The sequence below is a fragment of the Magnetospirillum aberrantis SpK genome (assembly GCF_011022235.1).
GTDB classification, from domain to species: domain Bacteria; phylum Pseudomonadota; class Alphaproteobacteria; order Rhodospirillales; family Magnetospirillaceae; genus Magnetospirillum; species Magnetospirillum aberrantis.
Genome location: NZ_JAAIYP010000039.1, coordinates 57,131 through 172,473, shown reverse-complemented (window position 1 = coordinate 172,473; position 115,343 = coordinate 57,131). Strand labels below are relative to the sequence as shown.

Annotated in this window: 99 protein-coding genes, 1 tRNA gene and 1 other RNA gene (2 of these 101 running past the window's edge); 46 read left to right on the top strand and 55 right to left on the bottom strand. The window is 65.3% G+C overall.

The genetic code is table 11. The features are described 5' to 3' along the window. The 3 genes from pseC to G4223_RS13830 all read left to right on the top strand — a co-directional run. On the top strand, positions 1-829 hold the 3' portion of the coding sequence (pseC, locus tag G4223_RS13840; RefSeq protein ID WP_163680867.1) for a UDP-4-amino-4,6-dideoxy-N-acetyl-beta-L-altrosamine transaminase. It extends 422 nt beyond the left edge of the window; 829 of the gene's 1,251 nt are visible here — the last part of the coding sequence; its start codon lies beyond the left edge, outside the window; the stop codon is at positions 827-829. 2 nt (positions 830-831) lie between these two features. Further along, entirely contained in the window at positions 832-1,266 is a 435-nt protein-coding gene (flaF, locus tag G4223_RS13835) for a flagellar biosynthesis regulator FlaF (RefSeq protein ID WP_163680864.1), read from the top strand. An 82-nt stretch (positions 1,267-1,348) separates the two neighbouring features. Next, positions 1,349-2,185, top strand: coding sequence for a hypothetical protein (locus G4223_RS13830; protein ID WP_163680861.1), 837 nt, complete (start codon positions 1,349-1,351; stop codon positions 2,183-2,185). A gap of 57 nt (positions 2,186-2,242) precedes the next feature. Here G4223_RS13830 and G4223_RS13825 read toward each other — a convergent pair whose 3' ends face one another. Further along, a complete protein-coding gene (locus G4223_RS13825) occupies positions 2,243-4,108 on the bottom strand; it encodes a glycoside hydrolase family 57 (protein WP_163680858.1) in 1,866 nt (621 codons plus the stop codon). A 283-nt stretch (positions 4,109-4,391) separates the two neighbouring features. Between G4223_RS13825 and G4223_RS13820 the strand changes: the two genes are divergently transcribed. From G4223_RS13820 to G4223_RS13785, 8 genes are all read left to right on the top strand, one after another. Beyond that, a complete protein-coding gene (locus G4223_RS13820) occupies positions 4,392-6,335 on the top strand; it encodes an O-linked N-acetylglucosamine transferase family protein (protein WP_163680855.1) in 1,944 nt (647 codons plus the stop codon). Between the two features lie 13 nt (positions 6,336-6,348). Beyond that, complete coding sequence (locus G4223_RS13815) at positions 6,349-8,304, top strand: 6-hydroxymethylpterin diphosphokinase MptE-like protein (protein WP_163680851.1); 1,956 nt, start codon at positions 6,349-6,351, stop codon at positions 8,302-8,304. Next, positions 8,301-9,503 carry a class I SAM-dependent methyltransferase gene (locus G4223_RS13810; protein WP_163680848.1) on the top strand — a complete coding sequence of 401 codons (1,203 nt, stop codon included), beginning with the start codon at positions 8,301-8,303 and terminating at the stop codon, positions 9,501-9,503. Before G4223_RS13815 ends, G4223_RS13810 begins: the two co-directional genes overlap by 4 nt. Positions 9,504-9,722: 219 nt before the next feature. After that, positions 9,723-10,865 (top strand): hypothetical protein, encoded by a 1,143-nt coding sequence (locus G4223_RS13805; protein ID WP_163680845.1) that lies wholly within the window; start codon positions 9,723-9,725, stop codon positions 10,863-10,865. A gap of 19 nt (positions 10,866-10,884) precedes the next feature. Then, positions 10,885-11,880, top strand: coding sequence for a glycosyltransferase family 9 protein (locus G4223_RS13800; RefSeq protein WP_163680843.1), 996 nt, complete (start codon positions 10,885-10,887; stop codon positions 11,878-11,880). Next, entirely contained in the window at positions 11,877-12,935 is a 1,059-nt protein-coding gene (locus G4223_RS13795) for a radical SAM/SPASM domain-containing protein (RefSeq protein WP_163680839.1), read from the top strand. The genes G4223_RS13800 and G4223_RS13795 overlap by 4 nt, the downstream gene beginning before the upstream one ends. Before the next feature lie 11 nt (positions 12,936-12,946). Next, a complete protein-coding gene (locus G4223_RS13790) occupies positions 12,947-14,014 on the top strand; it encodes a radical SAM protein (RefSeq protein ID WP_163680836.1) in 1,068 nt (355 codons plus the stop codon). Next, positions 14,014-14,838 carry a class I SAM-dependent methyltransferase gene (locus G4223_RS13785; protein WP_163680833.1) on the top strand — a complete coding sequence of 275 codons (825 nt, stop codon included), beginning with the start codon at positions 14,014-14,016 and terminating at the stop codon, positions 14,836-14,838. Before G4223_RS13790 ends, G4223_RS13785 begins: the two co-directional genes overlap by 1 nt. 18 nt (positions 14,839-14,856) lie before the next feature. Here G4223_RS13785 and G4223_RS13780 read toward each other — a convergent pair whose 3' ends face one another. The 3 genes from G4223_RS13780 to G4223_RS13770 are packed head-to-tail and all read right to left on the bottom strand — an operon-like array spanning position 14,857 to position 19,243. After that, positions 14,857-16,521, bottom strand: a complete 1,665-nt coding sequence (locus G4223_RS13780) for a glycosyltransferase family 4 protein (protein WP_163680829.1) — start codon at positions 16,519-16,521, stop codon at positions 14,857-14,859. Positions 16,522-16,532: 11 nt separating this feature from the next. Continuing rightward, positions 16,533-17,513 (bottom strand): radical SAM/SPASM domain-containing protein, encoded by a 981-nt coding sequence (locus G4223_RS13775; RefSeq protein WP_163680826.1) that lies wholly within the window; start codon positions 17,511-17,513, stop codon positions 16,533-16,535. Continuing rightward, positions 17,510-19,243: a B12-binding domain-containing radical SAM protein gene (locus G4223_RS13770; RefSeq protein ID WP_163680823.1), complete on the bottom strand. Its 1,734-nt coding sequence runs from the start codon at positions 19,241-19,243 to the stop codon at positions 17,510-17,512. Before G4223_RS13770 ends, G4223_RS13775 begins: the two co-directional genes overlap by 4 nt. Positions 19,244-19,409: 166 nt before the next feature. Between G4223_RS13770 and G4223_RS13765 the strand changes: the two genes are divergently transcribed. The 4 genes from G4223_RS13765 to G4223_RS13750 are packed head-to-tail and all read left to right on the top strand — an operon-like array spanning position 19,410 to position 23,081. Next, positions 19,410-20,477, top strand: a complete 1,068-nt coding sequence (locus G4223_RS13765) for a radical SAM protein (RefSeq protein ID WP_163680820.1) — start codon at positions 19,410-19,412, stop codon at positions 20,475-20,477. 13 nt (positions 20,478-20,490) lie between these two features. Continuing rightward, on the top strand, positions 20,491-21,042 hold the full coding sequence (locus G4223_RS13760; protein ID WP_163680818.1) for a TIGR04076 family protein: 552 nt from the start codon (positions 20,491-20,493) through the stop codon (positions 21,040-21,042). A 2-nt stretch (positions 21,043-21,044) separates the two neighbouring features. Beyond that, positions 21,045-22,100, top strand: a complete 1,056-nt coding sequence (locus G4223_RS13755) for a radical SAM protein (protein ID WP_163680816.1) — start codon at positions 21,045-21,047, stop codon at positions 22,098-22,100. 18 nt (positions 22,101-22,118) lie between these two features. Next, on the top strand, positions 22,119-23,081 hold the full coding sequence (locus G4223_RS13750) for an aldo/keto reductase (RefSeq protein ID WP_163680813.1): 963 nt from the start codon (positions 22,119-22,121) through the stop codon (positions 23,079-23,081). Positions 23,082-23,085: 4 nt separating this feature from the next. Here G4223_RS13750 and G4223_RS13745 read toward each other — a convergent pair whose 3' ends face one another. Together G4223_RS13745 and G4223_RS13740 are read right to left on the bottom strand one after the other, a co-directional pair. After that, complete coding sequence (locus G4223_RS13745; protein WP_205762516.1) at positions 23,086-23,835, bottom strand: glucose 1-dehydrogenase; 750 nt, start codon at positions 23,833-23,835, stop codon at positions 23,086-23,088. Next, positions 23,832-25,598 (bottom strand): 1-deoxy-D-xylulose-5-phosphate synthase, encoded by a 1,767-nt coding sequence (locus tag G4223_RS13740; RefSeq protein WP_163680808.1) that lies wholly within the window; start codon positions 25,596-25,598, stop codon positions 23,832-23,834. The genes G4223_RS13745 and G4223_RS13740 overlap by 4 nt, the downstream gene beginning before the upstream one ends. Before the next feature lie 109 nt (positions 25,599-25,707). Between G4223_RS13740 and G4223_RS13735 the strand changes: the two genes are divergently transcribed. The 6 genes from G4223_RS13735 (at position 25,708) to G4223_RS13710 (ending at position 32,269) form a co-directional block, all read left to right on the top strand. After that, positions 25,708-26,571: an N-acetylneuraminate synthase family protein gene (locus G4223_RS13735; protein ID WP_163680803.1), complete on the top strand. Its 864-nt coding sequence runs from the start codon at positions 25,708-25,710 to the stop codon at positions 26,569-26,571. Next, positions 26,568-28,346 (top strand): cytidylyltransferase domain-containing protein, encoded by a 1,779-nt coding sequence (locus G4223_RS13730; RefSeq protein ID WP_163680800.1) that lies wholly within the window; start codon positions 26,568-26,570, stop codon positions 28,344-28,346. The genes G4223_RS13735 and G4223_RS13730 overlap by 4 nt, the downstream gene beginning before the upstream one ends. Next, positions 28,343-29,557 carry an ATP-grasp domain-containing protein gene (locus G4223_RS13725; RefSeq protein WP_163680797.1) on the top strand — a complete coding sequence of 405 codons (1,215 nt, stop codon included), beginning with the start codon at positions 28,343-28,345 and terminating at the stop codon, positions 29,555-29,557. The genes G4223_RS13730 and G4223_RS13725 overlap by 4 nt, the downstream gene beginning before the upstream one ends. Positions 29,558-29,562: 5 nt before the next feature. Next, positions 29,563-30,633 carry an ATP-grasp domain-containing protein gene (locus G4223_RS13720; protein ID WP_163680795.1) on the top strand — a complete coding sequence of 357 codons (1,071 nt, stop codon included), beginning with the start codon at positions 29,563-29,565 and terminating at the stop codon, positions 30,631-30,633. Continuing rightward, entirely contained in the window at positions 30,630-31,826 is a 1,197-nt protein-coding gene (locus tag G4223_RS13715; RefSeq protein WP_163680792.1) for an ATP-grasp domain-containing protein, read from the top strand. The genes G4223_RS13720 and G4223_RS13715 overlap by 4 nt, the downstream gene beginning before the upstream one ends. Before the next feature lie 74 nt (positions 31,827-31,900). Next, on the top strand, positions 31,901-32,269 hold the full coding sequence (locus tag G4223_RS13710) for a flagellar biosynthesis regulator FlaF (protein WP_277395045.1): 369 nt from the start codon (positions 31,901-31,903) through the stop codon (positions 32,267-32,269). Positions 32,270-32,457: 188 nt separating this feature from the next. On the opposite strand, the gene G4223_RS13705 is transcribed toward G4223_RS13710, so the two are convergent. Beyond that, positions 32,458-33,630 (bottom strand): flagellin, encoded by a 1,173-nt coding sequence (locus tag G4223_RS13705; protein ID WP_163680786.1) that lies wholly within the window; start codon positions 33,628-33,630, stop codon positions 32,458-32,460. A gap of 188 nt (positions 33,631-33,818) precedes the next feature. On the opposite strand from G4223_RS13705, the gene G4223_RS13700 reads away from it, so the two are divergent. Further along, positions 33,819-35,405 (top strand): tetratricopeptide repeat protein, encoded by a 1,587-nt coding sequence (locus G4223_RS13700; RefSeq protein WP_163680783.1) that lies wholly within the window; start codon positions 33,819-33,821, stop codon positions 35,403-35,405. 8 nt (positions 35,406-35,413) lie between these two features. Here the strand turns inward: G4223_RS13700 and G4223_RS13695 are convergent, their stop codons facing one another. The 4 genes from G4223_RS13695 to G4223_RS13680 are packed head-to-tail and all read right to left on the bottom strand — an operon-like array spanning position 35,414 to position 39,200. Next, entirely contained in the window at positions 35,414-36,211 is a 798-nt protein-coding gene (locus tag G4223_RS13695) for an AAC(3) family N-acetyltransferase (RefSeq protein ID WP_163680780.1), read from the bottom strand. Between the two features lie 3 nt (positions 36,212-36,214). Then, positions 36,215-36,451: an acyl carrier protein gene (locus G4223_RS13690; protein WP_163680778.1), complete on the bottom strand. Its 237-nt coding sequence runs from the start codon at positions 36,449-36,451 to the stop codon at positions 36,215-36,217. Next, positions 36,448-37,908: an AMP-binding protein gene (locus G4223_RS13685; RefSeq protein ID WP_163680773.1), complete on the bottom strand. Its 1,461-nt coding sequence runs from the start codon at positions 37,906-37,908 to the stop codon at positions 36,448-36,450. The genes G4223_RS13690 and G4223_RS13685 overlap by 4 nt, the downstream gene beginning before the upstream one ends. Then, complete coding sequence (locus G4223_RS13680; RefSeq protein WP_205762515.1) at positions 37,905-39,200, bottom strand: DUF4910 domain-containing protein; 1,296 nt, start codon at positions 39,198-39,200, stop codon at positions 37,905-37,907. Before G4223_RS13680 ends, G4223_RS13685 begins: the two co-directional genes overlap by 4 nt. 154 nt (positions 39,201-39,354) lie before the next feature. Between G4223_RS13680 and G4223_RS13675 the strand changes: the two genes are divergently transcribed. The 4 genes from G4223_RS13675 to cobD all read left to right on the top strand — a co-directional run bounded on the left by G4223_RS13675 (position 39,355) and on the right by cobD (position 42,670). Further along, positions 39,355-39,627, top strand: coding sequence for a hypothetical protein (locus G4223_RS13675; protein WP_163680770.1), 273 nt, complete (start codon positions 39,355-39,357; stop codon positions 39,625-39,627). Positions 39,628-39,693: 66 nt separating this feature from the next. Next, positions 39,694-40,476 (top strand): DUF2189 domain-containing protein, encoded by a 783-nt coding sequence (locus G4223_RS13670; RefSeq protein WP_163680768.1) that lies wholly within the window; start codon positions 39,694-39,696, stop codon positions 40,474-40,476. Between the two features lie 101 nt (positions 40,477-40,577). Next, positions 40,578-41,690, top strand: coding sequence for a CaiB/BaiF CoA transferase family protein (locus G4223_RS13665; RefSeq protein ID WP_163680765.1), 1,113 nt, complete (start codon positions 40,578-40,580; stop codon positions 41,688-41,690). After that, entirely contained in the window at positions 41,681-42,670 is a 990-nt protein-coding gene (gene cobD / locus G4223_RS13660; RefSeq protein WP_163680762.1) for a threonine-phosphate decarboxylase CobD, read from the top strand. Before G4223_RS13665 ends, cobD begins: the two co-directional genes overlap by 10 nt. A 67-nt stretch (positions 42,671-42,737) precedes the next feature. Here cobD and G4223_RS13655 read toward each other — a convergent pair. Both G4223_RS13655 and G4223_RS13650 read right to left on the bottom strand, forming a co-directional pair. Further along, positions 42,738-42,814: transfer RNA gene (locus G4223_RS13655), tRNA-His, on the bottom strand. A 64-nt stretch (positions 42,815-42,878) separates the two neighbouring features. Next, positions 42,879-44,036 carry an aminotransferase gene (locus tag G4223_RS13650; RefSeq protein ID WP_163680760.1) on the bottom strand — a complete coding sequence of 386 codons (1,158 nt, stop codon included), beginning with the start codon at positions 44,034-44,036 and terminating at the stop codon, positions 42,879-42,881. Between the two features lie 237 nt (positions 44,037-44,273). On the opposite strand from G4223_RS13650, the gene G4223_RS13645 reads away from it, so the two are divergent. Together G4223_RS13645 and glnA are read left to right on the top strand one after the other, a co-directional pair. Further along, positions 44,274-44,612 (top strand): P-II family nitrogen regulator, encoded by a 339-nt coding sequence (locus G4223_RS13645; RefSeq protein ID WP_163680757.1) that lies wholly within the window; start codon positions 44,274-44,276, stop codon positions 44,610-44,612. A 62-nt stretch (positions 44,613-44,674) separates the two neighbouring features. Continuing rightward, positions 44,675-46,087, top strand: a complete 1,413-nt coding sequence (glnA, locus tag G4223_RS13640; RefSeq protein ID WP_163680755.1) for a type I glutamate--ammonia ligase — start codon at positions 44,675-44,677, stop codon at positions 46,085-46,087. Between the two features lie 125 nt (positions 46,088-46,212). Here the strand turns inward: glnA and G4223_RS13635 are convergent, their stop codons facing one another. After that, positions 46,213-47,373 carry an SGNH/GDSL hydrolase family protein gene (locus G4223_RS13635; protein ID WP_163680752.1) on the bottom strand — a complete coding sequence of 387 codons (1,161 nt, stop codon included), beginning with the start codon at positions 47,371-47,373 and terminating at the stop codon, positions 46,213-46,215. A 242-nt stretch (positions 47,374-47,615) separates the two neighbouring features. Here G4223_RS13635 and G4223_RS13630 point away from each other — a divergent pair, with 242 nt between their 5' ends. Next, complete coding sequence (locus tag G4223_RS13630) at positions 47,616-48,344, top strand: GntR family transcriptional regulator (RefSeq protein ID WP_163680748.1); 729 nt, start codon at positions 47,616-47,618, stop codon at positions 48,342-48,344. Between the two features lie 110 nt (positions 48,345-48,454). Continuing rightward, the gene (locus G4223_RS13625; protein ID WP_163680745.1) at positions 48,455-49,027 is read left to right on the top strand and encodes a hypothetical protein; all 573 of its coding nucleotides are present in this window, start codon (positions 48,455-48,457) and stop codon (positions 49,025-49,027) included. A 4-nt stretch (positions 49,028-49,031) separates the two neighbouring features. On the opposite strand, the gene G4223_RS13620 is transcribed toward G4223_RS13625, so the two are convergent. The 4 genes from G4223_RS13620 to G4223_RS13605 form a co-directional block, all read right to left on the bottom strand. Beyond that, entirely contained in the window at positions 49,032-49,616 is a 585-nt protein-coding gene (locus tag G4223_RS13620; protein WP_163680742.1) for a hypothetical protein, read from the bottom strand. Positions 49,617-49,753: 137 nt separating this feature from the next. Then, positions 49,754-50,545 (bottom strand): universal stress protein, encoded by a 792-nt coding sequence (locus G4223_RS13615; RefSeq protein ID WP_163680739.1) that lies wholly within the window; start codon positions 50,543-50,545, stop codon positions 49,754-49,756. Then, entirely contained in the window at positions 50,542-52,980 is a 2,439-nt protein-coding gene (locus G4223_RS13610) for an AAA family ATPase (RefSeq protein WP_163680736.1), read from the bottom strand. The genes G4223_RS13615 and G4223_RS13610 overlap by 4 nt, the downstream gene beginning before the upstream one ends. A 31-nt stretch (positions 52,981-53,011) precedes the next feature. After that, the gene (locus tag G4223_RS13605; protein WP_163680733.1) at positions 53,012-53,425 is read right to left on the bottom strand and encodes a metallopeptidase family protein; all 414 of its coding nucleotides are present in this window, start codon (positions 53,423-53,425) and stop codon (positions 53,012-53,014) included. 78 nt (positions 53,426-53,503) lie between these two features. Between G4223_RS13605 and G4223_RS13600 the strand changes: the two genes are divergently transcribed. Continuing rightward, the gene (locus G4223_RS13600) at positions 53,504-53,815 is read left to right on the top strand and encodes a 4a-hydroxytetrahydrobiopterin dehydratase (RefSeq protein ID WP_163680730.1); all 312 of its coding nucleotides are present in this window, start codon (positions 53,504-53,506) and stop codon (positions 53,813-53,815) included. A gap of 131 nt (positions 53,816-53,946) precedes the next feature. Next, entirely contained in the window at positions 53,947-54,180 is a 234-nt protein-coding gene (locus G4223_RS13595) for a hypothetical protein (RefSeq protein WP_163680727.1), read from the top strand. A gap of 27 nt (positions 54,181-54,207) precedes the next feature. On the opposite strand, the gene rodA is transcribed toward G4223_RS13595, so the two are convergent. From rodA to miaA, 14 genes are all read right to left on the bottom strand, one after another. Then, positions 54,208-55,371 carry a rod shape-determining protein RodA gene (gene rodA, locus G4223_RS13590; protein ID WP_163680723.1) on the bottom strand — a complete coding sequence of 388 codons (1,164 nt, stop codon included), beginning with the start codon at positions 55,369-55,371 and terminating at the stop codon, positions 54,208-54,210. 1 nt (position 55,372) lies between these two features. Next, positions 55,373-57,232, bottom strand: coding sequence for a penicillin-binding protein 2 (gene mrdA, locus G4223_RS13585; protein ID WP_163680720.1), 1,860 nt, complete (start codon positions 57,230-57,232; stop codon positions 55,373-55,375). Between the two features lie 5 nt (positions 57,233-57,237). Then, complete coding sequence (mreD, locus tag G4223_RS13580) at positions 57,238-57,753, bottom strand: rod shape-determining protein MreD (RefSeq protein WP_163680718.1); 516 nt, start codon at positions 57,751-57,753, stop codon at positions 57,238-57,240. Positions 57,754-57,781: 28 nt separating this feature from the next. Beyond that, complete coding sequence (gene mreC, locus G4223_RS13575; RefSeq protein ID WP_163680715.1) at positions 57,782-58,672, bottom strand: rod shape-determining protein MreC; 891 nt, start codon at positions 58,670-58,672, stop codon at positions 57,782-57,784. A gap of 86 nt (positions 58,673-58,758) precedes the next feature. Beyond that, positions 58,759-59,799: a rod shape-determining protein gene (locus G4223_RS13570; protein WP_163680712.1), complete on the bottom strand. Its 1,041-nt coding sequence runs from the start codon at positions 59,797-59,799 to the stop codon at positions 58,759-58,761. Between the two features lie 91 nt (positions 59,800-59,890). Continuing rightward, positions 59,891-61,435, bottom strand: coding sequence for a 2-isopropylmalate synthase (locus G4223_RS13565; RefSeq protein WP_163680709.1), 1,545 nt, complete (start codon positions 61,433-61,435; stop codon positions 59,891-59,893). Between the two features lie 297 nt (positions 61,436-61,732). Beyond that, positions 61,733-63,082, bottom strand: coding sequence for a sensor histidine kinase (locus G4223_RS13560; RefSeq protein ID WP_163680706.1), 1,350 nt, complete (start codon positions 63,080-63,082; stop codon positions 61,733-61,735). A gap of 85 nt (positions 63,083-63,167) precedes the next feature. Further along, on the bottom strand, positions 63,168-64,187 hold the full coding sequence (gene ilvC / locus G4223_RS13555; protein ID WP_163680703.1) for a ketol-acid reductoisomerase: 1,020 nt from the start codon (positions 64,185-64,187) through the stop codon (positions 63,168-63,170). A gap of 114 nt (positions 64,188-64,301) precedes the next feature. Further along, entirely contained in the window at positions 64,302-65,024 is a 723-nt protein-coding gene (locus G4223_RS13550) for a class I SAM-dependent methyltransferase (RefSeq protein WP_163680700.1), read from the bottom strand. 16 nt (positions 65,025-65,040) lie between these two features. Continuing rightward, positions 65,041-65,298: a YjhX family toxin gene (locus tag G4223_RS13545; protein ID WP_163680698.1), complete on the bottom strand. Its 258-nt coding sequence runs from the start codon at positions 65,296-65,298 to the stop codon at positions 65,041-65,043. Between the two features lie 194 nt (positions 65,299-65,492). Continuing rightward, positions 65,493-66,269: a hypothetical protein gene (locus G4223_RS13540; protein WP_163680694.1), complete on the bottom strand. Its 777-nt coding sequence runs from the start codon at positions 66,267-66,269 to the stop codon at positions 65,493-65,495. 115 nt (positions 66,270-66,384) lie between these two features. Continuing rightward, positions 66,385-66,900: an acetolactate synthase small subunit gene (gene ilvN, locus G4223_RS13535; protein ID WP_163680691.1), complete on the bottom strand. Its 516-nt coding sequence runs from the start codon at positions 66,898-66,900 to the stop codon at positions 66,385-66,387. A gap of 17 nt (positions 66,901-66,917) precedes the next feature. Beyond that, on the bottom strand, positions 66,918-68,684 hold the full coding sequence (locus G4223_RS13530) for an acetolactate synthase 3 large subunit (protein WP_163680688.1): 1,767 nt from the start codon (positions 68,682-68,684) through the stop codon (positions 66,918-66,920). Positions 68,685-68,783: 99 nt separating this feature from the next. Next, a complete protein-coding gene (gene miaA, locus G4223_RS13525) occupies positions 68,784-69,749 on the bottom strand; it encodes a tRNA (adenosine(37)-N6)-dimethylallyltransferase MiaA (protein WP_163680685.1) in 966 nt (321 codons plus the stop codon). Between the two features lie 157 nt (positions 69,750-69,906). Here miaA and G4223_RS13520 point away from each other — a divergent pair, with 157 nt between their 5' ends. Beyond that, complete coding sequence (locus tag G4223_RS13520) at positions 69,907-71,973, top strand: methyl-accepting chemotaxis protein (protein ID WP_163680683.1); 2,067 nt, start codon at positions 69,907-69,909, stop codon at positions 71,971-71,973. An 81-nt stretch (positions 71,974-72,054) separates the two neighbouring features. Next, complete coding sequence (gene serB, locus G4223_RS13515; protein ID WP_163680681.1) at positions 72,055-72,945, top strand: phosphoserine phosphatase SerB; 891 nt, start codon at positions 72,055-72,057, stop codon at positions 72,943-72,945. Positions 72,946-72,952: 7 nt separating this feature from the next. Here the strand turns inward: serB and G4223_RS13510 are convergent, their stop codons facing one another. From G4223_RS13510 to hflK, 5 genes are all read right to left on the bottom strand, one after another. Next, positions 72,953-73,318, bottom strand: a complete 366-nt coding sequence (locus tag G4223_RS13510) for a hypothetical protein (RefSeq protein WP_163680678.1) — start codon at positions 73,316-73,318, stop codon at positions 72,953-72,955. 166 nt (positions 73,319-73,484) lie between these two features. Beyond that, complete coding sequence (locus tag G4223_RS13505) at positions 73,485-74,945, bottom strand: DegQ family serine endoprotease (RefSeq protein WP_163681410.1); 1,461 nt, start codon at positions 74,943-74,945, stop codon at positions 73,485-73,487. Between the two features lie 174 nt (positions 74,946-75,119). After that, the gene (locus tag G4223_RS13500) at positions 75,120-75,320 is read right to left on the bottom strand and encodes a DUF2065 domain-containing protein (protein WP_163680675.1); all 201 of its coding nucleotides are present in this window, start codon (positions 75,318-75,320) and stop codon (positions 75,120-75,122) included. After that, entirely contained in the window at positions 75,317-76,192 is an 876-nt protein-coding gene (gene hflC / locus G4223_RS13495) for a protease modulator HflC (RefSeq protein ID WP_163680672.1), read from the bottom strand. Before hflC ends, G4223_RS13500 begins: the two co-directional genes overlap by 4 nt. Next, the gene (gene hflK, locus G4223_RS13490; RefSeq protein WP_163680669.1) at positions 76,189-77,355 is read right to left on the bottom strand and encodes an FtsH protease activity modulator HflK; all 1,167 of its coding nucleotides are present in this window, start codon (positions 77,353-77,355) and stop codon (positions 76,189-76,191) included. The genes hflC and hflK overlap by 4 nt, the downstream gene beginning before the upstream one ends. Positions 77,356-77,605: 250 nt before the next feature. On the opposite strand from hflK, the gene apbC reads away from it, so the two are divergent. The 4 genes from apbC (at position 77,606) to G4223_RS13470 (ending at position 81,331) form a co-directional block, all read left to right on the top strand. Beyond that, entirely contained in the window at positions 77,606-78,697 is a 1,092-nt protein-coding gene (apbC, locus tag G4223_RS13485; RefSeq protein ID WP_163680666.1) for an iron-sulfur cluster carrier protein ApbC, read from the top strand. 16 nt (positions 78,698-78,713) lie between these two features. Continuing rightward, positions 78,714-79,028: a transfer-messenger RNA gene (gene ssrA, locus G4223_RS13480) on the top strand. Positions 79,029-79,094: 66 nt separating this feature from the next. Next, positions 79,095-79,583 (top strand): SspB family protein, encoded by a 489-nt coding sequence (locus G4223_RS13475; RefSeq protein WP_163680663.1) that lies wholly within the window; start codon positions 79,095-79,097, stop codon positions 79,581-79,583. A gap of 131 nt (positions 79,584-79,714) precedes the next feature. Beyond that, positions 79,715-81,331: a fumarate hydratase gene (locus G4223_RS13470; RefSeq protein WP_163680660.1), complete on the top strand. Its 1,617-nt coding sequence runs from the start codon at positions 79,715-79,717 to the stop codon at positions 81,329-81,331. Positions 81,332-81,394: 63 nt separating this feature from the next. Here the strand turns inward: G4223_RS13470 and G4223_RS13465 are convergent, their stop codons facing one another. From G4223_RS13465 to G4223_RS19760, 4 genes are all read right to left on the bottom strand, one after another. Continuing rightward, positions 81,395-81,679: a hypothetical protein gene (locus G4223_RS13465; RefSeq protein ID WP_163680657.1), complete on the bottom strand. Its 285-nt coding sequence runs from the start codon at positions 81,677-81,679 to the stop codon at positions 81,395-81,397. A 70-nt stretch (positions 81,680-81,749) separates the two neighbouring features. Next, positions 81,750-82,283, bottom strand: a complete 534-nt coding sequence (locus G4223_RS13460) for a hypothetical protein (protein WP_163680655.1) — start codon at positions 82,281-82,283, stop codon at positions 81,750-81,752. A gap of 81 nt (positions 82,284-82,364) precedes the next feature. After that, on the bottom strand, positions 82,365-82,823 hold the full coding sequence (locus tag G4223_RS13455; RefSeq protein ID WP_163680651.1) for a flagellar biosynthesis regulator FlaF: 459 nt from the start codon (positions 82,821-82,823) through the stop codon (positions 82,365-82,367). A gap of 164 nt (positions 82,824-82,987) precedes the next feature. Further along, on the bottom strand, positions 82,988-83,416 hold the full coding sequence (locus tag G4223_RS19760) for a DUF2934 domain-containing protein (protein ID WP_205762514.1): 429 nt from the start codon (positions 83,414-83,416) through the stop codon (positions 82,988-82,990). Between the two features lie 162 nt (positions 83,417-83,578). Here G4223_RS19760 and G4223_RS13445 point away from each other — a divergent pair, with 162 nt between their 5' ends. After that, the gene (locus G4223_RS13445) at positions 83,579-83,809 is read left to right on the top strand and encodes a ribbon-helix-helix domain-containing protein (protein ID WP_241004134.1); all 231 of its coding nucleotides are present in this window, start codon (positions 83,579-83,581) and stop codon (positions 83,807-83,809) included. Positions 83,810-84,104: 295 nt separating this feature from the next. On the opposite strand, the gene G4223_RS13440 is transcribed toward G4223_RS13445, so the two are convergent. After that, positions 84,105-85,640, bottom strand: coding sequence for a sensor domain-containing diguanylate cyclase (locus G4223_RS13440; RefSeq protein ID WP_163680648.1), 1,536 nt, complete (start codon positions 85,638-85,640; stop codon positions 84,105-84,107). Positions 85,641-85,772: 132 nt separating this feature from the next. On the opposite strand from G4223_RS13440, the gene G4223_RS13435 reads away from it, so the two are divergent. Continuing rightward, complete coding sequence (locus tag G4223_RS13435; protein WP_163680644.1) at positions 85,773-87,728, top strand: amylo-alpha-1,6-glucosidase; 1,956 nt, start codon at positions 85,773-85,775, stop codon at positions 87,726-87,728. Here the strand turns inward: G4223_RS13435 and G4223_RS13430 are convergent. From G4223_RS13430 to pepN, 4 genes are all read right to left on the bottom strand, one after another. Then, a complete protein-coding gene (locus G4223_RS13430; protein ID WP_163680642.1) occupies positions 87,725-88,231 on the bottom strand; it encodes a nucleoside 2-deoxyribosyltransferase in 507 nt (168 codons plus the stop codon). The genes G4223_RS13435 and G4223_RS13430 overlap by 4 nt on opposite strands. Next, the gene (locus tag G4223_RS13425; protein WP_163680640.1) at positions 88,228-89,436 is read right to left on the bottom strand and encodes a GGDEF domain-containing response regulator; all 1,209 of its coding nucleotides are present in this window, start codon (positions 89,434-89,436) and stop codon (positions 88,228-88,230) included. The genes G4223_RS13430 and G4223_RS13425 overlap by 4 nt, the downstream gene beginning before the upstream one ends. Further along, positions 89,433-92,405 (bottom strand): histidine kinase N-terminal 7TM domain-containing protein, encoded by a 2,973-nt coding sequence (locus tag G4223_RS13420; RefSeq protein ID WP_163680622.1) that lies wholly within the window; start codon positions 92,403-92,405, stop codon positions 89,433-89,435. Before G4223_RS13420 ends, G4223_RS13425 begins: the two co-directional genes overlap by 4 nt. Before the next feature lie 85 nt (positions 92,406-92,490). Further along, positions 92,491-95,142: an aminopeptidase N gene (gene pepN, locus G4223_RS13415; RefSeq protein WP_163680619.1), complete on the bottom strand. Its 2,652-nt coding sequence runs from the start codon at positions 95,140-95,142 to the stop codon at positions 92,491-92,493. Positions 95,143-95,382: 240 nt separating this feature from the next. Between pepN and G4223_RS13410 the strand changes: the two genes are divergently transcribed. Both G4223_RS13410 and G4223_RS13405 read left to right on the top strand, forming a co-directional pair. Next, a complete protein-coding gene (locus G4223_RS13410; protein ID WP_163680617.1) occupies positions 95,383-98,694 on the top strand; it encodes a response regulator in 3,312 nt (1,103 codons plus the stop codon). Between the two features lie 16 nt (positions 98,695-98,710). Next, complete coding sequence (locus tag G4223_RS13405) at positions 98,711-99,763, top strand: HD-GYP domain-containing protein (protein WP_163680614.1); 1,053 nt, start codon at positions 98,711-98,713, stop codon at positions 99,761-99,763. Positions 99,764-99,781: 18 nt separating this feature from the next. Here G4223_RS13405 and ppc read toward each other — a convergent pair whose 3' ends face one another. From ppc to G4223_RS13380, 5 genes are all read right to left on the bottom strand, one after another. Further along, positions 99,782-102,574, bottom strand: a complete 2,793-nt coding sequence (ppc, locus tag G4223_RS13400) for a phosphoenolpyruvate carboxylase (protein WP_163680611.1) — start codon at positions 102,572-102,574, stop codon at positions 99,782-99,784. Between the two features lie 70 nt (positions 102,575-102,644). Continuing rightward, positions 102,645-104,030: an efflux transporter outer membrane subunit gene (locus G4223_RS13395; RefSeq protein WP_163680608.1), complete on the bottom strand. Its 1,386-nt coding sequence runs from the start codon at positions 104,028-104,030 to the stop codon at positions 102,645-102,647. A gap of 2 nt (positions 104,031-104,032) precedes the next feature. Then, positions 104,033-105,988, bottom strand: a complete 1,956-nt coding sequence (locus tag G4223_RS13390; RefSeq protein WP_163680605.1) for a MacB family efflux pump subunit — start codon at positions 105,986-105,988, stop codon at positions 104,033-104,035. After that, the gene (locus G4223_RS13385) at positions 105,985-107,205 is read right to left on the bottom strand and encodes an efflux RND transporter periplasmic adaptor subunit (protein ID WP_205762513.1); all 1,221 of its coding nucleotides are present in this window, start codon (positions 107,203-107,205) and stop codon (positions 105,985-105,987) included. The genes G4223_RS13390 and G4223_RS13385 overlap by 4 nt, the downstream gene beginning before the upstream one ends. Before the next feature lie 130 nt (positions 107,206-107,335). Then, on the bottom strand, positions 107,336-107,824 hold the full coding sequence (locus G4223_RS13380) for a YajQ family cyclic di-GMP-binding protein (RefSeq protein ID WP_163680599.1): 489 nt from the start codon (positions 107,822-107,824) through the stop codon (positions 107,336-107,338). Positions 107,825-107,981: 157 nt separating this feature from the next. Here G4223_RS13380 and G4223_RS13375 point away from each other — a divergent pair, with 157 nt between their 5' ends. Genes G4223_RS13375 through G4223_RS13360 form a run of 4 tightly spaced genes read left to right on the top strand, consistent with a single transcriptional unit; the run spans position 107,982 to position 112,873 of the window. Then, complete coding sequence (locus tag G4223_RS13375) at positions 107,982-108,956, top strand: HlyD family secretion protein (RefSeq protein ID WP_163680595.1); 975 nt, start codon at positions 107,982-107,984, stop codon at positions 108,954-108,956. 11 nt (positions 108,957-108,967) lie between these two features. Continuing rightward, positions 108,968-110,647 carry an ATP-binding cassette domain-containing protein gene (locus tag G4223_RS13370; RefSeq protein WP_163680592.1) on the top strand — a complete coding sequence of 560 codons (1,680 nt, stop codon included), beginning with the start codon at positions 108,968-108,970 and terminating at the stop codon, positions 110,645-110,647. After that, positions 110,644-111,762: an ABC transporter permease gene (locus G4223_RS13365; RefSeq protein WP_205762511.1), complete on the top strand. Its 1,119-nt coding sequence runs from the start codon at positions 110,644-110,646 to the stop codon at positions 111,760-111,762. Before G4223_RS13370 ends, G4223_RS13365 begins: the two co-directional genes overlap by 4 nt. A gap of 4 nt (positions 111,763-111,766) precedes the next feature. Then, complete coding sequence (locus G4223_RS13360) at positions 111,767-112,873, top strand: ABC transporter permease (RefSeq protein ID WP_163680589.1); 1,107 nt, start codon at positions 111,767-111,769, stop codon at positions 112,871-112,873. A 42-nt stretch (positions 112,874-112,915) separates the two neighbouring features. Here G4223_RS13360 and G4223_RS13355 read toward each other — a convergent pair whose 3' ends face one another. The 4 genes from G4223_RS13355 to G4223_RS13340 form a co-directional block, all read right to left on the bottom strand. Beyond that, entirely contained in the window at positions 112,916-113,260 is a 345-nt protein-coding gene (locus G4223_RS13355; protein WP_163680586.1) for a DUF5368 domain-containing protein, read from the bottom strand. Positions 113,261-113,275: 15 nt separating this feature from the next. Next, a complete protein-coding gene (locus G4223_RS13350; RefSeq protein WP_163680583.1) occupies positions 113,276-114,607 on the bottom strand; it encodes an NAD(P)/FAD-dependent oxidoreductase in 1,332 nt (443 codons plus the stop codon). A 155-nt stretch (positions 114,608-114,762) separates the two neighbouring features. Beyond that, positions 114,763-115,038, bottom strand: a complete 276-nt coding sequence (locus G4223_RS13345; RefSeq protein ID WP_163680580.1) for an RnfH family protein — start codon at positions 115,036-115,038, stop codon at positions 114,763-114,765. A gap of 14 nt (positions 115,039-115,052) precedes the next feature. Then, on the bottom strand, positions 115,053-115,343 hold the 3' end of the coding sequence (locus G4223_RS13340) for an electron transport complex subunit E (RefSeq protein ID WP_163680578.1). The gene runs 387 nt beyond the window's last position; the window shows 291 of its 678 coding nt (coding positions 388-678); the start codon falls outside the window, past its right edge — the gene reads right to left on this strand; it ends in the stop codon at positions 115,053-115,055.

Genomic DNA, 115,343 nt, shown 5'->3' with positions numbered 1-115,343 from the left:
CATGGACGCCATTGGCAAATTGGCGCGCGCCCATGGCCTGGCGGTGGTCGAGGATGCCTGCCACGCCTTGGGCACCGTGGCCCCGGACGGGTCGCAGGCCGGCGATTGCCGTCATGCCGACATGACGGTGTTTTCCCTGCACCCGGTCAAGGCCGTTGCCATGGGCGAAGGCGGCGTGGTGACGTGCCGCATTCCCGACCTGGATCGCAAACTGCGTTTGCTGCGCGGGCACGGCATGGTGCGCGACGCCGATGGCTTCCTCGACCCGGACCAGGGGTTCGACGCCGACGGTTTGGCCAACCCCTGGTATTACGAGATGCAATGCCTGGGGTTCAACTATCGGGCCAGCGACATCCATTGCGCCCTGGGGTTCAGCCAGTTGGGCAAGTTGGACCATTTCCTGGACCGGCGCCGTGAATTGGTGGCGGTTTACGACCGCCTGTTGGCGGGGTTGCCCATGGTGCGGCCGGTGGTCAAGGTGGCCGGGGCACGGCCGGGATGGCACCTTTATGCGGTGCTGGTGGATTTCGAGGCGGCGGGTCGCACGCGGGCCCAGGTCATGCGGGCCTTGGCCGCGCGCGGCATCGGAACCCAGGTGCATTACCTGCCGGTGCATCGCCAGCCTTATTACGTGGCGCATCAGGGGCGATTGTCGTTACCCGGCGCCGATTGCTATTATCGGCGGGTGTTGACCCTGCCGTTGCATGTGGGGATGACCGTGTCAGACGTGGAACGCGTGGTTGACGCCTTGCGCACGGTGATGACCGACACCACGCTTGCGGCGGTGGCGGATACGCCTTCGCCCCCCGCCGTCAATGCCAGGAGATGAGCATGGCCTATCCCAATCCCTATGCCCGCGGCGCACAGCAGCCCTACAACAACCTTCCGCAGCCCGGCAACCCGCGCAACACCGAGGGATGGGCGCTGATCCAGGCCGCCCGCCGTCTGGCCGAGGCGTCGTCGGCGGAAAACCCCCGCACCGCCATGCGTGACGCCCTGCGGCTCAACTGGCGTCTGTGGACCATCTTCCAGGTGGAGATGAGCGCCGAGGATTGCCCGGCCCCGCCCGAGGTGCGCGAGAACATCCTGACGCTGTGCCAGTTCATCGACAAGCACACGGTGGAATTGCTGTCGGACCCGGTCGAGGAACGTCTGAAGGTGCTGATCGACATCAACCGCAACATCGCCGCCGGACTGATGACTCCGGTCGAGGCGCCGGCGGAAGAGGGCGAGGCGGCCGCGCAATTCGTCGGCGAGCAGGTCTAGCCGCAAAACCGTCCAGGCTTTGCATTTTGCCCGTCATTGGGTGTAAGATGAACTTGGACTTTTCTCGGAAGGGGTCGGCAGAATGCCCAGCTCCACGTTCAATTTCGGCCAGAGCATGTCGCAGCTGAATTCTGCGCTGTCTCGCCAAGCGTTCGAAATACAGTTCCAGCAACTGCAAAAAGCGAACATCCAAAAGATCAACGACAAAATCGCGTCGTTGAACGACAACCCCATCGCCGATCGCAAGATTAGCGAACTGGGCAAGCAGATCACCAAGCTGAACGACCAGCTTGAACCGCTGTCCAATTATGCGTTCCTCAACGACGCCAACGAAATCCGCTACGGCACCATCCAGGACGCCACCCAGCAAGTCCAGGACATGTTCGGCAATGTCGACGCCGATGGAAACCTGAGTCAGGAAACCGCCGACGCCATCAACGCCCAGATGCGGCAATTGTCGGAAGAACTGCGCCGGGTGCGCGAGGTCAGCCATCCCGACATGGTGGACCCCGGCATCAACAAGCGCGTGCGCGGCATGGCCGACACGCTTGACGGCATGACCGTGACCGCGGGCGCGGTGGACGGCGACAACAAGGCCGTGCTCAAGTATCTGGTCAAGGTCTACAACGATGCTCTGGTCGGCCAGACGGTGTCCGACGACCAAAGCACACGGGCCAACCGGTTGAGTACCCAGATCATGGGGAAGATATCGGAGGCTCAGGCCGAGGCCGAAACCGTCAAGTACGAAGCCTATACCAAGCCACAGGCGGAAATCGAGAAGATGAAGGAAGAGACGGCGCTCTTCCTGCAATCCATTTCCCTGGGCTACGAGTTGCAGCAGTCTTCGACCGAGCAGATGATCAATAGCATGAATGGCGTCAAATCGCCGACGGGGACGTTCCTTGACGTGATGACGTGACGTTTCCGGCTTTGATTGGCGAGACATGATCCCGGCGAGTTTCCTCGCCGGGATTTTTTATTGGATCTCGATGCGAAAGGCAAAACGGCGCGCGGTCCAGCGGGTGGTTCCCCGCTGGCTGGTGTCGTCGTGTTCGTGTCCGGTGAAGACGGCGCGACAGAAATAGCTGGGACGGACATCGACGCAGGTGACCAAGCCGGCGACGGCGGCGACGGCTCGTGGCGCGGTGACGACGATGCGGTGGTTCCGGTCTGCGATCTCCAGTGTGCCGCCGGTCAGCCCCAGGCATGTGGAGGCCGAGACGTTGAATGTGGGCGGCCGGCTCAGGTCGACCTGTCCGGCCAGGGAATGCCGTTCGGCCTTGCGACCGCCGTTGTGGGCCGCATAGGTCAGGGTCGTGCGGTCGAAAGCGTCGGGGTTCAGCGTCACGCTTGCCATGCGGACCTGTGATGGACTGGGGAGGTCGCAGGTGATCTCGATCTCCAGGTCCAGGCAGGCGCGGTCGCCGTGAACGGTCAGTGTCTTGGCGATGCTGTGGTCGTCGCTGTCGACCACACTGCGCACGATAACCGAACCGCCCCTGATCTCTATCTCGGGGGTGACGGGATCCAGGTCGGTCAGTTTGCGCCCGCCGGCACATTCCATCACGGTGTGGCCGGAATAGAAATCGGCGCCGAAGGCGATGTGCTCGTAAAATCCGTGGCTCAAGGTGCCGAACAGCCAGGCCTCTCCCGGTTTTCCGCAGCTCTCGATGGCAAGGCCACGCCGTGGGTTGAGACGCACCTTGAGGCTGGCGGTCTCGATGTCCAGGTGGCGTTTGTGCTGCTGGACGCTTGGGGTGGGGGCGTTCGGGACGGTGGACGGACAAAGCGGGGCTGGGGCGGCGGCCCCCAGCTTCAGGACGAACCGCTCCAATTGGTCGCGGAACGCCTGCCATCGCCGTTCGGTGATGTGGGTGCGAAAATCGCTGCTCCAGAGGAAGCACAATTCCCGCCACCATTCGTCGGGAGCGTCGGGGCGTCGTCGCAAGGCTTCGAACGCACGCCAGCACAAGGTGTTGACCTCAAGGTCGTCCCGGCCGGTGACCGCCCACCGCATCAGGTTGTATTTCGGTTGTTTCTTGACTGGAACCGGACCGTCGGCGGTTTCCAGTTGCAATGGGGTGGCGCCGCCGGACTGATCGCGCAGGGCCAGCACGTCGCGCGGCAGCGCCAGATGAAAACGGGGGTCGGCTGCCAGCGTTTGATAAAGCTGGGTGATCCGGTGCCATTCGCTGTCGTCCGGCGGTGGCTCGGTGGAAAAACGGCCGGGACGGAAATCGAAGATTTCGGCGTCGTTGGCGTAAAGCGGGAAACTATGGGCGCCGTGGCGGCGGTGGGTTTCCAGGAAGTGCAACAACTCGTCCATGTCCATCTGGTCATGGGCATAGCGTTGGAACTTCTGAAAGCCGACGGTGTCGGACCACAGGATGTCGATGGTCGCGCCATCCTCGCCCATCGCCTGTCGCGGAAGGTACAACAACGTGCCGGGCCAGTCGGGGTGGTGGCTGAACGGGTTGGCCCAGTCGACCACCAAGGCGCCATAGCCGGCCTGACGGTAAAGCGGCACCAGTCCGGGGGCATAGGCCTGTTCGTTGACCAAGGCCACATCCGGCTGTCGTCCAAGCAGGGTCCGGTAGACCTCGGCTCCGAAGGACAGGTTGGCAAGGGTCATCTCGGGAGGGACAAGGGGGCCGATCATCTGGACGTAGCCCGAACCCACGAATTCCACCCGACCATCGTCGATCAGCCGACGCAAGGCCCCGCACCAGGAAGGGTCGATGGCGGCAATGGTTTCAAGGGTGTATCCGCTGGCTTCGATGGCGATACGGACACCGGGCAATTCGGCGAGACGCAAAAGCGGCCAATAGCAACGGCGGACCACATCTTTCCTGCGGTCTTCTTCGATAGATGAAAACGACAAATTAAGATGGAATAACGAATATAGGAAAAGCTGGTTTCCTTGTTGTTGACCGGTCGTGGGAAGGGCTTGGTTCTCCATTGTTTTCCGTATTGCTTCTGCCGGTGGTGGCGCAAGGGTATATTGGCGGGAAAAGTTTTACTGTTTGTTAAACAGTGAGGTCTATCCACGATCAGGGGGCGTGTCCATCATGCCCGCCACGATGGCGGCGTCCTGGTGCCGCGGTCGCTCTCCAAGGAATCCGCGCATGACATCCTCTCCCGATTCGCTCAAGCAGACCATCGAACAAGCGCTCGCCTATCTGCGCACGGGTAATCCGCTGTTGGCGATCAACACGGTATCGGCACATGGTGACGTCGAGACATGCGCGCCGTCGTGCTGTGTCCTGGCCTTGGCGGCCTATGCCCTGTCCGACGTCGGCCGTTGCGCGGCCCTGTTGCGCAAGGCGCATGGGATCGAGCCGTTCTGCCGCGATTACATGGACCTGTTGGCCGGCATCCTGACACGGGCGGGGCGGTTGGAGGAGGGGTTGTTTTTCTCCAAGATGTCCGTTGCCGGGGAAGAGAATGCGCTAGGGGTGGATTTCGACGTCTTCGGGCTGTCCAACTATTTCGAGGCGCTGAAGAACGTTTCGCCCCCGACCTATTACCGGGATGCATTGGTGGCTTTCCTGGCGCGGGATTTTCCGGCGGTTCTGACCCATTGCGACCGTGAATTGTCGTTCAATCCCGACAACGCCCCGTGCCACACGGTTCTAGGTCTTTGCATGCTGGAGATGGGGGATTTCGGCGGGGCGCGTTCCGCTTTGCAACAGGCGGTCGCGCTGGTGCCCGGTGAACCGGCCACCTACCTGCATCTGGCCAAGGTGCACGAGAAGTGCGGGCAGTTCGAACAGGCCGCGGGCTGCCGTCGTCAGGCGGCGCGGCTCGCGCCGCACGCCAACGCCGTCCGTGTCGCCACCATGGCCGGTCTCAGCGTGCGTGACGACGCGGAATGGGCCGCCCATCGTCAGGCGTTGCAACAAGACATCAACGCGGCTTTGTTGGAACAACGGCAATCGGCCTTGCCGTCCACGCCGTTCAGCCCGGCCGGTGGCGACATCCTGACGGTGGGGGTGTTGTCCGACAGTTTTTACAACAATACCCTCATGCGTCTGGTCGAACCGGTGCTGGCGCGTCTGCCCAATGGCAACACCCGGTTGGCGGGCTACCAGCAGACGCCGGCGCATGACGTGGTGACCGTCCGTCTCAAGGGGATATCCGCTAACTGGACGGAAAGCTACGACATCGACGACGATACCCTGGCCGCCATCGTCGCCGGTGACGAAGTGGACGTTCTGTTGGACCTGTGCGGCTATTCCGAACATGGCCGCCTGTCCTTTCTGGCCCGTCGTCCGGCGGCGGCGCAACTGGCGTGGCTGGGCTGGCCCTGCGCGGCGGGAAGCGAGGGGGTGGACGGTGTCCTGAGCGATTCCGTCCTGGCCGAGGCCGACGAGGACGTGGCCGGCTGTCCGTCGCTGCTGTTGGAAAACGGTGTGATCGCCCTCGATCCCCTGACCGAGATGCCCGAGGTCGGCCCCAGTCCGTTCCTGGCCAACGGGGCGGTCACGTTCGGTACGGTACTGGATCTTTCGGTCATTCGGCCGGAGATCGCCGCCCTATGGGCGGATGTGTTGAATGCGGTTCCCGGCTCCCGTCTGATGTTGGGCAAGGTGGGACAGGCGTCCGAGGAATTGTTGATCCGCGCTTACGGTCTGTTCGCCGATTACGGCGTCAGCGAGCGTCTGCTGCTTCAGGTGGCCGACGAAGACGCGAACGTGGACGAGGATTTCTTCGCCAAGATCGACGTCTTTCTTGACCCCTATCCCTGTTCGCAGCCCTTCGCGGTCGCCCAGGCCCTGTGGATGGGGGTGCCGGCCCTGGCGGTGATGGCTGGCCGGCGGACGTCGCGGCTGGGGGCCAGCGTGCTCAATGCCGCCGGTTGCCGGAACTGGATATGCCCCGACCTCGACAGCCTGTCGGTCAAGGCGGCCATGCTGTGCGCCAATCCCTCGGGCCTTCCGGCCTTGCGCGCGGGCCTGCGTGACCAGGTCGCGCAATCGTCTTTGTTCAATCCCGACCGGGTTGCCGACGAATTGCGCGTCAAGTTGCGGTCATGGGTGTCCCGGCGTCGTGCCGGTGCGGTGGGTTGAGGAGAGGGTGATCATGGCGGACATGTCGTTGTTCGAGCGCAACCTCGCTCTCTTGCAGTCGACCCAGCCCAATGTGGGTCGCCTGTTGAGCGGGTACGTCCCGCAATCGCAGCTGGTCTATGACGAGGACGGCGAACCGGACGTGGAATTCCGGGGCATGCGGCTTTACGGCATGGGGGCGGAGAAATACGTCCGCCGCCCCAAGACCGAGCCCTGGCAGTACCCCCATCGCTTCACCCTGGGGCCGCCCCAGGTTGAAAGGCTTGATCCGCAGACCGGCGACTTCATGAAGCGCTACCTGCGTCGCGCGGTCGACGCCGGCATGACTTTCAAGACCTTGCAGACCACTCAGACCGCCTATCATCTGGTTGTTCTGGGCATCGGCCTGGGGGCGCACATCAACGGTCTGATCGACCTGCACCAGTCGCGTCACGTGGCTCTGGTGGAACCCAATGTGGAGTTTCTGTACCAGTCGCTGTTCGTTTTCGACTGGACGGCGCTGGCCGAACGCTGTGCCGCCGAGGGACGTGCGTTCAACATCGTGGTTTCCGATTCGCCCGACGAAATCTCGCTGATCGTGCGCACCATGATCAAGAACGCCAACGCGGCGTCGGTGGACGGGACGGTCGTGCAGGTGCACTACCCGTCCCCCACCTTGTTGGCGACGGGGCCGGAGCTCGACAAGCAGATCGGCCTGATGCTGTCGGGATTCGGCTTCATGGAAGACGAGTTCCACATGATCTCGAACACCTACGCCAACCTCGAGGACGGCACGGCGCGGGTGCTCAAGTGGCGTCGCGACGAGGCCTATCCGCTGCCGGTCCTGGTGGTCGGTTCGGGCGGGTCGTTCGACGAAAGCGTCGAGGACATTCGTCGGTTGTCCGACCGTGCCCTGGTGGTGTCGTGCGGAACCGCCCTGCGGCCGATGCTCATGGCCGGAATAAAGCCGGACGTTCACATCGAGCTGGAACGCGACGACGTCCGCTACGACATCCTGAGCGAATTGATCCAAGGCTTCGATGTCCGCGACATCTGGCTGGTGGGGTCATCGACCGTGTGGCCCGAGTTCCGGCGGATGTTCCCCAAACGCCTGTATTATTTCCGGCCGGCGCTGTCGGCTTTCCCGTTGTTCGGCCTTGGTCCCGACAGCGGGTTGCACCAAGCCTCGCCGACGGTCACCAACGCGGCCTTGTGCTTCGCCCAGGCCATCGGCGCCCGCCAGATCTATTTCTTCGGCGTGGACATGTCGACGCGCGATCCCAACCGCCACCATTCGCGGAATTCCTGGCAGTACACCCAAGCCCACGAATACGTCTATCGCGGGGGGTGGGACCTGGAACTGCCGGGGAATTTCGGTGGCACGGTGCTGACCAACGACGTGTTGCTGTGGGCGCACGACGAACTGGAAATGGCCATCCGGGCCGTGCCCGGCGGTCGCAAATACTTCAATTGCAGCGACGGCGCCCGCATCGCCGGGGCGCTTCCGAAACTGCCCAAGAGCGTCCAACTGCCGGAACCCGGCCGTCCGAAGAAGCAACTGGTCGAGCAGTTGATGACGTCGTTCCCGCTTTACGCCGCGGATGTGTTCCAGGAACGCTGGCGCGACGGCGCCTTGTATCGCGACCTGGAAGAGGCGGCGGTGGAACTGATCGATGTTATCGAACGCCATCGCGACCACCTTCTGGACCTGTCCTATCTGGTCGAGTTGATGGCCGATTACAGTGTGGTCACGCGCCAATTGCCGGTGGAGAAGCTGGTGCTGCGCGGCACGGTTCTGATGATCCTGATGTGCGGCGAATATTTCCTGTCCCGCCTGGAACAGATCGGGCGCCGCGAGGAACTGGCCCGCATTATGGGAGAAGAATTCATCCGCAGCTTCGAGGAAATGGGCGCCCAGGCCTGTGACGACCTTCGGGCGATGATCGAGGAACGGGTGACGCTGTCGCGCCGGGCGGCGGAGGACGCATGATTCCCGCCGCGGCACAGGCGGTTCCTTGCGCGGTGTGCGGCGGTACGCGCAACGAACCCTTGTATCGGACGCGGCGGCGGACCGGGACGGCGGTCGGCGATGTCGATGTGGTGGTGGTGCAATGCGCCGATTGCGGCTTCGCCTTCAACTCGCCGCGCCTGGGGATCGAGGAATACCGGCGCTATTACTCGGATACCAACCTGGCGTCGGGTCAGGTGTTCCGCGACAATCGGCCGGGATCGTATTACAGCCGCCTGTTCGCCGAGCGCGCGGCGTTCCTGGTTCCATTCCTGGCCCGTCGATCCTCTGGCCTGGTGCTGGACGTTGGATGTGGCGGCGGCGGTTTTCTTTCGGCGCTGGATCTGCCGTCCGGTTGGCGCAAGCGGGGCATCGAACCGTCGGCCAAGGCCTCCGCCTCGGCTCGGGAAAACGGCCTGGACGTGGTTCAGGGGTTTGCCGAGGATTTGTTGCCGGCCGAGGCCGGAAGCGTGGACGTCCTGTCGCTGATCAGCGTGGTCGAACATCTGTGGGCTCCGGCCGACGAACTGGCGGCCATGGTGTCCTTGTTGCGGCCCGATGGCTTGCTGTTCATCGAAGTACCCAACACCTTGTTCCCGGAGTTGTCGCTGACCGGTTTCTTCTCGTTCGAGCATGTGTCGCATTTCACGCCGCACAGCCTGTGGCGGTTCCTGACCCGACTGGGCTTCGCCCATGTGGTGTTCGACCCGGCGCCGACGCGGGGCATTTATCTGCGCTGCGTGGCGGGACGCGACCCTGCGTCCTTTGAGGGGGCCGAGATCATGCCGCCGGCCGACGACCGGGACGCCTTGCGGGGGGCCGTCGCGCGCTATGCCGAGGACGAGGCCCGGCTGCTGGAGGGGTTGGAGCGCCGGGTCGGCGCCGCTTTCGCGCGGTGGCGGGCCGAAGGTCGCAAGGTGGCGATCTATGGCGCGGGCCTGCATACGGTGCACCTTGACGCCTTGTACGATATTCGCGCCAACGCCACCCTGGTCCTTGACGGCGATCCGGCAAAACAAGGCACCACTTTCCTGGGCTTGCCGGTTCATGGTCCCCAGGACATCGACCGTCTTGGGATCGACGCGGTGTTGATTTCGTCGCAGCGTTTCACCGACGAGATCGCCGCCACTGTTCACAGGCATTCCAGCCGCCCCGTCGAGGTCGAACGCTGTTACGATTGAAGGGCCATGGGCATGGCGTGTCGAAAATGCTCGAAAACGCCAACCACCACGGTTTAAGAATGATTTTACGGGTTAAGGACGAAAGTTGGGGATATTGGCGAACGGAAGTTCGCGCCACAGTGTCTTCCCGTGCCGCCTTTGGGTAGCCGGGGGCCGTCTGAAGAAGGGACGGCCGACGCCGTGGCGACATAAGCCGCTTTGAGCAGAAAGGCGCAAGACATGGCTTTGCCGATGCTGGACATCCCCCAGCACCTTAATTACGTCGGGGCGTTCCTGACGCTCGAATGCAATCTGGACTGCTCCTATTGCATCAACGATCCCGACCAGGCGGGTAAGCGGCGCAGTTCCTTCGCCGGACAAGGGGCCACGCTGTCGCCCGAACAATGGGTCCTGGCGCTCGGCCGTATTCCCGCCCGCGACGACCTGCCGATCACCCTGCAAGGGGGAGAGCCGACTCTGTTCGGCAAGGGCAAAGGCCTGGGCATTCTGTTGGGCGGGGTGCCGAACCGTTTCGATCTGCTGACCAACATGGCGCTCAAGCCGGCGGCGTTCGCCGCCGCTGTGGCCGGTTGTCAGGACAAGTTGCGTCGTGACGCCCCCTATCCGTCCATCCGGGTCAGTTGGCACCCCGCCGAAATGCATCGCGTGTGGGGCACGCGGGCTTTCGCGGAATTGGTGGAGCGTTGTGTCGGCCTGGGGGAATACGGGTTCAGGGTCCATCCCGACAAGCGATTGAGCGATGTCGGAATCTACATGGTCGACGTGCCGGGAAACCACCTGCACGACGAGATGCTGGCCCTGGCCGCCGGCAAGGTTCCGGTCGAGACCAAGGAATTCCTGGGGATGCACGAGGGGCGCCTGTACGGGACCTACCTCTATCCCTTCTCCACCAACCTGTTGGCGGGGGGGTATCACGACCGCACGCTGGAATGCGAGTGCCGGACCAGCGAGCTTTTGATCGACCCCCAGGGATTCGTGTGGCAATGCCACGCCTTTTTGTATCAGAGCATGATCGACGGTGGCTTGCAGGACGCGCTCGCCCGTCTTGGCGAATGCGGGTTCGAACTGACGCGGCATGCCGACGAGGTGCTGGCCGGGGTTCCGTTCCGTCCGGTGGGACACATGCTGGATCCCGACTTCACCTTGGACGAGATCCGCAAGTTCCGCGCCTGCACGCATTATGGCCGTTGCATCGGCTGCGACACCAAGGTGAAGAACAACCGCTTCCAAAGCCTGGACGACGAACAGACGCCGCACACTTCGGTCGAGATCCGCAACCTGCGCATGCCCGGCGAAGTGCGGAACCTGTTGCCGGCCGCCGAGCGGAACCGGTGGTATTTCGACCAGCGACAGGCGTCGTGACGTGGTCGGGAGAAACGTTATGACCAGCCCATGGCCCCGCAAGCGCGTTCTGATCGTCAAGACCGGCCACGGCGAGACCTTGGACCCGGAAAACGGCGAGGTCATCAGCCTGGGGGACATCCTGCGCAGCACGGTGCTGCTCAACCTGTTTCCCGCCGCCGAATACGCCACCACCTGGGTGGTTTCCGGCGCGGGCGCGCCGTTGTTGGCCAACAATCCATTCATCAGCCATCTGGTGGTGGTGAATTCCCTGAACCTGACCGAGCTGCGGCTGCCCTATCGCGAGTACGAGGTCGTCGTCAACCTGGAGAAGGACCCGCGCATGTGCCGGGCACTCGACGCCGTGCCGGCGGAAATCCGTTATGGCTATGGCCTGTCCGGCGGCGGTTCGGTGGTCATGTCCAGCGACGCCCCCGAGGTCCAGGCCATGATCCACGACCCCAGCTTCAAAAGGCACCAGGGGCGGTCGTGGTCGGAATTGCTGTATCGCATCCTTGGGCGCGACTATGACGGCGCTCCTTATGTGGTCCAGGCGCCGCCGCGGACGCCGCGGTGGGATGTCGGGCTGAACCATCTGGTCGGCAGCAAGTTTCCGCTGAAAGCGTGGCCCAAGGGGCATTGGGAGCAATTGGCGGAAGGGCTGTCCGAACATGCCTCGGTCTGTTGGCAGCAATCGGCCAACGACCTGAACGGATACATCGACTGGATTTCGTCGTGCAGGGTTATCGTCACCAACGATTCCCTGGGTCTTCATTTGGCGATGGCGTTGGGACGTGGCGTGGTCGCCATGTTCGGTCCGACCGTCGCGACGGAAGTGGATCAGATGCCTCACATGGTGAAGTTGTTGCCCGAAGTAGACTGGGATTGCGTTCCCTGCCTGTCCGACACATGCACGCATGAACACACCTGCATGGCCTATGTTTCGCCTCGGCGGGTGCAACAGGCGGTGTTGGACGTGTTGGCGTCGTTGCCGGTCGCGGCGGGGCGTCCGCTTGAGGTGGGAGCCGTGCGATGACGACGCTGCAACTGGATGGAACCAAGCTGCATCACCACATGGAGGCGGTGGCCGCCTGGATGCGGGGCGAGACCGTCTATCCCATCTTGCTGGAGATCAATCCGACCAAGGCGTGCAACCACGCCTGCCTGTTTTGCGCCTACGACTACATCGAGCGTCAGGCGGTGTTCCTGGACGTGGCGCGGACCAAGGCGCTGTTGGAAGAGATGAAGGGGCTGGGGACCAAGGCGCTCTTTTATTCCGGCGAGGGCGAGCCGTTGCTGCACAAGGGGTTGCCCGACCTGATCGAGGCCGCCGCTGCCCTGGGCTACGACCAGGCGCTCAACACCAACGGTTCGCCGCTGACCGCCAAGGTGATCGAACGGGTGGTTCCCCACATGTCGTTCATCCGCTGTTCGGTGAACGGGACCGACGCCCAGGATTATGCGCGGGTCCACCGCGTTCCCCCGGAACATTACCGTTCGGTGCTGTCCAACCTGGAAGCGGTCGTCGCCTTCAAGCGTGCCAATCCGGGTCTGGAGACGACCTTGGGTGTCCAGTTCGTCTATCTTGGCCAGCCGGTGGAGGACGTGATCGCCATGGCCGCGCGCTTGCGCGACCTGGGGGTCGACTACCTGTCGGTGAAGCAATACAACGAGCATCCGTTCAACGATTACCGGGTCGGCAAGCCGTTGCCGCCGCCCGAGGCGTTCGAGCAGGTGCGGGCCCTGGCGACGGAACGCTTTCACGTGACGGTGCGTGTCGGCCTGCGTGAACAAGATTGGGTGCGGCCCTACAAAAGCTGTCTGGCGCTGCCGTTCTTCGCCGAGCTGATGCCGGATGGCGAGGTCTACGCCTGTGGGCCGCACCTGAACGAGAAGCCGTTCTGTTACGGCAACATCCATGACGGCGACTTCAAGACGATGTGGTCCAAGGAAGGGCGGGCCAAGGTCGAATGCCACGTTCAAGGCATCGAAAACCTTGACGACGTGTGCATGCCCCATTGCCGGCTGGATCAGGTCAACCGCTTCTTGTGGTCGCTGAAGAACCCGCCCGACCACGTGAACTTCATCTGAAGGTGCCAGCGATGAGCAATCTTTATCTCGACGGTACCAAGTTGCACCACCACCTGGAGAGCGTCCAGCGCTGGCTGAAAGGCGAATTGATCGCTCCGCTTCATGTGGAGGTGTCGCCGACCGGTGCCTGCAACCACCGCTGCACCTTCTGTTATGCCGACCACAACGACCACAAGCTGGGGACAATCAAACGCGATGTCCTGCTTCAGCTCATGCGCGACATGGGGCGCATGGGGGTCAAGAGCTGTCTGTTCGCCGGGGACGGCGAACCGCTGGTGCACAAGCATTGTACCGAGGCGATTCGTGTCGGCGCCGAATCGGGCGTGGACATGGCGCTGAATTCCAACGCCGTGTTGCTGACCGAGGAAAAAGCGCGTGAGGCGTTGCCCCACCTGACCTGGGCGCGGTTCTCGGTGATGGCGCACGAACCCGGCCTGTACGCGGACATTCACCGGACCAAGCCCGAGGACTTCCAGCGCGCCATCGACAACATCGCCACGGCGGCCCGCATCAAGCGGGAACAGGGGCTCAAGGTCACCATCGGCATCCAACAGGTGTTGCTGCCGGGAAACGGCCACGGTGTGCCGTCCCTGGCCCGTCTGGCCCGCGACATCGGCTGCGACTACTACGTCTTGAAGCAGTTCCATCACGACGAAAAGAATTCCGGTTACGCGGGTGACACCGCCGTCAATCTGATGAACCGCTATCGCGCCGAGATGGAGGAGGCGGCGACGCTGTCCACCGACACCTTCACCTCGATCATCCGCTGGCATACCTTCGCCGAAAATGGTGAACGCCATTACAAGCATTGCCTGGGGCTGCCGTTCATTTCCCAGATCGCCGGCAACGGCAAGGTCTACACCTGCTGTCCGTTCTTCGGGGACGACCGTTACGAGCTGGGTGACCTCAATCAGGACAGTTATGCCGACATCTGGTCTTCGGAAAAGGCAGCGCGGGTGCGCAAGTGGGTCGAGACCGAACAGGACGTGTCCACCTGCATGCCCTATTGCCGGCACCATCAGGTCAACCGCATGTGCTGGTCGTTGAAGAACCCCCCGGACCATGTGAATTTCATCTGATGGAACGGACCTGTCCAATCTGCGGCCCCCAGGCGCCGGCCCGATCCTATGGCCAGCGTTCGGGCTTTCCCCTGATGCGATGCGGTTCCTGTGGTCTGGTCTACCTGAAAGGATCGGCGGCCGAGGCCGAGGCATTCTATCAGGACGCCGCCGGAACCAAGGTCAACCGCGACGCCATCCAGTATTGGTCCTTTCCTGATCTTTACGCCAAGCACCAGTCGATCTTCGACGGCTTCTTCCTGGAACGCTGGCAACGTCTGTCGGCTTTCCGGCCCGACATGCGGCGGGTGCTGGATGTGGGCTGCGGCTATGGGTTCTTTCTGAAGTCCCTGCAAGGGTGGGTGGAAACCCGCCATGGGATCGAGATTTCCCCCGAACCGGCCCGCTATGCCCGCGAGGTGTTCGGTCTCGACGTGTCCGAGGCCCCCATCGAGGAATTCACGCCCGACGCGCCTTACGATTGTCTGGTGATGTGCGACGTGCTCGAACACCTGGAACAGCCGCTCGACGTGGTGCGCCGGTGTCGTGACATGCTGGCGGCGGACGGTTTGTTTTTTGTCCAGGTGCCCAATCTGGTGGGGTTCCGCCTGCCGCCCGGCCATGGTTGGGGATTGCCGCATCATATCTGGCAGTTTTCCCCGCCATGCCTTGCCCGCCTGCTGGAACAGGGCGGCTTTCGCGTGGAAGCCTGGTATACCGGGGTTCTGGGCGTCGTCGGGGTGCACGAACACGGTGGCCCGACGCTCGCACAGCGGGCCATGTGGTGGGCGGCCCGGCGTTTCCGCCAGGGCAACCGCCTGATGATGGTGGCCCGCCGGGTCTGATCCCTCGTTTGGCGACGGTCACGGCAAAGCCTTGGCCAAGTCCGCGAACAGATTCCGGTTCGCGGTGATCATGTGCTCGCGCAGGCGTTCCGCGCCGGCCACATGGCGGCGATAGTCGGCGGCGTTCAGGCGGGGGCCGATGCTCGCGATCTCGTCGCTGGTCACCACCAACCCCGCGTCGAAGTCGCGGACCAGTTCGGCGACATGGGTGAAGTAGTCGGTGACGATCACCGGCAGGCCGCCCAGAAGATAGCTGGTCAGCTTGTTGTGGGTGGTGATCTTGTCGATCAGCGGGATGGCGGTGGGGTCCGGGCGGTGGAACGCCACCCAGCCGTAATGGTGGGCCGACATGCGTCCCACCAATTCGGCCAGCGGGATCGCCCGATGATAGCGGATCGGCCCGTTTGCGAACTCCTCCAGATATTCGGCGTAGTCGGCGTCGCCGCCGGTGCCGCGATGCAGGCCGTTGAACATCTCCACCCGCGCGTGGTCCTCGGCCGCCAACCGGCGGAAGAACGGCACCACGTCGGCCCATTTGAAGGCGCTGTCGGCCGTGAACTTGCTGCGGGTGTGGATCGACCCGGCGTAAAGGATGCTGAACGGCTCGTTCCCTTCAGGCGCCGGCGCCGGGTTGCCGCTGCGGATGTCCTCTCGCAAGGGGTAATAAAGGCCGTTGGGGACCTCGATCAGCCGGCGGAACGGCTCCCACGGGCTACCGCCGCTCTTGTAGAGGACGTAGCTCGCCTCGCGGAAGGAACAGGCGGTACCCGCCCGTGCCAGCCGCTCGGTCAGGTCGGAATATCCCCAGCCTTCGGCCAGATAGGGGCCGGGAAAGGTCATGGCGACGTCGTAGATTTCGTGGATCAGCGCCGCGTTTGGCGCCGCCTCGCGGATGAGTACGGGATAACCGTCGCCGTTGAGCTGGCAGGTGGTGCGCAGGTAAACCGCCTTGGGCCGCAACGTACGCATCACTTCGGCCGCCAGACTGGCCGATTGCTTGAGGTCCAGCGTCGGATAGATTCCGTGGTCGGCGTAATGTTCCTGGCGTCCGAGGAACAGCTTGAGCGTGCGTTCGGGCGGCAACAGCCGCGCCAGATCGGCATCCGGGATCAATTGCCAGGACATGCCGGTGGTGTCGAGAATCAGGTAGTCGGGGGCCAGCGCCGCCGCCTGGGAACATGTTTCGGCGCTTCGGGTGGCCAGCGCGGCGGCGGCAAAATCGGGATTGCCGAACAGGCGGACGATCTTGGTCGCGGGGATGCCATTTTTCGTCAGCGCTTCGACCATGTCCGGTTCCCGGCTGACATGGGCGACCAGGACGTGGTCGAACTCGCGCGTGGCCAATTGCGTCGGGGCGATCACCGGCAGACCGCTGTCGGTCACCACCCACTGGCTGTTGCGGTCGACGATGCCTTCGAGCTGGATGTCCGTGCGGGCGCGCAAGTGCGGAAGGATGGCACGGGTGAAGCTGCCGCCGCCATAGATCCATACCCGGCCTTGCAACGGCAGTCGGGCAAGGTGGGCGAGCGCCAGATCCTGGTCGCGCGGCGCCGCCATCTCGGTGTGGAAGTATTCGAGCACGGGGGCGTGGGCGGCCGGCCGGTCGGCGGTTTCCGCCGCCATCTGCGCGGCCATGGCCTGATAAAGGGCCAGATCGTCGCCGGTCAGGCACGGGTCGGTCATGATGACGGTCCTCAGTCCAAGGTACGGTACAACTCGAACGCGCTGCCTTGCCACAGGCCGCCGAACTGGCGGGGATCGCGGGTGCAGCCCTTGCACGGGTTTTCCGGCGGCGCCTCGCGAAAGGCCCGGAGCCACTCCAGGTGCTCGGGCTTGTGCCAGGCTTCCTCCCAGGTCATGTCGACCATGGACAGGCGCTGGAACAGGTCGGCGTCGTTGGTCCAACAGCACGGGGTCAGGTAACCGTCGACCGTCACCCCCGGCCGCAGCCAGGGATCGACGCAACGGGCATCCTTGGCTTGCAGGCATTTGGGCGGGGCGATGCGCAGATTGGGCAGCGGCAGGCTTTCCATCAACAGACGGGCCAGACGGATTTCCCCGTCGGAGTCCAACAGGCGTTCGGGCTGGCCCATGTCGCCGATTTCGCGCACGCCCACGGTGAACTTGCCGATGTCGTTGATCTCGCGCAGCAGTGACGGCAACCCCTCCAGGTTCTCCTTGCTGACGGTGATGGACACGATGACCGGAATGCGGAACGTTGCCAGATCGTGCAGCAACCGCCGCAGCCGATTGACGTCGGTGCCGGTCCGCACCTGGTCGGCGATGTCCTGGTCCAGCGTGTCGACCGACACCATCAGATAGTTCAACCCGTGTTCGATCAGCATGCGGTAATAATCCGCGTCGCGGGCCAAGCCGTTGGTGTTGATCTGGATGATGCGGAACTTTCCGCAATCGCGGGCATAGGCCAGGATGTCCGGCAGGTCGGGATTGAACGCCACTTCGCCGAAGCCCGAGACGATCAGGTGGCTTATGGGCGGGAAGTTGTCGAGCACTTTCCGGGCGGTGGCGAGGTCCATGAAGCGGCTGCTCCATTCGCCGTCCTCGCGGCGGTTGGTGCGGCGGCAGCCCGGGCAGCGCAGGTTGCAGGCCGTGGTCACCTCCATCAGCATGAACTGAAGGCGTTGCGGCAAGGAATCGGAAAAATCCGTGCTCATGCGGCACCTTCGATGGCGTGATGGAATTCGGGGTGCGGTTCGCGGTTCTCGTTAATGAAGACGCGGCGCCCCGCGGTGCCGTTCAAGATGCGCTCGGCGATGCGATGCGGTTGTTCATAGCCGTGCTGGTAGGTGGCAAGGCATGGAATGACGACCGCATCGTAATCGATCGTCCGCAGGTGGGCGTACAGTTCCTCGGGAATGCGGTCGGCATTTAGGAATTGCTGATCGACTGGGTGGATCTCGCCATTGATGCGGTCGTGGTTCACCTCGTCGAGAACCCCGCGTTGGACGATGGCGTCGATCACCAATCCGTCGAAACATTGTGCCAGGTCGTCCAGCAATTCGTTGAACTGGTCCGAGCGCACCGAACGCATCACCAGTACCCGGCGGGGGCGCAACTCCATCTCTTCCTTGAGGCGGCGGCGCATTTCCTCGATGGACAGCTTTTCGCCGACCCGCAACGCCTCGCGGTAGGCGCGGCGCAACAGGGCGTAATCGACGCCCTTGATCTTCTCGCCGCTGGGCGAACGGCTGTAATTGTCGAAATCCGTGTCGTCACGCATCAGGCCGTTTCGCTCACAATAGGTGTAAAGGCCCGAGCCCGGTGTCGGCGCGAAGAACGAGATCAGATAGACATAAGGGCGGACCTTCTTGATCAGGTCCACCGTCTGCCAGACTTCCGCTTCGGTCTCGGTGGGGATGCCCATCATGAAGTTGCCGATCATGCGGATACCGTGGCGGTGACAGATTTCCGCCGCCCGCAGGTTCAGTTCCGCCGTGGTCTGTTTTCCTAGGAATTTGAGGATGCGGTCGGAACCGCTTTCGAAACCGATGGACAGGGCACGCAGACCGCATTGGTGCATGCGCGCGACCATGTCCTCGTTGGCGCAGATGATGTCTGCCCGCGCCTGACAGCACCATTCCAGGGAAATCCCCTCTGTTTCCAGCGCGTCGCAGAATTTCAGCACCCAGTCGCGGTCCTGGGTCAGGCAATCGTCTTGGAACATGGTGCTTTTCAGGCCGTGGCTGCGTTGCAACAGCTTGATTTCCGCGATCACGCTTTCGACCGAGCGGTTGCGCACGCCGCCGAACATCAGCCGTTCCGCCGGTTGGCAGAAGGTGCAGTGGTAAAGGCAGCCGCGGCCCGACACCAGGGTCAGGAACGGGCGTGGCAGAATGTTGAGGACGGGTTCCTCCACCACGTCGAACAGGTCGCGGTCGAAAAACGGCAGGTCGTCCAGGTTGGCGACCGGTTTGCCCTTGACGATTCCGGCCGGTGGGCACTCGCCACGCTCGATGGCGTCGGCGATTTCCAGCATCACCACCTCGCCCTCGGCCTGGACCAGGGTGTCGAACAGGCCGGTTTCCTGCATCTGCTGGGTCATCAGGGTGGGGTGGGGACCACCGGCCACCAGCCAGGCGTTGGGGACGACCTTTTTCAGGCGGCTGGCGCATTCCCGGGCGATGCCGAAATTGACGGTCAGCACGGTGATGCCGAACACCACCTTTTCACCGTCGCCATTGCGTTCGGCGCATTGGGCTTCGAACATTTCCCAACCCGACAGCTTGCGCAGGTCGATCAACTCGACCCGGTGTCCGTGCTGTTTCAGCAAGGCACTGATCAGTGCCAGTCCGGGGTGCGGCCAGGTTTGCGAACGTTCACCGGAATCGTTGTTGAAGCCGAGCCCGTTGCCGATGCCCGGATAGATCAGAACCACCTTGGCCATGTCGCTCTCCTTCTGAGATGCGGCGCTTGCATCCGGGTAGGATGCCTGTTCGTGTATTAAGAAAATTGAAAGAGGATTCTGGTAACAGATTCGGGTCTGGTAAAGTCCGACGCGTGCGGGAAATCCCCGTACGAACCGATGTGCAGAAGCACCCAAGGAGCCCGCCATGAGCGGATCGCCCAATCTGTTCCTGGATGGAACGAAGCTGTTGTTTCATCCTGATCGGGTGGCGGCTTGGCAGCGCGGCGAGCGCATCTTTCCGTTGCATCTCGATATCGCCCCCGCAGGGGCCTGCAACCACCGTTGCACGTTCTGTATCGTCGACTACAAGGATAATCGCAGCGGCGTTCTGCCGGGGCCGGTGCTCAACCAGCTTCTGGAAGAATCCGCGCGCCTGGGGGTGCGCAGCGTGCTGTTCGCCGGCGACGGCGAACCGCTGCTCAACCGTGATCTGCCTGCCGCCGTCGAGGTCGGCGCTCGCGCCGGCCTCAGCATGGCGCTCAACACCAACGCCGTGCTGTTGGACGAAAAGACCGCGCGACGCATCCTGCCCCATCTGGAATGGGTGAGGATCAGCGTCGCCGCTGGCATGGCCGACACCTATTCCCGAATCCATCGGACCAAGGCCGCCGATTTCGACCGCGTGTTCGCCAACATCGCCGCCGCCTCGGCGGTGAAGCGGGAATTGGGCTTGCCGGTGACCATCGGGGTGCAACAGATATTGTTGCCGGAAAACAGCCATGAAGTCGTCGAACTGGCCGAACGGGTCCGCGATGCTGGCGCCGATTATTTCGTGGTCAAGCGGTTCGCCGAACAGGGGCTCAACACGTTCTCGGCACCGTCCGACCTGCATCGGTGTTGCGAGGATGCGTTCCGCGCCGCCGAGGCGCTGGCCCGGCCGGGTTTCGCGGTCATCATCCGCCGCCAGAATTTCGAGGATGACGGTCACCGCGATTACCGCCGCTGCCTTGGGCTGCCGTTCCTGGCCTATGTGCTGGCCGATGGCGGGGTCTACACCTGTTGCGGTTTTTATGGCGAACCGGCGTTCTGTTACGGCAACCTGCATACCGACAGCTTCGAGACGATCTGGCGCAGCGCACGGCGCGCCGCCGTCACCGAACGGGTCGAGACGTCGTTGGACGTTGAGAAATGCATGAAGCATTGCCGCCATCACAACATCAACAAAGTGGCCTGGGAACTGCGTCATCCCCCCGCCCACGTCAATTTCATCTAAGGGAGGCTGTAGCGTGGAAAAAGACAGTGGAATCGTCGTCACCCACGTCTCGGGCGGCTGCAAGTATCACCGCAACCAGGGTGAACGCTACCGGCTCGAGGACATCACCCCCGCGGGTTTGTGCCCCCATGCCTATTTCACGGCCTATCCCTATATCCTGGGGATGCTGCACGAAGTCCGCTTCGACTGGATGAAGGACGATTCGGACCACGTTTTCGCCCAATGCCCGGCCCTCAAGTCCCCGCGTGTGCTTGAGGTCTTCCGCGAGCGGGATGCCGACGGCAAGGTGCGGGTGTTCGTGCGTGTCGGCGAAAAGAACGACGCGGTGGACCTTCCCGGCGCCACCGCCTGCGACTGTCCGCACACCGAAGGCGACACCGCCGAGGCCAATCAGGGCGACGGCCTGGGCTTTTGTCCGGCCGCGTTCAATCAAATCTATCCGTTCCTGCAAATGTATCTGAAGGTGGGCCAGACGCCGTTCCAGGGAAAACTGGACGCCTTCTACGGGGTGTGCCCCGACAACAACAATAACGTCACGTTCAAGATTTCCGCGGAAAAGGACTGACCATGGCGTTGCAACTGAACGGCCACAAGCTGTTGCACCATGTGGACGAATTGGTGAAGTGGAAGCGGGGCGAAGATTTCTTCCCGATTCACCTGGATATCAGTCCGATCGGCAAGTGCAACCATCGTTGCGCCCATTGCTATGTCGAATACCTGGGCCATCGCGGTCCCAAGCTGGAGCGCGAGGCGTTCCTGCGTCTGGCGGCGGACATCGGCAGATGCGGCGTCAAGAGCGCCTTCATCGCCGGTACCGGCGAACCGTTCCTGAACGAGGCGACGGTGGACGCCATCCGCATCGGCCGGGAAAACGGCACCGACATGGCGGTGTCCACCAATGGCGTGCTGCTGGACGAAGACAAGCTCAACGGCATCCTGCCCTATTTGACGTGGATGCGGTTCTCGATCCTGGGTGGTTCGGCACCGACCTACGCCAAGCTGCAATCGGGCCGGGAAGCGGATTGGGACAAGCTGGTCCAGGTGTTGTCCTGGGCCGGCGGCATCAAGGCCCGGCGCGGTCTGGACGTCACCTTGGGCGCGGTCTTTTGCGTCATGCCCGAGAACGGTCACGAGGTGGCGCTTCTGGCACGGCGGCTGAAGGATTCCGGCATCGACTACATGGTGGTCAAGCCGGCCAGCCAGAACGAACGCAACACCTTCCGCGTTCCGCTGGACATGCACGAGCGTTTCCGCGACCAGATCGCCGAGGCGGAAGCCCTGTCCGGCGACGGGTTCCATGTGGAAGTGCGCATGGACCAGTTCAACCAGATGCTGAAGCGCACCTACAAGAAGTGCCTGGGACTGCCGTTCATCACCATGATTGGCGAAGACGGCGGCATCTACACCTGTAACGGCCATTGGGGAAACCCCGATTTCTGTTACGGCAACATCCACGAGCAAAGCTTCGAGGAAATCTGGAACGGCCCGCGCCGCCGCGAGGTGCAGCGCCGGATCGAGGCACACCTGGATTTCGACACCTGCGAACCGATCTGCCGACAAAACAGCATCAACCAGTTCCTGTGGGGGCTGCGTTCGCCGCCGGACCACATCAACTTCATTTGATCAGGGGTGCAGGGCTTCATGGAAACCCGTCTGCTGGGACGCACCGGGCTCAGGGTGTCGGCGTTGGGCATGGGAACATGGCCGCTGGCCGGGGCGCTGACCCTGGCGGGGCGGCCGTTCGGCTATGGCGAAAGCGCTCCCGGCGTGGCCGAGGCCGCGCTTGAGACAGCCCTGGACAGCGGCGTGACCTTGTTCGACACCGCCGACTTCTACGGTCTGGGCCGGGCCGAACGGTTGCTGGCGCAGCGCGTGGCCAAGGACCCGCGGGCGCTGATCGTGACCAAGGCGGGGAACGTGCCCGACAACGCGGTCGGTGTCATGACCGACGTGTCGCGTCCGCATTTGCTGGCGTCGGTGCGGCGTTCGCTGAAGCGGCTGGGGCGCGAACGGGTGGAGGTCTTCCTGTTGCATGTCCTGCCCGAAGGCGATGTCGCCTGGGATGAGGCCCTGGACACCCTGACCGAGATGAAGGCGGCGGGGCTGATCGCCCATGGTGGCGTTTCGGTCGCCCATCGCTTCGACGACGTGTTGCCCCGGCTGTCCGATCCCCGGATCGAGGTGGTCGAGGTTTACTACAACCTGTTCTTCAACCGCTATCGCGGTGCCTTTTCCCAGGCTTGCGCCCATCACGGCGTCGGCGTCATCGGCGCCTCTCCGTTGGGGCGGGGGCTGCTGTCGTCCAGCGTCACCATGGATCGCCGTTTCGACGAAGGCGACGTGCGTTCCACATGGAACGCCGGTGGCGCCCAATTCCAGGACGATCTCGCGCGGCGCGACCGGGTCGCGGCGGCGGTGGCCGGGTTCGGGGTGTCGCTCAGCGCGGCCGCCTTGGCCTTCGTACTGGCCGAGCCGACCATCGCCACGGTCATTCCCGGCATGCGGACGTCGGCCCAGGTGGCGGACAACGTCGCCGACATCGCCGCCGCCTGCGGTCGGGACGGCCTGCTTGCCGCAATGTCGGCCGCCCTCGACGGCGGTTGAGGGTTTACACCATCAACACGCCGCCGTTGACGTTGATCACCTGTCCGGTGACATAGGACGCGGCGTCGGAAGCCAGGAATACCGCTGCCTCGGCCACGTCGGCCGGTTCGCCCACGCGGGCCAGCGGCACGCCGGCGACCACCGCGTCCTCGGTGGTGTGGCCCTGGGCCATGATGTGCTCGTACATCTCGGTGCGGATGAAGCCCGGTGCGATGGCGTTGACCCGCACGTTGGGCGCCAGCAATCGCGCCGTGGAGCGGGTGAACGAGATCACCGCCGCCTTGGCCGCCGCGTAATGCGGTGCCTTGGGGCCGCCCATCTGGCCGCCCATGGAACTCAGGTTGACGACGGCGCCGCCTTCGGGACCGAAGCGTCGGGCGGCGCCCTGGGTGCACAGGAACACGCCCTTGAGGTTGACCGCCAGCATGCTGTCCCACTCGGCCTCGTCGATTTCGAGGAACGGCGTCTGCTTCAGGATACCGGCGTTGTTGACCAGCACATCCAGCCGGCCGAAGCGGGCGACGACCGCGTCCAACGCCGTCTCGACCGAGGCGCGGTCGGCGACGTCCAGCGCCACGGCGAAGGCGTCGCCGCCGATCTCGGCCACCACCTGGGCGGCGGCCTGGGCGTTGCTGTGGTAGCCGACGGTGACACGCGCGCCTTGCGCGGCGAAGGCGCGGGCGATGGCGGCGCCGATGCCGCGCGAGGCGCCGGTGACCAGGGCGGCCTTACCGGCCAGGCGGTCCCCGTTCACTTTGCCCATTCCGGCCAACGGGCGGCGATCTTGGCGGCGATGCCCGGCGCGTCCAGACCGAACAGCTTGGTCAACTCGTCGTTCGATCCCGGTGGGGCGAAGGTACAGGGAATACCGATCCGCAGCACGTCCACGGCGATCCGGCGATCCATGGCCAGGGTCGCCAGGGCCGAGCCGACGCCGCCGTCCAGCACCGCCTCTTCGATGGTCACCGCACGCGGGGCGGCGACCAACAGGGCGGCCAGTTCGTCCTCGGGCAACGGCTTCAATCGACGCAGGTTGACCAGCCCGGCGTCGACGCCGCGTGCCCGCAAGTCCTCGACCGCCGCCGCCGCCGCCTTGTAGGTGTTGCCGACGGTGAACACCGTGACGTCCTTGCCGCCGCGCACCACCTGCGGCAACGAAAGCGCCGCCGGCGGTTCGTCGGCGACGGCCGGGTCGATTTCGTCCACCGGACCATAAGGCATCAGGATCAGGGTGGGACCGGCCGGGTTGCGCAATGTCTCGGCCACCATGGCGGCCAGTTCGAACCCGTCCTTGGGATAGAGCATGGTCAGGTTGGGCAACGGCCGCAGATAGGCCAGGTCGTAGATGCCGTGATGGGTGGGGTTGTCGTAGCCGGCGAAGCCGCTGCGCATGCCCAGCATCAGGATCGGCAGGTTCATGAAGCAGACGTCGTGGATGACTTGGTCGAAGGCGCGCTGCATGAAGGTGGATTGATAGGCGATGACCGGCCGCATGCCGTCCAGCGCCAGCCCCACCGTCAAGGTCATGGCGTGCTGTTCCTCCATGCCGGGGTCGAAACAGCGTTCCGGCCAGCGTTGGAAGATGGGGGCAAGGCCGGTGGCGTACAGGGTGGAGGGGGTGACGCAGCAGATGCGTTCGTCGGTCTCCATGGCCTTGGCGATCTCGGCCGCCGCCACGTCCTGACAGGGCTTGGGCGGTGCGCCGGACGACAGCGTGCCGCTGGCCACGTCGAACGGGAACGAGAAATGCTGGCGCACCGGATGGGTCTTGGCCGGTTCCCAGCCATGGCCCTTTTCCGTCTTGGCGTGCACCACCGCCAGCGGGCCGGGCTTGCGCGCTTCGGTGAACGCCTCGACCAGGGCGGCGACGTCGTGGCCGTCCACCGGGCCGATATAGCGGCACCCCAGAGCTTCGAACAATGCCCGCGCCCGGCCGTGCTGGAACGCCTCGTGCAGCGCGCCGAAGCCGGGGCTGATGGCGAAGCCGTTGTCGTTGAGCGCCAGCACCATGGGAGCGTTTTCCACCGCCGCGTGGTTCAGCGCTTCCAACGCCATGCCCTCGGCCAGGGCGCCGTCGCCGATGAACGCCACCACCGGCCGGTCCTCGCCCCGGATCTTGCGGGCCAGGGCCATGCCCAAGGCCACCGAAAGCGAGGTGCCGGCGTGTGACGCCTCGATCAGGTCATGCTCGCTTTCGGTGCGGGTGACGAAACGGTTCATGCCGCCGAAACTGTTCAGGCTGGGGAACAGCCCGGCGCGCCCGGTCAACAGCTTGTGGGTATAGCCCTGATGGCCGGTGTCCCAGATGATCGGCTCGGCCGGCGATTCGAACACCTTGTGCAAGGCGATGGATAATTCCACCGTGCCCAGGTTGGCCCCGATATGGCCGCCGGTGCGCGAGATGGTGTCCAACAAAAAGGCCCGGATTTCGTCGGCCAGCATACGCAAGGCGGCGACGTCCAGATCCTTGATGTCTTTGGGAGAACGGATGGTTTCCAGGATGTTCTTGCGGTCCAAGGGCGTAACCCGCTGTTAAGGAAGATGGGCCATGCTGCGCCAAAGGCTAGGGCAGGTTCTTTAAGATTTGGTTGTGCCCCCGGCCACGGTCCTGACCGGAGTTCCCGCCATGGTCGCCCAGCCCCAATTCATCGCCGAAGTTTCCAGCAACCACGCCCGCGACCTGGGGCGGTGCCGGGCCTTCGTCGATGCCGCGGCGGATAGCGGTTGCGACGCGGTGAAGTTCCAGCTTTTCCGGGTGCGCGACCTGTTCGCCCCGGAAATCGTCGCCGTGCGTCCCGACATCCAGGCTCGGGTGGAGTGGGAATTGCCCACCGAGTTCCTGGCCCCCATCGCCGAACACTGTCGGGCACGGGGGATCTTGTTCGCCTGTACGCCGTTTTCCCTCGACGCCGTGGCCGACCTTGCCCCGCATGTGGATCTGTTCAAGGTCGCTTCTTACGAAATGATCTGGCCCGATCTGGTGCGGGCATGCGCCGCCACCGGCAAGCCGCTGGTGGTGTCCACCGGCATGGCCGACATGGACGAGGTTCGGGCCATGGTCGGCTGGGCGCGCGACGCCGGCGGCCATGACCTGACCTTGCTGCATTGCGTTTCCAACTATCCCACCAAGCCCGAGGACGCCAATCTGGCGGCGCTTGACACCCTTCGCCGGGCCACCGGCTGTGCGGTGGGATGGTCCGACCATACCCGGCGGCCGTCGGTGATCCACCGCGCGGTGCATCGCTGGGGAGCCTCGGTGGTCGAGTTCCATTTCGACCTCGAAGGAGAAGGCGCTGAATTCGCCGCCGGCCATTGCTGGCTGCCCGGCGAAATCGCCCCGGTTATCCGCGACGTGCGCGAGGCGCTGGGCGCCGACGGCGACGGCAGCAAGGAACCGGGAGCGACCGAGTTGGTGGAACGCCAGTGGCGTGCCGACCCCGAGGACGGCTTGCGGCCGCTCAAGGCGACGCGGGTGGGGTATCGCCCATGAGCGTGGTCGCCGCCATCATCCAGGCGCGCATGGGATCGACCCGCTTTCCGGGCAAGAGTCTGTATCCGGTCGCCGGCAAACCCTTGATCTGGCATTTGATCCACCGCCTGAAACAGGCCCGTGCCGTCACCCATGTCTGTGTCGCCACCACCACCGATCCGTCCGACGATCCCTTGGCCGCCTATGCCGCCGAACAGGGCGCGGTGGTGGTGCGGGGCAGCGTCGACAACGTCCTTGAGCGTTATCTGACCGCCGCGCGCCGGCTTGACGCCGAGGTGGTGATCCGCGTCACCGGCGATTCGCCGCTGGTGGCTCCCGACATCATCGACGCCATGGTCGAACGCCTGTTGGAAGCCGATGCCGACAACATCTGCGGCGACGGTTCGCCGCAAGCGGTGATCGATGAAGGCTATACCGTGGTGTCGCGCCGCCTGTTGGAGCGTATCGGCGTCGAGGGGGCGGATGACCCGGCCGCACGCGAGCACGTCACCTATTACGCCTCGCTGCATCCCGAGCTGGGCCGCGCGGTGTCTTTTCGCTTTCCCGTCAGCCATGAGTTTTCCGGCGGTCGCATCTCGGTGGACACGCCCGCCGATGTGGCGTTGATCGAGGCGCTTTACGCCGAGACCGGCGTTCCAGCGGGGGAACTGGGCATTCCCCAGGTGGTGGAGCTTCTCAGGCGCCGCCCCGACCTCGTGGCGATCAACGCCCATGTCCGGCAAAAGGGTGGGGACGAGGTGACGCGCAAGGCCCTGTTCCGCTGTGACGGCGGGGCGCGGCTGGGCTTGGGGCACGTCATGCGTTGCCTGAACGTGGCGCGGGAACTGCGCGACCGTCATTCCTGGGGCGTGCGCTTCGCCATGGCCGGCGAAGAGGTGGCGCGGCGGCTGGTGGAACAGCAAGGCTTTGGCGTGGCCGAGGTGACCGAAGCGGGAGCCATGGACGCCTTGGTCGCGCGATGGGCGCCCGACGTGTTGATGGTCGATCTGCGTGACGACACCGGGCCGGAGGTGCTGCGCGGCTGGCGCCGTTCGGTCAAGGTGTTGGCGGTGCTGGATGATGGGTCCGATCGCCGTCTGGCCGCCGATCTGGCGTTTTATCCGCCGGTGCCGCAGGTGGCGGCCCTGACGTTCGCGCCGCAGACCCAGGTCTTGGCCGGCTGGGAATGGTTGCCGGTGGCGCGTCCGCACCTCCCCGTCACACGCACGCAAAGCGCCGTACCGCGGCTGCTGGTGTGCATGGGCGGCGCCGATCCCGCCGACCTGACCGGCCGGGCGGTGTCCATCCTGGCTGGGTTGGAGGCGGCGTTCGAGGCGACCGTGGTGGTCGGGGCGGCCTATGGCCGGCGCGAGGCGTTGGCGGCCCGTCTGGCGGAATTGGGGCCTCGGTTCCGGCTTGAGGTGGCGGTGCCCGATCTGGTGGCGCGGTTGCCGGCCTTCGATCTGGCCTTGGCGTCGTTCGGCACCATCGCCCACGAATTGGCGATGATGGCGGTGCCCATGGTTCTGCTGGGCCTGACCGACGACCACGTTCTTTCGGCCTCGGCCTTGGCGGCGGCCGGGGCGGCAATGGTGCTTGGCGTGCACGACCGGGTCGCCGATGTCGAGGTCGCGGATGCCGTTTCCGGTCTGTTGGCCGATCCGGCGCGAAGAGAGCGGATGGCGGCGGCCGGCGCCGCGTTGATCGATGGCGATGGCGCGTGCCGCGTCGCCCAACGGCTGGCCCAGGCGGTGGTGAATAATGTGTCTGTGCAGGAAAAGGCGGTGACTTCATGACCCGGACCTTGGTGGTATTGGGCGGCGGCGGCGACCAGTTGTTCATGGTGCGCACCGCGCGCCAGATGGGGTTGGCGACCTTGGTGTTCGACATGAACCCCAAGGCGGCGGCCTTTGCCGAGGCCGACCATCACGCGGTCATCAGCACGCGTGAGCCCGAGGCCATCTGCGCCTATCTCGACCGGCCGGAAATCCGCGCGCTCGATCTGGCCGGTGTCAGCACCATGGGCAGCGACATTCCCGACATCGTCGCCCGTGTCGCCCACCATCTGGGGACACCGGCCATTTCCATGGAATCGGCCCGGCTGGCCACCGACAAGTTCGCCATGAAACGGCGGTTCCGGGAGTGTGGGGTGCCCATTCCGTGGTTCGCCGAGGTCGAGACGGCAGCCGAGGTGCGCCGCGCCCTGGCCGAACGGGGACAGGTGGTGATCAAGCCGGTGGACCGGTCCGGGTCGCGCGGGGTGTTCCTGTTGGGGCCGGATTCCGACGCCGAAGCCTTGTTCCAGGCGGCCCGTGACTTTTCCTTTTCCGGTCGGGTCCAGGTCGAGGAATATCTGCCCGGTCTTCAGATCAGCACCGAGACCATCATGGTGAACGGGCGCGCGGTCACCCCAGGTTTCGCCGACCGTAATTACGAACTTCTGGAACGGTTCCTGCCGCAGATCATGGAAAACGGCGGTTGGGTGCCGTCCATCCTGGGCGCCGACGACCGCGCGGCGGTGGAGCGGGCGGTGGAACAGGCGTCGCTGGCGCTCGGCATCACCGATGGTGTCACCAAGGGCGACGTGGTCCTGACCCCCGAGGGGCCGAAGATCATCGAGATCGCCGCGCGGCTGTCGGGGGGCGATTTCTGTGAAAGCCTGGTGCCGTTGGGGACCGGGATCAATTATGTGCGCGCGGTCATCGCCATGGCGGTGGGTGACCAGCCCGATCTCGACGCCCTGGAGCCGCAATGGAACGTGGCGGTGGCCAACCGCTATTTCTTTCCGCCGCCGGGGCGGCTGGTGCGGGTCGAGGGGGCAGAGGAAGTGGCGGCCCAGGATTGGGTCAAGAAGCTGGAATTCTGGTATCAGCCCGGCGACGTGGTGCCCGAGATGCTGAGCCACGCCCATCGTTTCGGTGTGTTCGTGCTGGTGGCCCCCGACCGAGCCACGGCGCAACAGCGGGTCGATTGGGTCTATCGCACCATCAACATCGTCGTCGAATGACCTCCATGCGTCCGGCCATTCTTTCCATCGGGGCGGGGCGACAGCAAATGCCGCTGTTGCGCGCCGCCCGTGCGGAGGGGTTGGCGGTGGTGGCGGTGGATCGGGCTCCCGGTCCCGAGGCGTTGGCCGTTCTCGATCATGCCGTGGTGCTCAGCACCTATGAGGCCGAAGCGGTCGCGCAGGAAGTGGTCGCGTTGCGGGACCGTTTCGATTTCGCCGGGGTGGTGGCTCGGACTTCGGGGCCGCCGCTGATGACCGCGGCTCGCGCCGCCCAGGCCCTTGGCCTTGACGGCGTGCCGGTGGGCCTTGCCGAGGCTGCGGTGCGCAAGTCGGAAGCGCGGGTCCAAGCGGCGGCATTGGGGATAGCGGTGCCGGTTTCATGGCGCTGTACCGAACAACCGGTTCTGGATGCGGGACGGTCCTGGGTGCTGAAGCCCGACGTTCCGCTGTTCGGCAAGCGCAATGTCTGTCTGGTGTCCCCAGGTGGCGCGGTGGCGCCGGCATTCGCGGCGGCGGCGGGCGAATCCCCTGACGGCACGGTCGAGGTTCAGGAATATCTGTCCGGCCTGGACGTGGGGCTGGGCGTGTTGTTGGTCGATGGCCGCGAGGTCTGGAGTTTTTTGTACGACGAGTTGGTGGGAACGTGCGATGGCCGTTTCGTCGGACTGGCGGTGGCCGGGCCGTCGGTGGTGGAGGGCACGCCGACCGCCGCCGCCATTCGTGCCGATGCCCGTCGCCTGTTGGGCCATTGGGGGGTGCGGCGGGGATTCGTGTTCCTGTGTTTTCGTGTCACCGACGACGGCCGCGCCTATTTGTACGAGGTCAATCCGGGGCTTGGCGGTGACGCCTTGGCGGATGGCCTGATACCGGCGTTGTGGCCGGATTTCGATCCGTTCGCCGCGGATGTGCGTGCCCTTTCCGGCGGTCGGGTGACCCCGCCCCAAGACGCGGCCGGCTGGTGCGTCGCCTCGCGAGATGGTCAAACGGACGGAGCCGACGCGGCCGCCCAATTGGCGCAGGCGGCGGGAGAACACGAACTGGCGCGGCGGTTGCGGATGTGGAGGGCAAGATCATGACGGCCAAGGCGCTGATTCATATCGGCGGGTCGAAGTTGCAGTTGCCCGGCTTGGGCTGGGCGCGGGCGGCCGGCTTGCATGTGGTGCTGACCGACCGCAATCCCGAGGCGCCGGGGCGAGCTTTGGCCGACGAATACGTGCCCTTGGCCGGTGACGATGACGACGGACTGATGGCCCTGGCCGGGCGGCTGGCCGCCGAGCGGGGCTTGGCCGGACTTTATTGCGGCAGTGATTTCGGACTGCCGAGCGTGGCGCGTGTCTCGGCCGCCCATGGCGTTTCGTCCTGCACGCCCGAGGCATGTGTCCGCGCATTGGACAAGGCGGCGGCGGTGGCCAGATGGCGGGAGACGGGCATCGCCTGTCCGCGTGGCCGTGTGGTCGAAAGCGAAGGCGAGATGGCGGCGGCACTGGCAGAGGTCGGCCTGCCGGCCATCGTCAAGCCGGTAGGGTCGAGCGGCAGCCGGGGTGTGGTGAGCGTCGAGACCCCGGCGCAAGGCGTCGCCGCCTTTCGGGCCGCCCTGGATTATGCCGACAGCGTGCTGGTCGAGGAATTGCTGCGGGGTCGTCATTTCGACGTCAACGGCCTGTTCCTGGGTGGTGCTTTCCATCCCGCCGGCATGCTGGAACGCTTCTTCTCGCCGCCGCCCTATCATTATCCGGTGTGGGGTGTGCAGCCGCCGACTCTCGACGACGCGACGCGCGAGGGCGTCTATGGGCTTTTGGAAAACGCCGCGCGAAGCCTGGGGATCGATTGCGGCCCGGTCAAGGCCGACGTCATGGTGACCGAACGCGGCGCGGTGGTTCTTGAGGTGTCGCCGCGTTTCCATGGCGACGTCAGCACCTCTTTCGTCACTCCCCTGGCCGTGGGGGAAAGTCCGGTCGCCGCCTGGTTCCGCCATTTGGCGGGGGAAACGGTGACGGTGGAGTGTCGCGAACGCCGTACCGCCGGATGGATGGCGATCTTTCCCGGTCGTCCCGGAACTTTTCGCGGCGTCGAGGGACTGGATGCGGCGAGGTCGATGGCCGGTATCGAGCGGATAGAAATCCTGAAACCCCAGGGTTTTGGCGTCAGACAGGTGTGCGACAATACGACCGTTCTTGGTTTCATTTGGGCGGCCGTCAATAAAGGTGACGATGTCTTCCGCGTTTTGCATGCCGCACGCGAGGAAATTCATCCGATCATGGAAGAATGATCCGAAAGCATGACTTGCCGAACCGATGGTTTTGAGCGACCCTATCGTAGTTTTTTTGTGGAGGGAGGTCCAGGATGACTGGGAGTTCTGACGATCTCGCGGACCTTTGCGCCGCCGAGAAAGATGCCTTTAGTCTTTGTCAAGTGGCGCTGATGCTTGACGAAGCGCGGGCCAACAAGGACGAGGCGGCGATCAAGGCTGCCTTGGCGATCAACATGGAATTGTGGGTGGGCATCCGTGCCTTCGCCAAAAGCCCGACCAACGGCTTGGCCGACGTGGTGCGGGGGAACCTGATCACGCTGTCTCAGTATGTTGGCGGCAAGACGGTGAAGCAGATGCAGGGGCTGGACGACAGCGTCCTCGACACTCTGATCAACATCAACCTTCAGATTTCCGAAGGCTTGCTGGAAGGGGTGAACAAGGCTGCCAAGCTGGCGGGCTGATCCTTCGGCGCGCTGAATCCGCCTTGTTGGACGTGAGAACCGGTCAGCCTTGTCCGGCTGTAAAATAGCGAAGACCGCCCCCGTTTGTCGGGGGCGGTCTTTTTGTGTTTCGGGCCGACGGGGCAAAAGAAAACCGCGCCCCTTGCGGGGCGCGGTCAACTTTAGACCGAAGCGGTCCTGTTCCGGGGTTAACGGAACAGCGACAGCACCGACTGCTCCTGCTGGCCAGCCAGCGACAGAGAGTTGATGCCCAACTGCTGGCGGGTTTGCAGCGCCATCAGGTTCGCGCCTTCCTCGTTGACGTTGGCCAGCGTCAGCTTGCCAGCACCGCTTTCGAGGTTGTTCACGTACTGCTCGGTGAAGTCCAGGCGGGTCTTGAGCAGGGCCACGTTGGTACCCAGCGACGACGCGTTGGTACGAAGCGTGGTCTTGGCCGTATCCAGCTTGTTGATCAAGGCGTTGACCTGATCGGTGCCCGCAGCGGACACATAGGACTTACCGGAAGTGGCGCTGAGAACCACGCCGCCGGTGGCGGTGGTGCCAGCCAGCTTGGCGCTGAAAGTGGTACCCGACACCGCGGCAGTCGCGCCGGTCGACTTCAGGTTGATGGTGTAGGTCTGGCCGGTGCTCAGGGTCATCGAGCTGCCGGCGGTCAGGGTCACCGTGGCGGTGGCCGAACCATAGGTGAAGGTGAACGAGGCCGAAGCCGTGCCGGCGGTCAGGGTGCGGTTGCTCGCGCCACCATAGACCATGGAAATCGAGCTGCCCGAGGTCGCGGTGAACGAGGTCGCCGAGGCCGGGGTGTTGAAGGCCAGTTGCGACGAAGTCAGGCTGGCGGTGGTCGCCACTTCCGAAACGCCGAGGCCGGAGGCGCTGACGTCCACCGAGCTGACGGTCAGCTTGCTGGCCGACGCGTTCGAGAATTCGACGGTCATGGTCTGACCGGTGCCGTTGATCAGGTTGGTGCCCTGATAGGTGGCGTCGGCGGTCAGGTTGCCGATCTGGGTACGCAGGCTGTTGAACTGGGAGATCAGATCGGACATCTGGCTCGATTCAGCACTCTTCATGCTGTTGGCCAGACCCTTGAGCTGGTTGACGATGCTTTCAACGCTGTTGATGCCGTCAAGCGCGGTGCTCAGGGTGCTGATGCCCTGGTCGATCAAATCTTTCTTTTCGGTGAAGTCGGACGCGCGGTCGTTCAAGCCCTTCGCCTGGAAGTACGCAACCGGGTCATCGGTCGGACCGGAAACCTTCATGCCGGTGGCCAGACGGTTCTGGGTGCGTTCGATGAGCTTGGTGGTGTTTTGCAGCGAGAGCAGGGAGGTGCGGACCGCAGCGGTAATGGTGACGTCATTAGCCATGGTTAGTCTCCTTTCTAGGGGATATGGCTCCGGGCATTCTTCCGGAGAGGCCTCCTATTCGGCCTTTAGCTAACACCGATAGCATATGCTTGCCGAAAGGGGGTGGCAAGCGGATTCTCGGGCGGGACGTTAAGGATTTAGTCGTCAAAATCGGGGTATTCGCCAATGACGAGAACCCCGGAGCGCGCATGATGATCCCGCCGGTCGAGATGTCTCTTTCCCTTGACGAAGCCATCGCCCACCTTCGCGGGATGGTCGGGCGCAACGCCTTCGCCGAGGCCGAGCAGCATTGCCGCCAGTTGCTGGACCAAGCCCCTTCCTCGGCCGAACTGGCGACGTTGCTGACCTCCATTTACCGCCAGCAGGGACGTTTCCACAAGGCCCGTCTGGCGGCGAGCCGTGCCTTGGAACGGATGCCCGACAGCGCCGGGCTGCATCTGGAACTGGGCCGTGTCCTGCTGGCGCTTGATCAGGTCGTGGACGGCGAAGCCCGTTTGCGTCGGGCGGTCGAACTGGATCCCGGCTGCGGCGAGGCATTCTTCCATCTGGGGCGGTCACTGCGCGGACGCGGCGAGTTGGAGGCGGCGGTCGAGGCTTTCCGGGCCGCCCTTGCCGCGATGCCGAAATTGACCGAGGTCTACGGCCATCTTGGGGTGGCGCTGAACGAACTGAAACGGCTGGAGGAATCCCTGGGGGTGATGGAGGAAGGTTTGCGCCTGCGGCCTGACGACGCCGAATTGTGCCGCAACCTTGCCTTGCTGCTGGCCAAGCTCGGGCGCCGTGACGAAGGGCTGCGTCTGTGCGAGGACTTCCTGGCCGGTCATCCCGAGGCCGCCACGGAGGTCGGCAAGGCTCAGGGCACCATGTATTCCCACGCAGCCATGGACATGTTGCGCCAGGGCAACATGGAAGAAGGCTGGGACCTCTATCGCTGGCGCTTCAAGACCGAGGAATTGTGCACCGCCGCCGTCGAAGTCATTCCCGAATGGGAGGGCGAGGACCTGGATGGCAAGGTCTTGCTGGTTCGTCCCGAACAAGGACTGGGCGATTTCATCCAATGCTGCCGTTATGTGCCGTTGGTGGCCGCGCGCAAGGGAGGCAAGGTGCTGGTGATGCCGCCGCCGCTGTTGCGGCGCCTGTTGCAAACCCTGGACGGTACCCAGATCGTCGATGCCCATGGATTGCATGTTGACCGCCAGATTCCGGTGATGAACCTGCCTTATGCCTTTGGAACGCGGCTGGACAGCATTCCGGCCGATGTTCCCTATCTGCATGCCGAGCCCGAACTGGTGGCAGCGTGGCGGGAGCGTTTGGGAGGGGATGGCTACAAGGTCGGGTTGGTGTGGGCCGGCAATCCGGGTTTCGTGCGTGACGAGGTGCGTTCGTGCGACCTGTCCGTGCTGGCCGGGCCGTTACGGCAGCTTCCGGGCGTGCGCTACTACAGTCTTCAGGTCGGGCAGCGGCGGGAACAGCTTGAGGAGCCCGAGGGCGAGGGCATCGTCGATCTTTCCCCCTACCTGACCGACTTCGCCGAAACGGCGGCGGCGATCACCTGTCTGGATCTGGTGATCAGCGTCGACACCTCCGTCGCCCATCTGGCCGGCGCCTTGGCCCGGCCGGTCTGGATCATGCTGCCCGAGGTCGCCGACTGGCGCTGGCTGGAAAGACGCGAGGATTCGCCTTGGTATCCGACGGCGCGCCTGTTCCGGCAACAGGCCGGCGAGGACGGCTGGGACGGTGTGGCCCGACGGCTGGCCGAGGCGCTGGCGCGCTGACGTGTAAGTTATGCTTCCGTTTCGTCCGGCGGCAGCACCAGGGCATACGGATCCTGGGCCAGCAACGCCATGGTCTGGTCGTGCAGGTCGGCGATGGCGCAATAGGTGCTGTAGCCGGTCAGCGCACAGGGCACGCGGGTCAGGGCGCCATGCGTTTCCAAATGCGGTTCCACGGCGTCGAAGTTCTCTCGCCAGCGCCCCGGCCCCCCGCAAGAGGGCGACGCGGCACCATAATAGCGCATCTGGATCGGTTCGACGGCACCATCGGGCCGGCGGCGTTGGCGCGACAGAAGCAACGGCTGACGATAGGGGACGGCCGCGCAATCCTCGACATGATGCAGGTAGGTGGCGCCCGGTCCCAGTGACAGCCCCAGGGTCAGCAGGTGAAAGCCTTCGCGGTGGAACAGGGCGAAATCGGAATCGGGGCCGGTGGAATCGAGGCCGGAAACCGCCGCCAGGAGCGGCGCCTTGGCGCCGAAACCCAAATGGCTGTGGATAGGGCAGGGGCTGCGCGACCACCCCCCCATCTCCCAGGCGTGGGTGCTGAGCGTTCCGACTTTCTCCGGTGGCGTGGATCGCGGGTCGAAGACGAAATCGGGGGCGTGCTGCCAGCAATAGGCCGGCACGACGATGGTGCCTTCGGGGCCGACGGCGTCGCGCAAGGTGGCCATCACCGTCGCCGCTCCGCCGTCCACCATGCCCAGTGCCAACAGGCGGCTGTGCACGGTCACATGATGGCCGTGGCGCAGGCCAAGGGCATCAAGATGTTCGTCCAGGCCGGCACGGCTCAGCGCGGGGATGGGCACGGCTCAGCCTCCGTTGCCGGTCATGCCGGAATGGTGGGCGATGATTTCGGCCATGGCGCCGAAGCGGACGATGCTTTGATCGTTGATCTCGATGCCATACAGCCGCTCCAGCGCCAGCATGACGTTCAGGTGCCCCATGCTGTCCCAGTCGGGATGGCGGTTGAGGCCGCTGCCGGCGTTCAGGCTGGCGGGATCGCAATTCAAGGCTTCGGCGACCAGTTGGTATGGGGAAACAATCATGATTCGGCCTTTTGTCGGGCGATGTCCATGGCCTGCGCCTTAAGGGTCGCGGCGTCCACCTTACCATTGCTGTTGGTGGGAAGCGCGCCCACTGTCCGCAAGACCTTGGGCAGGGCATAGGGCGGCAGCACGCCGCCGATCCGCTCGCGTAACGTCGCCTCGTCCAGTCCTGCGGGGGTTTCCGCGAAGCTGACCAGGATGTCGTGGGCCAGGAAGGTGATGGCTTGGCGGGCGCCGGCGCGGCGCAACGCGCCGTCCACCTCGTCCAACTCCAGACGGTTGCCCAAAATCTTGACCTGACGGTCCAGGCGGTTGCGGAAATACAGGTTGTCGCCGTCGCGGGCAGCCCAGTCGCCGGTGTGATAGACGCGCCGGCCATCCGCTGCGGTGCGGAAGGCTTGGGCGGTCCGTTCCGGGTCGCTCCAATAGCCGTCGGCCAGTTGCGGGCCGGCCAGCACCACTTCCCCTTCGTCGGGATGGTCGCCACCGGCCAGTTCGACGGACATGCCGGCGATGGCGTCGCCCAACGCCACGCTGTTGGCACAATGGGCGCGCCATGTGTCGCGGGTCAGCACCAGTTCGGTACATGACACGGTCGCCTCGGTCGGGCCATAGGCGTTGATCACCACCGCGTCGGGCAAGATGGCGAAGATCGCCTCAAGATGGTGCGGCAACAGCGGCTCGCCGCAGAAATAAAGCCGGCGGACGCGGCCTAGGTTGGCGGCGGTCATCTGTCCGGCGCGCAGCATGAAGTCGATCAGGCTGGGAACCGACACCCAGACGGTGACGTCCAGGTCGCGCGCGGCCAGGGCCGGGAACATGCGGTCCTTGGCGCCGGCGATGGGGACCAAGGTGCCGCCGCCGCACAGGGTGGCGTAGATTTCGATGACCGACAGGTCGAAACCGATGTTGGGGTTTTGGGTGCACCGCACATCAGGCCCCATGGCCAGCGCCGGGATTGCCCAATCCAGGTAATGGGCCAGCGCCGCGCGGGGAATCATCACGCCTTTGGGGGTCCCGGTCGATCCCGAGGTGAAGATGACATAGGCCAGCCGGTGGGCGGGGCGGGGCGTCGCCAGTTCTTCCCGGCCCAGCGCGTCGAGTGCCAGGATCGTGGCACCATTGCCGTCGAAGGGGCGGTCGGTGACGATGACATCCGGGGAAAAGCTGTCGCGAATGTCCGTCCGGCGTGTTTCCGGGGCGGCGACGTTGACCGGGGCGTACACGCCGCCCGCCATCATGGCGCCGAACATGGCGGCATAGGCTTCGGCCCGCTGGTCCAGGTGAACCATCACCTTGGGGGTGTCGCCGTGGCGGGCGAAGGCGGCGGCGAACCGCCGCACCATCCTGGCGAAATCGCCATAACGGATGTCACCGGCGCGGCTGGCGACGGCGACGGCGTCGGGATGGGCCGCCGCGTGTTCCAGCAAGGCGGCAAGGGGGTCGCGGCCGCTCATGCGGGAACCTCGGCCAACAATCCCGCCTCGGCCAGACGTGGAACGAACTCGGCCAGGTCCAGGGCGAATTGCCCGGTGCGTTCGGCGATCTCCAGCAGGTCGTGGTTTCCGTCGGCGTAATGGATCAGGTGCATCATGTTCAGAGGACGGACTCCGCCCTTGGGGGCCACGTTGGGGTAAAGACCGCGCCGTCCCAATTGCGGTTCGCACAAGGTGGTCACCCGCCATGTACGGTTCGCCTCGATGACCTCGATGCACTTGCGGAGCGCGTCGAAACCGCCTTGCAGTCCGGCGGGCGAGATGACCGAAAGGTCGTCGGCCGATGTGTGGTATTCGGGATAGGTGGCGAATTTCGAACGCATGACCAAACAGACCGGCAGATTGATGCCGGGAAAGCAATACTGACGCTCGTCGCTGCCGCGTTGCAGGAAGGTGTAGCGGTCGAAGGAGCCGGCGTGGTGTGCCAGCACGTGTTGGGCCACGCGGTCGGCCAATGTGCCGCCCAGCCGCGACGGCAGGTAGGAATAGGTGCGGTCGTCGCCGACGCAGGTGACGACATAGCCGGCGATGGTGCGCTCTTTCATCCGCTCCAGGTTGCGGCTGAGATAGATGATGGAGCCGATGGTCTCGGGGGCGAAGACGATGCGGTAGGTGTAGCGGCGGTCGCGGCCGGCAAGCCACCGCGCCAGCGCGGTGGTCACCACCGGCCCGGACAATTCGTTGTTGGCCATGGAAGGGTGGCAGATATAGGTGCTGAGCAGGACCTCGCGGCTTTCGCGTCCCGGCAGGATCAACTCGCCGTAATTCAGTTCTCCGGGTTCAAGCCGGCTGCGGATGACCGCGTGATAGCGCCCCGGTTTCAGCGCCGCACGTTTGGCGTGGGGCAGACAGAAACCCCAGTTGTGGGCGTAATAAGAAGTGACGTAGGGGATGGCCTCGGGCAGCCGGTCGAAAGAATGCAAATGCGGTTGCAGTTCTTCGAGCGTCAGCCAGCGGTCCACCGGCACCGAATAGGACATCACATGCAGGTTGGAATCGGTGAATGAACAGATCCGTTCGCCGTCTTCATGTTCCAGCCAGGCGTCCTCGATGTTCCATTCGTCGGGCGTGCTCCAGTCGAAAGCCGGAGTGCCGCTGGGAACCGCGTGCACCGTCATCTCGGGCAACAGGTTCCGCAGGTAGTCCAGCGTGGTCCGCACTCCGGTGCCGGTGATGCTGCGACAGATCGGGAAAAGGTCGCTGGCCCAGCGGTACATTTCCGCACCCAGCCGGAGATCCGCGACGCCGTCCATGGGGCCTGGTTCCATTCTTTACCGCACCTTGTGGCCGTCCAGTCTCGGGCGGCAGGATTTAATAAACGCTTTACGGCGCGGCAGGTGACTTCGTCCCGTCTGTCGGCTATATGGACGAATCCCCTTCGCCAAATTTTTTTCCGAGAGTGCCGCCATGGAAAGCCGCGAGATGTATGACGAGATCAACGCCTTGGTCGGTACCGTCGCCAAGGCACTGGACACCAGCGAGATGGAGGTCGTCACGGCCATCGAGCAAGGCCGCCTGGGCATGGAGATGCAGACCGACGACGAAGGCCGCAATTTCCTCCAGGTGTCGTTCGACGACCGCAACGTCCGTATCTACCAAGGCGCCATCTTCCGCGAGGGCGACAAGCCCGACGCCGAGGACGAGGAGTGTGGCGGCGGCGGCTGTTCCTGCGGTCACTAAGCCCCCCTTCACAGACGGCGTGTCGCTGCCCACCTTCAAAAAAATGGAAGGCCAAGGAGGCGCGCCATGCACACCATCTCCGTTTCCGACCAATCGCGGCCGCTCAGGCTGCGCGAGGTGAGCCTGGACCACCCCTGGCGCTGGCTGGCCGCCGGCTGGCTGGATATGTGCAGCGAACCGGCGCTCAGCTATTTCTATGGCGCCGTGTTCGCCGCGCTCGGCACGCTCATGCTGGTGGGACTGGAGCAATGGGGCATGGCGTGGCTGATCCTGCCCTTGGCCTTTGGTTTCGCCCTGGTCGGGCCGATGGCGGCGGTGGGATTGTACGAGATCAGCCGCCGCCTGGATGCCGGCGAGGCGGTGGGACTGGGCGCCGCGCTGGGGGCGGTTCGCCGCAATCCCGGCCAGATCGCCCTGGTCGGGATGTTCCTGGTGGTCGCGCTGTTGGTCTGGGTGCGTCTGGCCATGCTGGAATTCATGCTGTTCTTCGGCAGCCAGCCGCCGACCCTGGACCACCTTTTGGGGGCTGTGCTGTCGCCCGAGGGCGTGCCGTTCCTGTTGGTGGGCATGGCAAGCGGCGCGGTGATGGCGGTGCTGACCTTCGCCATGACCGCCATCGCCGTGCCGTTGCTGGTCGATCGCCCCGATTGCGACGCGGTGACCGCCATGCTGACCAGCCTCGAGACGGTGCGGCGCAATTTCCGTCCGATGATGCTGTGGGCATTCCTGGCCGGTTCCGCCGCCTTGGTGGGGGTGGGGCTGTTCTTCGTGGGCTTGGTGGTGGTGTTGCCGCTTTTGGGGCATGCCACATGGCATGCCTATCGCGATCTGGTGGAAAGTCAGAAGTGAACGGCAATCCCACGCAGGCCCCCTGAGCGGCATTGCCATTGACCGGCGGCGGGGCGCCTGCTTCCCTTGGGCGTCCAAGAATTCGTGCCCCGGAGGAAGCCATGCTCGCCGAATGCCTTGCCGGCACCCGTATCCTCGACCTCAGCCAGTACATTCCCGGTCCCTACGCCACCCAATGGCTGTCCGACCTTGGCGCCGAGGTGGTCAAGGTCGAGCCGCCGGCCGGTGACCCCATGCGGACCATGGGACCGCTGGATGCCGATGGCACGACCGCCTGGTACAAGCTGGCCAACCGCAACAAGGTGGTGGTGACGCTGGACCTCAAGACCGAGGACGGGCGCCGCGGGTTGGCGCGTCTGTTGGGAAGGGCCGACGTGCTGGTGGACGCCTATCGCCCCGGCGTGTTGGACCGGCTGGGCTTCTCGCGCGCGGAACTGGAGCGGATCAATCCCCGGCTGATCCATTGTTCGTTGTCCGGCTATGGCCTGACCGGGCCGTGGCGGGCCACCGCCGGCCACGACCTGACCTATGTGGCGTTGACCGGGGGGCTGTCGGCCACCGGTATCGCCGAGCGGCCGGTCATGACCTATCCGCCGCTGGCCGACCATGCCGGTGCCTCGCTGGCGGTGACCGCCATCCTGGCGGCGCTGGTGCGGCGCGGCACCACCGGCAAGGGCTGCCATCTCGACGTCAGCCTGTCCGAGGCGGCGCTGGCCTGGATGCCGGGCATCCTGACCGCCGCCCATCGCTGGGGCGAGGATCGGCGCGAAGCGGGCTTGATCAACGGCGGTGCCGCCTGCTATCGCATCTACCGTTGCCGCGATGGCCGCTTCGTCGCCCTGGGCGCGTTGGAAGGCAAGTTCTGGGAGGCGTTCTGCCGGACCATCGGGCACGAGGAATGGATCCACCGCCAGTCCGAACCCATGCCGCAGAACGAGTTGATCGCCGAGCTGGACGCCTTGTTCCTGACGCGGGAACGCGACGAGTGGACGGCGCTGTTGCGCCCGGTGGATTGTTGTTTCGAACCGGTGCTGGAACCGCATGAGGTTCCAGCCCATCCGCAATGGAAGGACCGCGAGGTGGTGCGCGTCGACGAAGATGCCGACCGTTTGGTCGAGGTGCTGCTGCCGGTGTTCCTGGATGGGGCCCGACCGTTGCACCGCCGGCCGTTCAAGAGCGATTCCGCCGAAGGGGTGTTGGCGGCATGGCGCTAGGCCCCCTGCCGGTCCACGGCGGCGATCTGGTCGCGGCGGAACGCCGGTGGGGGCGCCCTCAAGCCGGCTGGCTGGATCTGTCCACCGGCATCAATCCCTGGCCCTATCCGGTGCCGCCACTGCCGCAAGAGGCGTGGACCCGCCTGCCGGGCCGTGCCGAGGAGGAGGGCTTGCGGGTTGCCGCCGCCCGCCGCTTCGGTGTCGCCGACCCGGCCCAGGTGTTGGCGGGGCCGGGCACCAGCGCCTTGATCCAGGCCTTGCCGCGCACCCGCGCCGCTGTCCGGGTCGATGTGGTGTCGCCCACCTATGGCGAACATGCCCGCGCCTGGGCGGCGGCGGGGCACGACGTGCGTGCCGTGTCCCGGCTCGAGGACGCTCAGTCTCCGGTCCAGGTGGTGGTCACCCCCAACAATCCCGATGGCCGCATGGTCGCCCCGGAATTCCTGCGGGTGCGCGCGGCGGCGCTGGCCGCGCGCGGCGGCTTGCTGGTGGTGGACGAGGCCTTCGCCGACATGGCCCCGGACATTTCGGTGGCGCCGTTCCTGGCGCCCGGTCTGGTGGTGCTGCGTTCGTTCGGCAAGTTCTATGGGCTGGCCGGGCTGCGGCTGGGGTTCGTCCTGGGCGAGGCGGCGGTACTGGCGGCGGTGGCGGCGCAATTGGGGCCGTGGCCGGTGCCGGGACCCGCCTTGGCGGTTGGGGCGGCGGCGCTGGCCGACGACGATTGGGAACGGGCGACGATTTCCCGACTGGCCGGGGCGGCGGCGGACCTGGATGGTGTGCTGGGCGGCGCGGGGTTGCGTCTGGTCGGCGGCACCAGCCTGTTCCGGCTGGCCGAACATGACGACGCGGCCGGACTCTACGACCGTCTGGGGCGTGCCGGCATCTTGGTCCGGGCGTTCGATTTCGATGCCCGGCGTCTGCGTTTCGGTCTGCCCCCCGACGATTCTGCTTTGGCGCGGCTGGCCCAGGCCCTGGCGTGAGCGCGGACAAAACAAAGGCCGCTGTGCCCTGGGGCATGCGGCCGTGTGTGCGACGAACAAGGGGGGGTGGGGCGAGTGATCGGATTCGAACCGACGACATCCAGGACCACAACCTGGCGCTCTAACCAACTGAGCTACACCCGCCACCGGGAGGCCGCATGTGTACCCAAAGCGCCCCCCCGCCGTCAAGCGGCTATTTTCGCGCTTTTCATCCTTTGAAGAATTTCTCCAGCCGCCCGGTCGCGCGGTCGATGGCGTCGTCGGTCTTGGCGAAGCAGAAGCGGGCGAAATGACTGGGGGCCGCGCCCTGGTAAAAGGCGCTGACCGGGATGGCGGCGACGCCCGCGGCCTGGGTGATGTGGCGGCAAAACGTCATGTCGTCGCCGTTGAACCCCAAGCCCCCGAAATCGGCGGTCAGGAAATAGCTGCCGCCCGTGGGCAGCACGTCGAAGCCGGCGCGAACCAGTCCTGCGGCCAGACGGTCGCGGCGCCGTTCCAGCACCCCGGCCAACCCCTCCACATAGTCGCGCAGATGCCCAAGCCCCCAGGCCACCGTCTCTTGCAATGCCGGGGCGGTGGTGAAGGTCAGGTATTGGTGGGCCTTGGCGATGGGGGCCAGCAACTCGGCCTCGGCCACCACCCATCCCACTTTCCAGCCGGTCAGCGAGAAAATCTTGCCGGCCGATCCCACCTTGACCGTGCGGCCGCGCATGCCGGGCAGCGTCGCCAACGACAGGTGGCGGCGCCCGTCGAAAGTCAGGTGCTCGTAAACCTCGTCGCAGATGGCGATGGCGTCGTGGCGTTCCAGAAGCTGGGCGACGAAGGCCATCTCGTCGGCGTCGAACACCTTGCCGCACGGATTGGTCGGGGTGTTGAGCAGCATCAGCCGGGTACGTGGCCCGAAGGCGGCGGCCAGCGCCTCGCGCGGTAATTCCCAATGGGGTGGTTCGATCCGCACCAGTTTGGGGACGCCGCCGGCCCGGCGCACGATGGGAAGATAGGAATCGTAAAGCGGTTCGATCAGCACCACCTCGTCGCCCGGTTCGATCAGTCCGAACAGACAGGCGGCCAGGGCTTCGGTGGCGCCCGAGGTCACCATGACCTCGTCGGGGCGGGCGTCCGTTCCCCAATAATGGGCTTCGTGCGCCGCCACGGCCTGACGCAGGGACGGGGTGCCCATCATGGACGGGTATTGATGCGGGCCGCTGCGGGCGCATTGCGCCAGATGGTCCACCAGCGCCGCCGGCTCCAGTCCTTCGGGGAACCCCTGGCCCAGGTTGACCGCGTCGTGGGTGTTGGCCAGCCGCGACATGGTCTCGAAAATGGTGGTGCCGCAGGTGGCGAACAGGGAATTGGCGTGGACCATGGCGGGCGCTTCTCAGGATTTGGATGCCGCCCGGTTCTAGCACGAAAGACATGGGGGTCGAAGGGGGGGGACGGCCATGCCCAAACAATAGGCTTAGATGCCTTTAAAATGGGCAAATTCAACGCATTCGCGGCTGTCGGACGTACTGTTTTTCCCCATGGCCGAACTGGCACGACCCGTGCTAAAGGTGAGCGGCGATTGACGCTGGTTCCACGCTTTTCCGAGAGACGCGGTTTCATGAAGAAGATCGAAGCGATCATCAAGCCCTTCAAGCTCGACGAGGTGAAGGAAGCTCTGCACGAGGTCGGTTTGCAGGGTCTGACCGTCACCGAGGCCAAGGGCTTCGGCCGCCAGAAGGGCCATACGGAACTCTATCGCGGTGCCGAATACGTGGTGGACTTCCTGCCTAAGGTGAAGATCGAGCTGGTCATCGAGGACAACCTCGTCGAACGCGCGGTGGAAGCCATTCAGCAGGCGGCCCACACCGGCCGTATCGGCGATGGCAAGATTTTCATCTCCTCTATCGAGGAAGCCATCCGCATCCGCACCGGCGAGCGCGGCGGCGACGCCATCTGAGTTGCCCGCCGAGCATAAGTACGACGTTTTTTCCCACATCCAACTGTTCAGGAATTGTGACCATGGCCGACGACGTCAAGAAAGTCCTCGATTTGATCAAGGAGCACGACGTTAAGTACGTCGATTTCCGCTTCACCGATCCCAAGGGCAAGTGGCAGCACACCGCTCAGCACGTCTCCACCGTTGACGAAGATCTGCTGACCGAAGGCCTGATGTTCGATGGTTCCTCGATCGCCGGCTGGAAGTCGATCGATCAGTCCGACATGATCCTGATGCCCGATTGCTCGACCGCGGTCATGGACCCCTTCGCCGCTCAGGCTCAGTTGATCATCACCTGCGACATCGTCGAGCCGGCCACCGGCCAGCTTTATGACCGCGATCCGCGTTCGGTCGCCAAGCGCGCCGAGAAGTACGTGATCGAGTCGGGCATCGGCGACACCGCCTTCTTCGGCCCCGAGGCCGAATTCTTCGTGTTCGACGACGTCAAGTTCGCCGTCGGCATGAACAAGGGCTATTACGAGCTGTCGTCGGAAGACGGCGCCGAAGCTTCGGCCCGCGACTTCTCGGAAGGCAACCTGGGCCACCGTCCGGGCGTCAAGGGCGGCTACTTCCCGGTTCCGCCGGTGGACGGCCACGTCGACATGCGCGCCGAGATGCTGACCGTGATGGGCGAGATGGGCTTGCCCATCGAAAAGCACCACCACGAAGTGGCCTCGTCGCAGCATGAACTGGGCTGCAAGTTCCAGACCATGGTCAAGGCCGCCGACAGTTTGCAGATTTACAAGTACGTCGTGCACAACGTGGCGGCCTCCTACGGCAAGACCGCGACCTTCATGCCGAAGCCGATCTGCGGCGACAACGGCTCGGGCATGCACGTGCACCAGTCCATCTGGAAGGACGGCAAGCCGCTGTTCGCCGGTTCGGGCTATGCCGACCTGTCGGATACCGCTCTGTACTACATCGGCGGCATCATCAAGCATGCCAAGGCGCTGAACGCCTTCACCAACCCGCTGACCAACTCGTACAAGCGTCTGATCCCGGGCTTCGAGGCTCCGGTGCTGCTGGCCTATTCGGCCCGCAACCGCTCGGCTTCCTGCCGTATCCCGTACGCGACCAGCCCGAAGGCCAAGCGCGTCGAGATCCGCTTCCCCGATCCGGGTGCCAACCCCTACCTGGCTTTCGCCGCCATGCTGATGGCCGGCCTGGATGGCATCACCAACAAGATCCATCCCGGCGACGCCATGGACAAGAACCTGTACGACCTTCCCCCGGAAGAGTTGAAGCAGGTTCCGACCGTGTGCGGCAGCCTGCGTGAAGCCCTGGAGGCCCTGAAGGCCGACCATGACTTCCTGCTCAAGGGCGACGTGTTCTCCAAGGACTTCATCGAAGCCTATGTCGAGCTGAAGTTCGAGGAAGTCTACAAGTTCGAGCACACCCCGCATCCGGTCGAATTCCAGATGTACTATTCGGTCTGATCCGAATCAGGGTGTCTGCGGCTTCCATCGCCCCCGACCAGGGGATGGTGGACCAGCCGGGTGGACCAGTCAAGGAAGCCCCCGTCAGGAAACTGGCGGGGGTTTTCCCATTCTGGAGCCGCGGATTATTGCACAGCCATTGCGTCCGCGATCGCCTGGGCAAGGCGGTGGTTGGCGGCGTCGCTGTAATGGGTGCCGTCGACGAACGGGCGTTCGATCCCCGTCAATGCGTCATGCAGGGAGTGAAAGCCGGTGATCCGGCCCGCCTGGGCCTCGGAGACCAGCGTTTCGATGGCCCGAACGGCCTGGACCTTGTCGCCAAACGGAAAGTCGGTGTTGGCGTGGCCGCTGGGCCATTCCCCGGCCCATGGCACGGGCTGGATGAAGAAGAAGCTTTTGATGCCCCGCGCTTTTGCCACGTCGGATGCCAGCGCGCGATTGGCGCGGTAGGTTTCGACGATGGCGCGGGTCTGGTCCGTGGGTGGGTTGCGATAGTGGTCCTGAGTCGGGACCGGGGGAAGCGCACCCCGATAGCGAAGCCAGTCCACGATTCGAAGGAAGGGGAAGCTGCTGTTCACCGTCAGCCAGGGAAGCTCTCTTTTCGCATTGGCTCGGGCCTGGTTCCACGCCTGTTCGGCCCGGCCGGCGAAAACCGGTACCTGGAAGCCGGAGGAGACCCACGAGGCGTCGTTCAGTCCATCCAGGAACACGACGGCGTCGGGCGTGGCGCGGTCCCGTAAGAGTGCCACGAACGCGGCCACTTCCGACGAGCTGTACCAATAGGGTTGGCCAAAGTTGACCACTTCCACCGTGCGATCGGGCATCCGGCTCTGGAGCGCGTCTTGCAAATTGGCGGGAAGGGTGTGGGCGTCGTCCACGCCCCAGCCGAACATGGTCGATCCGCCAAAAGCCCAAACCACGTAGCGTGGGCCGTTTCCCGCCGGGGTGGGCACCTTGCGGTGAGTCAGAACGGGGTCGTCCTGAACGGTGATGTACTTGCCGGCGAACGGAAGCTGTTGGAACGTGGTCCAGGGATTGAAGCCGAAGGGCTGGCTGCTGGCGTAAACGTCCAATTCGGCGGCGATGGCTTGTGCCGTGGTGGCGTCCACGTCGCGATAAGATGCCATGTCCAGGCTTACGGATGGCGTGACAGCGGTGCCGGAGCCGTGGCGAAGGTCCAAAACCCATTCCAATGCGAACGCACAGCCCAACAGCAACAGGGCGATGTTCATCACGATAACTGCCGTGGTGGCGTAGACCTTGCCTAAGTTACCCAATCGCTTCATCCGCAAGTCGCTCCTCGTCATCGTTCCGCCGCCAGCCTTTTCTTGAGGTTGTCCCTCGCGATGGCACGCGCGGGGATGGTGGGCCAGAACGTTGAGCCGGTCAAGGAACCCCCCGTTGCGGATCTGTTCGAGCGCAATCCGCATTGTTCTCGGCGCGGGTTGGCGTTGTGCGTCGAAATCTTGACAATCCTTGGCTGTGGGGGTTCCATTCACTCCTCTAGATGATTGATGGAGTCGGGGGGATGTCCATCGTCGACGACCGTTTGCCGCGCTATCAGCGGCTGCGTGACCTGATTGCCGCCGATATCGCCGCCCAGCGTTGGGCGCCGGGACAGACCATCCCGTCCGAGGCGGAACTGGCTTCGATCCATGGGGTGGCGGTGGGGACGGTGCGCCATGCCATCGACGTGCTGGTGGGCGAAGGTCTGGTGACGCGGGTTCATGGACGCGGAACCTTTGTCCGCCGTCCGGCCTTCGACCAGTCCTTGTTGCGTTGTCTGCGCATTCCCGAATTGGAGCCGGGGGCCAAGCCGGTGTTGATCAGCCGGATTCTCGAACGCGCATCCCTGAAGGCGTCGCCCGAGGTGGCCGAGCGTCTGGAATTGCCGGTCGGAACCGATTGCATCCGTCTTGTCCGACAAAAACTGGTGGAACGCCGGGTGTTGCGCGGCGAGGAAATCTGGCTGCCCAAGGCACGGTTCGCGCCGTTGCTGACGGTCGAACTGGCCTCGATCGGCCATGACCTTTACCCCGCCTTCGAGCGCTTGTGTGGTCAGTTGGTGGCCACCGCCGAGGAAAGCCTGACGGCCGAGGCCATCGGGGCCGAACATGCCACCCTGGCCGGTGTCGCCACCGGCCAGCCGGTGGTGGTGATCGACCGTCTGACCCGTGGTTACGACCGTCAGCCGCTGGAATGGCGGCGTGTCCGCGCTCCGGCCTCGGCCTTCCACTTTCGCCGCGAGATCCGTTAGGAACGTGACAGCGCCAGGAGCGGTTCAGTACGGACATGGACGAAATCCCAGCTTCCTCGGGGCACACCGAATGGGCAACCTTCTGAGACTTCACACCTAGCCAGCGAACGATGAACAGCTACACGGTTGAGCTTGCCTCCTGGATCATCCAGGACGGCAATTATGCGGATTTCCAGCATGGGGAGACCCGTGCCTTCGCCATCGGGTTTTCCGGCTTCGACCTTCTTGTCCCGTGTTCACCGCCTGCCGACCGGCGTCCCACGGCCCAACCCGCGGATGATGGTTTGTACGAGGTGACCGGGCGGATCGTGCATTGGGCCCCGCAATGGCAATGCCTGGACATCGGCGTCGTCGCCTATTGCGACGCTCCCCCCGCACAAGGGCTGCAACAGGGCCAGTGGGTCAACGGTTGGGTTGGACTGGGGGTGGACCCCTTCTTTTATGCCGAATCCTTCTCACGGGAAGTGGATGCCCCGCCACTGATTCACGATTGGGTGATCGAAGAGATCCACGTCCGCGTGGCGCCGTTCATCGAGGTCGCTCCCCGCACCATGGCGCCCGACCCCACCCGCACCCGATGGGAAGCGATCGAGCGCACGAATGCCTGGACCGACCAGGGGGGGCTGGCGCTCTATCGTTTGCGGTGTCGGTTGTTGGACCATCCACCCAGATGGTCGCCTTGACGGATCAGAACTTGTATCCAAGTCCGGCGCCGAAGCGCAGATCCTTTTCCGGCGCACTGTGTTCGCCATCCTGACGGCTGGCGGCGGCGAAGCCGCCCAGGCTGAGGGACGGGGTGACGTCGTGGGTGAAGGACAAGGTCAGGGACAGGTCGGCCATGGACCCGCTGGGGTCGTAATCGCCGCCGAAGACGTTCAGGCCGGCCTGGGCGGGGTTGATGCTGAACGCCTGGGTCCGGCCCATCTCGTAGCCAAGCCGGAATGCGGCGACGCTGTCGGGGCCGAAGCCGGCGTAAGCCGCGCTGAAATCGGCGACGGTGCGGTCCTGGTCGCCGCGCAGCGACGACGACAGGTGGACGTCGTCGAAGGCATAGGCGGCATAGCCGCCAAGTGCCATGCGCCCCGATTCGGCATTGACGTCGCCCGACACCGCGCCGGCCGAGAACCCGCCATGGTCACCGGTCAGCTCGATTCTCATGTCCGTGCCCTTGAGGTTCAGGCCACCGACCACCAGACGTGTCCGCGCTTCCTCGGCGGCGGCGGGGATGGCGGCAATCAGCAACAGGGTGGTCAGGACAAAACGGCGCAACATGGAACCCGTCTGGGTAAGGCATCTCTCTTGCCGGACTCATATAGGGGGCAAGCCCTTGCAGGGAAGGGGGAAATCTTGGAATCGATTCAAACGAGTCTCAGTGTTGCAATTGCACAACAGATTGTGGCCGCCAGTTGTCAACGTACCAGCAAGGCCGAGCAGGGCAGATCGTCCAGCACGATTTCGGCTTCCGCCGACAGCAGCAACAGGGCGTCGGCTGGAAGAGTGCCCGGCAACGCCGCCGGTCGGCCGACGGCGTGCAAGGCGGCGGTGACGCCCAATTCCTGAAGCGCGCTCACCGCCTCGACGCCGCGCCGGGTGCCGTCGATGCGATCATGGGCCGGAACCACCACCTGGACGGTGGCGCCCTCGCGGGCGGCCAGGGCGGCGGCCATCTCCAACGCTGGCGGGAAGCCGTCCCACCACAGGAACAGCGGGCCGGTGACCGGGTTTTGCAGCAACAGGACCGACGCGGCGGCGGACCGGCTGACCGCGCGGGCGACCGAGCCCAGCCGGGACCGGCGGGCCCTGGAATCCGGGCGTCCGCTCCAGCCCAGACACAAAAGGTCGCAGCCTTGGCCGGCCTCCAGCACCTCGGCCTCGACCCTTCCCCGTCGCACGGTGAAGGTTCCATGGCCGCCGGTTGTCGCCAGGGCCGCGTCGAGGGCACGGCGGGCGGCGATCGCCTGAAGCTCCAACGCCTTGCCGATCAGGGTGTCGTCGGCCGATTGCCGCCGTGCCGCCGCCAGTGAGATGGTGTGCACGAAGGGATGGGCCACCAGACGGACGATGTTGATGTCCTCGACGAACACCGCGTCCACCGGGGCCTGCCACCGCTTCGACAACCGGCAGGCCAGATCCGTCGCCGCCTGCGACAGCGGGCTGGCGTCCACCGCCACCAGGATGCGGCGGAAGGGGGGCGGGGTCATCGCCCGCCCCGTGTCTCGCGGCCGCCGCTCAGGGCGCCCGACTGGGCCAGGTCGAGGCGGCGGTGAAAGGTCGCCAGCCGTGCCTGGACCCGGCGATTGACGCTGCCGGCGGGGTATTCGCCGCGTTCGTCGCGCTGGCCGGCCGGCGTGCCGGTCAACAATTCGATCCCCTGGTCCACGGTGTGGACGGGATAGACGGCGAAGCGGCCCTGGCGACAGGCTTCGACCACGTCGTGGCGCAGCATCAGATGGGCGACGTTGGTGGCCGGGATCAGCACGCCCTGGCTGCCGGTCAGGCCGCGTGCCGCGCACAGGTCGAAGAAGCCCTCGATCTTTTCGTTGACGCCGCCGATGGCCTGGACGGTGCCGTTCTGGTCCACCGAGCCGGTCACCGCCAGACTTTGGCGGATAGGCAGGTCGGCCAGCGCCGACAACAGGGCGTACAACTCGGTCGAAGAGGCCGAATCGCCGTCCACCCCGCCATAGGATTGCTCGAACACCAGCCGGGCCTCGAGCGACAGCGGCCAATTCTGGCCGAAGCGTCCGGCCAGGAACGAAGTCAGGATCAAGACGCCCTTGCCGTGCAGCGGTCCGCCCAGATCGACCTCGCGCTCGATGTCCACCACGTCGCCCTTGCCCAAGGCGACGCGGGCGGTGATGCGGGACGGCCGGCCAAAGGAAAAACGCCCCAGTTCCAGCACCGCCAGACCGTTGATCTGGCCGACCACCGCGCTTTCGGTGTCGATGTGGACGATGCCGCGGCGGATTTCCTCCTGTACGTGTTCGCGCACCCGGTCCTGACGATAGGTCGAGGCGTCGATGGCCTGTTGCACATGGGCCGCCGTCACCACCGCCGCTCCGGTTCGGCCGGCCCAGTAATCGGATTCGCGCACCAGATCGGCCAGGCTGGCCATGTGGGTGGACAGCTTCTCGCTGTCTTCCACCTGGCGCGAGGCGTGTTCCACCACGCGGGCGACCCCCGAGCGGTCGAGCGGACGCAGCCCCTCCTTGCGGGTCAGCGTCGCCACCGACCGGGCCAGCCCCATGACCGCCGTTTCGTCGCGGTCCATGCGCCAGTCGAAATCGGCCGATACCTTGAACAATTCGGCGAATTCCGGGTCGTGGTGCGACAGCAGGTAATAAAGCATCGGGTCGCCGATCAGCACCACCTTGACGTCCAGGGGAATGGGCTGGGGCTCGATGCTGACCGTGCTCATCAGTCCCGTGCTCTGGCCGGGGCTTTCGATCCGCACCTCGCGCGCCTTGAGCGCCCGTTTCAGGTCTTCCCAGGCAAAGGGGTTCATCAACAGCTTGTGGGCGTCCAGCACCAGATAGCCGCCGTTGGCGCGATGCAGGCTGCCGCCCTTGATCAGGTTGAAATCGGTGATCAGCGTGCCGTAATGGGCGAAATGTTCGACCCGGCCGATCAGGTTGGGCTGGGTCGGGTGGTCCTCGTAGATCACCGGGGCGCCGCCCTGGTCGGCGTTGTTGACCAGCACGTTGACCCGATAACGGCGGATGGCGCCTTCGCCCCCCGGCCGACGACGGGGTTTGCTGTGGTCTTCGTCTTCGTCGTCGCTTTCCAGGAAGTCGCCGACATTGTCGGCGATGTCCTCGGCCACCGCCTCCAGATACTCCAGCACCTCGGGCAGGTCGGCATAGCGGTCCTTGAGTTCGTCCATCAGGTGGCTGATGGCGAAGGCCACCACTTCCTGTTCAAGCTCGCGCAGTTTGGACCGGGCCTCGCGTTCCCAATACGGCACCTGTTTGATGGTGGTCTCCAGCTTTTCCTGAAGCGCCTCCATCTCGGCCTTGAAACGGGCCTGCTCCTCTTCGGGCAGTTGCTTGAACTCGTCGGGGGACAAGACCTCGCCGTCGCGGGTGGGGGCCAGCGCCAGCCCCACCGGGGTACGGATCAGGGCGACGCCCTTTTCGCTGGCCTCGGTGCCGACCGTGCCGAAAGCTTCTTCCTGGCGTTCCTTGAATTCCTGTTCCAGCACCTGTTTCTTGGCGCGGTATTCCTCGGCCTCGAAACCGGCGGGCAGGGCGGCTGCCAATTCCTCGACCAGCCATTCCATGTCCTTCTTGAACGGCTGGGCGCGGCCCGCCGGCAGGCGCAGCACGCGCGGGCGGTGGCCGTCGCCGAAATCGTGGACGTAGACCCAGTCGTCGGGCACCGGCTGGCGGGCGGCGGCCTGGGTCAGGTATTGCATGACCAAGGAGCGCCGTCCGGTGCCCTCGGGCCCCAACGCGAACAGGTTGAAGCCGCGATGACGCATGCCGATGGCGAAACGGATGGCCTCGACCGCGCGGTCCTGACCGATGGGAGCGTCGCTGTCGGCCAGTTCGGCGGTGGTGGTGAAGGACAGGCTGTCCGGGTCACACACCCGGTAAAGCTGGTGGGGGGCAAGCGGTTGGGGAAGGGTTTGGGTCACGACACCTCCGGCGGGAGTGGTGCGGCCACCGTCAGGCTTCGTCTTCGATGCGCTCCATGTCGTCGTCGCTGAAGCCGAAATGGTGACCGATCTCGTGGATCAGCACGTGCTTGACCAAGCTTGTCAAATCCTCGCCGGTCTCGCACCAGTAATCCAGGATAGGGCGGCGGTACAGAAAGATCATATCCACGTCCAGGCGCGGCGCGCTGTCGCCAAAGCTGACGTGGGGAAGTGCGACACCGCGATAAAGGCCCAACAGGTCGAAGGGCGTTTCCAGGTCCATCTCCTGTTCGGTTTCCTCATCGGGAAAGTCCTCGACGCGGATGACCACGTCGGCGCAATACTGACGCAGTTCGTCGGGAATCTCGGCGAACGCCGTCTGGGCGATGGTTTCCAGGTCGCCAAGCGACGGCGGGACGGTATGCGGTGGGATGACACGTGACATGTGTCCAGCTTACCCCGCCTTGATCGGGGCGGGAAGAGTGCCCATCACAAAGAAAGCACCTGCCACGGAGTTTGTCCCATGCCCACCGCCCTTTATGCCGCCGATCGCGCCACCGCTCTACTCGGACTGCCCAAATGGCGGGAATGCGAGGGACGCGACGCCATCTGCCGCAGCTTCCATTTTTCCGACTTTTCCGCGGCGTTCTCGTTCATGACGCGGGTGGCCCTGGCGGCGGAACGGGCCGGTCATCACCCGGAGTGGAGCAACGTCTACGACCGGGTCGACATCGTTCTGTGCTCCCATGACGTCGGGGGGCTGACCGAGCGCGATATCTTGCTGGCGCATCTGATCGATGATGCCGCCCATGACGGCGAGCCGTCGCGAAGTTAGGCAGGGCGAGCCGTCGCGAGGTTAGGCAGGGCGAGCCTTCGTCGTTTGTGGGGGTGGGCGGGCTCTGGTAACATGGTTGAAAACCCCCGGCCGGCTCTGGTGGTCGGCCCCACAAGCGGGAGGGGAGAGCCATGGCCAATCCCTATAAGAACCTGACCGACCTGCAAACCGCCTGGCTGTCGGCGTGGACGGTGTCCGCCCAACAGGTGTTCCAGTGCTGGAGCCATCTGTTCGAATTACAGCAGAGCTTCCTCAAGAACGCCCAGCAGCATCAGCGCAGCCACATCGAGATCGCCAGCGGTCCTTCCTTCCTGGACCACTACGGCCGGCGGGCGCACGACATCGACCCGGAACGGGACGTGTAGCTTTTTCTGTTCGGGACCTGGGCGGGATCAGTCGTCGTGGGCGCCGCGCCGGCCGATGGGCAGATCGCGGTGGATATAGGCGCTCATCACCAGACCCCAGCCGAACAGCAACGACAGCATGGCGGTGCCGCCATAGGAAATCAGCGGCAGCGGCACGCCGACCACCGGCACCAGCCCCATCACCATGGCGGTGTTGATGAAGAAGTACAAAAAGAAGGTGGTGGTGATGCCCAACGCCACCAGACGCCCGAACTGCGACCGGCAACGCAGCGCGATGGCGTAGCCCAGGGCGGTCAGCAACACGTAAAGAGCCAACAGGAACAGCCCGCCTATCAGCCCCCATTCCTCGGCGAACATGGTGAAGATGAAGTCGGTCTGTTTTTCCGGCAGGAAGTTGAGGCGCGACTGCGTCCCCATCATGTAGCCCTTGCCGAAGATGCCGCCCGAGCCCAGGGCGATCTTGGATTGGGTGATGTGGTAGCCGGCGCCGAGCGGGTCCTGGTCGGGATTGAGGAAGATGATGACGCGGCGTTTCTGATAATCGTGCAGGAACTGCCACGCCACCGGAATGCTGGCCAGACCCGAGGCCACGATGATGGCGAATTTCCACAACCGCACGCCGGCCATGAAGAAGATGGCGCCCGAGCTCATCAACACCATCATGGCGGTACCCAGGTCCGGCTGCTTCAGCACCAGCGCGATGGGGGCCATGACCATCAGCAGCGGCGGCAACAGGAAGAGGGGACGCCCCACATCCTGATAACTGGCGCCGTGGAAATAGCGGGCCAGCGCCAAGATGACGGCGATCTTGGCTACTTCCGATGGCTGAAGCTGGATGAAGCCCAGGTCGATCCAGCGTTGCGCGCCCATGCCGATGGTACCGCGCAAGTCCACCGCCACCAGCAAGATCACCGAGATGACGTAGAACAGATAGGCGTGGCGCATCCAGAAGCGCAGGTCGACCAGGGCGACCGCGACCATGATGCTGATACCCATGGCGAAGCGCACCATGGACTTGACCGCCCACGGCTGCAAGGACCCCTGCGCCGCCGAATAAAGCGTCAGGAAGCCGACGCTGGCGATGGCGGTCAGCACGGCGATCAATGGCCAGTTGATCTGCCAGATCTTGTCGCGCCAGCCCATTTCGGTGCGGTTGAGATGCGAGCCGGCCCGCGGCGTGGGACGAATCATGTCAGCCGGTTCCCTGGTTCAGCCCGGCCATGCGGGCGCGTTCGCGCTTTTGCACCTCGATCATGATGTCCCGCGCGATGGGGGCCGCCACCGCCGAGCCGCCGCCGCCGTGTTCCACCACCACGGCGATGGAATAGCGCGGGTTGTCCTCGGGAGCGTAGGCGACGAACAGCGCGTGGTCGCGTTCCTTCCACGGCAGGTCTTCGTTTTTCTTCACCCCGGTTTCGCGTTCGCGCATGGTGATGCGCCGCACCTGGGCGGTGCCGGTCTTGCCGGAAAGCCACATGCCGTCCTGGTTGATGCGGGCGCGAAAGGCGGTGCCACCCGGTTCGTTGGATACCGCGAACATGCCCTTGCGAACCAGTTGCAGATTCTTTTGCGACATGCCGCAAGACGGCCATTCCGGCTTGGGCCGGATCAGGGCGGCCTGATCGGTGATCAGGTCGCGGGCGACGTGGGGTTCCACCGCCAGACCGCCATTGGCGATGCGCGCCGTCATGGTCGCCAATTGCAACGGTGTGGCCAGCACGTAGCCCTGGCCGATGCCGTTGACCAGCGTCTCGCCGGGGTGCCAGGGCTGTTTCATGGCCTTGCGCTTCCAGGCGCGGTCGGGAATCAGGCCGGAACGTTCGTTGGGCAGGTCGATGCCGGTGGAGACGCCCAGGCCGAAGCGCCGGGCGACCTCGGCGATCTTGTCGATGCCGACGCGCCGGGCGATCTCGTAGAAATAGACGTCGCACGAGTTCTTGATGGCGCTGATCAGGTCCTGGGCGCCATGGCCGCCCTTTTTCCAGCAATGGAACTTGATGCTGCCCAATTGCATGTGACCGGGACAGAACACCCGTTGGTCCGGTGTCACCGCCCCCGACTCAAGGGCGGCCAGAGCCACCACCAGCTTGAAGGTGGAACCGGGGGCGAAGGTTCCCGACAGCGCCTTGTTCTGAAGCGGCGAGCGGGGATTGGTCGACAGCGTCTTCCATTCCTCGGTGGTCAGGCCGCGGTTGAAGGCGTTGGGGTCGAAGGACGGCGTCGATGCCATGACCAGAACTTCGCCGGTGTGGATGTCCATGACCACACAGGCCGCCGATTCGTCGCCCAGGCGTTGGGCGGCGTATTCCTGAAGCCGGGTGTCCAAGGTCAGGGTCAGGTTGACGCCGGGCTCGCCCTCGTTGCGTTCCAGTTCGCGGATGACGCGGCCGACCGCGTTGACCTCGAGCGAACTGGTGCCGCCCTTGCCCCTGAGCGCCATGTCGTAAATCTTTTCCACGCCGCCCTTGCCGATGCGGAAACCGGGCAATTCCTCCAGCGGGTCGCCGGTCAGGTCGTTCTCGGACACCGCCGAGACGTAGCCCAAAATGTGGGCGCCCAGGGATTGCAGCGGGTAATAGCGGCTTTGGCCGACGTCGATCAGCACGCCGGGCAGGTCGGGGGCGTTGACCTCGATCCGCGCCACCTCTTCCCACGACAGGTTCTCGCGCACGGTGATCGGCACGAACGAGCGGCGGCGCTTCGCTTCCTTGGCGATACGGGCGCGATCGTGGTCGGTCAGCGTGATGATGGTCGACAGCGCGTCCAGGGTATAGGCCATGGCCGGCGTGTCCTCGGGGACCACCAGCACACGATAATTGTGCTGGTTGATGGCCATGGCGACGCCGTTGCGGTCGAGAATCTGGCCGCGCGGCGGCGGCAACAGGCGCATGCTGACCCGGTTGTCCTCGGCCAGCATGGTGTACTTGTCGGATTCGAGGACCTGAAGATAGTACATGCGCGCCGCCAAGGCCCCCACCAGGACGGCCTTGCCCCCGGCCAGCATCACGGCACGGCGGGCGAAGATCTTGAAGCGGTCGTTGTCGTGGTACACGGGGCTTACACGTCTTTCAGGAACGCCATCTGGGTGCGGGCCAGCACCCAGGTCAGCAATGGAAACAGGCCCATGGTCAACAGGTACTCGAAAATCACCGGCGAGGCGTCCATGACCTGTCCGGTCAGGATCACCACCAGAACCCAGGTCAGGCCCGACGATCCGGCGGCCAACAGGCCGAACGCCCACCACGCCACCGCGAACGACTTGCCCAGGAAGAACCGGCGCTGCGACGCGGCGATTCCTTGAACCAACAGCAGCACCAGCGCGTTCACCCCAAGCGGCGTGCCGGCGATGATGTCGTAAAGCCCGCCCACCAGGAACGCCGCCCAGGCCGGCAACAGGTCGGGCCGGTAGATGGCCCAGTAATAGACCCCCATCAACGGCAGCAGCGGCGACACCGAGGCGAAGCCGGGAAGGTAGGTGGGCACGGCGGTCAGCAGCAACAGGAACAAGGTGACGCTGATTGGCACCAGATGCCGCACCCAGGTGTCCATACGCACCCAGATGGAGGCTTTCATCGTGTTGCCTCCATGGTCGCGCGCATGCTCACTCCGCCGGCTGGCCGCGATGGCGGCGGTCGGGGGTGGGGGGCTTCTCGAACGGCATGATGCCGCCCAGGCCGTAATCGACGATGGTGACGAATTCCAGCTCGTGACGGTGCACGAAGGGTTCCACCCTGATGATTCCGTCGGTGGTCGAAGCGACCATGCCGATGGGCAGGCCCGGTGGGAAAGCGGCGCCCGAGGCCGAGGTCACCACCCGTTCGCCCACCGCGACCGAGGTGTTGCCGGTCAGATAGTTGAGCTTGGGCCGTTCCTTGTTGTCACCCGACAAGATGGCGCGCATGCGCGAGCTTTCCACCATCACCGGCAGCTTGGCGTTGATGTCGGTCAGCAGCAGAAGGCGGGACGAGCGTTCGCCCACTTCGGCGATATAGCCGACCAGCGCTTCGCCGGTCAGCACCGCCTGGCCCTTGCGCACGCCGTCCCGTGCTCCGGCGTTCAACATCATGGAATGCCCGAAGGCCGAACCGAGGTCGCCGACGATGCGGGCGGTGACGAAGCCGGGTTCCGGGTCGGGCACCACGTTCAATTGTTCGTGCAGCACCACGTTTTCCGCTTCCATGCGTCGGGCGGCCGTCTGCCAATGCTGAAGGCGTTGGTTCTCGGCCTTGAGCCGCGCGTTCTCGGCGCGCAGGGAGGCCAGTTCGCGCACGTTCTCCATCACCTCGGCGACGGTGGCGGCGGGGCGGCTCATGGCGTCCAGGATGGGGGAAAGGGCGTCGGCGACCATGGTGCGGGCGCGTTCGATCAGAACGATGTCGGCCTTGCCGACGATCATCAGCGCCACCGCCGCCAGGATCAGGGACACGAAGGCGGACCGCTGCGCCAGAAGACGCAACGTGGCAAGACGTCCGACCGCACCGGACTGCTTCAAGAAACCCTCCGCTTCCTAGGGAAACGGCCGCCGGGAAACCGGCGGCCGTGCCGCAAGCAAACGTACACCAAATGCCGGCGAAAAAACTAGTACATGCTGGAGAGCACGTTCTTCAGCTTGGGCATTTCCTCGAGCGCGCGGCCGGTGCCCAGCGCCACGCAGGACAGCGGGTCGTCGGCGATGGATACCGGCAGGCCGGTGGCGTGGCGCAGGACGTAATCCAGGTTGGACAACAGTGCGCCGCCGCCGGTCAGCACGATGCCCTTGTCGACGATGTCGGCGGCCAGTTCGGGGGCGGTGTGCTCAAGGGCGACCTTGACCGCCTCGATGATGGCGCCGACCGGTTCGGCCAGGGATTCGGCGATCTGACGCTCGGAGACGATCAGTTCCTTGGGCACGCCGTTCATCAGGTCGCGGCCCTTGATCTCCATGGTGCGGCCCTCGCCGTCCTCGGGCGGGCAGGCGGAACCGATTTCCTTTTTGATGCGCTCGGCCGAGCCTTCGCCGATCAGCAGGTTATGGTTGCGGCGGATATAGGCGATGATGGCTTCGTCCATCTTGTCGCCGCCGACGCGCACCGAACGGGAATAGACGATGCCGCCAAGCGAGAGGACGGCAACCTCGGTGGTGCCGCCGCCGATGTCCACCACCATCGAGCCGGTGGGTTCGGTCACCGGCAGGCCGGCGCCGATGGCCGCGGCCATCGGTTCCTCGATCAGGAACACCCGGCGCGCACCGGCGCTTTCCGCCGATTCCTGAATGGCGCGGCGTTCGACGGCGGTCGATCCCGACGGCACGCAGACGATGACCAGAGGGCTGGCGAAGGAGCGGCGGTTGTGCACCTTGCGGATGAAGTGCTTGATCATCTCTTCCGCCACTTCGAAATCGGCGATGACGCCGTCGCGCAGCGGGCGGATGGCCTGGATGTAGCCGGGCGTGCGGCCCAGCATCATCTTGGCCTCGTCACCGACGGCCAAGACCTTCTTCTTGCCCTTTTCCTCGGCGATGGCCACCACTGACGGCTCGTTCAGGACGATGCCCCGGCCTTTGACGTAGACCAGGGTGTTGGCGGTCCCAAGATCGATCGCCATGTCCGCGGACATCCAACCCGTCAGCTTCGAAAACATAATCCCTCACTCGAATCCAGCGTTGCCGAAAGCCGGGTATGCAATCCGCACCCGACCAGTCCCACGAATCTTTTCGACGCTCGGACTTATATCAGGCCGAGAGCGCCCCCGGAGCGGTTTTTTGCCGCTTCACCAAAAGTTTGTTCAAAGCGTTCACGTAAGCCCGCGCCGAAGCCACCATGGTATCGGTGTCGGCGCCCTGGCCGTTGACGGTCTTGCCCTCTTCCTCAAGCCGCACGGTCACCTCGGCCTGGGCGTCGGTGCCCTGGGTCACGGCATGCACCTGGAACAGCTGCAAGCGCACGTCGTGCGGAACCAGCGCCTTGATGGCGTTGAAGATGGCGTCCACCGGGCCGTCGCCGGTGGCCTGCACCGACTTCAGGGCGCCGTCCACCTCGAGTTCCAGTTCGGCCTTGGGCGGGTTGTGTTTGGTGCCGCACAGAACCTCCAGCGCGCGGAAACGGACACGGTCGTTGTCGCGGTACACCGCTTCATCGACCAAGGCGACGATATCTTCGTCGAATATGTCCTTTTTGCGGTCGGCCAGGTCCTTGAAGCGCAGGAAGGCGTCCTCGACGGCGTTGTCGCCCAGTTCATAGCCCAATTGACGCAGCTTGTCCTTGAAGGCGGCGCGGCCGGAATGCTTGCCCATCACCAGATTCGACCGGGTCAGACCCACCGATTCCGGGGTCATGATCTCGTAGGTCTGGGCGCATTTCAGCACGCCATCCTGGTGGATGCCCGATTCGTGGGCGAAGGCGTTCTTGCCGACGATGGCCTTGTTGGGCTGGACCACGAAGCCGGTGACCGCCGACACCAGACGCGAGGCCCGCGTGATGTGCTCGGTCTTGACGCCGGTGTGATAGGGCAGAAGGTCAGGCCGGGTGCGCATGGCCATGACGATCTCTTCCATGGCGGCGTTGCCGGCGCGTTCGCCCAGACCGTTGACGGTGCACTCGATCTGCCGGGCGCCGGCGCCCACGGCGGCCAGCGAGTTGGCTACCGCCAAGCCCAGGTCGTTGTGGCAATGCACCGACAAGATCGCCTTGTCGATGTTGGGCACGCGGTTGACCAGCATGGCGATCAGCGCGGCGTATTCGTCGGGCACCGCGTAGCCGACGGTGTCGGGAATGTTGATGGTGCGGGCGCCGGCATCAATGGCGGCCTCGACACAGCGGCACAGGAAGTCGTGTTCGGTGCGCGAGCCGTCCTCGGCCGACCATTCCACGTCGTCCACCAGGGAGCGGGCGTAGGCCACGGAATCGCGGACCTTTTCCAGCACCTTCTCGGGCTCCATCTGCAATTTGTACTTCATGTGCAGCGGGCTGGTGGACAAGAAGGTGTGGATGCGGTGGTTGGGGGCCGGCCTCACCGCCTCGGCGCAACGTTCGATGTCGCCCTTGGTGGCGCGGGCCAGACCGGCGATGGTGGCGTTCTTGGCCACACGGGCCACCGCCTGCACCGCCTCGAAATCGCCGTTGGAGGCGATGGGGAAACCGGCCTCGATCACGTCGACGCCCATTTCCTCGAGAACCTGGGCGATCTTCACCTTCTCTTCCAGGTTCATGGAGGCGCCGGGCGATTGTTCGCCGTCGCGCAACGTGGTGTCGAAGATGATGACCCGGTTCTTGTCCATGTTCGCGCCTGAATCCTGTCGTTCCGTCATGTGGACCACGATCCGCCCGCCCGACCCGGACCCGGGTTCGCAACGAGACGCACGACCGGAACACGAAGGGGAAAGCGCCGTTGGCCGACGGAAAGGCTGCACGCGGCCGGGGCGCCTTTGCGCCCGTTCGTCGCGTCTCTCCGATCCGTCACGATCATTGTCCGCCTGGCTTTAGTGGTTGGAACGTCCCCCGCGCGCGACGGCCGTCCCAAAGCCGCAATAGGAAGGCCGAGTTGCACTTCCTTGTCAACTAGATCGTATGCGTTTTCATGCCGCAGGCAGGATCAGCGCCACCTCGGCGCCCCCGCCGGCACGGTTGGCCAGCTCAAGGCGTCCGCCATGACGCTGGGCGATGGTCTTGACCATGTAGAGGCCCAGCCCGGTTCCCGGTGCGTCGTGCACGTTGGTCGCGCGGAAGAAGCGTTGGCCGATCTGGGAAATCTGGTCGGGGGGGAAGCCGATGCCGCTGTCTTCGATGCGCAACGCCACTTCTCCGTCCAGGGGATGGATTGTGGCGGTGACGGCGGTGTCGGAGGGCGAGTATTTCAGGGCGTTGTCCAACAGGTTGACCACCGCTGTAAACAACAACTCGCGGTCGCCAAGCGCCGACGGTTCGCTCTGGGGATAATGCACGAGCAGGCGGTCTGTCCCCCATTTCTCGCGTAAGAGTCGTTCGGCCTCGGTCGCGATGTCCGACAGCTTCAGCATTTCCGGCCGTGCCGTCGCCAGGTCGCTGCGTTCCGCCGTCAACAATGCCTGGCTCAGACGCCCGACCCGCAGGACCGAGGCGTGCAAGGTGGTCAAAAGACGGTGGATTTCCGGTGGTGTGGGCGTCAGCAGGTCCTGGATGCTTTCGATGGTGCGGCCGATGATCGACAGCGGCGTGCGCAATTCGTGCCCCAGCATATGCAGCAACTGACGCAATTCGGATTTTCGGTGGCGTTCCGCCGCCAGCATCTGGCCCTGTTGGTTCAGGTCGCGGGCCAGCCGGCTTCCGACCATCAGCAATATGCCGAAGAACAATCCGGCATCGACCAGGGTCAGTTCCAGGTAGAACCAGCCACGGGCGACATCGGTACGGATGAAGTTGGGGTCGGGGTGAAGCACGGTCCACACCATGCGGACCGCCAGAACCAGGATGTGGATCCCCAGCAACCCGGCGATCATGCCTTCCGCCACGCCCAATTGCCATTCCTGGCGCCGTTGCAGCATCAGCCATGTGGTTCGGCCGAACACCAGGATGCTGAGCAAGGTGATGGCAACCACGCGGATTCGCAGGTTGTCCGGGTCCAGCGCCAGCATGGTTTCCCATAACGCGCCGGTGAACAGCGAGACCGCCAGCACGAAACGGAAATCGGGGCGGCGTCCGGTCAGGGTCAGGAAGCCTTCGGCGATGACGGCGCTACAGGTGATGGCCAGGGTGTTGTGCAGGGCGATGCCGTGGGCGTCACGCAGCATGATGGATACGAAGGTCGGGCCGGCCAACAAATTGCCCAAGGCCAGGATGCCCACGCCGCGCAATTGGGGGTGCAGCCGCCACAGGATCAGGGCGGTGATCCCGTTCGCGGCGGACATGGACAGCAGGAACACGAGGCCGGTGGTCGGGTCGATCATCATTCCCGGCAAGATACAATCGCCACGGACAAAAAAAACAGGCCCCGCGGGTTTCCCCACGGGGCCGTTCCGTCGCCGGGACAGTGCCTTAGTTCTTGGCCTTGTCCACCAGCTTGTTCTTGGCGATCCACGGCATCATGCCGCGCAGGCGCTCGCCCACCTGTTCGATGCCATGCTCGGACTGGATGCGGCGGGTCGCCTTGAAGGACGGCTGGCCGGCCTTGCATTCCAGCATCCAGTCGCGGACGAAGCGGCCGGACTGGATGTCTTCCAGCACGCGCTTCATCTCGGCCTTGGTCTCTTCGGTGATGATGCGCGGGCCGGTCACGTAGTCGCCGTATTCGGCGGTGTTCGAGATCGAGTAGCGCATGTTGGCGATGCCGCCCTCATAGATCAGGTCGACGATCAGCTTGACCTCGTGCAGGCACTCGAAATAGGCCATCTCGGGGGCGTAGCCCGCCTCGACCAGGGTTTCGAAGCCGTACTGGATCAGCTTGGTCAGGCCGCCGCACAGCACCACCTGCTCGCCGAACAGGTCGGTCTCGCATTCCTCGCGGAAGCTGGTCTCGATGATGCCCGAACGGCCGCCGCCGATGGCGGAAGCGTAGCTGAGGGCGATCTCAAGGGCGTTGCCGGTGGCGTTCTGGGCCACGGCCACCAGGCACGGCACGCCGCCGCCCTTCAGGTATTCGCCGCGGACGGTGTGGCCGGGGCCCTTGGGGGCGACCATGAACACGTCCAGGTCGGCGCGGGCTTCGATCAGGCCGAAATGGATGTTCAGGCCGTGGGCGAAGACCAGGGAGGCGCCCTGCTTCAGGTTGGGGGCGAGGTCGCGGTAGTAGATCTCGGCCTGGAGCTCGTCCGGGGTCAGGATCATCACCACGTCGGCCCAGGCGGCGGCGTCGGCCGGCGACAGAACCTTCAGGCCTTCGCCTTCGGCCTTCTTGACGGTGGCCGAACCGGGACGCAGACCCACGGCCACTTCCTTCACGCCGGAATCGCGCAGGTTCAGCGTGTGGGCGTGGCCCTGGGAGCCGTAGCCGATGATGGCAACCTTCTTGCCCTTGATCAGATTGACGTCGGCATCCCGATCGTAATAGACGCGCATTTCAATACCCCGTGTGCTTTCGCGAGCAGAAATTCCAAGCGGCGGACCATACAGCTTTCCGCCGTGTCCCGCAATGTCGGGCGCCACGCCGCTTTATGGCGCCCGACAATAGCGTCAGCCTGCGCGTTGCGCCAGCACGAAGACATAATCGGTGGATCCGGGGTGCGCCCACCGTATTTCTATTTCGCGCCAGACCGCCGTGACCTGGGGCGAGGGCGGCTGTTTTTCCAGCAATTCCGCCAGGGGGACGTAATATTCGTCCCACCAGTCGGCCTCGGGCAGGGTGAAGACGTGGCGTGGCTCCAGCCCGGCCGCCCGCACGGCGTTCAGCGCACCGTCACGGGTTGGCGGGGTGGCACCCAGATCGGCCATGAAGGCTCGGGTTTCGTCATCCGGCGCAGCCCCCCACACCAAATCCGAGAAGACCAGCCACCCGCCCGGCCGCAACAGGGGCGCCCATTCCCGGCAAGAGCGTTCCACCCCCAGGACGAACGTCGCCCCTTCGCACCAGATCAGGTCCAGATTGGCGGGGGCCAGCGGCAGGTCGGCCAGATCCGCGCACAAAGGCCGGATACGGTTGCCGAGCCCCTGCCGTGCGGCTTCGGCCCCGAGCCGTTCCAGATAATGGGGGCGGATGTCTATGGCGGTGACGGCGCAGTTCAGGTCGTGGGCCAACACCAGGCTGGCCCGCCCGGTGCCGCAACCGAAATCCGCCACCACGGGCGGGCGATGGCGGGGCAGGTGGTCGCGCACCCGCGCCAGGGCGGCGCGGGTGCTGGCATCGCTGCCGACCGTCTGGCGGGGCAGGGCGGAGAAGATGTCATAGAAATCACTCATGATGGATCCGTCTCCGTCAGCGGTTGTCGAGCTGCGGCCTGACCGCCGTCAGCCCCTGCCGGGTGATGCGGTAGGGACCGCCGCCTTTCGATGCGATCAGGCGGCGGCGCTTGAGCCTGCGGAAGGTTTCGATGTCGAAGGGCGACAGCGTCCAGCCGTCGCGGTTCAGGCAATGCGCCGCCAGCACGGTGCCGTGGGCGTCGCGTTCCAGGTGGATCAAACCGCCCTGGGCCAGCGCGTGCAGCACGCGCTGGTCGTGTTTGTTGATGTTCATGATGAAAAGGGTGTCCGTTACCGTCAAACGGCCCCGAAATCCCGTGGCGCGGGCGCAAAAAGCCGCCCGCCTTCCCATCGGGAAGGGGCTTGTTCATGACCGCAAGCCACATGGCCCCGGTCAGACGTTGACGGCAATCTCCGACATACACCCTCTGCCGGGCACGGAACCCGGTACTGGATCAAGCGTCCAGTCTAGCGCCGCGACGGGGAAGAAGGCAAGGCGCGGATCAATCCTTTCTGGCGCAGGGTGAAAGGCACGGCGCGATCGACGAAATCGGTCAGGACGGTACGGACAACGACGCGGGCGGTGGGGCTTTGGTCCTCGAAACGGTCGGTCCAGGGCCCCAGGCGGTCGATCTTGCCGGGAAACTTCAACCAGGTGAACGGTTGCATGCCCTCGGGCTGGGTGGCCGAGGGCAGCACGGAATTGAAGCGCGCCAGCGATTGCCCGCTCCGGCCGTCGAACAGTTCGAATTCCAACAGGCCATAGGCGCTGATGTATTCCTCGAACAGATGGGTGGTGCGATAGACGCCGAAGCCGATCATGTTTGACGGTGCGTTCAGCACGGTGTTTCCCGATATCGACACGCCGTGACGGATCACCAGCACCGCATCGGGCCGCGTCGGCATGCGGGCCAGGATCTCGGCTATTGCGGCCTCGGACGTACGGCCGCGCAGCTTTTCGGTGTCAACCGTTCCGGTGGGGATCAGTTTGTATTGCTTGGTCAGCAACGTGGTCGCCACCGTGCCGGCGCGGTCGCCAAGTTTCCAATCGGCTCCGGCCATCTTTTGGTGGTCGTAGTTGAGGAACCCGTGGCGTTCCCAAGACCAATCATTGCCGGTGGCGTTGATCACCGACAATGTCTTGAGGGTCGCCAGTTTCTCGGCTGGAATGTCCGTGGTCTGACAGGCGCTGACGCCCAAGGTCAGGACAATCGCGACAGCCGCGCGCAACAACCAGTCCACCATCCGCTCTCCCCCTTGGCGACAGCGGCATCTTAGCGGTTGCTTCGATTGGCGCAAATGCAATCGGCCCGCACCATCGCGGGTGCGGGCCGATGCGATGACCGAAGGCCGTGCGCGGTTAGAGCGCCGCCGGGCCACGGGCGATGGCGACCACGCCGGTCCGCGAGACGTCGGCCAGCCCCAAGGGTTCCATCAGGCGGATGAAGGCGTCCACCTTGTCGGTGGCGCCCACCACCTCGAACACGAAGGACTCGTTGGTGGCGTCGATGACGTTGGCGCGGAAGATGTCGGCGATACGCAGCGCCTCCACCCGCTTTTCACCGGTGCTGGCCACCTTGACCAGCGCCAGTTCACGGCTGACATGGGCGCCTTCGATGGTCAGGTCGGAAACCTTGTGCACCGGCACCAGCCGGCGCAACTGGTTCTTGATCTGCTCGACGATCATCTTGGTGCCGGTGGTGACGATGGTGATGCGCGAGAGCTGTTCGCGGTTATCCACCTCGGCGACCGTCAGGCTTTCGATGTTGTAGCCACGGCCCGAGAACAGGCCGATGACGCGGGCCAGCACGCCGGCTTCGTTGTCCACCAGGACGGCGATGGTGTGGCGTTCGATGGCTTCAGCGATATGGGTCACGTTGATATCCCCCGTTCTCAGACCAGAACCATGCCGTCTTCCTCGGAACCGGGCTTGTCCAGCGACCGGTCCTCGGGGCCAAGCACCATTTCGTTATGGGCCATGCCGGGCATGATCATGGGGAAACAGTTTTCAGAGGCGTCGGTGCGCAGGTCGGCGATGACCGGGCGATCGACGGCGATCATTTCCTTGATCAGGTCGTCCACCTCGCCGGGGCTTTCGGCGCGCAGGCCGACGGCGCCGAAGGCGTCGGCCAGCTTCACGAAGTCCGGGTGGGTGTGCATGTGGGACTCGGAATAGCGGCCGCCGTGGATCAGTTCCTGCCACTGGCGCACCATGCCCATGTACTGGTTGTTCAGGATGAACACCTTCACCGGCAGGCGGTGCTGGCACAGCGTCGCCATCTCTTGCAGGTTCATCTGGAACGACGACTCGCCCGAGATGTCGATGACCAGCGCATCCGGGTGGGCGGTCTGCACGCCCATGGCCGCCGGCAGGCCATAGCCCATGGTGCCCAGTCCGCCCGAGGTCATCCAATGGTTGGGCTGCTCGAACTTGAAGTGCTGGGCGGCCCACATCTGGTGCTGGCCCACTTCGGTGGTGATGTAGGGGTTCTTGTGCTTGGTCAGCTCGTACAGACGCTGGAGGGCGTATTGCGGTTTGATGATCTTGTTCGAGGTCTCGAAATGCAGGCAGTTGCGCGACCGCCAGCCCTCGATCTCGCTCCACCACGCTTTCAGCGCCTTGTCGTCCATGCGGACCTGACGCGCCTTCCACACCTTGATCAGGTCTTCCAGGATATGGGCGGCGTCGCCCACCACCGACAGGTCCACCAGCACGTTCTTGTTGATCGAGCTGGGATCGATGTCGATGTGGATCTTTTTCGAATAGGGCGCGAAGGCGTTGACGCGGCCGGTGACGCGGTCGTCGAAGCGGGCACCGACGTTGATCATCAGGTCGCAGCCGTGCATGGCCAGGTTGGCCTCGAAGGTGCCGTGCATGCCCAGCATGCCCAAGCTCAGCGGGTCCGAGCCGGGGAAGGCGCCCAGGCCCATCAGGGTTTGGGTGCACGGGAAGCCGGTCATGCGCACGAACTGGGTCAGCAATTGACAGGCCGCCGGGCCGGAATTGATGACGCCGCCGCCAACATAGACGATCGGTCGCTTGGCCTTGGCGATCATGTCGACCGCCTTTTCGATGGCCTTGAGGTCGCCCTTGACCTGTGGCTTGTATTTCGACTTGACCCGGCTCGGCGGCTGATACTCGCCCTTGCTCTGGACCACGTCCTTGGGCAGATCGACCAGCACCGGGCCGGGGCGGCCGCTACGCGCGACGTGGAACGCCTCGTGGATGGTCTTGGCCAGGTTGTTGACGTCCTTGACCAGATAATTGTGCTTGGTGCACGGCCGGGTGATGCCGGTGATGTCGGCTTCCTGGAAGGCGTCGTTGCCGATCAGGCTGGTGGGCACCTGGCCGGTGATGCACACCAGCGGGATGGAATCCATCAGCGCGTCGGTCAGGCCGGTGACGGTGTTGGTGGCGCCGGGGCCCGAGGTGACCAGCACACAGCCGACCTTGCCGGTCGAGCGGGCATAGCCTTCGGCGGCATGCACGGCGGCCTGTTCGTGGCGCACCAGGATGTGGCGCAGCCGGTTCTGCTTGAACATCTCGTCATAGATGGGAAGTACCGCGCCGCCCGGATACCCGAAAATAACCTCGACACCCTGGTCAACCAGGGCCTTCAAGAGGATTTCAGCTCCGTTCAACGTGTCCTGATGTGCCATCTACGCACCCTTTCCTAACTGACTGTCGTGCCTCCCCTGAAGCGGCCGCGCGAACAGACGTGCGGCCATGGGGTGGCGCGAGCGGCACAAGCTAGCTCCTCATTCGTTTGCGGTCAATAGAAACTGGCGAATAATCTTAAAGATTCCAGGCTCGATGCTTTCCGAAAATTGCGTGGAAACCACTTCCGGCGCATCAAGCTGATTTCTGAACCATGTCATCTGGCGTTTGGCGTAGTTGCGGGTGGACTGGCAGGCGCGGGCGATGGCGGTGTCGCAATCCCAGGCGCCGCCTAGCCATCCGGCCAGTTCCGGCACGCCCAGGGCCTTCATGGCGGGCAGTGCCGGGTCCAGTTTCAGGTCCAACAAGGCCTGCACTTCGTCGGGGGCGCCATGCTCCATCATCATGGCGAAGCGGCGGTCGCAATTGGCGTAAAGGGTGTCGCGCGGCGGCAACAGGGCGAAGGTCAGCCACCGCGCCGGCACCGCGCCCTCCATGGGCTGGGCCTGCCATTCGGCCAAGGATCGCCCGGTGGCCTCCAGAACCTCCCAGGCTCGGGCCAGCCTTTGGCTGTTGGCCGGGTTCAGCCGCGCCGCCATGATCGGGTCGCGGACCGCCAGTTCGGCGTGGAAGGCCGGGTTCCCCAACCGTGCCAGACGGGCACGGGCGTCTTCGCGCACCGCGTCGGGAATGTCCGGGATGGGCGAGATGCCATGCATCAGGGTGCGCAGATAAAGCCCGGTGCCGCCCACCACCACCGGCAGCTTGCCCGCCGTCCAGGCATCGCGCATGGCGGTGGCGGCAAGGTCTTTCCACAGCGCCGCCGAACAGGCCAGCGACGGCGGCAGCACGCCGTACACCCGATGCGGCGCCAGGGCTTCCTCTTCCGGCGACGGCCGTGCGGTGACCACCCGCAAGACGTCGTAGACCTGCATGGAATCGGCGTTGATCACTACGCCGTCGAATTCGCGGGCGATGGCCAGCGCCATGCCGGATTTTCCCGAGGCGGTGGGACCGGCGATGACGATGGCCGGCGGCAGGAACGAGGGAGGGAACAAGTCGGACATGCGCGGGAAGACCGGAAAGAGAACCAGCCCTTTAGATAGGGCAGGTGAACATGACGGGAAACTGAAAACACACCGGGATGGGGTGGAGGCCGGTTGCGTGAGAAGATCGAAGATGCGACCTTAGTTATATGAACTCAGGCCGTTGGATGGGGGCAGCATGAGCTTTCGGTCGATTCGTCTTGGAATCCTGGTCCCTGTGCTGATGACGTTGGCGGTGGGGCTGGTCAGCGTGGTGGCCTTTACCTCCTGGGTTCTGTTCCGTGACGCACGCTCGGCTGCCGCCGACACCATGCGTGAAACGGCGCGGGCGCAGACCCCGACCGTGGTTCGGCTGTTGGACGACGCCCTGGGCACGGCGCGAACCAACGCAGCCTGGGCCAGGGCGCAATTGAGCGAAGGCGTGCTTGATCGCGCCCATTTCGGTCAGGCGTTGTCGGTGGTGCTTGAGAGCAACCCGGAATTCACCGGTGTCTATGCCGGCATGGAACCCAATTTCGACGGACGCGACGCCGAATACGCCGGGACCGCCTGGGGCGACGAAAAGGGGCGTTTCCTCATCTACGCCTTCCGCAATTCCGGCAAGGTCGGGCTGGAAAACACGCCGTTGACCGGCGATGCGGCAGAACAGTTCTGGTATTACGGGCCGCTGAAGGAAAAGCGCGAGGCGGTGACGCCGCCCTATTGGTACGAAGTGAGCGGCGAGAAAACCCTGATGTCGTCGGTGGCGGTGCCGCTGGTGGTGGACGGCAAGGGTTTGGGGGTGCTGACCGTGGACATCAGCCTGGGCACGGTGCAACGCCAGTTGGGGGTGCTCAAGCCCATGGGGACCGGCTGGGCGGGCTTGGTTTCGGCTGACGGCCAGTGGGTCGCCAATCCCGAGGGCGGCAAGTTGGGCAAACAGCTCGAAGACCCGGTCTTCAAGGGCGCACTTGAGCGTGTCCGCAGTGGCGAGGTGGCCGAGGCGACCATCGACGACATCCACACCGGCAAACGTGCGGCGATGGTCATGGTCCCGGTGCGCTTTGGTCGCACCGACAAGGTCTGGGGCTTTACCGTGGTGGTGCCCGAGGAAACCATCCTGGCGACCGCCATCTCCACCCGTACGACCCTGGTCGTCGCCGGCATGCTGATTTTGGCGGTTGCCGCGGGCATCGTCCTGGTGGTGGGCAACGGCATCGCCCGGCCGGTGACGCGCATGACCTCGGCCATGTCCGAGTTGGCGGCTGGCAATCTTGCGGTGGCGGTGGAAGGAGCGGGGCGGCGCGACGAACTGGGCGGCATGGCCAAGGCGTTGCAGGTGTTCAAGGACAACGCCGCCGCCATGGCCGAGATGACCGAGCGCAACCGCCGCATGGAACAAGAGACGGCCGAAGCCCGCCGTACATTGCTGGTCGAAACGGCCAATTCCTTTGAAACCGAAATCGGCGTTGTGGTGCGTTCGGTGGGCGAGGCGGCCGATGCGCTGCAAGGAACCGCCCATTCCATGCGAGATATCGCCGGCCGCGTCAATACCCAGGCCGCCGAGGTGGCGTCGTCCGCCGACAGCGCGTCGGGCAACGTCCAGACGGTGGCGGCGGCGGCCGAGGAACTGGCCGCGTCCATCAACGAAATCAGCCGTCAGGTGGCGCATTCGTCGCAATCGGCCGGCGAGGCGGTGCGTCAGGTGGAAATCAACCGTGCCACCGTTGGCCGCCTGACCGAAGCGGCGGGCCGCATCGGCGAAGTGGTGACGCTGATCAACGATATCGCCCAGCAAACCAACCTGTTGGCGCTGAACGCCACCATCGAGGCGGCTCGCGCCGGCGAGGCCGGCAAGGGCTTCGCCGTGGTTGCCGGCGAGGTCAAGAGTCTTGCCACCCAGACCGCACGCGCCACCGAGGAGATATCGGCGCAGGTGCTGGAGGTGCAGAACACCACCCGCGAGGCGGTGGCCGCTATCGGCGAGGTGGCGACCACCATCTCCGGCATCGACCAGATCGCCGCCCAGATCGCCGCGGCGGTGGAGGAACAGGCGGCCGCCACCAAGGAGATCACCCGCTCGGTGCAGCAAGCGGCCGAGGGCACCCACGCGGTGTCCGACGGTATCGCCCTGGTGCACGAAGCGGCCGAGGAAAGCGGCGCCAGCGCCGCAAGCGTGTTGGCCGGGGCCGACATCCTGTCGGCCGACGCCATCACCTTGCGCGACAAGGTGGACCAGCTTGTCGCCCGCATTCGTGCCGGCTGATCCGCGCTTCCCCTTGCCAAGCGGGCCGGCGCGCCGTAAAGAGGCGCCATCCGCCCCATCATCGGTAAAGAGCGCCCGTCCATGGATAACGTGCTGACCCTGATCGGCGCCGCCGGCGTCCAACTGGAAGACGCCCTGGTCGGGCGATTGCGAACCAACCTGCGCGGCCTGGGAGCCGACGTGGCGCCGCCCGACTGGCTGTCGCCCGGCCGTGTCGCCGACATCCGTTTCGGTCATCTCGCCTGTGAACAGGCCGACGCCGCCGCCCGTGCCCTGCTGGGCGCCGTTCCGGCGGACGTGGTGGCGCAGCCGGCCGAGGGACGGCGCAAGCAATTGCTGGTGGCCGACATGGACGCCACCATGGTTGTCGGCGAAACCTTGGACGAGTTGGCGGAACATGCCGGCATCAAGGACAAGATCGCCGCCATCACCGCACGGGCCATGAATGGCGAATTGGTGTTCGAACAGGCCTTGCGCGAACGCATCGCCCTGTTGGACGGATTGCCGGAAAGCGCCCTGGCCGAAACCTGGGAACGGACCCGCCTGATGCCCGGTGCCCAGGTCCTGGTGCGTACCATGAAGGCATCCGGCGCCTATGCCGTTCTGGTGTCGGGCGGCTTCACCTACTTCACCAGCCGTGTGCGCGAGGTCTGTGGCTTCGACATGGATCTGGGCAACCGCTTCATCTTCAAGAAGGGCAAGCTGGCTGGGGTCGAGGACCCGATCCTTGGGCGTGAGACCAAGCTGGCCACTCTGCTCGGCACCGCCGGGGAGCGCAAGATTCCGCTGTCCATGGCGGTGGCGGTGGGCGATGGAGCCAACGATCTCGACATGATCCGTGCCGCCGGATTAGGCGTCGCCTTCCACGCCAAGCCGGTGGTGGCGGCCGAGGCCCGCGTGCGGATCGACCACGGCGACCTGACGGCCCTGTTGTATGCCCAGGGCTATCGCGACGCTGATTTCGTGCAATAGGCAACGGTCAGAACGGCAGGTCGTCGACCTCGCCGCCGCGCGCCAGGGTCACCCAATCGGACAAGTCGCCGGCCGAGCAATGGTCGGCTCCGCCCAGGGGGCCGTTCCATAAGGCGTTCAACGCCTCGCCGGCGGTCATGAACAGGGCGTGGCCGAAGATCGGCGAATGACGCCGGGCCGAACGCTGCACTTGGGCGATGATCGGCAGGAAGCGGTCATCGACCACGACCGCGTCGACCGCCAGCCCGTCGCGCCCGGACAGGTCTTCGAGCCGGGCGACCCGTTCCAGCGTGACCGGGGCGGAAGCCGAAAAACGGCGCAGGCATTCCCAGGTGACGGAATGGTCGGTGCAGACGACGATTCGATGGGCCATGGCGCGAACTCCGGCGCGAACTTCCAACCTTGAAAGTATGCCGGTTCGGGGTGTCGCGCCGCAAACGGCAGCCTGCGATGCTTTGTGTCGGGCTGTGGCGGTTTCTTAAACGAAAGAAGGGGGCTTGCGCCCCCTTCTCCAGCTTTGGTCGGATGTTCCGGCCGGTTTACTTTTTCTTGGCCTCGGCCAGCGGCAGCGCCACGTAACGCGGGGCCTGGGTGGTTTCGATGCGCAGCAGCAGGAACTTCTGGCCGGTTGCGCGGGCCTGATCGATCATCTTGGTCAGGTCGGCGGTGCTGCGCACGGCCTTGTGCCCGGCCTCGGTGATGACGTCGCCGGGCTTCATGCCCTTTTCCGCCGCCGGGCCGTCCTTGACGTCGATGACCACCAGACCCTGGGTTTCCTCGTCCAGGCCGAAGCGGTCGCGCAATTGCGGGGTCAGTGGCGCCACCGACAGCCCGGTCCCGGCCACCACATGGCCGCTGGGGCTGGGCTGGGGCTTTTCCGCCGCCTTGGCCTGTTCGGGCTGTTCGTCCAGCATCTCGCCGACCGCGACGTTCAGGTTCATGCGTTTGCCGTCGCGCCACAATTCCACCGGCACCGACTTGTTGACCGGGGTTTCGGCGACGATGCGCGGCAACTTGCGCATTTCGCCGACTTCCTTGCCGTCGAACTTCAAGATGACGTCACCGGCCTTGATGCCGGCGGTGGCGGCCGGGCTACCGTCGTTGACCGAAGCGACCAGGGCGCCATGCGATTCGGTCAGGCCCATGGTCTCGGCCAGTTCCTGGTCGAGGGATTGGATACGCACGCCCAGCCAGCCGCGACGGGTCTTGCCGAACTTCTTGAGGTCGTCGATGACCGGCCGCGCCAGACTGGAGGGAATGGCGAAGCCGATGCCGATCGAGCCGCCCGAGGGCGAGAAGATGGCGGTGTTGATGCCGATCACCTCGCCGGCCATGTTGAACATGGGGCCGCCCGAGTTGCCGCGGTTGATCGAGGCGTCGGTCTGGAGGAAGTCGTCGTAGGGGCCGGCGTTGATGTCACGCGCGCGGGCCGAGACGATGCCGGCGGTCACCGTGCCGCCCAGGCCGAAGGGGTTGCCGATGGCCAGGACCCAGTCGCCGACGCGGGCGACGTCGGAATTGCCGAAGCCCACGGCCACCAGCGGCTTCTTGCCGGGGTCGATCTTCAGCAGCGCCAGGTCGGTCTTGGTGTCGCGGCCGACCAGGGTGGCGGTGTAGACGGAATCGTCATGCAACGTGACGGTGATTTCGTCGGCGTCGGCGATCACGTGGTTGTTGGTGACCACATAGCCGGCGGCGTCGATGACGAAGCCCGAGCCCAGCGAGGTGGCGCGGCGCGGCGCCGAATCGGGACGCATCTGACGATCAAGGAATTCCTTGAAGAAATCCTCGAACGGCGATCCGGGCGGGAATTGCGGCATCTCGGGCGCGCGTTCCGGGTTCTTGATCGTCTGGGTGGTGGAAATGTTGACCACCGACGGCAACAGCCGTTCCGCAAGGTCCGAGAACCCCGCCGGGGCTTCGCGGGCGCTGGCGGCAAAGGATTGCATCAGCAAGGCGATGGCGACCAGCGCCGCCAACATCAGCGCCGGCAGACGCATGTCGGCGGCGATCGCGCCACGGGCGCGGGTTTGTTTGGTATTGTTCTGGTTTTGCACCGACAAGACCCTCCTTGAAGGGGATTGCTTGGACGACGATCCGAAGCGTCTCAGAGTTTGGGCTTGTGCCGGCCGCCGTCAAGCGGCTTTGCGGACGATGGAAAGCTTGGGAACAGACTATGGCGTCAGTATGGCGGCGCGCACCAGCCAAATGCCGAGAATTCCGGCGATGGCGGTTGCCAGTCCGAACATGCGCAACGTCTGGGGATCAAGCGCCAGCATGGCGGCGATCATGCGCTGCATGGCGCCGGGAAAGAGGGCGTAGGCCACGCCCTCGATCACCAGCGCCAGACAGCAGGCGGTCAGGAAGTCCCTCAACGGCGGCCCGAATTGGCGCCGCCGAAGTGACGGAAGAATTCGCTGTCGGGCGACAGCACCATGGTGGTGTTGCCGTCCGACAGCGTGGTGCGATAAGCCTCGAGCGAGCGATAGAAATCATAGAATTTCGGATCGCGGCCATAGGCTTCGTTATAGATGCGCGAGGATTCGGCGTCGCCTTCCGAACGCAGAACGTTGGCCTGGCGCGTCGCCTCGGCCAGGATGACCGTCCGTTCGCGGTCGGCGCGGGCCCGGATCTGCTGGCCCCATTCGTAACCTTGCGCCCTCAGTTCCTTGGCCTGACGTTCACGTTCCGACTTCATGCGGTCGTAGATGGACTGGCTGGTTTCCTCGGGCAGGTCGGCGCGACGGATGCGCACGTCGGCGACGGCGATGCCATAGGACGCGGCCCGATCCGTCACCTCGGCCAGGATCGCGCTCATGATGCGGGTGCGTTCCTCGGACAGAAGCGACGGCAGCATGACCTGACCCAGCGCCTGACGCAGGGCCGAGCTGACCACCTGGGTCAACTGGCTGCGGGCGTTGGTTTCGTTACGAAGGGTCTGGTAGAACTTGAGCGGGTCCGAGATGCGGTAGCGGGTGTAGGTGTCCACCACGATCCGCTTCTGGTCGCCCAGGATGATTTCCTCGGCCGGCGGTTCCAGCGACAGAAGACGCTGTTCGTAACGCACCACCTCTTCGATCAGCGGCACCTTGAAGTGCAGGCCGGGTTCCTTGATGGTGGCGCGGTGGGCGCCGAGGCGCAGCACCAACGCCTGTTCGGCCTGGTTGACGACGAACAGCGACGAGACGGCGCCGACCACCACCACGGCGGCGGCGATGGCGGCGACGGTCAAAGCGGAGCGGTTCATCGGGCACCTCCTTGGCCGGAATTGGGCTGTTGCGTCGACTTCAACGCCGGCAACGGCAGATAGGGCACCACGCCCTGGCCCTTGGACGCCGGATCAAGGATGACCTTGGGGGTATCCTTCAGCACGGTTTCCATGGTTTCCAGGTACAGGCGGCGTTCGGTGACGTCCTGGGACTGGCGATAGGCGTTGTAAAGCGCCAGGAAGCGCTTGGTCTCACCCTCGGCCTGGTTGACCACCTGTTCCTTGTAGGCCTCGGCCTCCTGAACCAGCCGCTCGACCTCGCCGCGGGCGCGCGGGATGATGTCGTTGCGATAGGCCTCGGCCTCGTTGCGGGCGCGTTCCTGGTCGGCGCGGGCGCGCTGGACGTCGTTGAAGGCGTCGATGACCGCGCTTGGCGGTTCGACCTTCTGCAACTGAACCTGGGTGATCAGGATGCCGGAATCATAGCTGTCGAGCAGGCGTTGAAGCTCGGCCTTGGCGGCCGCCGCGATGGCTTCGCGCTTGTCCGACAACGCCGCCTGGATCGGGTTGCGGCCGATGACGTCGCGCATGGCCGATTCGGCCGCGACCTTCACCGTGCCTTCCGGGTCCTTGATGTTGAACAGCACCTTGCCCGGATCCTTGATCAGCCAGAACACGGTGAAGTCGGTTTCGACGATGTTTTCGTCGCCGGTCAGCATGCGGCTTTCCTCGGGCACGTCGCGGCCGCTGCTCGGGGCGCGGTCGAAGCGGACGTCGCCGGCGGTGCGGAAGCCCAGGTTCAACTGGCGCACCTGGGTGACCTTGATGACCTGGACCGATTCGACGGGGAAGGGCAGGTGATAGCGCAGACCTTCGTCGGTGGTGTCGACCCATTTGCCGAAGCGGGTGACCACGCCCAGTTCCGAGTTGTCCACCTTGTAGAAGCCGGTGGCGCCCCACAGCGCCAGGGCGACGACCGCGATGGCGGCAAGGCTTTGGCCGCCGCCCAGGCCGCGTCCGCCGCCGGGCATGGCGCGCTTCAGCTTTTCCTGGCCGCGGCGGATGATCTCGTCGAAGTCCGGGGTGGGGCCCTGGCCGCCGCCGGGGCCACGACCACCCCACGGGCTGTTGCCGTTGCCGCCGCCGTTGTTGCCGCCGCCGCCCCAGGGGCCTCCACCGCCCCCTTGAGGATTCCAAGGCATCTTTTATCCCTTCACGTCAATGGTCGGCCCCGGTCGAAGCCCGCTTCCACGGCCTCCGCCTCCTTCGCCTTATAGGCCAGGACGGCAGGTCAGGCAACGCGCGGAACGGCAAAAGCGCCGGGTTTCACGCCCATATGGAGAAAAGCGGGGACGATTCAAGGCCGCACCCGCCTTGACCAACGTCCTTAACAAACGGGGCGCGGGGGCCTATATCAGGGACGCCTGAACTGTTTTAACGGAGACCGTTGCCATGGCCGAATTGACCGAAGCCCAGGTGCTGGGTGCCCTCAAGCAGGTGGCGGACCCCGCCCGCGGTGCCGACATCGTCGCCCTGGGGCTGGTGTCCGGGGTGGCGGTCAAGAACGGTCACGTCGCCTTCGCCATCGAGATCGACCCCGCCCGCGCCAAGGAGATGGAGCCGGTGCGCAAGGCCGCCGAGAAAGTGGTCGAGGCGCTGCCGGGCGTGCTGACGGTATCCGCCGTGCTGACCGCCCAGCGTGCGCCCCAGCCCGCGCCCCAGGCCAAGCCGGCCGAGCGTCCGCTGTTGCCGCAGGTCAAGTCGATCATCGCCGTGGCCTCGGGCAAGGGCGGCGTCGGCAAGTCCACCACCTCGACCAATCTGGCGCTGGCGCTGGCCGGCATGGGGCTCAAGGTCGGGCTGTTCGACGCCGACATCTACGGTCCCTCGATGCCGCGCATGCTGGGCATTTCCGGCCAGCCGCAGAGCCCCGACGGCGAGACCCTGTTGCCCATGGAGAACCATGGCATCAAGTGCATGTCCATCGGTTTCCTGGTGCGCGAGGAAGATCCCATCATCTGGCGCGGTCCCATGGTCATGGGGGCGCTCAACCAGTTGCTGCGCGACGTGGAATGGGGCGAACTGGACATCATGGTCATCGACATGCCGCCCGGCACCGGCGACACCCAACTGAGCATCAGCCAGAACCTGCCGCTGACCGGCGCGGTGATCGTCTCGACGCCGCAGGACATCGCGTTGCTGGACGCCCGCAAGGGGCTGAACATGTTCCGCAAGGTGGACGTGCCGGTTCTCGGCCTGATCGAGAACATGAGCTATTACGTTTGTCCGAAATGCGGCGACGAAGCCCATATCTTCGGCCATGGCGGCGCCAAGGCCGAGGCGGCGCGGCTGTCCGCCGAGTTCCTGGGCGAGGTGCCGCTGGACATCGCCATCCGCGAGACCTCGGACGCCGGCACCCCCATCGTGGCGTCCCAGCCCGACAGCCCGCACGCCAAGGCCTATCAGGCGATCGCCGCCAAGGTGTGGGACAAGGTGCGACTGATTCAATCCGGCCGCAAGGGGCCCAAGATCAGCTTCGAATAGGCCAGGACAGATTCCCGCTCTGGCAATGTGGGATGCGCTGCACTATATTGGGTTCGCCGGGTTCGCCCGGCTATGGCGCTAAACGCTATACGGAATAGGCCTTGCGGACCCGGGGGCGGTACCCGGCGCCTCCACCAATTTCCGGCTTCGGCCGGGTCTTCGGGGGCGAAACAGGATCGACGCGGGTAGTAAAGGTATGGTTTGCGCTCGGCATGGTATCCACCGTTATCGGGCTAAACTCAACAAGTGCCAACGACAACGTTGAACTTGCCGCTGCGGCTTAACCCGTAAGCGCGGTCCGGGGGGCACCGGGCAACAGAAGCCCCCCACTTCCTTTTCGGGACGCCGCCATCCGGGGTGTTTTCGATGTCGGTTTACGAGGGGGCCGTGGGCTCAGATGTCGGAAGATAGTTTGCGTTACGACAAGATGGTCGAGGACGCCCTGCGTGGCGTGGTGCGCGATGCCCTGACCCAGACCGCGGAGCACGGTCTGTTCGGCGAGCACCATTTCTACATCACCTTCCGCACCCGTTTTCCCGGCGTCCGGCTTCCCGGCCACATCATGGTCCGCCATCCCGACGAGATGACCATCGTCCTTCAGCACCAGTTCTGGGGGCTTGAGGTGGACGAGAACCATTTCGAGGTGACGCTGTCGTTCTCGGGCGTGTCGGAACGTCTGTACGTGCCGTTCGCCGCCATCACCGGCTTCGCCGATCCGTCCGCCAAGTTCGGCCTTCAGTTTCAGGTCGAGGACGAGGAGGAGGAGTTCGAGGACGAGGATTTGCCCGAGGAAATCCCCGATGGGGATTTGGGTGACGACACCCCGGCCGACACCTCGGACGAGGGCGGCAAGGTCATCGCCCTGGACGCCTTCCGCAAGAAGTAGGACGGCGACGGCTTGCCGCCGCTTCCGGACTTGACGCATCGCTGAAAAAGGTGTTTGTCGAACCCGAGGTTCCCCACCCGCGCGGGGTGGGGATGCCTACCCGTTCCAGACCTTGATCCCGAGGGGCGCTGATGTCCGACTTCGTCTTCCACGAGCTGTTCCCGCTGGCCCATGACGACACTCCGTATCGCAAGATCTCCAGCGAGGGTGTGGGCACCGCCACCTTCAACGGCCAGACCGTCGTCACCGTCGAACCCGAAGCCATCACCAAGCTGACCTTCGAGGCGATCAAGGACACCTCGCATCTGTTGCGGCCCGGTCATCTGGCCCAGTTGCGCAAGATCCTGGACGATTCCGAAGCCTCGGCCAACGATCGCTTCGTCGCCTATGACCTGCTGAAGAACGCCTGCATCTCGGCTGGCGGCACGCTTCCCATGTGCCAGGACACCGGCACCGCCATCGTCATGGGCAAGAAGGGCCAGAAGGTGTGGACCGGCGGCAACGACGAGGCGGCCATCTCCAAGGGCGTGCAGCAGGCCTATACCGACCTGAACCTGCGCTATTCCCAGACCGCGCCGCTGAACATGTACGACGAGGTCAACACCGGCACCAACCTGCCGGCGCAGATCGACCTGTACGCCACCGAAGGCGACGCCTACAAGTTCATGTTCATGGCCAAGGGCGGCGGGTCGGCCAACAAGACCTTCCTGTACCAGCAGACCAAGGCGCTGTTGAACCCGACCAGCTTGCTGAAGTTCCTGGACGCCCAGATCCGCACGCTCGGCACCTCGGCCTGTCCGCCCTATCACCTCGCCATCGTCATCGGCGGCCTGTCGGCGGAAATGGCGCTCAAGACGGTCAAGCTGGCCTCGGCCCGCTATCTCGACAGCCTGCCCACCTCGGGCACCAAGTACGGTCAGGCCTTCCGCGACGTCGAGCTTGAGCAGGTGGTGCTCAAGATGACCCAGGACATGGGCATCGGCGCCCAGTTCGGCGGCAAGTACTTCTGTCACGACGTCCGCGTCATCCGTCTGCCGCGCCATGGCGCGTCGTGCCCGGTGGCCATCGGTGTGTCGTGCTCGGCCGATCGCCAGATCCTGGGCAAGATCACCAAGGACGGCGTCTATGTCGAGGCCATGGAGAAGGATCCGGCCAAGTATCTGCCCGACATCGACCCGTCGCAATTGTCGGGCGAGGTGGTCAAGATCGACCTGAACCGCCCCATGGACGAAATTCGCAAGACCCTGTCGCAATACCCGATCAAGACCCGCGTCAGCCTGACCGGGCCGATGATCGTCGCCCGCGACATCGCCCACGCCAAGCTGAAGGAACGTCTGGACCGTGGAGAGGGCCTGCCGGATTACTTCAAGCAGATGGGGGTCTATTACGCCGGCCCGGCCAAGACCCCGGCCAATTATGCTTCGGGCTCGTTCGGTCCGACCACCGCCGGCCGCATGGATTCCTACGTCGAGCAGTTCCAGGCCGCCGGCGGCTCCATGCTGATGATCGCCAAGGGCAACCGTTCCAAGGCGGTGACCGACGCCTGCAAGGCGCATGGCGGATTTTATCTCGGGTCCATCGGCGGCGCCGCCGCCCGTTTGGCCCAGGACTGCATCAAGAAGGTCGAGGTGGTGGAATATCCCGAACTGGGTATGGAAGCCATCTGGCGGATCGAGGTCGTGGACTTCCCGGCCTTCATCGTCGTCGACGACAAGGGCAACGACTTCTTCGCCGACTTCGCGCACTGAAAGCGCGTGCCGTGACGAACAAGCCCCCGGCCGAACGGCCGGGGGCTTTTTTCGTGGGTACGCTTATTGCCGGTCCGGCGGCGGCCCCTTGTGGTCGGGCATTTTGTCGGGACGCGCGGCCAAACGGCCATCGGAGGCCTTGGCGCAGGTGGCGGCCATGGTCTTGCCGTCGGGCATGGTCATGGTGACGGCGTCACCTTCGCTTTTGTCGGTACAGGCGGTGAAGGCCTCGGGCGGCGGCTGGTGTCCGCCGGGGGGCGGCCCCTTGCGCTCGGGCGCGCTTTGGGCGGCGGCCGAAGCGGCGAAGGCCACCACCATGACGGCGGCGATCCACACGGACAGGCGCATGTCTGCTCTCCATGCAACAGAGGGAAAAACGGCCCTCGTTACACGGCGGAGCGGGGAGGTTCCCTGCGCTTTATTTCTTGATCGGGTGGCACTTGCGCATCTGACGACCGCTGCCGCAATAGCACGGGTCGTCGGGGCGGGCATGCTTTCTCAGGACCGCCAGGAACAGATCCAACGCGGCGTCCGAGTCTTCCTCGCCGGCATCGGCCAATTCCATCCAGCGCGTCAGATTGGAATCGGATGCCAGGGCCAGTCGGCGCGGGCGAGTGTCCTGTGTCGCCGCCGGGTCGGCGACGAACACCGAATGCGAGGCACGGTCCGGCGTGGCGGTGACGTCGATCACTTCGTCCTTGGGGCTGAGCCAGACCACATGCGGTTCGGCGTGCGCCATGACGCGTGGCCACACAACGACGCGCCAGCCGGTCAGCGCGCTGCCGCCGAAGCGTCCGACATGGGCCGGAAGATTGGTCCAGCAATCGCCGTCGCAACCGGGAAAGGGCACGGCCTTGAGCACGGCCGGTTCGGCGTCGGACAGCATGGCGCAGAACCGGCGGATTTCGCCGGTCAGCTTGGGGGGCGTGGAAAGAAAGGTGGCGCGTCGCATGATGGCGGGCAAAATAACCGGCCCGGCCCACGCGGACAAGGCGAAGCGAAAAGGGCCGCCGAAAGAAGGCAGCCCCCGAATTCAGGCCAATGGGCCGGCGATGGCTTCGTGCCGCAACCGCGCCTTGCGTTCCATCTCGCCGACCAGCCACTGGTCCAGCTTGACCCCATAGGGGCGGCCACGTTCCCGCCAGGCCAATTCGGCGCGGCGGGTGACCGTTTCCATATCCTGTCCGCCCGCCAGTTGGGCGGCCATGTCGCGGTTGATGGCGATCAGGGTTTCGATCTGGTCGTCGCCGGTACGCCGGCCGGCCTTGTGGGTGGTCTTCATCACGAAATCGGCGATGCGGCGGTCGGGAATGGTCCAACCCTTGGCGTCGGCGATTTCGGAAAGAGCCTGCCACAGACGGTGATTGACGTTCAGGGCCGCGACGAAACACGACGTATCGTGGGCGTCCGCCATGTCGTCCGCGGCTTTGGTCAGGGCGACCGCGCTGCTTTCTGGCAATGTCAGGCGAACCGGTATGGAGACGCTACCCATGGCTTTCTCCCTTGCCTGTTTCGAAGGACGTCATGTCCTATTTGTCTTTTTGTTAACCCCGAAACGCTAACCTGTGCGTGCGGCGCGGACAATCATCCTGAAGGGGGAGAAGCGGCAGGAGAGGTATGTCCCACTTCCAGGTAGGGCGTTCCCAGGTAGGGCGTTCAGTGCGTGGTGAAACCCGCACATTCCATTTCCGCCATCAGCCAATGTTCGAGATCCTGGCCGTGGGGGCGGCCCCGGCTTTCCCATATGAAATAGGCCCGTTCGCGGATGATGGTGATGTCGCCGCCGGCCAGTTCCCGCGACACCCGATGGCCGATATCGACCAGGGTGGTCAACTGGTCGTCGGCCACGCCCAGCCCCATCTTGCGCGCGGTGTTCAGCGCGTAATCGGCCATGCGGGGCGACGGCGTGCGCCAATTGTGCCGCTCGGCCAAAGCCTTGATCGTCTGCCATACCTTTCGATTGTGTTCCAGCGCACGCAGGAACTTGGCCGGTTCGTCGGCGCTGTCCAGTTGGGCGGCGGCATCGGCCAATGCCAAGGCTCCGCTTTCGGCAAGGGTCAGCGGGCATGGCTGGGCGCGGGTCATGGTCGTCCTCTTGAAAACGGCACGGCGGAAATCGAAGCCTTGCCATGATAGAGGTGGACGAGATCGCGGGGGTTGAAGATTTGACGACATTTCAGTGATGAAATGCCCTGTGGAAACAGTATGTTGTCCACGGTTTGGCAAAATCTGACGGGGGTAGCCGTGTTGAAGAAGCGTTCTCTCGTCATCGCCGGGCACGCCACCAGCGTATCTCTGGAGCCGCAGTTCTGGGACGCCCTCAAGGCCATCGCCGGCGAACGGGGATTGTCTCTCAATCAGATGGCGGCGGAAATCGACTTGGACCGCACCGGCAATCTGTCGTCGGCGCTTCGGGTCTACGTGCTGGAATATCTCCAAAAAAGAACCCCCGGCCAGATCGCTGCCGGGGGCGGGTGAGGGCGCGGAGCAATGCCTCCGCGTCATTCCGTGGTCTTTTTGGGTGGCGCCAGTGCGGCGCCCAATGGTGCCTAGCGCTTCAGCTTGGCGACCAAGAAGTAAAGCAAGCCGCCGGTTACCACCAGAATGCTGACCAGGAAGCCCAGGGCGATAATCGCCTCGTTGTCCAGAACCATGTTGATCTCCCCCATTTCGGGACTCGCTTGATGGTGGTTGGACCCTATCAGGAATATGGTTATTCAGCTTTGATCTGGATCAGTTTGCAGTGCAACAAGGTGAGAGCCCACGGCTTTGTTTACCCCAAGGTTGCCGTGGCGACCTCCACACGGTCGCGGCCGCTTTCCTTGGCCCGGTAAAGGGCGCAATCGGCGCGGGCGAACAACGTGTCCACCGAAGCTTCGTCCGCCGCCATGGTGGCGACGCCGATGCTGATGGTGACGGCGACCGTTTTGTCCTTGGCGACGATGTGAGCCGAGGAAACGGCCAGACGCAGCCGTTCCGCCAGTTCGGTGCCGCCCTCGATCCCGGTTTCAGGCAGCAGAAGCCCGAACTCCTCGCCGCCCAGCCGGCCGGCCATGTCTGTTTCGCGCAGGCTTTGGGCGGTGGCCTGGGCGATGACGCGCAAGACCTCGTCGCCGGTGGCGTGGCCGAAACCATCGTTGATTCGCTTGAACCAGTCGATGTCGAAGATGGCGACCGTCAGCGGCCGGCCATAGCGCGCCGCACGCTGCATCTCGCGTTCGCATTGCGCCAGGAAGTGGCGACGGTTGGCCATGCCGGTCAGGGCGTCGGTGTTGGCCCAATAGCGCAGTTCTTCTTCGACCTGGGCGTGGTAGCGCAATTCCTGGCGGCTGAGCGCCAGTTCGGCCTCGAGCCGGCCGGTCAACTGCCGTTGCGCGGCGGTGGCCAGCCAGGCGAATCCCACCAGCGCCAGCCCCACCAGCAAGGCGTTGCGGCTCCAGTCGTGGCGCCAATCGGCCAACACCGCGCCTTGGGGAACACCGACCACCACCACCAGCGGCCAGCGCGTCAAGGTACGATAGGCCAGGATGCGGGCGTGGCCGTCCAACATGCTGCCGTGGTCGTCGCCTTCGACCAGACCGGCCGGAGCGTTCCGCAAGGCGGTGAAGACCGGGCTTGCGCGCATGTCGACGTCGATCTGGTCGGCCAGAGCGGGGGCGCGGAACAGGTTGGCGCCGGCGCGGTGGTGGATGGCGATGGCGCTGTCGCGCGGCAGGTTGGGCAGGCTGGCGAACAGGTCGAAGGCTTCGGGGGCGACCGCCGCCAACGCGACGCCGACGAAAGCGCCGTTGGAATCCTGAATGGCATGCGCGACACCGACGACGGTCTGGCCGCTGACCCGGCTGACCAGGGGCTGGGTCACCACCGGTCCGTGGTCGGGATCGTCGCGCAGCGTGCGGAAATAGTCGCGGTCGGCCACCGATATGTGGGGATAGCCGCCCTTGTGGTTGCTGTGCTGGACGATGTTTCCTTCGCGGTCGTACAGGCCGAACGACCGCACCTCGGGGGTGGTGCGCAGGGCCAGACCGATCATGCGCCACACCGGCTCGCCGGTGAAGTCGCCGTTGGCCCCGGCCTCGGCGGCGATCAGGGTCAGTTGCCGGTCGATCTGGTCGAACTTGCCGTCGATGCTGCGGGTGATGAACCAGGCGGTGTCGTGGGCCTGGCGGGCGGCGGTTTCGTCGCGTGTCTCCAGGTCCCGCCACGCCAACAGCGTGAAGGTGGCCAAGGTCGCCGCCGTCAACACCGCCAGGACCAGCCATCCTTGCGCGTGGACGCGGCGCCAACCGGAGGCCCGCGCGAACATCATGACGGAATGCCCTACCCCACAGGGAATGTCTTTCCTGCACATTGGCGTTCCCGTGACACAGTTCAATCCCCCCTACTGGACAGTTCCCGGCGCTGGCCGCACCATGGAACATCCATTCCGCCGGAGGTCGCCATGTCTCTTCTCCAGCTTCACGTCGGCGCCACCGCCTCTTGGGCGGGCAAGGAATGGATGACCACGAACGGTTTGGGCGGTTATGCCTCGGGAACCTTGGCGGGGGACGTGTCGCGCCGTCATGACGGTCTTCTGGTGGCGGCGCTCGACGCACCGCGTGGACGCACGGTGATGCTCGACCAGTTGGAAGAGGTTCTGTTGCTTCCTGGTGGGGCTTTGCCGCTGTTCGAACTGGCGGTGGAGTTCCGGCTGGACGGCGGCTTGCCGGTCTGGCGCTTCGTCGGCGCCGGCCGGGTGATCGAGCGCCGGGTGGTGATGCCGTGGCGCCAGAACACCGTGCATGTGCAGTACCATCTGTTGGAGGGGGCGGCGGTGGAACTGCGGTTGCGGCCATGGCTGCACGTTCGTCATGCCGATTGGGGCCTTGATCAGGATCTGATCAAGGCCCATCCCGTCGTTGTCGAGGATGGCTGTGTCGAGATCGCCTGCGCGCCCTGGCCGGCGTTGCGGCTGGCGGTGGCGGGATGGCGTGCCGATTGGGACGATCCCTGTCGGCGCGACATGCATTATGCCATCGAAAGCGGGCGCGGTTACCTGGACCACGGGCCACAATGGAGCCCCGGTACCTTGACGGCCACGCTGGATGGCGCGCTGGCCCTGGCCGCCTCGACGGAAAGTTGGGCCATCGCCACGGCGTTGGATGCCGACGATGCCTGGGCGGCCGAGCGTGAGCGCCGCCGCCGGCTGTTGTCGCGCGCCCATCCGGCCCTGCGCGCCGACGAGATGGCGGCCCTTTTGACCTTGGCCGCCGATGCCTTCGTTTTCACCCCGCGCAACCGGCCGCAATTGCTGGCGCGTGTCCAGGCCGAGGGCGACGGGGTGTGCAGTTCGATCGCCGGCTATCCCTGGTTCAACGATTGGGGCCGCGACACCATGATCGGGCTCGAAGGCCTGATGCTGATCACCGGCCGCCATGCCGAGGCTCGCGACACCCTGCGCACCTTCGCCCGCTATCTCAAGGACGGGCTGATCCCCGACAACATTCCCGACGGGCCCTGGCCGCCGGTCTACCATACCGCCGACGCCACGCTGTGGTTCTTCCACGCGGTGGACCGTTACGTCGCCCACACCGGCGACATGGAGACCCTGGAGCTGATTCTGCCCAAGCTGGAGGAGGTGGTGGAACGCCACATGACCGGCACGCTTTACGGCATCGGGGTCGATCCCGAGGACGGGCTGTTGCGGGCGGCGGCCGATGGCTACCAGTTGACCTGGATGGACGCCATCGTCGGCGACTGGGTGGTGACGCCGCGCCGGGGCAAGCCGGTCGAGATCAACGCGCTTTGGTACAACGCCTTGTGCGTCATGGCGCGTTGGCTGGCGGAAACCGGCAAGACGGCCGAGGCCGACCGCGTCGCCGCCGCCGCCGAACGAGCGCGCGAATCGTTCAACGCCCGCTTCTGGTACGCCGAAGGCGGTTATCTTTACGACGTCGTCGACGGCGATCCGGGGGAGGCGCCGTTGCTGCGCCCCAACCAGTTGCTGTCCCTGTCCCTGCCCAATCCGGTGCTGGACCCACGGCATTGGCGCCGGGTGGTCGAGGTGGTGCGCGACCGCCTGCTGACCCCCTTTGGCCTGCGCTCGCTGCCGTCAGACCATCCGGCCTATCGCGGCCGCTTCGACGGCGACCAGTTGGCGCGCGACGGCGCCTATCATCAGGGCACGGTGTGGCCGTTCCTGCTGGGGCCTTTCGTCGACGCTTGGCTCAGGGTGTGGCCCCAGGACCACGCCGGCGCCCGTGCCGTGCTGGCGGCCATGGCGCCGCATTTGGGCGAATATTGTGTCGGCACCATCGCCGAAGTGTTCGACGGCGACCCGCCCCACACCCCGCGCGGCTGCACCGCCCAGGGCTGGAGCGTGGCGGAATGGCTGCGCGCCTGGGTGGCGGCGTCCTAACCCAGCAAGACGGCGACCGCCTTGACCGCCGCCTCGAAATCGGGCTCCACCGGGTGGGCGCCGGCGGTCAGCATCAAATTGTCGCTCAACCCGAAATCCTCGACGATCATGCCGTGCTGGCGGCACCATGCGGTGCCCTGGGGGTCGATGTCGGCGGGCACGCGCTTGCGATAATCGTCCAGTGCCTCGTTCCACGCCACCACCGGCTTGCCCAGCGCCTCGGCATAGCCCATTTCCCAGGCGGTGCCGGCATCGGCACCGGGCCCACGGAATGGCGAGATGCAGGCAACAACAGCATCGGCGGCACGAATCTTGGCGATGTTCCCGGCGCGGATCAGCGCCGCCTGTTCCGGCTTGGACAGGCCGGCCAACTCGCTCTCGTCGATCTGTGGGGTGATGGCGGTCAGGCCATGGCGGGTGCAGATGTCCACCAGATATTCGAACACCTGTTTGGCGGCGGGGTGGAACACGGCCGGACCGGCCAGGTAGACGCTCTTGCTCATGCTTCATCCTTGACCAGACGGTTGCGGCCCTGATCCTTGGCCCGCCCCAGGGCCGCCAGGGTGCGGCGCACCAGTTCCTCGACGCTTTCACCCGCCCGCGACCGGGTCAGGCCGGCGCTGAACGAAGCGTGGAAGCGGCCGCCGGGGCCGGAATGCGCCAGTTCGGCGAAAGCTGCGCGCATGTTCTCGACCATGGCGGCCGCCTCGTCGAGCGGGGTGGCCGGCAGCAACAGGGCGAATTCCTCGCCGCCGAAACGGCCGATTTCGTCGCCCGGCCGCGAGCGGTGACGCAACAGCCGAGACAACGTCTTGATCACCACGTCGCCGATCGGATGGCCGTGCTCGGCGTTGACGGCGCGGAAGGAATCGATGTCGCACAGCGCCAGGCAAACCGACTGGTCCCGGCGCAAGGTCTCGTCCAGCCGTTCCTTGAACGCGGTATGGGTCAGGAGACGGGTCATGCCGTCGTTGGCGAGATGGCGGCGCAGTCGGCGCATGCGCTCTGCGCGCGAGCGGATCAGGGGCACCATCAATGCCGCCGGCGTGCCCTTGGCGACGAAGTCGTCGCCGCCGATGCTGACGGCGGTCATCTGGGCCGCCAGTTCGGCCTCGGACGACAGGAAGATGATGGGCAGGCTGTCGAAGGTGTCGATCTGGCGGATCACCTGGGCCAGTTCGGTACCCGAGCATTGCGGCATGTAAAGATCGACGATGGCGATGTCGGGCCGGAAGTCGCGCAACGCTTCCAACACTTGGGCCGGGTCTTCGACCTGGCGGGTGGCCATGCCGGTCATTTCCATCTGGCGGCCGGTGACCCGTGCCGCGATGGGGTCGTCGTCGATGATCAGGACGCGGATCGGGTCCTGCGAGGTCCAGGCGATGCCGTCTTCCAAACGGTCGAACAGGTCGGCCGGGCTTAGCGGCCGACGCAGGAAGCCGCTGGCTCCCAGCCGCGCCGCCTGAAGCCGGGCATGAAATCCGTCAGTGTCGGCCAGGGCCACCACCTGGCCGAAATGCCGGGCCAAATCCTGGTTGGCCAGTCCCGAGGCCAGCGGCGCCAGCAAGCCCAAATCCGCCGCCAACGCCCAGTCGGGCGCGCGTTCCACCGGCACTTCGTTCGAGAAGCGGTAGCCCAGCCCGGTGAAATAGGCCTGGGCTTCCGCCTTCAAGGCGTCGTCGCCAGTGACCAGAACCAAGCCTTTCATGACACGTCCTTTCCTGGGGCTTCGGGCTTCCCTGCGGTTTTCAGCCGGGTGTCGAGCACAGTCAGCAATTCGCGGAACTCGGTCAACCGTTCTTCCGCCTGATGCGCCAAACGGCGCGCCAGGGGGATGTCGCCGTCCGCCAATCCGTCGTCGATGGCGCCGAACGTCTCGGCCAGGGCCGAGGCGCCCACCGAGCGGGCGCTGCCGCGCGCGGCGTGGGCGTGGTGGCGGGCGGTGGCGGTGTCCCCCGTCTCCAGGGGTGAAGCCAGCAAGGACAGACGGCTGGCGGTGTTGTCGGCGAAATCCGACAGCAAGGCCAGAGCCTCGTCGTTCAAGGCCCCGAAAATTTCAACCAGCGGCGCGTTGTCCAGTGTCGGCATGGCGGGTGGTGGTGCGTCCGGGGACGCTTCGACCACCGGGCGACGCAGTTCCAGGGCTCGGGGCAGGTGGCGGGCCAGAACCTCCTCGAGCCGTTTCAGGGGGACCGGCTTGCGCAGGCACTCCCGGATGCCGGCGGCGGCGCACAATTCGGTGGTTTGCGGCAACACGTCGGCGGTCATGGCGACGATGGGCAAGGTGCCGCCTGGTTCACGGCGGATGGCGCGGGCCAGCGTCACCCCGTCCATGCCCGGCATGTGGAAGTCGGTCAGCACCATGCCATAGCGGCGGGTGCGGAACATGGCCAGGGCTTGGTCGCCGTCCTGGGTCAGGTCATAGGCGAACCCCAGGCGGTCCAGCATTTTCGAGATCACCATGCGGTTGACCAGACTGTCTTCGGCCACCAGCAGGCGGATGTTGGCCGTCTCGACCTCGGTCTCGGGGGGCGCCGTGTAGGTCGTCTCGCCGCCCAGATGCAGCGACGGTGTGGCGCGTTCCCGTCCGGCGGCGATGGCGACGGCGTGCTCCAGTTCGTCGGCCCGGATCGGTTTGCGCAGGACCGGCCCTTCGTCGATATCGCCTTGCATGTGGTGAAACGGCACCAGACGGACGACGGCGGCATCCTGGGGTGGTGGGGGCTCGCCATCGTCCAGGATCACGACGTCCGCGGCTTTGGTCACCATCTCGGCCCCGCGCGCAGCCAACAGCCGCCGAAGGGCGTCTCCCAGTGGCGGCGCGACCGTCACGCACACCCGCAAGCCGTCCAGCAATGTGGCGTCGTGGGGGTGTCCCGATCCGGTGGCCGGCAGGGAGAAACTGAACACGCTGCCCTGACCGGGAATGCTTTCAAGCCAGATGCGCCCCCCCATCAGATCCAGCAAACGCTTGCAGATGGACAGGCCCAAGCCGGTGCCGCCATAGCGTCGCGCCACCGAGCCTTCGGCCTGGGTGAACGGCTGGAACAGGTGGTCCCAATGGTCGGGGGCGATGCCGATGCCGGTATCGGCGACGCGGAAACGGATGTCGCCGACACCGCTGTTCTCGGCGCGGATCAACACATGGCCGCGCTCGGTGAACTTGACCGCGTTGCCGGCCAGGTTGAGCAATATCTGGCGCAGCCGGCCGGGGTCGCCATCGATCAGTGACGGCAGGGCGGGATCGATGTCGGTCACCACCTCCAGCCCTTTTTCGTAAGCACGCGGCGCCACCATCTGGGCCACATCCTCGACCAGCCGGGTCGGGTCGAACGTCACCCGCTCCAGTGCCAGCCGTCCGGCCTCGATCTTCGAGAAGTCCAAGATGTCGTCGATGATGGTCAACATGCTTTCGGCCGATTGCCGAAGGATCGAGACCATCGAGGATTGTTCGGTGTCGACACGGGTCTGGGCCAGCAATTCGGCCATGGCGGCGACACCGTTCATGGGGGTGCGGATTTCGTGGCTCATCACCGCCAGGAAGTCCGACTTGGCGCGGCTGGCCGCCTCGGCCTCGGCCTTGGCGCGCTGGAGGTCGTCCAGAGTGGCGCGCAGGCGGTCCTCGGCCTGACGGCGGTGGGTGACGTCGCGGAACATCAACAGCACGCCGACCGTGTTGCCCTCGCGCTCCAGCGTGGTGCGCCGCACCTCGAACTGGCGGCCATCGGCGGCAAGGTCCATCTCGGAATCGGCACCGTGCCCGCGTACCAGCGGCGCCAGTGCCTCGCCCACCCGTGCCAGTTCGGTGAAAGACCGGCCGACCAGCTGGTGCCCGCCGGCCAGGTCGCGGGCGGCACGGTTGACCTCGGCCACCACGCCGGCGCCGTCCAGGATCAGCAAGGGGTCGGGCAGCGAATCCAACAAGGCGCTGCGGGCGATGGGCAACAGCTCGAACAGGTGACGGCGATAGATCAGCCAATGGAAAATGGCCCCCATCACCAGGAAACTGAACGGCGTGGGATCGAAATCGAACAGCGTGAAGGTGCCCGAGACATAGCCCAGGTTGCCGGCCCACGGCAGCATCATCGCTATCGCCATGCCCAGATAGTGACGGCGGTAGAGGCCGTGGCTGCGGTGGATGGCGTCGATGATGGCGATCACGCTGAACAGCATGAAGCCGTACAGGTAGACGATGACCAGGAAGTAGAGCAGACCGTGATGGTAGTCGAGAGGGGCGCCGGGGGCGTTGCCGATCGGTGTCGCCGAGCGGTACACAAGATGGTGGAGGTCGTTGGTCAGCGCCAACACCTGCACCACCACCGGCATGGATATGGGCAGCCAGGCCCAGCGGCCGGGCAGCAGCTTCTCTTCGCCATGACCATAGGACCATACGAACATGGCCCAGGCGGTGGGGGCGGCGACGATGCCGCCCCAGGCCATTTCCGCCCACAGGATCTTGGCTTCGGGGATTTGAGCCATGTTCTCCATGGCTGCGGCAAGTGCCCAGATGGCGGCGCCGACCTGCATGACGACGAAGCGGTCGCGGCCAGGGAAACGCCGCATGCGGCTGGCGTGCCAGGCCATGGTCAGGGTGACCAGCACCGCCGCCAGCAGCAATATTGCTGGCGGGTTGAGGGCATAGGGTATGCCGAGAAAGGAAAAGGCGGCGGTCGGCATGGTGTCGGTCAGGCTGTCAGGCGCTCACCTTACCCCCCGCTCCGCCGCCCGGTAAGTCCTTAAATGGCCTTGGCTCTTGGCTGGTTCAGGCCAGGGCCTTGGCGACGATCTCGGCCACGTCGGACGACAGCCCCGGCTTGGCTCCGATGCGCTCCAACTGGCCGCGCATGTGGGATTGACGTGCCGGATCGAAACGCTTCCACCGCATCAGGGAGCGGGCCATGCGCGACGCCACCTGCGGATTGGTGGAATCAAGGGCCAGCACCCGGTCGGCCATGAAGGCGTAACCGGCGCCGTCGGCGGCGTGGAACCATTGCGGGTTGGCGGCGAACCCGCCGATCAGCGCATAGATCTTGTTGGGTTCGCGGCCGTCGAAGGCGGGGTGCTCCATCAACACCTTGACCCGGTCCAGGACATCCGGCCAATCGGCCATGGCCTGGATGCCCAGCCATTTGTTGACCACCAGCCGTTCGTCCTTCCACTGTTCGTAAAAGGCGGCGAGCGCCGGTCCGGCGGCGTCGGCGCCGATCACCACCAGGGCGGACAGCGCCGTCAACTGGTCGGTCATGTTGGTGGCGGTGCGGAACTGTTCCGCGGCCAGGACGCGGGTGTCGGCGGGCTGGCCATGGGCCAGGAAGGTCAGGGCGCCGTTGCGCAGCCGCCGCCGTCCGATGGCTTCGGGCGTCAGGGCATAGCCGCTTTCGGCCAGGACCTCGCGCAGCCGCAACAAGGGGGCGGCGAAGCGTTTGCCCAGGCTTGCGGCCAGGAACTTGGTTGCGGCGCAGATGCCGTCGACGTCGATGGTCTCCATGCGCTCGCCCAGCACCGAGAACCCGGGCAGGCTGAGCGCTTCGGCGGCGAAGGCCGGGTCGGCGGCGTAATCGGCCAGCACCTTGCCCCAGGCGACGGCGAAATCCTCGTCCAAGGCCAGGGGGCGACCGGCGGCATGGTCGGCCACCAGATCCAGGATGACGCGGATCGCCAGTTCCTGGCCGGCATCCCAGCGGTTGAAGGCGTCGGAATCGTCGGCCATCAAGCGGGCGAGGTCGGCCCGCGAATAGGGAGCGTCCAGGATCACCGGCGCCGAGAAACCGCGCAGCAGCGACGGCAGCGCCGCCTCGGCCACGTCCTCGAACACGAAGTCCTGTTCGGGCAGGGTCAGGTTGAGGACGCGGGTGGTGCCCTGGGCGGCGTTCTCACCCTCAAGCCGTAACGGCAGGTCGCCATCCGCGCCGACCAGCCCCACCGCCACCGGAATGTGGAACGGCTGTTTCTCGGGCTGGCCGGGGGTGGGGCGGGTGTCCTGCGACAGGCTGAGGGTCAGGCGGCGTGCCGTCTGGTCATGGTCCCAACGGGCGGTCACGCGGGGGGTGCCAGCCTGGGAATACCAGCGGCGGAACTGGCTCAGGTCGTCGTCCGAGGCGTCTTCCATGGCGGCGACGAAATCCTCGCACGTCACCGCGTGGCCATCGTGGCGGGCGAAGTACAGGTCCATGCCCTTGCGGAAGGCGTCGGCGCCGATCAGGGTGTGGATCATGCGGATCACCTCGGCGCCCTTCTGGTAGACGGTCGAAGTGTAGAAATTGTTGATCTCCACATAGGATTCCGGGCGGATGGGATGGGCCATCGGCCCGTTGTCCTCGATGAACTGGGCGGCGCGCAGGTTGCGCACGTCCCCCAGGCGCTGAAGCCCGCGCGAGTTCATGTCGGCCGAGAATTCCTGGTCGCGGAAGACGGTCAACCCCTCTTTCAGGGTCAGTTGGAACCAGTCGCGGCAGGTGACGCGGTTGCCGGTCCAATTGTGGAAATATTCGTGGGCGATGACCGACTCGATGCCCAGGAAGTCGAAATCGGTGGCGGTTTCGCGCTTGGCCAGCACGAATTTGCTGTTGAAGACGTTGAGGCTCTTGTTCTCCATCGCCCCCATGTTGAAATGCGAAACGGCGACCACGTTGTAGATGTCGAGGTCGTATTCCAGCCCGAACACCTGTTCGTCCCAGGCCATGGCCTTTTGCAGCGACGCCAGGGCGTGGCCGGCCTGATCCTGGTTGCCGTGCTCGACCCAGAATTTCAGTGCCACCCGGCGGCCGCTTCTGGTGACGAAGTCGCCCTCGACCAGTCCAAGGTCGCCGGCCACCAGCGCGAACAGGTAACAGGGCTTGGGAAAGGGGTCGTCCCACACCGCGCTGTGGCGGCCGTCGCCCAGGTCGGTTTCCTCGATCAGGTTGCCGTTGGACAACAGCACCGGATAGCGGGCGCGGTCGGCGGTCAGACGCACGCGGAAACGGGCCATCACGTCGGGGCGGTCGGGGTACCAGGTGATGCGGCGGAAGCCCTCTGCCTCGCATTGGGTGCACAGCATGCCGCCCGACACGTAAAGCCCTTCCAGCGCGGAATTGGCCGCCGGGTCGTTCGCCACGGTGGTTTCCAGCATGAAAGCGTCGGCCGGAACGTTGTCCAGGGTCAGGCGCTCGCCCTCGACGCGGTATTCGTCGGCGGTAAGGTCGCGGCCATCCAGGGCGACCCGAAGGGTTTCCAGGGACTGGCCGTTCAGCACCAGGGGCAGGTCTGCCCCGGCCGCCGGATTGCGGCGCAGATGAAGGACAGCCCGGACTTCCGTTCGCGCTTCGCCCAGGTCAAAGCCCAGTTCGACCTGATCCACTAAAAATGCGGGCGGGGTGTAGTCGCAACGGCGGATGGCGGCGGGAGCTGTGCCGGAAACGGGAGCGGAGGACATGAATATGCTGCCTTGTCGGGTTGGATCGTGAAAAGATAAGCAACGCGGCATGAAAGCGAAAGGGGAGGCGTCGCAAGGCTGCTACCGTTTGTTTTTCGTTTATTCCTGCCCGTAAGGCTGTTTATACATCCTTGGTATGGCTTGGAAGGTGCAAGGCAAACGCGCGCTGTCCATCGAGGGGACGGTGGGCCTGTGGCGTGCGGTGGCCGGGCGGCGGAAGATGGCTGTTGTCGGGGAGGTATGATGCACGAGTTGCTGGAGCGTCAGCTCCACGAGGTTTCCGCCGGCGGCACTGTCGATGTCGAACGTTTGCTGCGTCTGGTCGACCAATCCTATCAAGCGGCCGAGCACGACCGGCGCATGAGCCGGCGTGCCGCCGACCTGATGGAACAGGAACTGCGCGAGGCCAACCGGCATTCCAAGGACATGGCCGAACGCCAGCTCAAGGCCATTCTCGACACCGCCGGCGAAGGGGTGGTCATTTCCGATTTCAAGGGTGTGATCCTCGACGTCAACCGCGCCATGTTGACCATGTTCGGCTATGAACGCGACGAGGTGCTGGGCCAACCGCTGGTCATGCTGATGGGGGAACGCGACGCCGCCCAACACGACCAGCATGTCGAACGCTACAAGAAGACCGGCGTGGCCCGCGTCACCGGGCGCGGGCGCGAGGAAACCGCGCGGCGTAAGGACGGTTCGACCTTTCCCATCGAATTGGCGGTGGGCGATCTGTCGTCCACCGGCATGCACCAGTTCGTCGGCATCATCCGCGACATCAGCGACCGCAAGCGGCACGAAGCCGAATTGCAGGCCAGCCACGCGCTGTTTCGTGATTTCGCCGAATCCTCGTCGGACTGGTTCTGGGAGACCGGCCCAGACCATCGCTTCACCCGCTTCACCGGTTCCGACCAGAAGCTCGAACATCTGCTGGACGGCATCATCGGTCGCACTCGCATGGAGTTGATGCGCGGCACCGTGCCCGACGAGGCCATCGCCCGTCATGCCGCCACCCTGGACGCCCGTCTGCCGTTCCGCGACTACACCTATCCGGTGGCGCTATGCAGCGGCGAGAAGCGGGTCTTCAAGGTTTCGGGCAAGCCGGCCTATGGCGCGGGCGGCGCGTTCCTGGGCTATCGCGGCACCGCCTCCGACGTCACCGAACAGGTCCAGGCGGAACAGCGTCTCAAGCAGTTGGAGAACCAGCTGTTGGCCGCCATCTCGTCCATTTCCGAGGGGTTCGTGCTGTACGATTCCAAGGAAAGGCTGGTGGTGTGCAATGATCGTTACCGCGATCTGTTCCCCTATCTGACCGATGTGATCAAGCCGGGTCAGTCTTTCGCCGAACTGGTCCGCGCCATCGCCGCCCGCGGCGCCTATGCCCTTTCCGGCGAGGAACTGGAATGCTGGGTCGAGCAACGCATCGCCGCGCATCGCGAGGCGGATGGCGCCGAATTGTTGCAGCATCTGGCTGGCGATCGCTGGGTGCGCACGGTGGAATATCCCACCGGCGACGGCGGCGTGGTCGGCATCCACACCGACATCACCCAGACGGTGCAGATGGACCGCGAGTTGCGCCGGGCCATGACCGCCGCCGAAAGCGCCAACCGGGCCAAGTCCGAGTTCCTGGCCACCATGAGCCACGAAATCCGCACACCCATGAACGGCATCATCGGCATGACCGGGCTGTTGCTGGATACGGAACTCAACCCGGAACAACGGCATTTCGCCAGCACCATCCGGCTGTCGGCCGAGGCGTTGCTGTCCATCATCAACGAGATCCTGGACTTCTCGCGTGCCGAGGCCGGCCGGCTGGAATTCGAGGAAACCTCGTTCGAGTTGCGGCCGCTGGTCGAAGGCGTGGTGGACATCCTGGCCCCGCGTCTCAAGGGCAAGCCGCTCGAACTGACTTATTTCGTGCAATCGCCCGAGGCGGCGACCTATCTGGGGGATTCCGGGCGGTTGCGTCAGGTGTTGCTGAATCTGGCCGGCAACGCCATCAAGTTCACCGATAAAGGCAACGTCGCCATCGAAGTCGCCTCGAGAAACGACGAGGAGCGTTCCTGGCTGCGTTTCGTCGTGCGCGATACCGGCATCGGCATTCCCCAATCCGCCCAGGAGCGCCTGTTCACCAAGTTCACCCAGGCCGATTCCTCGACCGCGCGGCGGTTTGGCGGCACCGGTTTGGGATTGGCCATTTCCAAGCACATCGTCGAGTTGATGGGCGGCAGCATCGGTTTCTCCAGCACCGAGGGCGAGGGCAGCACCTTCTGGTTCGAAGTGCCGGTACGGATGGGCGAGGGCGGAGAGGAGCGTTCGGATAACCCGTTGCTCGGCGTCAAGATCCTGGTGGTCGATGACAACGAAACCAACGCCGACGTGTTCCTTCGCCAGCTCCAGAACTGGGGCGCGGTGGTCGAGGTGACGAGCAACGCCGCCGAAGGACTGGTGGCGGCCCGCACTGCCCAACGTGTCGGGGCGCCGTTCTCGGTGGTCCTTCTCGACCATCACATGCCGGGGATGAGTGGGCTGGACCTCGCCACCTTGTTGCGGGCCGACCCCGACATGGCGGGGCTCAAGCTGATCCTGGCGTCGTCGGCCGACACCCCCGACCTCAAGGCCCAGGCGGCCAGCCTGCGCCTTGACGCCGTGCTGACCAAGCCGGTCCGCCAGTCCACCTTGCTTGACCGCATGCTCGACGCGGTGGGATTGCAGCGTCTTCGCCCGGTCGGCCCCAGCCGCCCCGACGACCCCATCCTGCCGACCGGTCCCGCGCTGCGCATCCTGGTGGCCGAAGACAACGCCATCAATCAGCAGGTGGCGGTCGGATTGCTGGGCAAGATGGGCCATCGCGCCGACGTGGCCGACGATGGCCGCGAGGCGGTGACCCTGGTCGAACGCTGCGATTACGACCTTGTGCTGATGGACATGCAGATGCCCAACATGGACGGCATCGCCGCGACCCAGGCCATCCGCGCGCTGGCGTCGCCCAAGAGCCAGGTGCCGATCGTCGCCATGACCGCCAACGCCATGCGCGGCGACCGCGAGGCCTGTCTGGCCGCCGGCATGAACGACTACATCGCCAAGCCCATCGACCGTCAGCGTCTGGCGGCCGTGCTGGAACGTTGGGGCGAACAGATCGTCGTCACGCGGCCGACCCGTGCGGTTTGTGCGCCGGCGGTGGTGCCGGAGCCGGTTGCCAAGGCTTCTGTCGTCTCGACCTTGCCGCTTCTGGATGCCGAGGCTCGTGCCGACCTGACCGACACCTTGGGCGAGGACGTGTTCCTGTCGCTCATGCGCACCTTCCAGCAAAGCCTTCCGACCCGCATGCGCGAAATCGAACAAGCCCTGGCCGATGGCGACGTGCAGGCCGGCGCCAAGGCCGCCCATTCCCTGCGTGGTGCCGCCGGCAACCTTGGTCTGGCGCGCATGGCCCATCTGCTGGCCCGCCTGGAAGGCGGCCTGAACAAGGGTGAGGGTGGGATGGATAGCATTTTCTCCGCTTTGGTCGAGGCCGCCATGGACACCATGGAAGTCGTCGCCAAAAGCCGTTGATGGGGAGAACACCAAGATGTTGGTTCACATCGTCGACGACAACGACACCAACCTGATGCTGTTCGAGCAATTGGCGCTACGCACCGGCCCGGACGTGCGGGTGGTGACCTATGCCGACCCGGTGGCGGCCTACGAAGCGTGTCGCCGGGACGTGCCCGACATGATCGTGGTCGATTACATGATGCCGGTGATGGACGGACATCAATACGTCGAGGCGGTGCGCAAGCTTCCGGGACTGCGCGACGTGCCCATCGTCATGGTCACCGCCGCCGCCGAACGCAGCGTGCGGCAAAAGGCGTTGGAACTGGGGGTGACCGACTTCCTGGCCAAGCCGGTGGACCCGGCCGAGGCGCGGCTGCGCTTTTCCAACCTGCTGGCGCTGCGGCGCGGTCATCTGCAATTGCGCGACCGTAACCGCTGGCTGGCCGACGAAGTGCGTAAGGCCACCATCACCGTGGTCCAGCGCGAGCAGGAACTGATCCTCAGGCTGTCCAAGGCGGCCGAATTCCGCGATCCCGAAACCGGCGCCCACATCGTGCGCATGGCGCGTTATTCGGAACTGATCGCCCGCCGGCTGGGCCAGGACGAGGAATATTGCGCCCTGATCCTCAAGGCGGCGCCCATGCATGATCTGGGCAAGCTGGGGATTCCCGACGGCATCTTGCTGAAGCCCGGCAAGTTGACCGACGAGGAATTCTTGGTGATGACCCGCCATCCCGAGATCGGCCACGAAATCCTCAGGGGCAGCGAATCCCACCTGATCCAGTTCGGGGCCGAGATCGCGCTGACGCATCACGAGAAATGGGACGGCAGCGGTTATCCCAACCGCCTCAGGGGCGAGGATATTCCCTTGTCGGGCCGTATCGTCGCGGTTGCCGACGTGTTCGACGCCCTGACCAGCGAGCGCCCCTACAAGGCGGCGTGGCCGTTGGAAAAGGCGCGCAAACTGCTGGAGGACGGCGCGGGCAGCCATTTCGACCCGGCTTGCGTCGCGGCCTTCCTGGTGGAATGGGACGCGGTGATGAAAATCCGCGAGGAAGTGGCCGACGAAGCCGTCGTGATCTACTGATTCGCTCGGTCCCTGCGCTTACCCGGTATTTCGCAATCCTTGCGCGAGGGCGTTGATCGACCGCAGCAACGGCGCCAGCCAGTCGCCGCGCCCCGGATCGTCGGGATCAAGGGCGCGATAGCGGCGGATGGCGGCGATCTGGATGTGGTTGAGCGGGTCCAGATAGGGATTGCGCCGTCCGAGCGACAGCGCCAGCCGGGGATTGTCGGCCAACAGGCTGGCGTTGCCGGTGAGCCTGAGCACCCATTCCGTGGTCAAGCGGAATTCCGCCTTGATGCGGGCGAAGATGATGTCGGCCTCGACCGCGTCGTCGCACAGGCGGGCGTATTCGTGGGCGATGCCCATCTCGCATTTCGACAGCGACATGGAAATGTTGGCCAGCAATGCGCGGAAGAACGGCCAGTCGCGGGCCATCTCGCGCAGGGTCGCCAAGCGTTGCTCGTCGCGTCCGCACCATTCCTCCAGGGCGCTGCCCAGGCCGTACCATGCCGGGATGGTCTGGCGCGACTGGCCCCAGCCGAATACCCATGGAATGGCGCGCACCGAGTATTTGGAACGGTCGCCCTTGGCCCGATGGCTGGGGCGCGATCCCATGTTGAGCAGGGCGATCTCCGACACCGGCGTCGCTTCATAGAAATAGTCGATGAAGCTGGGGGTGTTGTCGGTCAGGTCGCGGTACGCCAATTCGCCCATCCGCGCCAGTTCGGCCATCACCTCCATGAAGTCGCCCCGGTCCACTCCGCAGGCGAAGGCGATGCCGCAACTGGCCTTCATCAATCCGGTCAGACCCATGGTCAGTTCATAGACGGCGGTTTCCGGGTTGGCGTATTTGGCCGACAGCACCTCGCCTTGTTCGGTGAACTTGATGTCGCCCGACAGCGTGCCCGGCGGCTGGCTCAGGATGGCGTCGTGGGTGGGGCCGCCGCCGCGTCCCACCGTGCCGCCGCGGCCGTGGAAGATGCGGGATTTGAGACCACGGGCGGCGGTCGCCTGGGCCACCTGTTTCTGGGCGTTGTAAAGACCCCAGCCCGAGGCCAGGATGCCGCCGTCCTTGCACGAATCGGAATAGCCCAGCATCACTTCCTGAACCTCGCCCGACGCGGCCAGTAACGCGCGATAGCTGGGCAGGTCCAGCAAGGTGTCGAGCACCGGCCGGATCCGGGTCAGGTCGTCGATGGTTTCGAACAGCGGCGCCACCCTGAGCGCGCAATGCCACGTTCCGTCGGCACGGCGCCCGGCAAGTCCGGCGAAGCCGGCCAGGAACAGCACCTCCAGCACGTGGCTGGCCTGATGGGTCATGGAGATGACGTAGGCGCCAAAAGCTTGCGGGCTGATTTCGGCGCGCAGGTCACGCACCGCCTCCAGCACCTCCAGGATCTCCCGCGTGCCGGCCGACAGGTCGTCGCCATAGATCAGCGGCGTGCCGCCATGGCTCAGCATCTCGTCCAGCACCTTGACCCGCCCGGCTTCGTCCAGGGCGCGGTAATCGGGCAGGTTGGGGGCGCGGTCGAAAATCTCGGCCACCGCGTCGCTGTGACGCCCCGATTCCTGGCGGATGTCCAGTTGTGCCAGGAAAAAGCCGAAGGTCCGCACCAGACAGCTCAGATCCTTGAGACCGGCTTCGGCCAGATTGGAATCGCCATGGCTGGCCAGCGAACGGCCGATGATTTCCAAATCGGCCAGGAAGCCGGCTTCCGAGGCATAGCCGCCTTGGGCGCCGGGATCGGGGCGGCCGTCCAGCAGCGCCTCGACACGGGCCAGTTGCCGTCCCAGCCGATAATGGGCCACATGCAGTTTCAGGCGATAGGGTTCCTGGGCATAGCGGTTGGGGTTGCCATCCAGCACGCCGGCCATGACGTCGGCGTCGGCGGCCAGGGATGCCAGGAACTCCTCGGACGGCGTCACCAGGGTCGAGGAATGGGTGAGCTCAAGGGCCAGACGTTCGATGCGATGGCGATAGCGCCGCAGCACCTCGCGCGATTGCAGGCGCAGCGCCAGCCGGGTGACGCCGTGGGTGACGAAGGGATTGCCGTCGCGGTCACCGCCGATCCACGACCCGAACCGCAACAGCGGCGGCACGATGATGCCGGAATCCGGGCCATAGGCCGAGCGCAGCGCGCGTTCCAGGTTGCGGTGCAGGCGCGGCACGGTGTCGAACAGGGTTTCGCGGAAATAGAACAGGCCGTTCTTGATCTCGTCCTCGACACGCGGGCGGTTGACCCGCACCTCGTCGGTCTTCCACAGAACCTGGATCTGGTTGCGCAGTTCCTGTTCGATCTCGGCCCGTTCGGGACCGGGCGGGGTGACGTCCAGCCGCTTGGCCAGGACGTCCAGCCGGCGCTGAACCTCCAGCACGGTACGGCGCTTGGCCTCGGTCGGATGGGCGGTGAACACCGGGCGATAGCGCAGGGAATTCAGCAGCAACTGAACCTGTTCGGGGCCGACGCCTTGTTCCTTGAGGCCGTGCAGGGTGTGGTCGAACGATCCGTACCATAGCCGCTCGCCCTTTTGCACCTTGCGGCGGCGGTCCTGGTGGGCGCCGTCCTCCTCGGCGATGTTGGCCAACAGGAAGTACATGGAAAACGCCCGCACCACATGGCTGAGCAAGGCGGGGTCGAGATCGTTGATCAACGCCATCAGCCGGGCGCGCTTGCCCGGGTCTTCCGCCTTGCGCTGGTCGATGAAGCCCTTGCGCAGGGTCTCCACCGTCTCCAGTACCTCGCCGCGCTCCTGATGGCGCAGCACGTCGCCCAGCATGGCGCCCAGCAATTTGACGCGGGCACGCAGTTCCTTGTCGTCGGCATGCGGCATGATGGTTCCCTGTGACGGTGGCCCCTGACAATGTGGGCCTTTCCCTGCCGCACCGCAATATGAGGAAATGTCAGTCCATGCCGCCGCCCAGCGCCTTGACCAGCCCGACCGAGGCGGAAAGCCGCGACAGCCGCACCTGGACCGCGCTGTCCTCGGCGTCCAGCAAGGTGCGCTGGGCTTCCAGCACGGTCAGGTATTGCTCGGCGCCTTCACGGTAACGCACGTCGGACAGCCGTTGGGCCTCGCGCGCGGCGTCCACCGCACGGGTCTGCGCCTCTTCCTGGCCGGCCAGCCAGCGCATGGCGGCCAATTGGTCCTCGACCTCCTGAAGGGCGGTCAGGGTGGCGGATTGATAACTTTCCGCCGCCTCGCGCAGCTTGGCCTCGTTCAACGCGACGGTGCCGCGCAGCTTGCCGTTGTCGAACAAGGTGGCGGCCAGCGAGCTGCCCAGGGTCCAGAAGGTGTTGTGGGCGTCGAGCAGCGAAATCAGGTAGGGGCTGGTGTAGCCGCCCTCGGCGGTCAGCGTCAGGCTGGGGTAAAGGGCGGCGCGGGCCACGCCGATGTCGGCGTTGGCGGCCTGCAACTGGGCTTCGGCCTTGGCGATGTCGGGGCGGCGGCGCAACAATTCGGACGGCAGGCCGGCCTTGACCTCGGGGGTCGGCAACCCCTCAAGGCTGGTGCTTTCAAGCCGCAATTGCGACGGCGCCAGCCCGGTCAGCACCGCCAAGGCGTTGACGCTTTGCCGGTATTGCAGTTCCAGGGCCGGCAGCTTGGCCTCGATGGTGGCGACGGTGGCGCGCTGTTGCGCGGCGTCCAGTTGCGAGGTCTTGCCGAATTCCGCCTGGCGTTCGGCCAGGGCCAGGGTCTCGCGTGCCAGTTCCAGGTTGCGCCGCGCCACCGTGACCCGGTCGGCCAGCGCCAACGCCTGCATCCAGGTGGTGGCGACGTTGGCGGTCAGGGTCAGCGCCACCGTGTCGCGGTCGAAGCGGCTGGCGCGCAAGGATGCCTCGGCCGATTGGATGGCGGCGGCCGTCTTGCCCCAGAAATCCACTTCGTAGGATGCGGTCAACGATCCTTCGAAGCTGCGGGTGGTGGTGGCGCGTTTCGAGGTGCTGAGCGTCGAGGTGGAGGAACCGTGCGTCATGCGGTTGCTGCCGGTTCCCCCGCCGGTGATGGTCGGCAGGGTGGGGGCGCCGGCGATGCGCAATTCCGCCTGGGCCTGTTCGATGCGGGCGATGGCCGCCTTGAGGTCGTGGTTGGCGGCCAGCGCCGTCTGTTCCAGCCGGTTCAACTCGGCCGAGCCGAACAGCGTCCACCATTCGGACGGCGCCGTCAGGGGCGCGCCTTGCTGTTCGCCATAGGCGGCGGGAAGAGTGGTCTCCGGCATGGCGAGCTCCGGGACCTGGGAACAGGCGGCGACGCCAAGCGCCAAGAGGGAAAAAAGGGACCTGCGCATGGTTACTCCGCCGACAGGGCGTGGACGGGATCAAGGTTGGCGGCCTTGCGGGCCGGCATGTAGCCGAACACCAGCCCGGTGGCGAAGGCGCAGCCGAAGGCCAGCACCACCGGACCTACCGAAAACACCACCGGTGTTCCGAGCGCCTGGGCGACAGCGGCGGTGGCAAGGCCGCCGACCACGCCCAAGGCGCCACCGATGGCGCACACCACCACCGCCTCGGTGATGAATTGCAGCAAGATGTTGGCGGTGCGTGCCCCGGTCGCCATGCGGATGCCGATCTCGCGCGTGCGTTCGGTGACGCTGACCAACATGATGTTCATGACGCCGATGCCACCCACCAGCAAGGAAATGGCGGCGATCGACCCCAACAGCACGGTCATGGTGTTCTGGGTGGCGGTGGCCATTTCCATGATCGAGGCGGTGTTGCGCACCTGCACGTCCTTGGCGCGGTGGCGGGCCTCCAGCAACTGGGTCACCTGTTCCTGGGTGTCGTCGATGGTCTCAAGGCTTTCCACCTGCACCGCGATGGACCGCAGATAGCGTTGGCCGAACAGCCTCAGGGAACCGGTGGTCAGCGGCACGAAGGCGGCATCGTCGAGGTCGGAACCGAACGGCGAGGCGCCCTTGCGCGCCAGGATGCCGACCACCTGGAACGGGACGTTCTTGAGCAGGATGTATTTGCCGATGGGGTCGTCGCCGTTCTTGAACAGGTTGTCGACCACCGTCTGGCCCAGCACCACCACCGGCACATAGCTTTTGACGTCGTCGGCGGCGAAGAAGGTGCCGGTCTTGATCGCCCAGTCACGGGCGGTGGGATAATCCTGCGAGGTGGCGGTGACCGAGGTCTGGTAATCGGCGTTGCCGTAACGCAGGGTCACCGTGCCGCTCAGTTCCGGGACGGCGACGCGGACGTTGGGCAGGCGCGCCACCTCTTCCGCGTCCTCGGGAACCAAGGTGGCGATGGTGCCGGCCTCGGGGCCGCGCATGTTGGCGGTGCCGGGACGGACCAGCAACAGGTTGGTGCCCATGGCCTGGATGCGGGTCAGCACGTCCTGTTTGGCGCCGTCGCCCATGGCCAGCATGGCCACCACCGAACCGACGCCGATGACGATGCCCAACAGTGTCAGAACCGTGCGGAACAGGTTGGCGCGCAACGAGCGTGCGGCCATCTTCACCGCTTCGGCCACGTCGGTCAGCGGGTGGGTGTCGCGTGCCGCGACGGACAGGGCGGCGGCGGTGGCGGCATCGGCGGGGGTGCCGCCTTCGTCGCCGACGATCTCGCCATCGGCGATGGTGACCACCCGGTGCGCCTGGGCGGCGACCGAGGAATCGTGGGTGATGAGGACGATGGTGTGGCCGTCGGCGTTGAGCGCGTGCAACAGCGCCATCACCTCGCGCCCCGACTTGCTGTCGAGCGCGCCGGTGGGTTCGTCCGCCAGGATGACCGAACCGCCGTTCATCAGGGCGCGGGCGATGGACACGCGCTGTTGCTGGCCGCCCGACAGCTGGTTGGGACGGTGGTGCATGCGCTCGGCCAGGCCCAGGCGGTCCAGGATGGCGGCGGCGCGCCGGTCGCGGTCGGATTTGGACAGGCCGGCATAGATGGCCGGCACCTCGACGTTTTCCAGCGCGGTGGCGCTGGCCAGCAGGTTGTATTGCTGGAACACGAAGCCGAAGGCGTCGCGCCGCAGCAGGGCCAGTTGGTCGCGGTCCATGGCGCCGACGTCCTGGCCGGCGAACAAATAGCGGCCCGAAGAGGGGCGGTCGAGACAGCCGATCAGGTTCATCAGCGTGGTCTTGCCCGACCCCGAGGCGCCCATGATGGCGACGAACTCGCCGCGCCGGATGGACAACGACACGCCGTGCAGGACCTCGACCTCCAACGCGCCGGTGCGGTAGGTCTTGGTGACGCTTTCCAGTTGGATCAACGGCGCGTCCATGGCGGCGGTGCTCATCGCGGCGGCGGCGGCGGCATGTGGTTGGCGGCGTTCTTGGCCGAGGCGGCCTTCTGCGCCTCGGCGGTGCGCCAGCCGGTCACCACTTCCTCGCCCTCTTCCAGGCCGGACAGAATCTCGACCTGCACGCGGTTGCGCACGCCCACGGTGACGGGACGCGGTTCGGGGGCGCCGTCCTTCATCACCAACACCACGTCGCCGCCGGGCGGCGGGGCGGCGGGTGCCTTGGCGCCTTTCGGCGGCGGCCCCTTGGGCGCCAGCGCCTTGGCCTGGGCCAGGGCGGAAGCCGGGATCACCAGCGCATTCTTGGCCGAGGCGTGGACGAAGAACACCTGGGCCGACATCTCGATCCCCAGGTCGCCCTCGGGATTGGCGACGTCGAACAGCGCGTCGTACAGCACCACGTTGTTCAGGATTTCCGGCGTCGGCAGGATCTGGCGCAACGTGGAATAGCGTTTGTTTTCCGGCCGGCCCAGCGTGGTGAAATAGACCGGTTGCCCCAGCTTGAGCTTGCCGATGTCGGCTTCCGACACCTGGGTCCACACCGTCATGGTCGACAGGTCGGAAATGCGCAGGATGGTCGGCGCCTGTTGCGCAGCCACCAGGGTCTGGCCCTGGCGCGAGGTCTGGCTGACCACGGTGCCGCTCATGGGGGCGTAGATCTTGGTGTAGCCCAGGTTGGCCTGGTCGCCGCGCAAGGTGGACTGAACCTGATTGATCTGGGCCTGAAGCTGGGCGACCTGTGCGCGTGCCGCCTTCAGCGTGGTCTGGGCGTTCTGGTAATCCTCGGTGCTGGTGGCGTTGGCGGCCAGCATGCGTTGCTGACGGGCGAAGGTTTCCTCGGCCAGGGTGGCCTGGGCCTGCTTTTCCGTCAATTGGGCCTTGAGGTTCTGGATATTGGCCTCGCCGGCATCGACCTTGGAGCCGTAGACGGTGGGGTCGATCTCGGCCAGCAACTGCCCCTTGGTCACCTGATCGCCGATCTGGACGTAGACCCGGCGCAACTGGCCCGAAACCTGGGTGCCGACGTCCACATATTCCAGCGGTTGAAGGGTACCGAGCGCGGTGGTGGTGTCTTCGATGTCGGCGCGGGTGGCCCGCGCGGTGACCCAACTGGCGGCGGCGTCGCCGCGCTTGACCCACCACCAGCCGCCGCCGGCCGCCGCCAACAGGGCGGCGGTCACGGCAAGGGACAGAATAAGCGGGCGTCGTTTCATGTGTGGCGTGTGCATGGCGGCGATATTGAGCCGCCATGCTGTTTCCGTCGAGCCCGACTTGGTAACGAAGTGTAGCTGGAGACTGAAATTTTTTGGCGCAGGAAAAAGGTGTCTCGCGCTATGCAGGGGGTCAGTCGCGGAAGTTCACGTATTGCAGCGGCAACTCGACCTCAAGATTGCGGCACAGTGCGATCACTTCCTGCAACTCGTCGCGCTTCTTGCCGGTGACGCGCACTTCGTCGCCCTGGATCGAGGCCTGGACCTTGATCTTGCTGTCCTTGATCTCCTTGACCAGGGTCTTGGCGACGGCGGAATCGATGCCCTGTTTCACCTTCACCTCGTGGCGCAGGGAATCGCCCGACGCTTTTTGCGGGGCTGCGCTGAAATCCAGGCATTTGGGATCGACCTTGCGCCGGGTGAAGTAGGTGCGCAGGAAGTCGTGCATCAGTTCGAGCCGGCTGTCGTTGTCGGCGACGATGGTGATGACCTGCTCCTTGCGTTCCAACGAGCATTTCGAGCCCTTGAAGTCGAAACGGGTGCCGATTTCACGCTGGATGCCGGCGATGGCGTTGTCCACTTCGGCCATGTCGGTCTTGGAAACGATGTCGAACGAGGGCATGGAACCTGTCCTGGCGAATGGTTTGATCTTGCCGCAGGTTTAGCCCATGCCAGCGGGAAAGGCTAGGTTCTGCCATGCGCGATTCTTGGGGCGACGGGACCATTATCAAGCGATATCCTATGTCTCTGGCCGTTTCCCGCTGCCTTGCGAGGTCGCCATGCGCCGCAAACTTCCCCTGATCGTCGCCGCCGTCATCGTCCTTGCCGCCGCTGTCGGCTGGATCGTCTGGCACAAGCCGGCCGACACTTCCGCCCTGGTGATGAACGGCAGCGTCGATATCCGCCAAGTGGATCTGGCTTTCAGGGTTGAAGGCCGGCTGGAAAAGCTACTGGTCGAGGAGGGCGACCGCGTCGCCCCTGGCCAGGTGGTGGCGGTGATGGACAAATCCTATCTTGAGGACGCGGTGCGGATCACCGAAGCGCGTCTGGCCGGAGCCCAGGCCAATCTGGACAAGCTCGAGGCCGGCAACCGGCCGCAAGAGATCGCCCAGGCCCGCGCCGAGGTCGCGCGTGCCGAGGCAGCCTTCGTCAACGCCAAGGCCACCTATGGCCGCCGCGCCGGGACCACGGTGGATTCCGTGGTGTCGCGTCAGGCATTGGACAACGCGCGGGCCGACATGCGTCAGGCCGAGGCCCAGTTGAACCGTGCCCGCGAGGCGCTGGCCCTTCAGGAAAAGGGCTTCCGGTCCGAGGATATCGCGGTGGCCAAGGCCCAGGTGGCGGCGGAACAGGCGACCATGGATCTGATGCGCCGCCGTCTCGCCGACGCCGAGTTGACGGCGCCGGCGGCGGGGCAGGTGATGACGCGGGTGCGTGAACCCGGTTCCATGGTGCTGCCCGGCGCCACCGTGCTGACCCTGGCCTTGACCGAACCCATGCAGGTACGGACCTGGGTTGCCGAACCGGCGCTGGACCGGGTGGTTCCCGGCACCAAGGCCGAGGTGGTGACCGATGGCGGCCGGACCTATCACGGTCAGGTGGGGTTCGTGTCGCCGGTGGCCGAGTTCACCCCGAAGACGGTGGAGACACCGGAACTCAGGACATCGCTGGTTTATCGGGTGCGGGTGGTGGTTTCCGATCCTGACGACGGGTTGCGCCAGGGCATGCCGGTGACGGTGAAACTGTTGCCGTAAAGGGGATTGTCATGGACGCCCTGGTCCGCCTGGACGACGTGCGCAAGAGTTTCGGCGCCACCCGCGCCGTGGACGGTGTCTGCGCGTCCGTTCCGGTTGGCCGCGTCACCGGTCTGGTCGGCGCCGACGGGGCCGGCAAGACCACCTTGCTTCGCCTGATGGCCGGGCTTCTGGCGCCCGACGGGGGAACTGTGTCGGCGTCCGACGCCCTGGGCTACATGCCGCAGCGCTTCGGCCTGTACGAGGATTTGACCGTCGCCGAGAACCTGTCGCTTTATGCCGATCTGCGCGGGTTGGCGCCCGCCGAACAGGGCGACACCTTCGCGCGGCTGTTGTCGTTCTCGGGCCTTGCCGGGTTCGAGACGCGGCTGGCCGGCAAGCTGTCGGGCGGCATGAAGCAAAAGCTGGGGCTGGCCTGCGCCCTGGTGGCGACGCCCCGGCTGCTGTTGCTGGACGAACCGTCGGTCGGCGTCGATCCGGTGTCGCGGCGCGAATTGTGGCGCATGGTCCATGAACTGGCCGACCAAGGCGTGGCGGTGGTGTGGTCCACCGCCTATCTGGACGAGGCCGAGCGTTGCCATTCCGTGCTGTTGCTGGACCAGGGCCGGCTGATCTATGACGGGCCACCCAAGGACCTGACCCAGCGCATGCGCGGCCGCAGTTTCGCCGTGCGTGGCATCATGGACCGCCGTGTCGTCCAGGCCGCCGCCCGCCGCCATGTGGGCGTCGCCGACGCGCTGATCCAAGGGGCAGCCGTGCGCTTGGTGTTGGCCGAGGGGGCGGCGGTGCCCGCTGCCGCTGAACTGGGTGCCCCCCAGGCGGTGGTGGAGCCGGTGGCGCCGCGGTTCGAGGACGCCTTCATCGCGCTTCTCGACCGCCATGGCGGCCCGGTTCCGGCTTTGCCGGAAATCGTCCACCATCCGCGCCCGCGCGGCGGCGCGGTGGTCGAGGCACGCGATCTGGTGCGTCGCTTCGGCGACTTCACCGCCGTCGATCATGTGGGCTTCGATGTGGCGCCGGGCGAGATTTTCGGGCTGTTGGGGCCGAATGGCGCCGGCAAGTCCACCACCTTCCGCATGCTGTGCGGGTTGATGGAACCGAGTTCGGGCGTCGCCCGCGTCGCCGGGATCGACCTTGCCTCGGCGGCGCCCGAGGCCAAGCAGCGTCTGGGCTATATGTCCCAGAAATTCTCGCTCTATCCCGACCTCTCGGTGCGCCAGAACCTGGATTTCTTCGCCGGAGTCTACGGCCTTTCCGGGGCGCGGCGCAAGGCGGTGTGCGGTGCCATGCTCGACGTCTTCGCGCTGGGGCCGATGGCCGACACCAACGCCGGGCAACTGCCCCTGGGCTTCAAGCAACGTCTGGCCCTGGCCGCCGCCATCCTGCACGGCCCCGACATCTTGTTCCTGGACGAACCGACCTCGGGCGTCGACCCCTTGGTCCGGCGCGAGTTCTGGGGACACATCAACACCCTGGCCGGCGACGGCGTCGCCGTGCTGGTCACCACCCATTTCCTGGACGAAGCCGAATATTGCGACCGTATCGGCATCGTCTACCGTGGCCGGCTGATCGCGGTGGGAAGTCCCGAGGAGATCAAGGCCTCGGCGCGCAATCCCGAGCAACCCGATCCGACGCTCGAGGACGCCTTCATCGCCTTGGTCGAGGCTTGCGACAGGGAGGAACGGTCATGATCCGTCTTCGCCGCCTGTGGGCGCTGGTTCGCAAGGAAATGGTGCAGATCGTGCGCGATCCGTCGTCCATCGTCATCGCCCTGGTGCTGCCGGTGGTGCTGTTGCTGCTGTTCGGTTATGGCGTCTCGCTGGATGCCCGCCACGTCGCCGTGGCGGTGGTGGTGCCCGAGCCCACGCAGCGGACCGCCAGCCTGGTCACGGCTTTCGCCAACTCGCCCTATTTCGAGGTCGAGGAACTGCGCGACCGCCGCCCGGCCGAGGACGGTCTGGTATCGGGGCGTTATCGTGGCGTGGTGGTGGTGGCCGACGATTTCGACGCCCAGGCGTCGCGCGGACTGGACGCCCCCATCCAAGTGCTGTTGGACGGCACCGACGCCAACACCGCCCGGCTGGTCAAGGGCTATGCCGAGGGGGTGTGGGCCAAATGGCTGGGATACGAGGCCCGCGACCGCGGCGCCGCCCTGGCGGTGCCGGTGAACGCCGAGACGCGGGTATGGTTCAACGAGGCGTTGGAATCGCGCAATTTCCTGGTGCCGGGACTGATCGCCATCAACATGACCCTGGTCGGCACCATCCTGACGGCGCTGGTGGTGGCGCGCGAATGGGAACGCGGCACCATGGAGGCGATGATCGCCACTCCGGTTGGGCGGCTGGAGCTGCTGGCCGGCAAGGTGATCCCCTATTTCGTGTTGGGCATGGGCGGCATGGCGTTGTCGGTGGCCATCGCGCTGATCCTGTTCCAGGTGCCCATGCGCGGGTCGTTCTGGGTCCTGACGGTGGTGTCGGCGCTGTTCCTGGTGGGGGCCTTGAACCTTGGGCTTCTGATCTCGACCGTGGCCAAGAACCAGTTCGTCGCCGGACAGATCGCCATCGTCGCGGCGTTCCTGCCGGCCTTCATGCTGTCGGGTTTCGTGTTCGAACCGTCTTCCATGCCGCTGTGGATCGAGGCGTTGTCGCACATCGTCGCCGCGCGCTATTTCGTCACCTGCCTTCAGACCATCTTCATGGCCGGCGACGTGTGGAGCGTCATCCTGCCCAATGCCGGGGCGCTGTTGCTGATCGCGCTGGTCCTGGCGCTGGTCACGCTGAAGCGCACCCGCAAGAGTTTGGAGTGACACCATGTGGGGCCGTGTCTGGGCGCTGATCGTCAAGGAATTACTGTCGGTGTGGCGCGACAAGAAAAGCCGTTTCGTGCTGATCGTGCCGCCCCTGATCCAATTGGCGGTGTTTTCCTATGCCGCCACCTACGACGTTACCGACGTCACCGTGGCGCTGTTCAACCAGGACCAGGGGCTGGCCTCACGCGAATTGGTGGCGCGTATCCAGGGGGCGCCCACCTTCGCCCGGCTTCAGGTGGTGGACGACGAAGCCGCCCTGGCCGCCGCCATCGACCGCCGCGACGCCATGATGGGGCTGCGCATTCCTCAGGATTTCTCTCGCCGGCTTGAATCCGGCCAGGGGGCGACGGTTCAGGTGATCCTGGACGGGCGGCGTTCCAACTCTGCCCAGATCGCCGCCGGCTACCTGACCACCATCGTCATCTCGCACAACGCCGCCATCGCCGCCCAGGCCAGCCAGCCGGTGGGGCCGACCCTGGTGACGCGGGTGTGGTTCAACCCCAACCTGGAAAGCCTGTGGGTGGTGGTGCCCGGTCTGGTCGGCGTGCTGACCCAGGTGGTGGCGCTGGTGGTGACCGGGCTTTCGGTGGCGCGCGAGCGCGAACTCGGCACCTTCGAGCAATTGCTGGTGACGCCGCTCAGGCCGTGGGAAATTCTGGTGGGAAAGACCGCCCCCGGCATGCTGATCGGTCTGGTCGAAGGCTCGATCATCATCGCCGCCAGCCAGATATGGTTCCACGTACCGTTGACCGGATCGGTGGCGTTGCTTTACGGCGCGCTGGCGGTGTTCCTGCTGTGCACCATCGGGGTCGGGCTGTTCATCTCGGCGCTGGCGTCCACCCAGCAACAGGCGATCATGGGCGCCTTTTTCTTCATGGTGCCGACCATGATCTTGTCGGGTTTCGCCACACCGGTCCAGAACATGCCGGACTGGATGCAGACCCTGACCCTGGTCAACCCGGTGCGCCACATCCTGGTGGTTCTGTGGGGGGTGTTCCTCAAGGACATGCCGGCCGCCCTGGTGTGGCATTCGGTGTGGCCGATGGCGGTGTTGGCGGCGGTGACGCTGACCGGGGCGGCGTGGCTGTTCCGTCGGCGGATGTATTGAGAAAAGAGGGGGACGCGGGCGAACCCGCCCGCGTCCAACGGGTTACGCCTTCTTGAAGACGCCCTGGATGCCGTAGGCCAGGATGGTGGTGCCGGCCAGGCCGATGCCCCAGATCAGTCCCACCAACAGCCAGTCCACCGGGCCGCCAGCGTCGGTGAAGCCGGAAACGGTGACTTCGGCCATCAGCACCAGGGCGGCGACGCCGCCCAAAAGGCCCATCAGTTCCGAACGCACCAGACGGCGGCTGTCGATGCTGCTGCCCTCGCGGACGAACACCCAAAGCGCCAGGGCGATGCCGCCGACGGCAAGCGCCAGCAACAGCCACAGCACCGGGCCCAGCATTTCGTGGAACACCGAGAAGAAGACGGCGAGATCGAGTTCCTTCATGTCATCCTCCCGAGATCAGGCGCGGCCGCGCAGCATGGAAATGTAGGTGGGCTTGAGCGCCATGGTCTTCATGACCCAGGTAATCCACAATTCCTCGAGCGGGGCGACCACACCGGGGAAAGACGGAACCAGATCGTTGTTGTAGTCGAACTCGACCAGCATGGCGCGGCCCAGCCGGGTGATCAGCGGGCACGAGGTGTAGCCGTTGTAGACGGCGGTGCTGGTGGTGCCGGCGATGTCGGCCACCAGATGGTCCACCGCCACCGGCACCTGCCATTTGACGCTGGCCGCCGTCTTGCCCTTGGGCACGCCGGCCACGTCGCCCACCGCGAAGACGTTGGGATAGCGGCGGTGGCGCAGCGTCGGTTTCTCCACCTCGGCCCAGCCATCGGCGGCGAAGGCGCCGTCCTGCCAGCGCAGGGCGGAATTGCGCACCGCTTCGGCGGCACGCATGGGCGGCACCACGTTGATGAAGTCGTACTTGAGCTCAGCGGTGCCGGTGGGGGTCTTGTAGAACGCCATCTTGCGGCCCAGGTCGATGCCGGTCATGACGTGGTCGTGGTTGACCTTGACCTTGCGGTCGCCGAACAGCATCCGCACCTTTTCCGAGACGATCGGCACGCTGAACAGGGACTTGTTCTGGGCGCAATAGATCAACTCGGCCTTGGAGCGGTTGCCGGCGCGGCGCAGGCGGTCGTCGGTGATGAAGGTGTATTTCAGGGGGGCACCGGCGCATTTCATCTCGGTGTCCGGGCGACCGAACAAGCCGACGCCGCCGGTCTCGACAAAGCGCGCCATGGCGCCCCAGGTGGCGGACGCCGCGTCGGGGCTGGCGTAGATGCTGCCCAGGCCGTCGGTGCCGATGCGGGTCACGTCCATGCCTTCGATGGCGTCGTAATCCAGGCGCAGGCCGGTGGCCAGAACCAGATAATCGTAGGTGACGGCCTTGCCGCTGTCGGTGACCACCTTGTTGGCATCGGGGTCGAACTCGGCCACTCCCTCCTCGATCCAGGTGACGTCGCGCGGCAGATATTCGGCCGTGCTCGACACCACGTAATCCTTGGACTTGATGCCGCCGGCGATCAGGGTGAAGCCCGGCTGGTAGAAATGTTCCTTGCGCTTGTCGATGATGGTGACGCGGGCGCCGTCAAGCTTTTGCATCAGCCGCTGTGCCGCGGACAGGCCGGCGGCTCCAGCTCCGGCGATCACGATGTGGGCCTTGGTCGCGACCTTGGTGTCGGCGGTGGCCGTCGACAGCGGAACCGCCGTCAGAGCCGCGCCGGCGGCTCCCAATTGCAGGAAACGCCGCCGGTTGAGGCCGGCGGACAGAGGGGGGCGCGTAGTCATTGTCCGTTCTCCCGTGCACCCTGCCTGACTGGGGCGCGACCAGGGCGGCCGGCGTTGGCCGCCGGTCCGCAAGGTCGCCATGTGGCAGTGGTCTTAGGGAGACAGCATATTAACTTTTGTTAATATCAAATATCAGTAATTACGCGTATGCCGTGTCAAGCCTCGGCCTCCGGCTTGGCCCGGCGCTTCACCGTCTTGGGATCGCAGGTGATGGGACGGTAGATTTCGATACGGGCGCCGTTTTCCAGGGCGGCGTCCAATTCCACCACCTTGCCCCACACCCCGACCTTGTTCACGGTCAAGTCGATGTCGGGACAACGGGCCAGGATGCCCGATTTGTCCAGCGCATCCCGGATGGTGGCGCCGTCCGGCACCTCCACCGACAGCACCACTTGGCGTTCGGGCTTGGCGTAGACCACCTTGACGTTCATGTTCCCGCGCTCCCTTAGCCCACGCAGTGGGCGCCGCCCATGGAAATGGCCTTGCCGGCCCGGATGTCGATCAGACGCTTGCCGGCCACCAGCAGGCCGGTGGCGAGGAAACCGCCCGGCGGCAGGATCATCACCAGCACGCTGGCCTCGGGCGGCAGGATGCGCATTTCCATGAACTTGAAGGCCGGGCCCAGCAACAGCGAGGCGTCGGCGAACAAGGTGCCGGAACCGACGATCTCGCGCATGGCGCCGATGGCGGTCAGCGCGAAGGTGAAGCCCAATCCCATGAAGATGCCGTCAACCAG

Excerpts from the sequence above, each read along its gene's own strand:
- flaF (WP_163680864.1), top strand. The coding sequence starts at position 832 with ATGGCCTATCCCAATCCCTATGCCCGCGGCGCACAGCAGCCCTACAAC.
- G4223_RS13830 (WP_163680861.1), top strand. The coding sequence starts at position 1,349 with ATGCCCAGCTCCACGTTCAATTTCGGCCAGAGCATGTCGCAGCTGAAT.
- G4223_RS13820 (WP_163680855.1), top strand. The coding sequence starts at position 4,392 with ATGACATCCTCTCCCGATTCGCTCAAGCAGACCATCGAACAAGCGCTC.
- G4223_RS13815 (WP_163680851.1), top strand. The coding sequence starts at position 6,349 with ATGGCGGACATGTCGTTGTTCGAGCGCAACCTCGCTCTCTTGCAGTCG.
- G4223_RS13810 (WP_163680848.1), top strand. The coding sequence starts at position 8,301 with ATGATTCCCGCCGCGGCACAGGCGGTTCCTTGCGCGGTGTGCGGCGGT.
- G4223_RS13805 (WP_163680845.1), top strand. The coding sequence starts at position 9,723 with ATGGCTTTGCCGATGCTGGACATCCCCCAGCACCTTAATTACGTCGGG.
- G4223_RS13800 (WP_163680843.1), top strand. The coding sequence starts at position 10,885 with ATGACCAGCCCATGGCCCCGCAAGCGCGTTCTGATCGTCAAGACCGGC.
- G4223_RS13795 (WP_163680839.1), top strand. The coding sequence starts at position 11,877 with ATGACGACGCTGCAACTGGATGGAACCAAGCTGCATCACCACATGGAG.
- G4223_RS13790 (WP_163680836.1), top strand. The coding sequence starts at position 12,947 with ATGAGCAATCTTTATCTCGACGGTACCAAGTTGCACCACCACCTGGAG.
- G4223_RS13785 (WP_163680833.1), top strand. The coding sequence starts at position 14,014 with ATGGAACGGACCTGTCCAATCTGCGGCCCCCAGGCGCCGGCCCGATCC.
- G4223_RS13780 (WP_163680829.1), bottom strand. The coding sequence starts at position 16,521 with ATGACCGACCCGTGCCTGACCGGCGACGATCTGGCCCTTTATCAGGCC.
- G4223_RS13775 (WP_163680826.1), bottom strand. The coding sequence starts at position 17,513 with ATGAGCACGGATTTTTCCGATTCCTTGCCGCAACGCCTTCAGTTCATG.
- G4223_RS13770 (WP_163680823.1), bottom strand. The coding sequence starts at position 19,243 with ATGGCCAAGGTGGTTCTGATCTATCCGGGCATCGGCAACGGGCTCGGC.
- G4223_RS13765 (WP_163680820.1), top strand. The coding sequence starts at position 19,410 with ATGAGCGGATCGCCCAATCTGTTCCTGGATGGAACGAAGCTGTTGTTT.
- G4223_RS13755 (WP_163680816.1), top strand. The coding sequence starts at position 21,045 with ATGGCGTTGCAACTGAACGGCCACAAGCTGTTGCACCATGTGGACGAA.
- G4223_RS13750 (WP_163680813.1), top strand. The coding sequence starts at position 22,119 with ATGGAAACCCGTCTGCTGGGACGCACCGGGCTCAGGGTGTCGGCGTTG.
- G4223_RS13735 (WP_163680803.1), top strand. The coding sequence starts at position 25,708 with ATGGTCGCCCAGCCCCAATTCATCGCCGAAGTTTCCAGCAACCACGCC.
- G4223_RS13730 (WP_163680800.1), top strand. The coding sequence starts at position 26,568 with ATGAGCGTGGTCGCCGCCATCATCCAGGCGCGCATGGGATCGACCCGC.
- G4223_RS13725 (WP_163680797.1), top strand. The coding sequence starts at position 28,343 with ATGACCCGGACCTTGGTGGTATTGGGCGGCGGCGGCGACCAGTTGTTC.
- G4223_RS13720 (WP_163680795.1), top strand. The coding sequence starts at position 29,563 with ATGCGTCCGGCCATTCTTTCCATCGGGGCGGGGCGACAGCAAATGCCG.
- G4223_RS13715 (WP_163680792.1), top strand. The coding sequence starts at position 30,630 with ATGACGGCCAAGGCGCTGATTCATATCGGCGGGTCGAAGTTGCAGTTG.
- G4223_RS13710 (WP_277395045.1), top strand. The coding sequence starts at position 31,901 with ATGACTGGGAGTTCTGACGATCTCGCGGACCTTTGCGCCGCCGAGAAA.
- G4223_RS13705 (WP_163680786.1), bottom strand. The coding sequence starts at position 33,630 with ATGGCTAATGACGTCACCATTACCGCTGCGGTCCGCACCTCCCTGCTC.
- G4223_RS13700 (WP_163680783.1), top strand. The coding sequence starts at position 33,819 with ATGATGATCCCGCCGGTCGAGATGTCTCTTTCCCTTGACGAAGCCATC.
- G4223_RS13690 (WP_163680778.1), bottom strand. The coding sequence starts at position 36,451 with ATGATTGTTTCCCCATACCAACTGGTCGCCGAAGCCTTGAATTGCGAT.
- G4223_RS13685 (WP_163680773.1), bottom strand. The coding sequence starts at position 37,908 with ATGAGCGGCCGCGACCCCCTTGCCGCCTTGCTGGAACACGCGGCGGCC.
- G4223_RS13680 (WP_205762515.1), bottom strand. The coding sequence starts at position 39,200 with ATGGACGGCGTCGCGGATCTCCGGCTGGGTGCGGAAATGTACCGCTGG.
- G4223_RS13675 (WP_163680770.1), top strand. The coding sequence starts at position 39,355 with ATGGAAAGCCGCGAGATGTATGACGAGATCAACGCCTTGGTCGGTACC.
- G4223_RS13670 (WP_163680768.1), top strand. The coding sequence starts at position 39,694 with ATGCACACCATCTCCGTTTCCGACCAATCGCGGCCGCTCAGGCTGCGC.
- G4223_RS13665 (WP_163680765.1), top strand. The coding sequence starts at position 40,578 with ATGCTCGCCGAATGCCTTGCCGGCACCCGTATCCTCGACCTCAGCCAG.
- cobD (WP_163680762.1), top strand. The coding sequence starts at position 41,681 with ATGGCGCTAGGCCCCCTGCCGGTCCACGGCGGCGATCTGGTCGCGGCG.
- G4223_RS13650 (WP_163680760.1), bottom strand. The coding sequence starts at position 44,036 with ATGGTCCACGCCAATTCCCTGTTCGCCACCTGCGGCACCACCATTTTC.
- G4223_RS13645 (WP_163680757.1), top strand. The coding sequence starts at position 44,274 with ATGAAGAAGATCGAAGCGATCATCAAGCCCTTCAAGCTCGACGAGGTG.
- glnA (WP_163680755.1), top strand. The coding sequence starts at position 44,675 with ATGGCCGACGACGTCAAGAAAGTCCTCGATTTGATCAAGGAGCACGAC.
- G4223_RS13635 (WP_163680752.1), bottom strand. The coding sequence starts at position 47,373 with ATGAAGCGATTGGGTAACTTAGGCAAGGTCTACGCCACCACGGCAGTT.
- G4223_RS13630 (WP_163680748.1), top strand. The coding sequence starts at position 47,616 with ATGTCCATCGTCGACGACCGTTTGCCGCGCTATCAGCGGCTGCGTGAC.
- G4223_RS13625 (WP_163680745.1), top strand. The coding sequence starts at position 48,455 with ATGAACAGCTACACGGTTGAGCTTGCCTCCTGGATCATCCAGGACGGC.
- G4223_RS13620 (WP_163680742.1), bottom strand. The coding sequence starts at position 49,616 with ATGTTGCGCCGTTTTGTCCTGACCACCCTGTTGCTGATTGCCGCCATC.
- G4223_RS13615 (WP_163680739.1), bottom strand. The coding sequence starts at position 50,545 with ATGACCCCGCCCCCCTTCCGCCGCATCCTGGTGGCGGTGGACGCCAGC.
- G4223_RS13605 (WP_163680733.1), bottom strand. The coding sequence starts at position 53,425 with ATGTCACGTGTCATCCCACCGCATACCGTCCCGCCGTCGCTTGGCGAC.
- G4223_RS13600 (WP_163680730.1), top strand. The coding sequence starts at position 53,504 with ATGCCCACCGCCCTTTATGCCGCCGATCGCGCCACCGCTCTACTCGGA.
- G4223_RS13595 (WP_163680727.1), top strand. The coding sequence starts at position 53,947 with ATGGCCAATCCCTATAAGAACCTGACCGACCTGCAAACCGCCTGGCTG.
- rodA (WP_163680723.1), bottom strand. The coding sequence starts at position 55,371 with ATGATTCGTCCCACGCCGCGGGCCGGCTCGCATCTCAACCGCACCGAA.
- mreD (WP_163680718.1), bottom strand. The coding sequence starts at position 57,753 with ATGAAAGCCTCCATCTGGGTGCGTATGGACACCTGGGTGCGGCATCTG.
- G4223_RS13570 (WP_163680712.1), bottom strand. The coding sequence starts at position 59,799 with ATGTTTTCGAAGCTGACGGGTTGGATGTCCGCGGACATGGCGATCGAT.
- G4223_RS13565 (WP_163680709.1), bottom strand. The coding sequence starts at position 61,435 with ATGGACAAGAACCGGGTCATCATCTTCGACACCACGTTGCGCGACGGC.
- G4223_RS13560 (WP_163680706.1), bottom strand. The coding sequence starts at position 63,082 with ATGATGATCGACCCGACCACCGGCCTCGTGTTCCTGCTGTCCATGTCC.
- ilvC (WP_163680703.1), bottom strand. The coding sequence starts at position 64,187 with ATGCGCGTCTATTACGATCGGGATGCCGACGTCAATCTGATCAAGGGC.
- G4223_RS13550 (WP_163680700.1), bottom strand. The coding sequence starts at position 65,024 with ATGAGTGATTTCTATGACATCTTCTCCGCCCTGCCCCGCCAGACGGTC.
- G4223_RS13545 (WP_163680698.1), bottom strand. The coding sequence starts at position 65,298 with ATGAACATCAACAAACACGACCAGCGCGTGCTGCACGCGCTGGCCCAG.
- G4223_RS13540 (WP_163680694.1), bottom strand. The coding sequence starts at position 66,269 with ATGGTGGACTGGTTGTTGCGCGCGGCTGTCGCGATTGTCCTGACCTTG.
- G4223_RS13530 (WP_163680688.1), bottom strand. The coding sequence starts at position 68,684 with ATGGCACATCAGGACACGTTGAACGGAGCTGAAATCCTCTTGAAGGCC.
- miaA (WP_163680685.1), bottom strand. The coding sequence starts at position 69,749 with ATGTCCGACTTGTTCCCTCCCTCGTTCCTGCCGCCGGCCATCGTCATC.
- G4223_RS13520 (WP_163680683.1), top strand. The coding sequence starts at position 69,907 with ATGAGCTTTCGGTCGATTCGTCTTGGAATCCTGGTCCCTGTGCTGATG.
- serB (WP_163680681.1), top strand. The coding sequence starts at position 72,055 with ATGGATAACGTGCTGACCCTGATCGGCGCCGCCGGCGTCCAACTGGAA.
- G4223_RS13510 (WP_163680678.1), bottom strand. The coding sequence starts at position 73,318 with ATGGCCCATCGAATCGTCGTCTGCACCGACCATTCCGTCACCTGGGAA.
- G4223_RS13505 (WP_163681410.1), bottom strand. The coding sequence starts at position 74,945 with ATGCGTCTGCCGGCGCTGATGTTGGCGGCGCTGGTCGCCATCGCCTTG.
- hflC (WP_163680672.1), bottom strand. The coding sequence starts at position 76,192 with ATGAACCGCTCCGCTTTGACCGTCGCCGCCATCGCCGCCGCCGTGGTG.
- hflK (WP_163680669.1), bottom strand. The coding sequence starts at position 77,355 with ATGCCTTGGAATCCTCAAGGGGGCGGTGGAGGCCCCTGGGGCGGCGGC.
- apbC (WP_163680666.1), top strand. The coding sequence starts at position 77,606 with ATGGCCGAATTGACCGAAGCCCAGGTGCTGGGTGCCCTCAAGCAGGTG.
- G4223_RS13475 (WP_163680663.1), top strand. The coding sequence starts at position 79,095 with ATGTCGGAAGATAGTTTGCGTTACGACAAGATGGTCGAGGACGCCCTG.
- G4223_RS13470 (WP_163680660.1), top strand. The coding sequence starts at position 79,715 with ATGTCCGACTTCGTCTTCCACGAGCTGTTCCCGCTGGCCCATGACGAC.
- G4223_RS13465 (WP_163680657.1), bottom strand. The coding sequence starts at position 81,679 with ATGCGCCTGTCCGTGTGGATCGCCGCCGTCATGGTGGTGGCCTTCGCC.
- G4223_RS13460 (WP_163680655.1), bottom strand. The coding sequence starts at position 82,283 with ATGCGACGCGCCACCTTTCTTTCCACGCCCCCCAAGCTGACCGGCGAA.
- G4223_RS13455 (WP_163680651.1), bottom strand. The coding sequence starts at position 82,823 with ATGGGTAGCGTCTCCATACCGGTTCGCCTGACATTGCCAGAAAGCAGC.
- G4223_RS19760 (WP_205762514.1), bottom strand. The coding sequence starts at position 83,416 with ATGACCCGCGCCCAGCCATGCCCGCTGACCCTTGCCGAAAGCGGAGCC.
- G4223_RS13440 (WP_163680648.1), bottom strand. The coding sequence starts at position 85,640 with ATGATGTTCGCGCGGGCCTCCGGTTGGCGCCGCGTCCACGCGCAAGGA.
- G4223_RS13435 (WP_163680644.1), top strand. The coding sequence starts at position 85,773 with ATGTCTCTTCTCCAGCTTCACGTCGGCGCCACCGCCTCTTGGGCGGGC.
- G4223_RS13430 (WP_163680642.1), bottom strand. The coding sequence starts at position 88,231 with ATGAGCAAGAGCGTCTACCTGGCCGGTCCGGCCGTGTTCCACCCCGCC.
- G4223_RS13425 (WP_163680640.1), bottom strand. The coding sequence starts at position 89,436 with ATGAAAGGCTTGGTTCTGGTCACTGGCGACGACGCCTTGAAGGCGGAA.
- G4223_RS13420 (WP_163680622.1), bottom strand. The coding sequence starts at position 92,405 with ATGCCGACCGCCGCCTTTTCCTTTCTCGGCATACCCTATGCCCTCAAC.
- pepN (WP_163680619.1), bottom strand. The coding sequence starts at position 95,142 with ATGTCCTCCGCTCCCGTTTCCGGCACAGCTCCCGCCGCCATCCGCCGT.
- G4223_RS13410 (WP_163680617.1), top strand. The coding sequence starts at position 95,383 with ATGATGCACGAGTTGCTGGAGCGTCAGCTCCACGAGGTTTCCGCCGGC.
- G4223_RS13405 (WP_163680614.1), top strand. The coding sequence starts at position 98,711 with ATGTTGGTTCACATCGTCGACGACAACGACACCAACCTGATGCTGTTC.
- ppc (WP_163680611.1), bottom strand. The coding sequence starts at position 102,574 with ATGCCGCATGCCGACGACAAGGAACTGCGTGCCCGCGTCAAATTGCTG.
- G4223_RS13395 (WP_163680608.1), bottom strand. The coding sequence starts at position 104,030 with ATGCGCAGGTCCCTTTTTTCCCTCTTGGCGCTTGGCGTCGCCGCCTGT.
- G4223_RS13390 (WP_163680605.1), bottom strand. The coding sequence starts at position 105,988 with ATGAGCACCGCCGCCATGGACGCGCCGTTGATCCAACTGGAAAGCGTC.
- G4223_RS13385 (WP_205762513.1), bottom strand. The coding sequence starts at position 107,205 with ATGAAACGACGCCCGCTTATTCTGTCCCTTGCCGTGACCGCCGCCCTG.
- G4223_RS13380 (WP_163680599.1), bottom strand. The coding sequence starts at position 107,824 with ATGCCCTCGTTCGACATCGTTTCCAAGACCGACATGGCCGAAGTGGAC.
- G4223_RS13375 (WP_163680595.1), top strand. The coding sequence starts at position 107,982 with ATGCGCCGCAAACTTCCCCTGATCGTCGCCGCCGTCATCGTCCTTGCC.
- G4223_RS13370 (WP_163680592.1), top strand. The coding sequence starts at position 108,968 with ATGGACGCCCTGGTCCGCCTGGACGACGTGCGCAAGAGTTTCGGCGCC.
- G4223_RS13365 (WP_205762511.1), top strand. The coding sequence starts at position 110,644 with ATGATCCGTCTTCGCCGCCTGTGGGCGCTGGTTCGCAAGGAAATGGTG.
- G4223_RS13360 (WP_163680589.1), top strand. The coding sequence starts at position 111,767 with ATGTGGGGCCGTGTCTGGGCGCTGATCGTCAAGGAATTACTGTCGGTG.
- G4223_RS13355 (WP_163680586.1), bottom strand. The coding sequence starts at position 113,260 with ATGAAGGAACTCGATCTCGCCGTCTTCTTCTCGGTGTTCCACGAAATG.
- G4223_RS13350 (WP_163680583.1), bottom strand. The coding sequence starts at position 114,607 with ATGACTACGCGCCCCCCTCTGTCCGCCGGCCTCAACCGGCGGCGTTTC.
- G4223_RS13345 (WP_163680580.1), bottom strand. The coding sequence starts at position 115,038 with ATGAACGTCAAGGTGGTCTACGCCAAGCCCGAACGCCAAGTGGTGCTG.